This window comes from Haemophilus influenzae (assembly GCF_019703545.1).
Classification (GTDB): domain Bacteria; phylum Pseudomonadota; class Gammaproteobacteria; order Enterobacterales; family Pasteurellaceae; genus Haemophilus; species Haemophilus influenzae_E.
The window spans coordinates 288,358-403,700 of record NZ_AP018771.1; the positions used below are offsets into that span (position 1 = coordinate 288,358).

Here is a 115,343-nt window from a genome sequence, read left to right on the forward strand (position 1 = left end):
TAAGTTTTCACTTCAAAGTGCGGTCAATTTGATGCGTATTTTCATTCAACTAAACACTTGATTACTTTTGTTCAATCAAGATTTTATGCAAAACAGGTTTTGTTTTTAGAGTTTCCTTTTCAGTTCCCTCCTCTCACTTTCCTATCTTGCCTACTCAGACTTTCTCTCGAAAATCTCTTGTTTTCAGCTTGTTTCCAATTTTTTAAAGAACAGTTGATAAAACTTTTCAGTTATCATCGTTAAATAAACTAAAAAAATTAAATTTAAAATTAAACTTAAAACTAAGAATAAAATAACCTAATATTTAAAATAGCTTAATACTATCTCAATACCTTATTACTTTGTCTTTTTCTAATTTACTTAACGATGATAAGTGGTGGAGATAAGCGGGATCGAACCGCTGACCTCCTGCGTGCAAGGCAGGCGCTCTCCCAGCTGAGCTATATCCCCATTTCATCATAATTTAATAACTAATCATTTATGTCTTAGTTATTAGTTATTTACACTACACCTTTCGTTTCACTCACTCTCAGAGTGGTGGGTCTGAGTGGACTTGAACCACCGACCTCACCCTTATCAGGGGTGCGCTCTAACCACCTGAGCTACAGACCCAAGGGTAATGTTTTCTTCTGCTCATTTGTCTACAACTATCAGCCAATCTGTGTGAGCACTCGCTGTCTCTCGTCTTCAGTAAGGAGGTGATCCAACCGCAGGTTCCCCTACGGTTACCTTGTTACGACTTCACCCCAGTCATGAATCATACCGTGGTAAACGCCCTCCAAAAGGTTAAGCTATCTACTTCTGGTACAACCCACTCCCATGGTGTGACGGGCGGTGTGTACAAGGCCCGGGAACGTATTCACCGCGACATTCTGATTCGCGATTACTAGCGATTCCGACTTCATGGAGTCGAGTTGCAGACTCCAATCCGGACTTAGACGTACTTTATGAGATTCGCTCCACCTCGCAGCTTCGCTTCCCTCTGTATACGCCATTGTAGCACGTGTGTAGCCCTACTCGTAAGGGCCATGATGACTTGACGTCATCCCCACCTTCCTCCAGTTTATCACTGGCAGTCTCCTTTGAGTTCCCGACCAAATCGCTGGCAACAAAGGATAAGGGTTGCGCTCGTTGCGGGACTTAACCCAACATTTCACAACACGAGCTGACGACAGCCATGCAGCACCTGTCTCTAAGTTCCCGAAGGCACAAGCTCATCTCTGAGCTCTTCTTAGGATGTCAAGAGTAGGTAAGGTTCTTCGCGTTGCATCGAATTAAACCACATGCTCCACCGCTTGTGCGGGCCCCCGTCAATTCATTTGAGTTTTAACCTTGCGGCCGTACTCCCCAGGCGGTCGATTTATCACGTTAGCTACGGGCGCCAGAGTTAAACCCCAACCCCCAAATCGACAGCGTTTACAGCGTGGACTACCAGGGTATCTAATCCTGTTTGCTCCCCACGCTTTCGCACATGAGCGTCAGTACATTCCCAAGGGGCTGCCTTCGCCTTCGGTATTCCTCCACATCTCTACGCATTTCACCGCTACACGTGGAATTCTACCCCTCCCTAAAGTACTCTAGTTACCCAGTCTGAAATGCAATTCCCAGGTTAAGCCCGGGGCTTTCACACCTCACTTAAATAACCGCCTGCGTGCCCTTTACGCCCAGTTATTCCGATTAACGCTCGCACCCTCCGTATTACCGCGGCTGCTGGCACGGAGTTAGCCGGTGCTTCTTCTGTATTTAACGTCAATGATGTGTACTATTAGCACACACCCCTTCCTCAATACCGAAAGAACTTTACAACCCGAAGGCCTTCTTCATTCACGCGGCATGGCTGCGTCAGGGTTCCCCCCATTGCGCAATATTCCCCACTGCTGCCTCCCGTAGGAGTCTGGACCGTGTCTCAGTTCCAGTGTGGCTGGTCATCCTCTCAGACCAGCTAGAGATCGCAGGCTTGGTAGGCATTTACCCCACCAACTACCTAATCCCACTTGGGCTCATCCTATGGCATGCGGCCTCTCAGTCCCGCACTTTCATCTTCCGATAATACGCGGTATTAGCGACAGTTTCCCGTCGTTATCCCCCTCCATAAGCCAGATTCCCAAGCATTACTCACCCGTCCGCCACTCGTCAGCAAGAAAGCAAGCTTTCTCCTGTTACCGTTCGACTTGCATGTGTTAAGCCTGCCGCCAGCGTTCAATCTGAGCCATGATCAAACTCTTCAATTCAAGTTCAATCGCTCAATAAACTGCTTAGCTATAAATAAAAACACTACTTAAAAAAGTAATGATGAATTTTCAGTTAAGCACCTATTAAGACTTCAAAATTAAAAAATAGTTTTAAAACAAGTCAATCAACAAGTGCCCACACAGATTGTCTGATATATTGTTAAAGAGCAAAAAAGAACGACGCACTTGGAAACTTAAAAAACTTCACAACAGTGCGTCGTTGTGTGCGGTGCATTATAGGGATTTTCAAATCCCTTGCAAGTACTTTTTGTAAAAATATTTAAAAAAATGATCTTTTGATGGAAATATAAAAATTTTATTAAAAAGTGCGGTCAAAAATACAATAATTTTTCAATTCTTATTTTTTCCAATAGCTTGGAATAAACAGCACGATTAATGAAAACATTTCTAAACGTCCACAGATCATAGCAAAACTAAAGACTAATTTAGCACTTTCTGGAACACCAATAAAACTTTCGTGAATAAAACCAAGTCCCGGTCCTGCATTCGTTAATGTGGCGAATACGGCTCCCATCGCATCAAAAGTATTCATTCCACAAAGAATAACAGCAAAAACACACCCCCAATAAACCAGTATAAAAATAATGAAAAATGCCCAAATACTTTCTATCATTCTTGGTGCTAGACGATTTTTACCTATTCGAATTGGTTGTACTAAATTTGGATGGATTAAACTATGCAGTTCTCGATCGATTTGTTTCCACAATATAAGTGTCCGTATCGCTTTTAATCCCCCAGTTGTTGAACCACCACAACCACCAATTACCGCAGAAATTACCAGTAAAAGCCCAATAAAAGGCGGAAGATTATCAATATCAAAAATCGTATAACCAGCAGTCATTGACATTGATGTTAATTGTAATGCACCTTTTGTTACTGCCTCGTTTATATCTGAAACTAAACCATAACCGTATAAAGATAGAGATACAATACCAATAAAAATAATTTGCATCGTTAGAAAAAAACGAAATTCGGGATCTTTCCAATAATTTCGCCAAATATTTCTTTTACCTAGTGCAAGAAAAGCGGAAATATGTAAACTAAAATTAACACCACCAATCAGCATAAAAATTGTTGTAACCCAATAAATGGAAGCTTGATTAAAATAGCCAATACTTGCATCGTGCGTTGAAAATCCGCCATTTGAAATTGTTGAAAAACTATGCCCAATGGCATCAAAAAGATTCATTCCTGATAGCCAATATGCAATGGCACAAAGAGCAGTTAATGAAGCATAAATAATCCATAGAGCTTTCGCCACTTCTGAAATTTTAGGCAAAGATTTTTGATCTTTAAGAGGGCCTGAAGATTCTGCTCGATATAATTGTGTCCCACCAATTCCCAACAGCGGAATTATCGCCACAGCCAATACGATAATCCCCATACCACCTAACCATTGTAAAAACTGACGATAAAACAAAATAGATTTAGGTAAATTATCCAGCCCCGTCATTACCGTTGCACCAGTAGTAGTTAAGCCAGAAAATGCTTCAAATACGGCTGAAGCAATAGTTAAATGTGGTGAATCGAACAATAAAAGAGGCAATGTTGCCAAGCTTCCTAAAACTAACCAAAAAGCCACAACAATCAAAAAACCATCACGGGATCGTAATTCTTGTTTATGGTGATGGCATGGCCACCAAAGTAATGTGCCCGCTGTCAAGCTCAACATAAAAGCCTGCATAAATGCCTTACCGCCCCCATCACCATAAATCAGAGCAACAAATGCGGGAACTAGCATCGTACCTGAAAAACACATCACAAGAATACCAATAATTCGGATAATCGATAAAATACGCACAACTATTCGCCTATCTCTAAAAGTTGAATAACTAATCTACCTGAAGACTTTTCCGTTAATTCTGAAGAAAATGCCTCTCTTGTTTTTTCACTAATACCTAAAATCAAATGAATATTTGCCTGAAAACCTTGAGATAAAATCTCAACCTGATATTTTTCACAAAGTTGTTGAACCAACCTTAACTGACCATAGTCACAATCAAGTTTGAAAGGGGTTCGTTCAACTTTAATTTCGCTTTCAATCAGCTTTAACGCTTGTTGTACGCCATTGCCGTAAGCACGAACTAATCCGCCCGTTCCAAGCAAAATACCGCCATAATAGCGAACCACCACCGCACTGATTTCACCTAATTGACTGCCTTGCAATGCACTCAACATTGGCTTTCCTGCCGTTCCAGCAGGTTCGCCATCATCAGAAAAACCAAGTTGTAGAGAATCTGTTGGCTTGCCTGCTACGGCAGCCCAACAATGATGCCGTGCATTTGGATGTTCTTGTTTAATCTTTGCCCAAAAAGCTCTTGCGTCTTCTAAACCTTCGGTGTGCTGTAAATAAGTAATAAAACGGCTTTTCTTAATTTCTTCTTCAAAAATAACCGCACTTTTAGGAACGAGGTATTCCGCCATTTCTTTTTTCAAGGTAATTTCAATGACACTAGTCTATCACTGATGACTGGGATTTGTCGAAATTTTGCCGTAAGTGCGGTATGATATGGCTCTGTTTTTCAAAAGAAAAAAGAATATGTCTGAAATTTCCGTCACACAAACCCTAAATACTTTAGGATTACGTTGCCCAGAACCTGTCATGCTTGTTCGTAAAAATATTCGTCATCTTAACGATGGAGAAATACTTTTGATTATTGCTGATGATCCTACAACAACAAGAGATATTCCAAGTTTCTGTCAATTTATGGATCACACATTACTGCAAAGTGAAGTGGAAAAACCCCCGTTCAAATATTGGGTGAAAAGAGGAAAATAAAACATCGACCTCATTAAAGTGCGGTCGATTTTTTATAATTTTTAAAGATTACGTAAGGCTTCAATACGCTTTTCGAGTGGTGGATGGCTCATAAAGAGTTCACTGCGTTTACCATTAATCATAAAGGCATTTAAAGAACCTTCAAGATTTTGGGGTTCGTGAAGTTGTTGCAAACGTTGCAGTGCCATGATCATTTTTTCTTTGCCTACTAAACTTGCGGAACCAGCATCTGCACGAAATTCGCGGTAGCGCGAGAACCACATTGCGATAATACTTGCAAGTACACCAAAGAGCATTTCCAATACCATCGAAACCAAGAAATAAATACCTGAACTGCGCGTTTCTTCTCCATTATTGTTACGCGAACTTGCTACCGCCGTTGCAATAACGCGCGATAAGAAAATCACGAAAGTATTTAATACGCCTTGCAATAACGCCATCGTCACCATATCCCCATTGGAAATATGGGAAATTTCGTGCGCTAAAACAGCTTCAGCTTCAGCCTCCGTCATGTTGTTTAATAATCCCGTACTCACTGCCACCAAAGAATTGCTTTTTGTCGCGCCTGTCGCAAAAGCATTCACATCGGGAGAATGATAAATCGCCACGTCTGGCATGGGAATACCCGCTTTCTGCGCTTGGCGACTAACGGTATCAATTAACCAACGTTCAGTTTGATTACGAGGTTGAGTAATCACCTCTCCATCCACAGAACGTAATGCCATCGTTTTAGACAGGAATAAGGAAATTAATGAACCAGCAAAACCAAATAGCAAAGCCATAATTAAAATACCGCCGATGCTATTTCCTGCAATACCAGTCACACTTAAAATAATACCTAATACCAGCATTACTGCCATATTGGTTGCCAAGAAAAGAAGAATACGCATCATAATGTGTTCTCTCAAAGTTAGGGTTAAGTATTTCCTTAGTGGGGAAAATTCACAAAAAATTCAAGGTGTAATGTAAAATTTTTGCTATCAGCAGATAAACAAAAAGTGCGGTCTAAAACATGCGAGTTTATGACCGCACTTTTAAGCAGGGATTACCAAACAGAAAATTATTTTCTTACAGCAATCGCTTCAATTTCTAATCCCACATCTTTTGGTAAACGAGCAACTTCTACGCAAGAACGAGCAGGGAAGTTAGGATGATTATTTTCTTTAAAGAAACGTTCGTATTCTGCATTAACCGCAGCAAAATCATTAAGATCTTTCACGAAAACCGTTGTTTTTACAATATCGGCTGCGGTTAAACCTGCTTTCTCGATAATCGCTTTCACGTTTTCTAAAGATTGGCGTGCTTGTGCAACGATGTCAGCTGGCACTTCGCCTGTTGCAGGATTCACTGGAATTTGCCCTGAGGTTAAAACTAAATTGCCAAGATCAACCGCTTGAACATAAGGGCCAATGGCTGCCGGTGCTTTTTCAGTATGAATAATTTGAGTCATCATTTTCTCCTTAGTTGATAAAAACTGGGTAATTTTTACCGCACTTTTCTGTTTATTAATCAATTTCTTTTAGTATGTCATCGGGAAGTGATTCTTTGCTTTCGACTAATTTCCCATCGTTTACTTTAAATTGTAAATTTTGGTAATAAGCTTCTCGGAACGTGATATATGGATCTTGAGCTTGACGTAACAATTCTGCATTATTGAGATTTTTCGCACGGGCATCCACTGCTTGCACACCATATTTCACTAATGCCCATGGGCCACCAACCCATTGCCAGAATGGATACATATAAGCCGCATCAACCACAGCACCCGTTAATTGGCGTGGCGTTGTTGCATTATAAATCGGTAGCACAATATAAGTGCCAGCATCTACGCCGTAGCTACCTAAAGTTTCCCCAAATCCACGTTGATTATCTATGCGTAATTCTTTGCTTGCGCTCGCAAAATCAATAAAACCACCTAGTCCAAATACAGTGTTAATCCAAAAGCGATTAAAGTGAACAAATGCTTTTTTCGGTTCACCTTCAATTAAGCGGTTTATGAAACTGACTGGCTCATCAAGATTATTTGCGATGCCAGCAAGACCAGAAGAAATCGGCTTAGGTACATAGTTATTCCAACCTTTTGCAGCGGGTTCTAGCACATAGCGATCTATAACATTATAGTTAAACTTCCACATGGTTCGATTGAAGTCTTCAAGGGAATCATTACGCTCACTCACTTGTTTCGCGTCGTTGTTATTTGCACAACCTGTTAGTGCAATGGCACCCAAAAGTGCGGTCAAAATTGCCTTTGTTTTCATTTTTAATCCTTACATAAATATGGGATTATTCTACCTAATTTGTTAAATAACAACAAATTTTGCGTATAAAAACACTCTTTTATGCTGTTTCAACAAACATTAAAAACAAAAAAACCGCACTACAAAAAGTGCGGTTATACTTTAATCATTTCTTAGTGTATTTTTTCAACTTGACCAAATTCAAGCTCAACTGGTGTAGCACGGCCAAAGATTGATACAGACACTTTTAAGCGGCCTTTTTCATAATCCACTTCTTCTACTGTACCATTAAAATCAGCAAATGGCCCTTCAGTCACACGAACTTCCTCACCCGGATGATATTCATTACGATGGCGAGGTTTATCAGTATTTTGTTCAAGACGATTTAAAATAGTATCCGCTTCACGTTTGGAAATAGGTGCAGGTTTATCTGGTGTACCACCGATAAAACCCATCACTCTTGGCACACTTTTTACTAAATGCCAAGTTTCATCATTCATTTCCATTTCTACAAGTACATAACCTGGAAAAAATTTACGTTCACTTTTGCGACGTTTACCTGCTACATTTTCCACCACTTCTTCAGTTGGTACTAAAACTTCACCAAATTGATCTTCCATTTGTTGTTGTTTGATGTATTCACGTAAAGTTAGAGCTACACGACTTTCAAAGCCAGAAAACGCTTGTAATACATACCAACGTTTTTTTGATACTGTTGTTTCTTCAGTCATTTTAGAATCTCAAATCAGTTAAGAAATTAATCACTGTCACAATAATCGAATCTACTGCCCAAAAGAAGAGAGAAGCAATCATTGTTACCCCGATAACGATCAATGTTGTTTGACGTGCTTCAGCACGGGTTGGCCATACGACTTTACGCGCTTCTGTACGAGAGTCATTAAAGAACGCACGTGCTTTTGTTCCTTGATTAGTAATTGCCGCTAAAATAAATGCAATGACTAATGCAATAGCCATACCAATAACACGAATCGGTAAAGAATAGATTTGTTGGAAATAAATATTCCCAATTGCCGCAGCAGCAAAAAAGATCACAACTAAAACCCAAAGGAATGTATTTAAACCTTTAGACTTGCCTTCAACGATCACTTCTTGCGTATTTTTCTTTTTATCAACAATTTCGGTTGCCATAGAATTGAATCCGTTTTAAATGGAAATGTAAAAAATAATGCCATAAGAACGTGCGATTGTAGCATTTTCTTTTCGCCTTGCCTATTGAAAATAAGCATCAACATAGAAAATCTGGCGAAAACAACCGCACTTTTGCGAGTAAATCTAATATTCTAATTTTGGTGCAAGATTATCTACAATTGTCGATTCATCAACGATAACTTTTTGTAAATTCTCAAGAGACGGTAGATCATACATTGTATCTAACAACACTGCTTCTACGATAGAACGTAAGCCACGCGCACCCGTTTTTCTTTCGAGTGCTTTTTTCGCCATTGCTTTTAATGCTTCTGGTGTGAAATCCAATTCTACTTTTTCCAATCCAAATAAGGCTTGATATTGTTTAATTAATGCGTTTTTTGGTTTTGTGAGAATTTGTATCAGCGCATCTTCGTCTAATTCACTTAATGGGGCAATCATTGGCAAGCGTCCGATAAATTCTGGAATTAAACCAAATTTCATCAAATCATCAGGTTCAACTTGACGGAATAATTCAGAAAGAGATTGTTGTTTTTCATCTTTTTCAACTTTGGCATTAAAACCAATACTCGTACTGGTTTGAGCGCGTTTATCAATAATTTTATCTAATCCTGAAAATGCACCGCCGCAAATAAAGAGAATTTTAGACGTATCCAATTTTACCATTTCTTGTTGTGGATGTTTACGACCGCCTTGAGGTGGAATGGAAGCGATTGTACCTTCAATAAGTTTTAATAAAGCCTGTTGCACCCCCTCTCCTGAAACATCTCGAGTAATTGATGCGCCTTCCGATTTACGGCTAATTTTATCAATTTCATCAATATAAATAATGCCTTTCTCTGCTTTTTCAGTATCGTATTCACAATTTTGCAAAAGTTTCTGTAACACATTCTCCACATCTTCCCCCACATAACCAGCTTCCGTTAATGTGGTTGCATCCGCCATCGCAAAGGGTACATTTAAACGACGAGCTAATGTTTGCGCAAGTAACGTTTTTCCGCTACCTGTAGGGCCTATAAGTAAAATATTACTTTTACCAAGCTCTACATCATTGCTTTCATAGTTAGTTCGCAAGCGTTTATAATGATTATAAACTGCCACAGAAAGCACTTTTTTCGCATAATCTTGACCAATAACATAATCATCTAGATGAGCGCGAATTTCGTGAGGCGTTGGTAATTTTTCTTCATTTTCTACCGCACTTTCCTCTAAATTTTTATCATGACTTTCTTCAAGCATTGAGTGACAAAGTTCAATACATTCATTACAAATATAACCGTCTGTGCCAGAAATTAATTTATCTACTTCGCCTTTTTCCTTTCCGCAAAAAGAGCAGTGCAAATCTTTATCTTTGTCTGTCATTATATACCCTTAACGTTTAACCAAGACTTCATCCACCAAACCATACGCTTGTGCTTCTTCAGCTGACATAAAATTATCGCGGTCGGTATCTTTCTCAATACGCTCAATACTTTGTCCAGTATGGAATGCTAAACGATCATTTAAGGTGTGTTTAATTTTCAAAATTTCTTGTGCGTGAATTTGAATATCCGATGCTTGACCACGGAAACCACCCAAAGGTTGATGGATCATCACTCGCGCATTGGGTAACGCAGCTCGTTTGCCAGCGGTTCCGCCAGCAAGTAAGAATGCGCCCATTGAACAAGCCTGACCAATACAAAGAGTGCGAATATCTGGCTTAATAAATTGCATTGTGTCGTAAATTGCCATACCTGCGGTCACAGAACCGCCTGGAGAGTTGATATAAATATTGATGTCTTTAGTTGGATCTTCCGATTCTAAAAAAAGAAGCTGTGCCACAATTAAATTTGCCATACGATCTTCCACTTCTCCACTTAGGAAAATCACACGTTCTTTTAATAAACGGGAATAAATGTCGTACGAACGTTCGCCACGCGAAGTCTGTTCAACGACCATAGGAATTACACTCATTTTCTTACCTTTTTCATTAAAACTGCTAATTATTTTATCGTAAATAACCCACAAATAAAAATGCGATCGCTTTTATTAAAAAGAGCGACCGCACTTTTATTCAATCATAATAATATTACTTAGTATGCTTGTGGATTCATAATTTCATCGAATGAAGAAACTTTTTCTGTTACTTGTGCTTTTGCAAGTACTGCATCAACAGCTTGTTCTTCCAATACAACATTGCGAATATTATTCATTAACTCTTCGTTTTTACTGTAATATTCCACAACTTCTGCTGGCTGCTCGTAAGCTGATGCAATATCTGCAATCATTGCTTTAGCGCGTTCTTCATCAGCTTTTAATTCATTAGATTTAATCACTTCAGAGAATAATAAACCCACTTGCACACGACGAGTTGCTTCCGCTTCAAATAATTCACGTGGTAACTGTGCAGTTTGTTGTGCATTACCGCCAAAACGTTGAGCTGCTTGATTGCGTAATACATTAATTTCTTCTTCTACTGCAGAAGCTGGCACATCAATCGGATTTTGTTCAATTAAACCATTGATTACTTGTTGTTTAACACGAGAAACTAACGCATTTTTCAATTCACGTTCCATATTTTTACGGATTTCTGCACGCAAATCAGCAACAGACTTAGTATTAGGGCCAAATTTAGCAACAAATTCATCTGTTAATTCAGGCAACACCATATTTTCGATTTTTTTCAAAGTAATCGCAAATTTTGCTGCTTTACCTTTCAAGTTTTCTGCGTGGTATTCCGCTGGGAAAGTCACATCAATATCAAATTGCTCACCTGCTTTATGACCAACAATTCCTTCTTCAAAACCTGGAATCATACGACCTTGACCCATAAATAATACGAAGTCAGTAGCTTTACCACCTTCAAATTCTTCGCCATCTACAGAGCCAACAAAATCAATAGTGACACGATCATCTGCCTTTACAACATCTTGACTTTCAGCCCAAGTAGCTTGTTGTTTACGTAACACATCAATCATTTTATCAATGTCAGCTTCCGTGATTTCAACAGTTGGTTTTTCAACTTTAATATTTTCTAAACCTTGTAATTTAACTTCTGGATAAACCTCGAAAGTGGCAGTGAAAACTAAGTCTTTACCTTCTTCAAAAGTTTCAATAGCAAAAGTTGGACGACCTGCAATATTAATTTTTTCTGCAATAACAGCATCAAAAAAATGACGTGGTAATAAATCGTTTAATACATCTTGACGAATTGACGCACCAAAACGTTGTTCAATGATATGGGCAGGCACATGGCCTTTACGGAAACCATCTACGCGCACATTTTTTGCAGCACGTTTAAATTCTTCACGAACGGCTTTAGAGACAATTTCAGTTGGAACGGTAATCGCTACGCGGCGTTCTAAACCTTGAGTTGTTTCAATATTTAATGACATTTGTTACCTCAATTAATTTGCACTCGGTCAAATCCACACCGAACACGTTTGTTAAATAAAAAGACACTCAATTATAACGAAAGAAATCTACGCAGTCGATAAAAGAGTGATTAAAAATTGCATTTTGATGATTTTAAAATACGACTTACAAACAAAAGTGCGGTCAAAAATGATTTTCTTTTCTGCTCATACAAAGCAATTAGGATTTGTACTTATTATACTTTTTCTTGATATTGATTAAATAAATTGAATTATTTAATATGTATAATAATTATTATCATTAAAAAATAAGGAAACCTATGACCAACTTTAAATTCAGCCTGCTTGCTTGCTCTATTGCATTTGCATTAAATGCAAGCACAGCTTATGCTGCCCAACCAACCAACCAACCAACCAACCAACCAACCAACCAACCAACCAACCAACCAACCAACCAACCAACCAACCAAAATAGTAATGTTTCTGAACAACTAGAACAAATTAATGTTTCAGGAAGTACAGAAACAATTAATGTGAAAGAGAAAAAGGTAGGTGAAACCCAAATTTCTGCCAAAAAATTAGCGAAACAGCAGGCGTCTGATTCTCGTGATCTCGTTCGCTATGAAACAGGTATTACGGTGGTTGAAACAGGTAGAACGGGCGCAAGTGGTTATGCAGTTCGAGGGGTTGATGAAAACCGTGTAGGTATTATGGTTGATGGGCTTCGTCAAGCTGAAACTTTAAGCTCTCAAGGATTTAAAGAACTATTTGAAGGCTATGGCAATTTTAATAATACTCGTAATAGCATTGAAATTGAAAATGTTAAAACAGCAACTATTACCAAAGGTGCTGACTCCTTAAAATCTGGTAGTGGCGCATTGGGTGGTTCTGTTATATTTGAAACAAAAGATGCTCGAGATTATCTGATAGATAAAGATTATTATCTTTCCTATAAACGTGGCTATCAAACAATGAATAATCAAAACCTTAAGACACTTACATTAGCAGGACGTTCTAAAAAATTTGATATTTTAGTCGTTGATACAAAACGTGATGGGCACGAAATAGAAAACTACGATTATAAAATTTATCCCAACAAACAGGCTGATTTAAGAGCGGTTGGTCCTACCCGTGAAAAAGCTGATCCTTATCAAATTACCCGCCAAAGCACATTAATAAAACTGGGCTTTCAGCCTAATGAAAACCATCGCTTGAGTGTGGCATTAGATGATTCTACTTTAGAAACTAAAGGTATGGATTTGTCTTATGTTTTTAGACCATGCAAGGATACAGCATGTGCGGAAACACACGGTGAGCGTATTATTAATGATCAATCTAAAAGAAAAAATATCCAATTTAGTTATGAAAATTTCAGTCAAACCCCTTTTTGGGATCATATTAAACTAAGTTATTCTTCACAAAAAATTACCAATAAAGCACGTTCTGATGAATATTGTCATCAATCCACTTGTCCTGGTGTACGTAATCCGCAAGGGCTACATTTAGAAGAAGAAAAAGATGGAGTTTATAAAATTGTGGATAAAGATAACAAGGATTTTGAATATAAAGATGATAAGAATAATCGTTGGAGTTGGGGGAAAGAATTATACAACTCTAAAGGTGAAAAAATTAGTGATGGTGTAAATACGGAAGGAGGCACACTTGATTCTGTTTTAATTAATTGTGAAAAATTAAATTGTGAAGGAAAAAAATTTAGAATTTATCAAGAAAAAGATAAAAACCATGATGATTCATATAAATTTGAAGATCGCAATATTACTATCAAAAAATTACATAATGGCAAAAAATATGGGGAAATTGAACTAAAAAAGGGAGATGCACTGTGGCCGGGTGGCCCTCTAAAAGAAGAAATAGCTCGTTTTCTCTTTCCAAAAAGCCGTGGCTACAGCACAGACTTCGTTAATGACCGTGATTTAAACACCAACACCCAACAAATTAAACTTGATTTAGACAAAGAATTTCGCCTATGGCATACCCAACACCAACTAAAATATGGTGGTCTTTATGAAAAAACACTAAAAAGTATGGTTAATCACCAATACAACACCGCAGCCAATGTGCAATGGTGGGCTGACTACTTCTTCTGCGCTAGAACAAAGGGTGGAAATCTTGACGAGAAGAAAACACCACACCCTAATGTCAGCGTAGATGGTTGTGCCAATGGTACGCCAATTTATTCCGATAAAGGCAAAGATACCTATTTAATCCCTGTTACCACTAAAAATAATGTGTTGTATTTTGGAGATAATGTGCAACTTACCTCTTGGCTAGGGCTAGATTTAAATTATCGCTATGACCATGTGAAATATTTACCTGGTTATGATGAAAAAACTCCCGTTCCAGGTGGCTTAATTGCAGGAATATTTGTACCTTTTGGTAAAGAAGATGTCGTTTATGGCACGTCTATTCCTAACGGATATAAGGATTGTCGCTATAACACTGAGTGTTATGAAAAAAATTTTAAAGACAATCTTGCCCTGTTATTACGCAAAACTGACTATAAACATCATTCTTACAATTTAGGGTTAAATCTTGATCCCACAAATTGGCTTCGTGTACAGCTTAAATATGCTAATGCTTTCCGTGCACCAACCTCTGATGAAATTTATATGACATTCAAGCATCCAGATTTTTCCATAGGTCCAAATACCAATTTAAAAGCAGAAACAGCAAAAACGAAAGAAGTCGCATTTACCTTTTATAAGGAAAATAGTTATCTTACGTTAAGTGCATTTCAAAGTGATTATCGTAATTTTATTGATTTGGTCTTTGAAAAAAATAAACAAATTGATAAAGGTTCTGCAATAGAATATCCGTTTTATCAAAACCAAAATCGAGATCAAGCAAGAGTCAGAGGTATCGAAATTGCTTCACGTCTAGAAATGGGCGATTTGTTTGAAAAACTACAAGGTTTCCATTTAGGTTATAAATTGACCTATCAAAAAGGAAGAATTAAAGATAACAAATTACGTTCTGGATATGCTGAATTTTTGAAGCTAAATCCGCAATATACTGCTATTGCTTCACAAGATCAGCCTATGAATGCATTGCAACCAACCACATCGGTATACAATATTGGCTATGATGCACCAAGCCAAAAATGGGGCGTGGATATGTATATCACTAATGTTGCAGCCAAAAAAGCAAAAGATAGCTTTAATTCTCAATGGACGAGTATGGTCGCCAGAAGAGAAAATATTTATGGCACAGAAAACAAAATACCTGCTACAAAAGTGAACGGCAAAGAAGTAAAAGATTCTCGCGGATTATGGCGTAATAATCGCTATACAGTGATCGATACGATTGCCTATTGGAAACCAATTAAAAATCTTACATTTACCGCTGGTGTATATAATTTAACCAACAAAAAATATCTCACTTGGGACTCTGCTCGCTCTGTTCGACATCTTGGCACGATTAACCGAGTAAAAACAGAAACAGGTAAAGGCTTAAACCGCTTCTACGCGCCTGGCAGAAATTACAGAATGTCTGTTCAGTTTGAGTTTTAATACTATGTAAAAATAATCCGCACATTTTACGTGCGGATTATTATTTAAGATTACTTCTATTTTAAAGCGGTTTGTGAGTGTGTATTTAAACGAGAAAATTTCAATTCATCAAATTCATCCTGTATAACGTATTGGTAAATCAGTACCAAATTACCTTGAATATGGCAATCTCGATAACCTTTCCACTCTCCTACTAATGCGTGATCTTGGTAGCTTTCGGGTAAAGGTAAACGATTTAATAAACAGTGTATTGCAGTAATGTATTTTGAGCCAATTAACACATTGGGGGAGCGTTTAGCTAAATCAGTTAAATCTCTTACAAATTGTTTTGAATAGCTCACTTTTAATGGCTTCTCTTCTGACATTATTGACCACCATTAAGAATGCGTTTTGTAAATTCTTCGGCAGAATAATTTTCACTAGCTTCAATAAAAAAGCTCTCTGCGTTACCACTATCTAATTCATCAATAGCTGCTAGGGTTTCTTTATTTGGGCGAAGATAATTCAAATCAATAGGGATAGAGCGAGTCTTGGCAATTTGAGCCAAAAACATATTGAATACTTGTGATGGGGTAAGTCCATATTGTTCAATAACTTGATAAGCTTCTGATTTTGTTTGCTCAACTGTTCTAAAGCTGATAGAGGAATTCGTAAGTGCCATAATTTTTCTCCTTAGTATTACATTGAAAGACTATTATAATAAAGATGAAGTGCAAAATCTATAGTCTCTCATTTTTAATGTAATTAGGGATTTTGATTGCTATTCAAAAGTTAAAGGATTTAAATATCATTACCCTGTCTAAATTCTGGTTTAAATAATTCTTCTAGTTGCCCAAAATGGAGCATTAAATCTTGCTCTCCTGCTGCGTAAGGGGCAATTTCATAAACATCATAAATAAAATGTACACCTTTTGAATCTAAGTAAATATTGTTCGATAAATTAAAACTATCGGCTTCAATAATAGGTTCATATTCCTTATTGCTATTATTATATTGTTCCCATAAAAGCGTTTTTACTTTCGGTAAATCTTTTTCATTAAATAAATCATTTAATGTCAAAATATGGCGTGTAGTTAGATCAATTGTGAAATAGCGATTACCTTCAATACCGTGCGCACCACCTTCATAGTCATAAAAACTAATCGCAAAGGTTGCAAGTTTTTCTTTTTGCCCGATAAAATTTGTCCATATAGAATGAGAAATTCCAAAAGATGGTGTTTCTTTTGCCTCTTTTTTGTCTTCCTCAAAAGCGGTTTGATAACGTGCTACAAATTGTTCACGAGAAATATTTTTCATTTCTTCGTTTTCAGTCAATTTTTTCCACAATAGATCATTAAGCCAATCAATATTGGTTTTTATTGTTGAAATTGAATACTCAATTTTGGTTTCTTCAGGCTGGTAATCTTCTTTCGATTTAGGATGTTTAATAATTTCAGATTGATTAAATATTTCATCATTTTCCACAAAAATTGCTGGGACTGTTTTTTCTATTTGCTCTTTTAATTTGGTATTTTCAGCACTGAGTTGTGCTACCGTTTGATTTAGTTGTTTTATTTTTGCTTCAGTATCTTTATCTTGGCAGCCTGTGAGCAAGATGACAGAACTAATTAATGCAGCAACGAGCGTTTTTTTCATACTTTTTTCCTTTTTAAATCATAAATCAAAAACATTTTTATCGCGTAGAATATGGTCATTGCCTTTGCGACGTAAAAACCCCATTCGGTCGAAATATTCCATTAGTTGAACGGTAAGTTTGCGTCCGAAATTCAATTTATCACGTACTTCATTTACGGAAACTTTTCCTTGTTCTTCTGCAATTTGCTTGATGAGCCTTGCATAAACATAGATGGTTTCAGTTAAGAAAAATCTATCTTTCACGATTGGCGTGAGGTAACCCAGTTTTCCCGCTTTATACATAAAATTACGCATAATTGATTCATCAATAGCGAGTGCATTTGCCATATCTCGCACCCAAATTGCTTGACCGTTTGTTTTTTCAAATTCATTCAACACATCCACCCAACGTTTTTGTTCTTCTTGGCTAAATTGGATTTTATGTTCGGGTAAGTGAAGCCAACCTCGAGTTTGCTGTAATCTTCCCTCTTCTAACATTTCATCAATAAAATGATTGATCAAGTTTTCAGGCTGGTTTAAGGCAGTCATTCGATATAATCTGGCTTTGCTTACACCAAGCTGATCATTATGTTGCTCGTGATAAGTATTAAGTGCGGTTAAAATTTGCTGTGTTTTTTCTTGTATGTAATTAGTATTAAAACACCAATCTTGATAACGTACGGCGTCCCGCTCGGCGAGTGCTTTATCTAATTGCAAGGAAGTCAGTTGTTCCGTCCACATTAATTGGCGTGCTGTTGTCGCATTATGTAGAAGGGTAAGTGCAATGCGTTGCGAAGCATTCTCTGCCAATGCTAAATTGGCTAAAAAATTTAACCGCACTTCAGTACGTTTATGACGTTTTGGCGAGTTAATTTCCAATACTTGTGCGCCAGCAATTAAGGTTTTTGTATCGCCACTGCGTAAAATAAGTTTGTCTCCGAAAGCCAAGAATAATGGTGAATCTAATATGATTTCAGCTAAAGTGCGGTCATTTTTTGCGGCATTTTTTCCTTGTAATAAGGTGAGTTTACCCGTAGTGCGACTCGCGCCGTGATAAATATGCACAGGTTGGCTTTCATTTAATGGTATTTCAGCCAAAATTTGTACACTGATGCGATCTGTTGGTGGAAGTGGCTCATTCTGCAATAACCAATCGCCTCGTTTCATTGGTGTGCGGTCTAAATCAGCATTTAAATTTAACGCTAAACGTTGCCCTGCAATACCTTGTTCGCTTGATGTATTTTGTGCGTGAATCGCTTTTATACGAATTTTCTGTCCAGTGGAAAGGTAAATTTCATCGTTTACTTTCACTGTTCCTGAAAAGGCTGTGCCTGTCACGACGGTACCCGCCCCTTTTACGTTGAATACTCGGTCTATTGCGTAACGGAACGGTTTCTGGGTATCAGCTAATTCAGGTAGACTAGCTAAGTAATGACGTAATTCACTGATGCCTTGTCCCGTTTCTGCTGAGGTAACGAAGTAGTTAGCATCGCGTAAAAAACTGTAATCTTGTTTAATTGCTTGGATTAACGATTCAATTTGCTCTGAATTTGTACGATCTGCTTTTGTGATGACAACAATAATTTCGTGGAATTGAAGTTGGCGTAAGATTGCTAAATGTTCTTTTGTTTGCGTTGCAACGCCTTCATCGGCAGCGACAATTAACATTGCATAATGCACACCACCTAAGCCTGCCTGCATATTTGATAAGAATTTTTCGTGTCCCGGCACATCAATAAAGCCAAGCACTTTATTTTCTAACGGCAGATAGGCATACCCCAAATCAATGGTCATGCCGCGTTTTTTTTCTTCTGGTAAATGGGCGGTACTTTTGCCAGTTAATGCTTTTAATAATGCTGTTTTGCCGTGATCAACGTGACCTGAAGTAACAATAATCATAGTTCATCCAATGTATTTAATAATGTTTCAATATCCGCAAGGCTACGTAAATCTAGCCAAATTTTTCCGTTTTCCATTCGCCCAATAATAGGTTGAGAAAGTTGTTTAAAGCGAGCTGAAAGTGCGGAAAGTTTTACGTTTGTTTTTTCTGCAATAGTGACAGCCACAGAAGGGATTCTTTCCATTGGTTGTGAGCCACTACCGATTTGTGCTTGGCTAGCTTCAATTTGAATCTCAAATTGTGAATTTAAGCGAAATTCTAACCGCTCTTTTAGACGCATAGCATTTATTTTGAGTTGTTCTAATGGTTGCGTGAGTAATCGCAAAGTCGGTAATTTTTCAGTTAATTTTTCAGGATTTAAATATAAACGTAATGTGGCTTCTAAGCCTGATAAAATAACTTTATCGCAACGTAATGCACGCTTGAGAGGATGTGCTTGTAATTGTTCGATCCATTCTTTTTTACCCACAATAATGCCTGCTTGCACGCCACTAAGCAATTTATCGCCAGAGAAAGAGACCAAATCCACACCTTGTGCGACTTTTTCTTGCACGGTCGGTTCTTTTGGCAAGCCATATTGGCTTAAATCAACTAATGCGCCGCTGCCTAAATCAGTTACTACGGGTACATTCATTTCTTGACCTAGTTCCGCAAGCTCTTCTTCTGAAACTGAAGAGGTAAAACCACAAATTTGATAATTGCTGCTATGCACTTTCATTAAAAAAGCCGTATTTTCAGTGATAGCATTACGATAATCTTTCAGATGGGTACGATTAGTGGTGCCCACTTCCACTAAATGGCATCCAGCTTGTTCCATAATATCTGGAATACGAAATGCACCGCCGATTTCAATTAATTCGCCACGAGAAATGATAACCTCTTTGCCTTGAGCAAAGGTTGCCAGCATTAACAATACCGCAGCAGCGTTGTTATTCACTATACAGGCAGCTTCAGCACCTGTGAGTTTGCATAATAATTCACTGATGTAATTATCGCGATGACTACGCTTACCTTCATCTAAATCATATTCAAGCGAAACATTTTTTTGCATCACAGAAAGCGCTGCTTGTTGTGCTGCTTCAGACCAAAGTGCCCGCCCAAGATTTGTGTGCAATACCGTACCTGTCAGATTATGCACCGCTTTGATTTGTACTTGGTTTTGTTTTTGTAGGCGAGAATGAATTTCTACAAAAGTGCGGTCAAAATTAGAAAAATATTCAGGAAGTTGATTGTTTTTTTTTATAAATTGACGAGCTTGGGTTAATAATTCTCGACATATTGCCACGACTGCAGTGTGACCAAATTCGGTAATGAGTTGTAAGCCTTGAGGTGTTTTGAGAATTTTATCAACGGAAGGAAGTTGTTGAAAAAGTGCGGTCATTTTTGAATCCGTTTAAAATAACGTTGAATTGCCGATTAATTTACGCTAAAGTGACCGCAATTTCAACCACGGAGGGGCGTCATCTCCGGTGAGGTGGCAGGATTTCAAATCCTGTTGAGGACGCCAGCGTTCTTGGGTGGGTTCAACTCCCATTCCCCTCCGCCAATCCATATAAACCTGCATAAATCCACGTAAACAATCCACCAGTAAAATCCAGTGTACACACCTCTTTATTATGCGTATGGTGGATAAAGCACCTCAAGCCTTTGAACTTATCGCTGGGATATAATATTTACCCCACCATTTTCTTTAACTGATACAAATACGCCAAGGCTTGTTTAGGGCTTAAATCATCGGGATCAAGTTTTTCGATTGTCTCTCTTAGTGCATCCGTTTCTTGTTCAAACAATAATTCGCCCTGATTGTGATTGGCTTCACGCAACGCTTGAATTTGCTGATCGGCTGAATGGCTGGAGTTTTTTTCTAATTGTGTCAATTTCTGTTTTGCCAGTTTAATAACAGATTGTGGCACGCCTGCCAAAGCTGCGACCGCCAAACCATAACTTTTACTTGCTGCGCCATCTTGTACGGCGTGCATAAAGGCGATGGAGTTGTTATGCTCAAGGGCATCTAAATGAATATTGGCAATACCATCTAGCTGTTCCGGTAATGCGGTTAATTCAAAATAATGGGTGGCAAATAATGTAAGCGAGCGGATTTTTTTGGCTAACCATTCAGCACAAGCCCAAGCTAAGGATAAGCCATCATAAGTGGATGTGCCACGACCGATTTCATCAATAAGCACGAGACTTTGTGCAGTAGCTTGATGAAGAATATTTGCCATTTCGGTCATTTCCACCATAAAGGTTGAACGCCCTGAAGCTAAATCATCAGACGCACCAATTCGAGTAAAAATACGATCAATCGGCCCAATTCGCGAGCTGTCTGCTGGCACAAAACTGCCGATATACGCCAGCAATGTAATTAATGCGGTTTGGCGCATATAAGTACTTTTACCACCCATATTTGGCCCAGTGATAATTAACAAATGACGGTTGTGATTGAGCTCCACTGGGTTGGCGATGAAAGGATCTTTCAATACTTGTTCCACAACAGGATGGCGACCATTTTCAATTTTCACACTCACTTCATCACAGAATGTTGGCATAACGTAATTGAGGGTATTTGCGCGCTCGGCAAGATTGACCAATACATCCAATTCAGAAAGTGCAAGGCTAGCCAGCTGTAACGCACCTAAGTGCGGTAATAATAAATCAAACAATTCATCATAAAGCTGCTTTTCTAATGCTAACGCTGCACCTTTCGATTTAAGTACTTTGTCTTCATATTCTTTGAGCTCAGGAATAATGTAACGCTCTGCATTTTTCAAGGTTTGGCGACGTACATAATGAATGGGTGCTTTATGCGCTTGGCCTTGGCTAATTTGAATGTAATAACCATGCACTGCATTAAAACCGATTTTTAAGGTGTCAATGCCAGTGTTTTCACGTTCTCTTTTTTCTAGGTTTTCCAAATATTGCGTTGCACCATCAGACAGCATACGCCATTCGTCTAATTCGGTATTATAGCCTTCAGCAATCACGCCACCATCCCGAATTAAAAGCGGAGGCGTTTCAATCAATGCACGTTGCAATAAATCACATTGCTCACTGAAATCGGCAATTTGGCTGAAAAGTGCGGTTAAAAATGGCGATGTTTTTTGTTGCACAATCGTGCGTAATGCAGGAATTTGTTCTAAGGCTGTGCGTAAGCGAGTGAGATCGCGAGGACGCGCTGAACGCAGAGCCACACGCGCTAAAATACGTTCCATATCGCCGACTAATTGCAAATAAGGTTGGAGTTCATCGACTAAATCAAAATTCAGAATTTCCGCAATCGCTTGTTGGCGTTGTTTTAATTTTTCCACATCACGAATAGGCTGATGAATCCAACGTTTCAGCAAACGACTGCCCATTGGCGTAACGCATTTATCCAAGACAGAGGCTAACGTATTTTCTGTGCCACCCGCAAGATTTTGCGTCAATTCAAGATTTCTGCGCGTGGCGGCATCTAACTGAATGCAGTCTTGGTTTTGAATTAAGCTAATGCTTTGAATATGGGGTAATGCGGTACGTTGGGTTTCTTTTGCATATTGCAATAAACAACCTGCCGCACTTAAGCCGAGAGGGGATTTTTCTACACCAAAGGCGCGTAAATCTTTTGTGCCAAATTGACGATTTAATAACGTAATGGCAGTGCTAAGTTCAAATTCCCAAATCGGGCGACGGCGTAATCCTTTGCAATGTTCAATCGCAGCCATTTCGTTAAATTCTTCACAATACAGCAATTCCACAGGTGCAATACGTTGCAATTCCGCACGCAATGTTTCTTTATCTGTAGGTTCACAAAGCTGAAAACGCCCAGAAGTCATATCTAAAGTGGCTAATCCAAATTTTTCTTTTTCTTGATATACCGCAGCAATCAGATTGTCTTGGCGTTCAGGCAAAAGTGCTTCATCGCTTACTGTACCAGGTGTAACAATTCGCACAATTTGGCGTTCCAGTGGTCCTTTGCTTGTGGCAGGATCGCCAATTTGTTCGCAAATCGCCACAGATTCGCCTAACTGCACTAATTTTGCTAAATAACCTTCCACTGCGTGATAAGGCATTCCTGCCATTGGAATGGGCTGTCCTGCAGATTGCCCTCGTTTCGTTAAAGAAATATCCAACAATGCCGCCGCTTTTTTCGCATCGTCATAAAACAACTCGTAAAAATCCCCCATGCGATAAAACAACAAAATATCTGGATTCTCCGCTTTGAGTTTTAGATATTGTTGCATCATTGGCGTATGTTGTTGGAAGTTTTCTTCGGAAATCATCTAATTACCTGCTTTGAAACTGAATAAAGATAGGTTTTGTGGCAGCTATTTTAGGTGCCGAAAGGGGAAAAAGCTAGATAAAAAAAGTGCGGTAAAAATTTGTTGAGATTTTTTACCGCACTTTCAGTTGATATTTATCCTTTAAAGACAGGCAAATAGTCAAACATTGCTAGAAAATGGAAAATAGCCACAAAAACACCAAATAATACAATGAAGATTATTAAGCCATTTCCACCAAAAACTCGGAATGTTGTTGCTGCTGCTGCATTTATTTTGCGAGATTTATAAGCAAGAAGTGCTGGAATTATGCAAGTCCAAATTGTCGCTACTGCACCGGCATATCCAATGGCTTTTAAGAAACCCAATGGAAATAAAATTGACATAATTAGTGGAGGTAGGAAAGTCACAGCCCATGACTTTGTTCGTCCAATTTTGCTATTATCAAATTTGAAGAAATCAGCGAGATAATCGAATACGCCTAATCCTACGCCAATAAAAGATGACAAAATTGCGGCGATAGAAAAGGCATTAATCATTTGTTTAACCGTGTTAGATTCTATTACTCTACCTAAAGCGTTAAGTAATATATCTAGATTGCCATCACTAGCTATTACAGGTGCAAATTGATTGCGAGGCAAATTTCCGAAAATTGAAAAAATCCAAAGTAAATAAAGAGTAAGAGCAATGGCTGTTCCACCTGAAATGGCATATTTAGCTTTTTTCTCGTCTCCATAATAGGCTCGCATAGTACAAACAGAATGATGGTAACCAAAAGATGTTAATGCAACAGGAAACATCCCTACCGCATATTTTGCATAGTTTGTATCTTTTCCACCAATATCTAATAAAGTATCTAAACTAATATTAGTTGCTAATCCATAAGTACTAAAAATAAAAGTAAACCCCATGAATACAATCAATAAAACAGATATTCTGTCTACAATGCGAGTGGAATGCCAAACAAAGAAGGAAAAGACTAATACAAATACAGTGGAGCAAATTGCCAATGTAGATGAACCAAAATCAATCCACGGTTTAATAAGGTTTTCTAGTATACCTCCAGATGCAGTGGTATAAGCATAAAGTAAAATACCCCCGACAAAATACACCGCAAGATTATTAATAGAATTGATAGTTGAACCGAGCATATCTTTAGTTACGGTACTAAATGATGCTCTTAAATCATAAGTAGAATAAGCCTCAAGTAATAACCAGCCTGATAATGTCATGATTATCATCGTTAAGCAAATTGCTAATGCTGACCATATTGTCCAAGCTCCAGCACCAGATGTTGGTAAACCAAGCATTCCTGCCCCAACACAAACACTAGCAATAATACAGGCACCACCAAAAATGGAAGGTTGTTTTTTCATAGAACATCCTTATCAATAACAAATTATTGAGTTAGCTGTTGATAAAAAAATGCAGTTCAAAATGAACTGCATTTTTCGTGATATTATTCAACTTCTTTTAAACGTGCCGTAAAGTGGCGGAGAACTTTTGGTTCATAGGTAAAGGTTAAACCCTTAATATTCTCCGCATTTTCTTTCACTTTTTGGAACGCCTCAATAATGAAATCCATATGAGTTTGCGTATAAGTTGCACGTGGTACAGTTAAGCGTAAAAGCTCTGCTGGACATGGTAGTTGTTTACCCGTCTTCGGATCTCGCCCTAATAAAAATGAGCCAATTTCTACCGCTCTTATACCTGCAACTTTATAAAGTTCGCAAGAAAGTGCTTGTGCTGGGAATTGGTCGGCTGGAATATGTGGTAATAATTTACCCGCATCAACGAACGCCGCGTGGCCACCTGGTTGTTGGCAAAGCACACCAATTTTTTCTAAGCCTGCAACCAAATATTCAATTTGCGCAATACGATAAGCCAGCCATTCTTGGCGCATACCATCATGTAAGCCAACAGCCAAGCGTTCCATTGCACCACCTTCTAAACCACCATAAGTAGGGAACCCTTCTTGCACAACACAAAGCGTTCTACATTCGTGATAGACTTCCTCCATTGATTTATCTTTAAACGCTAAAATCCCCCCCATTGGCACCATAGCATCTTTTTTGGCGGACATCGCTAAACCGTCAGCATAGCGATAGCTTTCGTAAGTAATTTGTTCAATAGTCCAGTCTTTATAAGCTTCTTCACGTTGTTGAACAAAATAGGCGTTTTCTGCAAAACGAGCTGAATCCATGATGACTGGAATATCGTATTTACGTGCAATTTCATACATGCCTTTTAAGTTTGCAATAGAAACTGGCTGACCACCCGCAGAGTTACAAGTAATGGTACATACAATGTAAGGTACATTATGTGCTCCCGCCTCTTGAATGCCTTTTTCTAATTTTTCTAAATCGAAATTACCCTTAAATGGATGTTTTGCTGTTGTATCAAATGCCTCTTTGATATAAACATTGCGAACCGTTGCCCCATTAATTTGGCTATGTCCTTGTGTGGTATCAAAGAAATAGTTAGAGAAAACCACCATTTTGCTGCGATCTAAACCTTTCTCACGCTCACGTTTAGCAATCAATACTGGAATATAAATTTGTTCAGCACCGCGGCCTTGATGAGTAGGAATTGTATATTCATAACCAAAAATATCTTTCACTGCTTTAGCTAACGCATAATAACTGCGACTGCCACTATAGGCTTCATCGCCACGTAACATTGCAGCTTGCATATCTTGTGTAACGGCACCAGTACCGCTATCTGTAAGTAAGTCAATGAAAATATCTTCACTATCCAATAAAAATGGATTCATGCCTGATTTTAAGATCGCTTGCTCACGATACTCACGAGTAGTTCTTTTTACTGGTTCAATAACACGAATGCGGAAAGGTTCAGGTAAATGTTTAAAATTTTCCATAGCAAAATCCCCAAAAATTAATTTGCTTAGTTTAAATAAAAAATGATTTTCTAAAATGAAAACACTTTGATGGTTAATAAGAAAGGATTAATAAATTATGGGAAAATAAAAAGATAATCTTGGATCAATAAGAACCCAAGTTTGGTTAGGAGAAAGCAAGTTGAGCATATTAAACTCCTTTTAAGAGAAGAGAAACTTAATAAAACTTAACACTGACTTCTAACTACGAAGCATTATCAGAATAATATAAAATTTAATATTGTCATCTATTATTTTTTTATTTTGTGATATTCCTCACAGAATATTTTTAATAAAAAAGTGCGGTAAAAATTTGTTGAGATTTTTTACCGCACTTTTTACAGGAAGATTAATGTCTTGGTAGGTAACGTACTGGATCCACTGATTTACCTTTATAGCGAATTTCAAAGTGGAGTTTCACGGTATTTGTACCAGAGCTACCCATTTTTGCGATGTCTTGACCTGCTTTGACTTCTTGTTGATCGGCGACAAGAATTTTGTCGTTATGCGCATAGGCACTTAAAAAATCATCATTATGTTTGATGATAATTAAATTACCGTAACCACGTAAAGCATTGCCTGCATACACTATTCGCCCTGCTGCAGCCGCTTTTACAGCTTGTCCTCGTGAACCACTAATATCAATTCCTTTATTACCGCCATCTGTGCTTGAGAAACCTTGAATAATATTACCTGAAGTCGGCCATTGCCACACAACATTTGAGGCGATTGGCGCAACAACATTGGAATTAATTGGTGTGCTATTCGCATTATTTACAGATGATGTAACCTGTGTTGATGAAGTTGCCACAGGTACACTAGGCGATGTGCCAGCCTCTGATTTAATTGGGCCAATAATAGTACCGTCAGATCCTATTTGAGTACCGTTTGCGCCCGGAGTATAAGTGACTGCTGGTTTAACTGGCGTTGCTGTTGATGCTGTGACTGCAGGTTGTTTTACAGAAACCGTTGTAGTAACCGTTTTTATGTCACAATTAGAAATCTTTAAAACTTGCCCTAAACTTAAATTATAAGGTTCGGACAGGTTATTCAACGCCGCCAATTCTTTTACATCAATCCCCGCCAAGTAAGCGATTAAGAACATTGTATCGCCTTTGTTTACTTTATAGGTATTGCCTTTGTAAGAGCCTTTTGAGATTTTGCTGTAATCTGGCGCATTGGTATTTGGATTACGTGGGATATTAATATGCTGTCCATCTACACAATCAGCGACTGTTTTGGTAACTGTTTTTGTTTGTACTGTCGGTGCGCTAACTACGGTTTTCGGAGAGGGTTGAAATGCAGGTTGTGCAGGTGCTGTTGGCATTGTTGGTTGTTGATTAATCGGTTGAAAATTTGGTTGTGGCGTGACCATATTTCCCATTGTAGGTAATGAATTTTTTTGAATTTCAGGTTGCCAAGCACCACCTACATTACTGCCATTTACAGATTGTATTACACTAGGGGAAAGATTTCCATCTGCATCAGAAATAGGTGCAGGAGAATTAGAGGTACAAGCCGATAATACAACAAGACTCAAAGGGAGTAAGAGAAACGATTTTTTCATAGTTATTCCTTATTGTTCCTTTATTATTTCATTTGTGTTGGTATCGTATTTTTTTGAATTTCTGGCATAAAACTACCGCCAGCAACGGCACCTGTGCCTTCTACTGGTTGCATAATGCCATTTGGTAATGCGTCTGGATCTTTAACTGGTTCAGATGCACATCCAACCAAAAGAAATCCAGCTACTAAAACAAGGCTTAATTTGTTCATTTTCTATCCTAATTTTTCAGTATAAAATAAGCGATTATAGCCAGTACAACCACTGACCAGCCAATAATCTCAATAGATTTTCGCAATTTTGCTGCGAATTTTTCACCGCCCCATGCGGCTAATTTTGCCACTAGCAAGAAACGCGCTAAACGTGAAATAAATGCGGTGATGACAAAAGGGAAAAATGCCATTTGCATTACCCCAGAGCAGAGCGTAAACACCTTGTAAGGAATTGGGCTAAAACCCGCCACAAACACAACTAATACGCCCCATTGCTCAAACCAATTTATGGCTTTTGCCCAATGCACACCATATCCCCATTGTTGCACAATGTTTTCCACCCAGTCCGTTGCATAAAAACCAATAGCATAACCGATAATTCCGCCGATTACAGACGCAATTGCCGTATAAAATGCAAATTTCACCGCACCTTTTGGCTTTGACATAGACATTGGGATCAACATTACATCGGGCGGAATAGGAAAAAATATCGCCTCGATAAAACTGACAAAAGAGAGCCAAAAAACAGCAAAACGATGTTTTGACCATTCCATCGTTTTATCGTACATCGTGCCGAAAATTTTCATATTTTTCTCTATTTGGTAAATTCCTGATCTAACCAATTTTGCAAAGAAAGCAATGAATGATATGCGGTAAGATCCGCTTGAATTGGTGTGATAGACACATAACCATTCTTCACGGCATAAAAATCTGTTCCTTCGCTTTCATCTTCGGGTAATGCTGAAGGACCAATCCAATAAATCGTTTCATCACGCGGATCTCTTTGTTTAATCACTTCAACGGAAGATGAACGATAACCTAAGCGACACACCTTGTAGCCTTTTAATTCTTCAAAAGGCAAATCAGGCACATTGATATTAATAATTTCACGAGGGTTTAATAATTGATGATGTAATTTAGGAATAAGATCACATACCACTCGTGCTGCTGTTTCATAATGCTGACGACCATCTAACGAAACTGCAATAGCGGGCAAACCTAAATGACGACCTTCAAGTGCTGCGGCTAATGTGCCAGAATAAATCGTATCATCGCCCATATTGCAACCTGCATTAATGCCCGATACCACTAAATCTACTTGACCAGATAAAAATCCATTTAACGCTAAATATACGCAATCTGCAGGTGTGCCATTTACACAATAATCGCCATTATCTAAATGGCGTGGGCGCAATGGCTCAACCAATGTGAGCGAGCTTGATGCTGCACTTCGATTACGATCGGGTGCAACAACAATGACTTCTGCAATTTTTCTTAATTCCGTTGCTAAAACTTGAATGCCTTCCGCGTGAAAACCATCATCATTACTAACTAAAATTCGCATTATATTTCCTTATTCTTCTGTATAATTTACTAACTCACGAACTAATGCCGTGGCATAACTGCCTGCTGGCAAATAAAATTTTAAACGCAAGCCTTCTGGCTCAAATGCCCAAGAAAACCCTTTTGCTTTCATCAATAATGGGCGACGAGCTGCTTTCATTCTTTCTTGTTTCATTAAAGGATCGAAAGCTGAATGTTGATTTACGATTTCATTTTCAATCTCATTTGCCACCAAAATATCTTCGCCAATTAAAGGGGCAGTAAGAAAAATATCTTGATTTTCTAACCGCACTTGCAAGGCATTTAAGTCTTCTTTTTCATCCGCTTTGAACCAACTGTGCGAACCTGCTAATTGCACAATATCATTTGGTAAAACTTGATTTGTTGCGCCCTTTGCAATACGTGCTGCCATAACTAAATTAAAAATTTCACTGCGCGCGGCGGAAAGATAAAAACTGCGTTTTTTGCGATCTTTTACCTTGATTTCCCCTTGCGCCCAACGCAATGCTTGCGTGAGGTTATGGCCATCCCGACCAAAACGTTGTTCCGTAAAATAATTTGGGAAACCAAAATTTGCCACAAAATTTAACCGCACTTTAAGCTCATCAGATTCTTCTGCACCGCGTAATAAAATATCGAAATAATTTCCCTCAAGGCTACCCGTGCGAATTTTTCGGTTATGTCGAGTAACCGTTAAAATCTCTACGCCATCTAATTCAAATTGACTGAAATCGGGCGTTTCCATTCCTGGCATTTGTAAACAAAACCATTGTTCTGTTACTGCTCGACGATCTTTCAACCCTGCATATCCCATATTGCGTTCAGAAACACCGGCAAATTTAGCTAATTTTTCGCCAACAAATAAGGTGTTGCAATCTGTTTTGCGTACATACAATGCAACAAACTCTCCATCGCCTGACATTTCATAGCCTAAATGCTCTTTTACAATAAAATCCGCACATTCAGCCTTTAAAAGTGCGGTGGTTTTTGGCGGAGTTTTTAATGCCAAATAAGGGAGTTGTTCGAGCATAGTTAAGGGCTCTTTTTTATCGAAAATAATTGTGCGAAATTCTATGCGACTTTTCGTGATTTATCCACTAAAATAACCGCACTTTTGTTCTTGTTGAAGGATTTTATTATGTCAAAATTGGCTGAATTACAAGCAGAAACCCGTGAAATTATCGAAGATTTACTTAATGATGGCAGTGATCCAAATGCGCTTTACATTATTGAGCATCACATTGCACACCACGATTTTGATTTGTTAGAAAAAATTGCGGTTGATGCGTTTAAAGCGGGCTATGAAGTTTCCGAAGCGGAAGAATTTAAAGATGATGACGGTAAACCAATTTTCTGTTTTGACATCATCAGTGAAGTAGAATTAAAAGCTGAAATTATTGATGCGCAACAAAAAGAAATCCTTCCGTTATTAGAAAAACATAATGGTATTTACGACGGTTGGGGAACTTATTTTGAAGACCCAAATGCCGATGACGATGAATACGGTGACGATGGGGAATTTCTTGATGATGAAGATGAAGAAGAGCCTCGTGTCCATTAATCCGTAAAGTCTTGCATGCGGAATAATTTTCGCTACAATGGTACGACTTTTTTTAACGGATTTTTTTATAAGGAAAACATAATGAAAGTAGAAAAAAATGTAGTGGTGAGCATTTCTTACCAAGTTCGCACACAAGATGGCGTATTGGTCGATGAAGCTCCAGCAAATCAACCACTAGAATATTTACAAGGTCACAATAATTTAGTAGTCGGTCTTGAAAAAGCACTTGAAGGTAAAGAAGTTGGCGACAAATTTGAAGTACGTGTACAACCTGAAGAAGGTTACGGTGCATACAGCGAAAATATGGTGCAACGTGTACCAAAAGATGTATTCCAAGGTGTTGATGAACTTGAAGTCGGTATGCGTTTCTTAGCGGATACTGACATTGGCCCAGTTCCAGTAGTGATTACTGAAATCGATGGCGATGAAGTTGTCGTTGATGGAAACCATATGTTAGCGGGTCAAGAATTACATTTCACCGTTGAGGTTGTTGCAGCGCGTGAAGCAACGTTAGAAGAAATTGCTCACGGCCACGTTCACGGTACGCACAGCCACGATGATGACGAAGAAGGTCACGGTTGTGGCTGTGGCGGTCATCATCACGAACATAATCACGGTAGCTGTGGTTGCGGTGGTCACTAATTAAAACAGCTCAAAAATTTACCGCACTTTGGCAATGAAGTGCGGTATTTTTTATGAAAAAACCGACAAAATGCGCTGAAAATATTGGATCCTAACGAACTTCTCGGTAGACTATAGTGCAATTTACTTAGAAAATTTTAACCCCTTAAAATGAAGAAAAAATCGCTAAAACTCACCGCACTTTTTTTAGCATTAAGTTGCTTTCCTGCATTTGCTGAACAAACCGTTGATATTGAAGTTCAAGGCATCCGTGGTTTCCGTGCTGTGCGTAATACAGATCTCAATGTTAATTTGATTAATAAAGAAGAAATGGATGGCTCCGAACGCTATCAACATTTGGTAACCAAAGCCGTGGATCGTGGTTTGCGTGTGTTTGGTTATTATGAATCTTCCGTGCGTTTTGAACGAAAACAGCGTCAAGGCAAACGCGATTTATTGATTGCTCATGTTACACCAGGCGAGCCAACAAAAATTGCGGGGACTGATGTGCAAATTGAGGGGGAAGCCGCACAAGATGAAAATTTTGATGCGCTACGTAAAAACTTGCCAAAAGAAGGCGTTTTGGTTGAACACCAAACTTACGATGATTACAAAACAGCGATTTCACGCTTGGCATTAAATCGTGGGTATTTTGATGGGAACTTTAAAATTTCACGTTTAGAAATCAGCCCTGAAACCCATCAAGCATGGTGGCGAATGTTATTTGATAGTGGTGTCCGTTATCATTATGGCAATATTACTTTTAGCCATTCACAAATCCGTGACGATTATCTCAATAATATTCTTAACATCAAATCTGGCGATCCATATTTAATGAATAATTTGTCGGATTTAACCAGCGATTTTTCATCTTCAAATTGGTTTAGCTCAGTATTAGTTCAGCCTAATGTTAATCATAAAAGCAAAACTGTGGATGTGGAGATTATTCTTTATCCACGTAAAAAAAATGCGATGGAACTCGGTGTGGGCTTTGCTACTGATGGCGGTGTTCACGGACAAATTGGCTGGACAAAACCTTGGATTAATAGCCGTGGACATAGTTTGCGTTCAAATCTTTATCTCTCTGCACCAAAACAAACTCTAGAGGCAACTTATCGAATGCCACTGCTTAAAAATCCATTAAATTATTACTATGATTTTGCCGTCGGTTGGGAAGGGGAAAAAGAGAACGATACCAATACGAGAGCGCTTACGTTGTCAGCGTTACGTTATTGGAATAATGCGCGTGGTTGGCAATATTTTGGCGGACTTCGAGCAAGATACGATAGTTTTACACAAGCGGATATCACTGATAAAACCTTACTTCTTTATCCAACTGTTGGATTTACTCGTACTCGATTACGTGGTGGTTCCTTTGCCACTTGGGGCGATGTGCAAAAAATTACTTTTGATTTAAGCAAACGAATTTGGCTATCAGAATCTTCTTTTATAAAAGTGCAAGCATCAAGCGCGTGGATTCGTACTTATGCAGAAAATCATCGTATTGTTGCTCGTGCTGAAATCGGGTATTTACATACAAAAGATATTGAAAAAATTCCGCCTACACTGCGTTTCTTTGCTGGTGGCGATCGCAGTGTGCGTGGTTACGGCTATAAAAAAATTGCGCCTAAAAATAAAAATGGGAAATTGGTGGGTGGCTCACGTTTGCTTACAGGTTCTTTAGAATATCAATATCAAGTTTATCCGAAATGGTGGGTGGCAACTTTTGCAGATAGTGGATTAGCCGCTAATGATTACACAGCAAAAGAGCTGCGTTATGGCGCAGGCGTTGGTGTGCGTTGGGCATCGCCAGTGGGCGCGATTAAATTTGATATTGCCACACCCATTCGCGATAAAGATAACAGCAAAAATATTCAATTTTACATTGGACTTGGTACAGAAATTTAAGGTGAATTTATGACAAAACAACTACAACCATCAGATACTTCACCAAAAGCACCAAAACAAGCAAATAAAAAACACTGGGTACGCAAAGTTATTTGTATTGGAAGTGCGGTCATTTTTATACCTGTTTTAGGTGTTGCTGGGGCAATTTCTTTCGATGCGGGACAAAAAAGTTTAATTCAACTAGCCGACAAAATGCTCGATAGTTTTTCCGTTGAGCAAATTGAAGGCGGATTACAAAACGGCTTGGTGTTAAAGAATGTTCGTTATCAAACCGCTGGGATTGAGACACATATTGCACAAGCACGTTTACAGCTCGATTTCGGTTGTTTGCTTTCACGTGAAGTTTGTTTACGTGACTTTACCTTAAATAAACCGACAATTGCGATTAATACTGCATTATTGCCTCCATCGGCACCTGATAATTCAAAGTCTGGCTCAATGAAGCGTATTTCCTTGCCAATTAGTATCAATGCAGAAAATTTGGTGGTGCAAGATTTATCTGTAAACATTGATCAGACTAGTATTACGCTTGGAAATTTTAAAAGTGCGGTAAGTTTAAATAATGAAAAAGGCTTAACTATTGCACCGACTGAAATTAACGATATTTCAGTGATTGCAAAAAAATTGCCCGAAGGTAAACCTGAGCTGAAAGCCGAACAGCCGAATAAACCTGTAGATTGGGCTACGATTGAACAATCTTTAACGCCTGCTTTTTTAGGTAATGTATCAGAAATTATTCTTCCTTTTGATTTACATATTCCTGAAATTTCAGGCAAAAACTGGCAATATCAAGCCGTGAATGAAAAAGGCGAAACGCTTCAATCTGTTGAAATGTCTAGTTTAATTGCACAGGCGGATACCGTCGATAACCAACTGCAATTACAAAAATTAGCGGTAGAAAGCTCGTTGGGTAATCTTTATTCGCAAGGTAAATTACAACTTGATGGCGATATGCCGCTAGATTTAACTTTAAAATCCCATTTGGAGCCGTTGAAATCCGATGGAAAAGAAATTCTGCCAGAGAGCGATGTGGATCTTACACTTTCGGGATCATTGAAAAAATCTACCTCACTTTCTTTGAAAACAAAAGGCGTATTAGATGCTGAACTGAATGGCAACGTGCAATTAGCGCAAGACAAAATGCCCTTAAACCTCACATTAAATGTGGCAAAAGGACAATACACTTTTGTAAACACAATGACGCCACTCAAAATTAATGATGTGACACTTAAACTCACGGGGGATTTACTAAATTATCACGCCGAACTTAAAGGCGATGTAGCAGGAATGAATTATATTCCCGCATCTCAAGTGGAACTTAATGCCGACGGTAAACTTTATGAAGTTACCGTCAATAAATTGGGGATAGCTTCATTAGACGGTAAAAGTGAATTTGTGGGTAATGCGAATTGGAAAAATGGTGCAAACTGGGATATTCAAGCCGATTTAGAAAAAATGAATATTGGTTTTTTTGTTCCTGTAATGCCTGCAACACTATCTGGTAAATTGCATTCACGTGGTTTTGCAGGCTCTCAAGGATGGCAAGTAGAAGTGCCAGTAGCCGATTTAAACGGAATGCTTTCTGCAAAACCTATCAGTTTGAAAGGTTCTGCAACGCTCAATCAAAATGTACTTCTAACAGTGCCTGATTTACAGATTAAATATGGAGAAAATTATCTTAAAGCCAGTGGCGTATTAGATGATCATTCTGATTTTGCGCTAGATATAAATGCGCCAAATTTACGTGGATTATGGTCAGATTTAAAAGGGCGAGTAAAAGGTCGAGTAGCGATTTCTGGTCAAATTACGACACCTAATCTTGATCTTGATTTAACTTCATCTGATTTACATTTACAGGGTTTTCAGTTAGCCAAAGCAAGTATAAAAGGTCATATAAACAATACCTCACTCTCGAGTGGAAAATTGAATATTAAAGCAGAACAACTTCATTATGGCGAAAATATTAAACTCCATTTACTTGATCTTGATTTATCAGGCGATGAACAAAATCACAAACTAATCCTAAAATCTCAAGGCGCGCCTGTTGCTGCAAATTTACAAATTAACGGACATTTTGACCGCACTTTGGAACAGTGGAAAGGCACAATTTCACAGGTAAAATTTGAAACTCCGATTGGCGATGTAAAATCCAACCAAGCGATTGCAGTGTCCTACGATAACAAACAAACACAAGCCAATATTGCCTCACATTGCTGGCAAAACACCGATGTAGAATTATGTTTCCCACAAGCATTCAATGCAGGCAAGCAAGGCAATATTCCTTTCCAATTTAAACGTGTTAATTTGGATTTAGTGAATAAACTTATCGAACAAAACAGCCTCAAAGGCAATTTACAAGTGCAAGGAAATGTTGCTTGGTTTACGGATAAACCATTCCAATTTACCGCCAACATAGATGGCAATCATTTAGCCTTCTCTCAAAAATTGGATTACCGTACATTTAAATTGGATATTCCAAAATTAACACTTAACGCCGATATTCAAAATAATAATTTGGTTTTAAAAACAGACATCAATTTGCATAACCAAGGCAGAATTGTAGGCGATATTCGTTTAAACGATCTTGCGAAAAATCGCCAACTTGGCGGTAGCCTTGCGATAGAACGATTAAGTTTGAGTATTGCGAATCAACTACTCACTCAAGGCGAATCCGTGAATGGAGAAGTGGTATCAAAATTGCGTTTCGGTGGGAATTTAGAGAAACCATTATTAAATGGTGACTTCAATATTCGTAATATTCGTAATATTCGTACCAAATTAAAATCTATGCCAGTGAATATTAGTGATGGCGATATTGCTCTGCGCTTTAATGGTAACCGTTCAACATTGCAAGGGAAAATCAAAACAGTAGATAGTCACTTAAACTTAACTGGACGTGCAAACTGGGCTAATATTGAACATTGGACAACAGAATTAAATGCGCAAGCAAATAATTTCAACGTGGATATTCCTTCTATGGCGAAACTACGTTTCAGTCCAAATATCACGATAAAAGCCAATCCGAAGGAATTGAATTTAAGCGGAACAGTGGATATTCCTTGGGCACGTATTAAAATTGACAGTCTGCCAGATACTGCTGAGCCAGTAAGCGAAGATGAAGTTATTTTAAATGGCCCTCATAAGAGCAAAGAAGAACTGATTAAACGCGAATTTGCGGCAAAAACAAAATCAGGAATGTATATTCGCTCTGATTTACGCATCAATATTGGTAAAGACGTTAGCCTTGATGCCTATGGCTTGAAAACCAATCTTGATGGTTTACTTTCTGTGAAACAAGACAAAGGCAATTTAGGTTTATTTGGTCAGATTAATTTAACTAAAGGTCGCTATGCTTCTTTCGGGCAAGATTTACTGATTCGTAAAGGGCTTATTAGCTTTTCTGGGCAAGCGACACAACCTACATTGAATATTGAGGCTATTCGTAATCCTGAAACAATGGAAGACAGCAAAATTACTGCTGGCGTGAGAGTGATTGGCATAGCTGATAGCCCAGAAGTCACTATTTTCAGTGAACCAAGCAAACCACAAGATCAAGCACTTTCTTATTTATTAACAGGTCGTTCGTTAGAAAGCAGCGGAGAAGTGGGTTCAACGGGATCAGTTGGCGCAGCATTGATTGGTTTAGGCATTTCAAAGAGCGGTAAATTAGTGGGCAGTATTGGCGAAGTTTTTGGTATTCAAGACTTAAACCTTGGTACATCTGGCGTGGGCGATAAATCCAAAGTGACGGTAAGTGGCAATATTACCAATCGCTTACAAATAAAATATGGCGTAGGTTTATTTGATGGCTTAGCAGAAGTTACATTACGTTATCGCCTAATGCCACAGCTTTATTTTCAATCCGTTTCTAGCACAAACCAAGTGTTTGATTTACTTTATAAATTTGAATTTTAGGAATGTTATGAATGACGCTATTTTAGAACCCAAACATCGTGGCAATGTACGTGAAATTGCTGCGATTGATCTTGGCTCAAACAGCTTTCATATGATTGTTGCGCGTATTGTAAACGGCTCAATCCAAGTGCTTTCGCGCTTAAAACAAAAAGTTAAACTCGCGGAAGGCTTAGATGAAAATGCGGTGCTTAATCAAGAGGCCATCACACGTGGTGTAAATTGCTTAGCCTTATTTGCTGAACGTTTACAAGGATTTCCTATGGAAAACGTCAATGTAGTTGGCACTTATACGTTACGAAGAGCGGTGAATAATGACGAATTTTTACGTCAAGCAGCCAAAGTTTTCCCCTATCCCATTAATATTATTAGTGGGCAAACTGAAGCGAAAACCATCTACGCTGGCGTATGCCACACTCAACCAGAAAAAGGCAGAAAGCTTGTTATAGATATTGGTGGTGGCTCGACAGAAATGATCATCGGCGATGATTTCACGCCGCTTATAGCTGAAAGCCGACATATGGGATGTGTGAGTTTTGCGACTCAATTTTTTACCGATGGTATTATTTCCCCAGAAAACTTTCAACGCGCGCGCCAAAGTGCGGTCAATAAAATCGAAGATTTAGGCTTTGAATATCGCAAATTAGGTTGGCAATCTGTACTTGGTTCATCGGGAACGATTAAAACTGTTGCACAAGTCATTGCGACTAATCTCGATCCAAATGGAACCATTACAGCCGAGCGATTAAATGCTCTAATTAAACAAACACTACAAGCCAAGCATTTTACCGAGCTAAATATTAACGGTTTAAACCAAGACCGCGTGGATGTTTTTGTACCCGGTTTAGCGATTTTAAGTGCAGTGTTTGACGTTTTTCGTATTCAACAAATGCGCTATTCTGACGGTGCATTGCGCGAAGGCGTCATTTATAGCCTAGAAAAAACTTCCAAGTTGCAGATATTCGAGCGAGCACCGCTTGAAGGTTAAGTGAGCAATTCAATATTGACCAAGCTCATCGCGTTGCGGATAGTGCTAATTTACTCAGTGCGCAATATTTATGGGAGAAAAATTTAGGGCAAGCTAAATACTTGTCCTATTTTTATAATTTGACGGTCTGAAATAACGCTTTTATTTCATCCAATGATAATAATCTAAATGAGCCATTTTCTAATCCATTAATAGATAATGAGCCCATACTCACTCTCACTAATCGTAAAGTGGGGAAACCAATATGCGCAGTCATTCTCCGCACTTGGCGGTTGCGCCCTTCACTAATCTTAATTTCTAACCAGCTTGTGGGAATATTTTTCCGTTCTCGGATAGGTGGATTGCGTTCCCATAAATTTGGCTCTGAAATTAACCGCACTTTAGCGGGTTTAGTCATACCATCTTTAAGTTCTACACCTTTTCTGAGTTGTGCTAAATCGGTTTCTTCAGGGATACCTTCCACTTGCACCCAATAGGTTTTTTCTGTTTTAAATTTGGGATCTGATAAACGATGTTGTAATTCACCATTATTGGTTAAAATCAGTAATCCTTCACTGTCTCTATCTAATCGACCTGCCGCATAAACATTTGGAATTGAGATAAAATCTTTTAAGGTAGCGCGTCCTTGTTCGTCGGTAAATTGTGTGAGCACATCAAAAGGTTTATTGAATAACACAACTGTGGTTTCATCCAACGACAACGTTTTGGGTTTTAATTTTGGTTTAAAAGTGCGGTGAAAATTAACCGCACTTTTTCCTTTAAACGGCAATTTCCCCACTGAAAAATTCTTCTTCATTGAATTAGATTTCTATTTTGAAAGACTTGCAACATCATAGCAAAACTTCAGGCTGTAGTAATGATGATTACTTGAGTGAACTTGAAAAATTAAAAAGGCTAAGCCAGTAAAAACTGAACTTAGCCTCTCAATTAAATTTTCAAAATCGATATTTAAATCGATCTTTTTAATGGAAAATTATTTACCATCCCAAGCTTGTACTGCATCTAAACGAGCTTTGATTTGGCCTTGTGTATCTTTTTTGAAATACCCTTCAGCTAAACCGCCTTCCCAGCCACCGTAGTTTGCGTTAGGTAACATGATGAAAGTTTTACCAAATTTGCCTTGGTTTTGATCAACGAATGCACGGCGGTCAGCGTTTAATTTGCCATATACGGAATTACCGAAGTCATCTAAGTTATCGCCTACATAAAGTACGATTTCATAGCCTTGTTTTTCAATTTCTGCAAAACGAGCCGCTTTAGCTGATTTGTCTTTTTTCAAATAAAATGCAGATTCTTCCACGCCATTGAAACCTAAGCGTTTCATATCATCGATAGTGCCTGCTTTTTCAGAGCTGTCTTTGCGGTTTGTTACGTAGAACACTTTACCTTTGTGGCTGTTTACATAATTATTAAATTCTACCGCACCCGGAACGGCACGAGATTGACGTGCGTCTACCCAACGAGTCCAATCTTTACCATCGAATGGTTTGTTATTTTGAACTTGCCAGCCAGCATAAGGGCTGTTGTCTAACATAGTTTCATCTAAATCAGCCACAACCGCTTTTTTCTTACCTTTTGCCACTTTTGCGTGATCAAATGCAACTTTTGCCGCATTGTACGCTTGATAAGCTAATGCTCTATATTCGCCAGAATCTTGCATCCAGTTTAATCCAAGCACAGCTTGTTGTTGTAATTGCATATTTGCATGTTCTTCTGATTTCATTTGGTGTGAACCACAGCCAGCTAAAACAAAAGCAGAAAGAGCCGCAAGTGCGGTCATTTTTAACGTTGTTTTCATATTATGTTCCTATTCATTAAGGATATAGTAAGTCTTTCTGAAAAACACTTTTCAATTGAAAAGTGTTTTTCATCATAGATGGCATTAATAACCGTAAATAAACTTACCTACGGTTATAATAGAAATTATTTTATTCCTTTTAAGAATTCCACGCAAGTATCTGGGAAATCAGTAAATACACCTGTTGCCCCTGATTTATTCAATAAGGCATCATACATTTGATTTACATCTGTGAAAAACGCGGGTAGTGCATCTTTACGCACGGTGTAAGGATGCACTTCCACATTATATTGTGCAAGTTCTTTTACCAACGGAGTGTACACAATATTATCAGGTTTGACGAGGGTGGATTTGATTACGTTATATCTGAATGTCAAACCTGTAAATGGCAAATTGATATGTCATCTAACGTAACTTGTATTCATCCATTAACTTTACTTTGTATGTCGATGGATGCTTAAATAAGAAAAATGCACGTTGTAATTAAGGTGCATTTTTATGATTAATTTTATCTATGAAAAAACCGACTTTATATTGATAAAGTCGGTTTTTAATTCAGTTCAATTTAACATTAACCTGCAACAGCAATACGTTTCATATCTGTCATATAACCACGTAATTCTTGACCGATTAATTCAACAGGATGGTTACGAATTGCATCGTTTACATCACGTAAAGTAATGTTATCGACTTCCACTGCTGGAGTTGGCTCGCCCAAGTCACCTTTTTGAAGATTAGGGATAATTTCTTTTGCAAGAATTGGGGTTGCTACGTTAGAGAATAAATAGTTACCATATTCTGCGGTATCTGAAATTACTACGTTCATTTCGTATAAGCGTTTACGTGCGATGGTGTTCGCAATTAATGGTAATTCATGAAGTGATTCATAGTAAGCTGATTCTTCATAAATACCGCTTGCAACCATCGCATCAAAGGCTAATTCTACACCAGCTTTAACCATTGCGATCATTAATACGCCGTTATCAAAATATTCTTGTTCGCTAATTTTGCCATCATATTTTGGTGCATTTTCAAAGGCTGTTTTACCTGTTGCTTCACGCCATGCGAATAAATCTTTGTCGCCATTTGCCCAGTCTGCCATCATTGTTGCAGAGAAGTGACCGCTAATGATGTCATCCATGTGTTTGTAATATAAAAAACCAAGGCTTTCTTTGATTTGTTCAGCCAGTTCAAATGCACGTAATTTTGCACTGTTTGACAAGCGATCCATCATTAATGTGATACCACCTTGTTTTAATGCCTCGGTAATGGTTTCCCAACCGTATTGGATTAATTTACCTGCGTATGCAGGATCTTTACCGTCTGCCACTAATTTGTCATAACATACGATAGAGCCTGCTTGTAACATACCGCAAAGGATTGTTTGCTCACCCATTAAGTCAGATTTTACTTCTGCCACGAATGAAGATTCTAAAACACCTGCTTTATGACCGCCAGTTGCAGCAGCCCATGCTTTTGCGATCGCCATGCCTTCGCCTTTCGGGTCATTTTCAGGATGAACTGCGATTAATGTTGGCACACCGAAACCACGTTTGTATTCTTCACGAACTTCAGTACCTGGACATTTTGGCGCAACCATCACAACCGTAATATCTTTACGGATTTCTTCGCCAACTTCAACAATATTGAATCCGTGTGAATAACCAAATGCAGAGTCTTTTTTCATTAAAGGCATCACATCAGCAACCACTTTAGAGTGTTGTTTGTCTGGCGTTAAGTTTACGACTAAATCTGCAGTTGGAATTAATTCTTCATAAGTACCCACTTTAAAACCATTTTCGGTTGCACGTTGGAATGATGCACGTTTTTCTGCAATTGCTTCAGGGCGTAAGGCATAGCTAATATCTAAGCCAGAATCACGCATATTCAAACCTTGGTTTAAACCTTGCGCACCACAGCCCACGATAACGATTTTTTTGCCTTTTAAGAAGTTTGCTTCATCTGCAAATTCTTCGCGATCCATAAAACGACAACGACCTAATTGATCTAATTTTTGACGTAAATTTAATGTGTTGAAATAGTTAGCCATTTTTTGTCCTTAATTGTGTAAGGTTGATAATTGTATGATGTTGTGTTTGCATATTTTTTTGTTGTGGTTTGATTATAGGATTTTTTATAATTGCGTAAAGTGATATTATAGGAATGTAATGTTGCGATTTGTGCAATTATGTTGTTTTTTTGTGGATTGACATCGTATTTCGCTCGATGAGCGACCTACTTTCTTTTACTCGTGTAAAAGAAAGTAGGCAAAGAAAACACGCCCCAATTAAATCGCTGTTCTTTGCTTTGTTTCAATTTTCTTAACGGCAATTTGCTGAACTCGCTACGCTCAAACAGACGCAAATTGCCTAAAAATTGAAAGTCGCAAAGGCGATTTATATGGGGCATAATTTACCTTAGTGTTATTTAAAAAGTGCGGTTAGTTTTGCATTCGTTTTTAAATTTAAGAAAGAACAAAATCGGTTCCCTTCTTTGCCGCCTGAAAAATTGGAAATTTGTAGGAAATTTTCGTCTGTTTGAGCGTAGCGAGTTCAGCAAATTTCCGTTAAGCAAATTTCCAATTTTTCAGGAAATAAGGCAAAGTAGGGCGTGTTTTCTTTTTGCCTACTTTTGCTTTGCACGAGCAAAGAAAAAGTAGGTCGCCATCGGCGAAACCCGATATTAAATAAAAGAAGAAATTATGGAATTTACCGACCTACAAATATTCATCCACCTCAGTGATACAAAAAACTTCACCAAAACTGCCACCCAAAACCACATGTCTCCCTCTACGCTTTCCCGTCAAATTCAACGATTGGAAGACGAGTTAGGGAAGACACTTTTTATTCGTGATAATCGTCAAGTCAAACTTACTGAATATGGCGAGAAATTTTTGCAATTTGCTAAAACAGAATGGCAAAACTGGCAACAATTTAAACAACAACTGAAAGATGAATCCGATGAACTTTGCGGTGAAATTAAACTTTTTTGTTCTGTAACCGCATCTTATAGCCATCTTCCGCACGTACTTAAACAGTTTCGCCAGCGTTATCCTAAAGTGGAAATTCAACTGACTACAGGCGATCCAGCGTTAGCACTAGAGTTAATTCAAGCGCAGCAAGTCGATCTCGCACTTGCGGGGAAACCAAATAATCTGCCCTCTAGTGTAGTTTTTCATAAAATAGATGATATTAGTTTGTCCCTAATTGCCCCGCGAGTGGCTTGTTTGGCGACACAATTACTGCAAGAAAAACCAATTGATTGGCAGCAAATGCCTTTTATTTTCCCTGTTGAAGGGCACGCTCGGCAGCGGATTGAACAATGGTTACGAGAGAAACAAATTAAACATCCGAAAATTTATGCTACCGTTGCCGGGCACGAAGGAATTGTGCCAATGGTGGGATTAGGATTTGGATTAGCAATGTTGCCTGATGCAGTAATTGACAACAGCCCAATGAATAACCAAATTTCCAGACTTAATCTTGATAAACCTATTGAGCCTTTTGAATTAGGTATTTGCACACAAAAAAGAAATCTCGAACAGCCCCTAGTCCGTGCATTTTGGGCGATGTTAGAATAGAATAAATAATGGTTTAAAATAAGGATTTCTTATGTTTAAAGGTGTTCTCGTTTCATTATTAGCCTCTTTTCTATTTGGCTATATGTATTATTTTTCTACGTTACTCAAACCTTTGAGTGGCACAGATATTTTCGGTTATCGGATGATATTTACTTTTCCTTTTGTCCTGTTGTCCGTCACATTATTTAAACAAAAAGCGGCTTTAATTGAACGTTTAAAACGCATTCAAAAACGACCGCACTTAGCATTGTCGTATTTACTTTGCGGATTATTAATGGGTTTTCAAATGTGGCTTTTTCTTTGGGCACCGAATAATGGCAGTTCATTAAGTGTATCTTTTGGTTATCTACTTTTACCAATTGTAATGGTGGCAGCAGGTCGCGTGTTTTTTAAAGAACGCATTTCAACATTCAAATTTATTGCAGTTATCATTGCAACATTAGGCGTAATTTCTAATATTGTGTTAAAAGGCGGTCTTTCTTGGGAAGCCATTGTTATCTGTTTAGGTTACACCGCGTATTTTTCTATCCGAAAAGCGTTAAAAAATACCGATCTTGCCTCCTTTTGTTTAGAAATGTTAAGTCTTATTCCTGTCAGTATTTATTTTGCGATGCAAACAGATTTCGCAGTGGTCGAACAAAGCAATCCTAATATTTGGGGGCTGCTTGTATTACTAGGATTAATCAGCGGTACTGCGTTAATTGCCTATGTAATAGCCAGTAATATGCTTCCTATGAGTTTACTCGGTCTGCTTGGTTATGTTGAAACTATTATGATGCTATGCGTATCATTTTTGATCGGAGAACAAATTGATAGCGAAAGCTACCCACTTTTTATTTGTTTAGTCATCGCGATGATTCTTGTTATGATTGATGGCGTGTACAAACAACACGCAAAAAGAAGTTTATAAATGTCATTTAAAGAAATAATCCCACAGAAAGCTTGGGAAATGATGCAACAAGGCGCGATATTAGTCGATATTCGAGATAATATGCGCTTTGCTTATTCACATCCTAAAGGTGCTTTTCATTTAACCAACCAAAGTTTTTTGCAATTTGAAGAACTAGCAGATTTTGACTCGCCTATTATTGTGAGTTGTTATCACGGCGTGAGTAGTCGCAATGTAGCGACTTTTCTCGTGGAACAAGGCTATGAAAATGTATTTAGTATGATTGGCGGATTTGATGGATGGTGCAGAGCAGAATTGCCGATTGATACCGCTTACTAACCCATTTCATCAAAAACATATAAGATATAAAAAAGTGCGGTAAAAATTCACCGCACTTTTGTTGTTATTCTAATTAACTGAAAATTAGTTTTTTGCTGCTGCCGCTGCTTTTACAATTACTGCAAATGCAGGAGCTTTTAATGATGCGCCACCCACTAATGCACCGTCGATGTCTGGCTGAGTAAATAATTCAGCGGCATTTGCATCATTTACAGAACCACCGTATTGGATAATCACTTGCTCTGCCACGGCTTGAGATTTGGCAGCGATGTGACCACGGATAAATGCGTGAACGGCTTGCGCCTGTGCTGGAGTCGCAGATTTACCAGTGCCAATTGCCCAGATTGGTTCGTATGCGATCACTGCACCATTGAATGCTTCTACACCTAATGCGTTGATCACTGCATCAATTTGACGTGCGCACACTTCTTCTGTTTTGCCTGCTTCATTTTCTGCTTCCGATTCGCCGATACATAATACTGGCACTAAACCTGCTTCTTTAAGTGCGGCAAATTTTTTCGCGATAAATTCGTCGTTTTCTTTATGATAAGTGCGGCGTTCAGAGTGTCCAATAATGATATATTTTGCCCCGAAATCTTTTAACATTTCAGTTGAAATATCGCCAGTAAATGCACCTTTTACGTTCACATCAACGTTTTGTGCGCCTAATTGAACCACACTTTTACCGCCACAGCTGCAACCACAACCAGAAAGTGCTACTTCAGCCGTACCTAAATACATAACGGGGGGGGCAATTGCTACATCACAACCTGTTACATCATGTAATTCTGCTTTTAATCCCTCGATTAATTCTTTGGTGAACGCTTTGGAACCGTTTAATTTCCAGTTACCCATAACTAAAGGACGACGTGCCATTTTTGTTTCTCCATAGTTGATAAAATTAACTTGCTTACTATACCAAAATTTCACCACGATTCTTTGCAGAAGATCATAAAATTAAAAAAATTCTCATAGAAAGATGATTATCTTGTGCTAAAAAGCTACAATTACCTGTATGGAACCAATAAAAAATAACCAATTATGAAACTTTTCAAAGCTGAACAATGGAATATTGACGTGCTTCTTCCTCTTTTTGAAGCCTATCGCCAAGCCTATGGACAAGCAGAAAATCCAGAACGTACCTTAGCTTTTTTAACTAATCGTATGCGTTTTAATGAAAGCCAGTTTTTTATTGCGGTGGATGAAAATGAAAAGGCTATTGGCTTTGTGCAGCTTTTTCCTCGCCTTTCTTCTTTACAATTACAACGCTATTGGCAAATCACCGATATTTTTGTATTAGAACATCCTCAACAAACAGAAATTTATGCGGCGTTGATTTCTAAAGCAAAAGACTTTGTGCATTTTACGCAATCCAATCGTTTAGTCGCGGAATTAGCGCAAAATCAATATTCAATGTTGGAAGCGGAAGGGTTTAAATTAAACCCGAAAGAACGTTTATTTGAATTGAGTCTGTAATGCTAACAGCGTTAAATCGTTATTGGGATTATTTGCGGATTGAACGCCAAATGAGCCCTCACACGCTCACCAATTATCAACATCAACTTGATGCCATCATCAAAATCTTAGCGCAACAAGACATTCATGCTTGGGCACAAGTGACACCCAGCGTGGTGCGTTTTATTTTGGCGGAAAGCAAAAAACAAGGCCTAAAAGAAAAAAGCTTGGCTTTACGTTTATCCGCATTGCGTCGATTTCTCAGTTTTTTAGTGCAACAGGGAGAATTGAAAGTAAACCCAGCCACAGGCATTTCCGCACCAAAACAAGGCAAGCATTTACCGAAAAATATGGATGGCGAGCAAGTTCAACAGTTGCTTGCAAATGATAGCAAAGAGCCGATTGATATTCGTGATCGTGCTATTTTGGAATTAATGTATAGTTCAGGTTTACGTTTATCTGAATTACAAGGCTTAGATTTAAACAGCGTTAATACCCGCGTGCGGGAAGTGCGTGTCATCGGGAAAGGTAACAAAGAGCGTGTAGTGCCGTTTGGGCGTTACGCTTCGCATGCCATTCAGGAATGGTTAAAAGTGCGGTCGTTATTTAATCCAAAAGATGAGGCGTTATTTGTTAGCCAGCTTGGAAATCGCATTTCTCATCGAGCCATTCAAAAACGTTTAGAAACTTGGGGTATTCGTCAAGGCTTAAATAGCCATCTTAATCCGCACAAATTACGTCATTCTTTTGCGACGCATATGTTGGAAGCCAGTTCTGATTTACGCGCCGTGCAAGAATTGCTTGGGCATAGCAACCTTTCCACCACACAAATTTATACTCACTTAAATTTCCAACATCTAGCAGAAGTGTACGATCAGGCGCACCCAAGAGCGAAACGAAAAAAATAAAAGTGCGGTTAAAACAAAAGAAATTTTAACCGCACTTTTAATTAATATTAGATTACTTCGCAGGAATATCGGCAAGTACTCTTGTCAATAAATCCCAATAGGTTTGTACTGCTGCGATTTCCACTTTTTCATCTGGTGAGTGAGCATTTCGGATTGTTGGCCCAATAGAAATCATTTCTATATGTGGATAATGTTCTTTTAAAAGACCACATTCTAATCCTGCGTGAATGACTTTCACTACAGGTTGCTCGCCTAGCACTTCAGCATAATGTTTACGAGTAACGTCTAAGATGATTGAGTCATTTACAGGTTGCCAGCCTGGATAAGGCGCAGAAAACTCGACTTTTGCATTTGCTAAGATTGCAAGTGAGCTGAGCATTTCAGTTACGTAATATTTACCGCTTTCAATTAATGAACGAACTAAAATAGTGCTTTTTACAACATTACCTTCTGTTTTCAATACGCCAACGCTTAATGAGCTTTCTACGACATTTTTAACTACATCACTATTGCGGATTACGCCGTTTGGCAATACGTTGAGTGCGTTAATAACCGTTTGAGTGCTTTGTGCGGTGAATACGGTAGGGGCTTTTTCTGCGGATTCTACAAAAAGTGTGAAATTAGGTTCTGCAATTGCTAATTCTTCTTTAAGCACAACCGCTAGATTTTCTACCGCACTTTCTATGGTTTTTACATCGCCATTAAAGGCTAACACAGCTGCTGCTTCTCGAGGAATTGCATTACGAATTGAGCCACCACGAATCTCAGAGAGAGCAAAGTGCGGTTGATTTTGAGTGAGTTTTGCTAATACTCGTGCTAAGACTTTAATTGCATTTGCGCGCCCTGTATGAATATCGCCGCCAGAGTGACCGCCACGTAAACCTTTAAGGGTGATTTGTGCGCTATGCTCAAACGTATTGGTTTCATATTGAACGGGAATTTCAAAGTTTGCGTTAATGCCGCCCGCACAACCAATGTAAATTTCGCCAATTTCTTCAGTATCTGTATTGATTAAAATTTCAGATTGTAACCAGTTATGACGTAAGCCTTTTGCGCCATCCATCCCAGTTTCTTCTGTCATTGTTAAAAGCACTTCAAGAGGTGGATGGGCTAAATCATTGCTTTCTAACACCGCTAAAGTAGAGGCTAAACCGATACCATTGTCAGCTCCTAATGTGGTACCTCGTGCTTTTACCCATTCTCCATCGATATAAGGTTGAATAGGATCTTTGGTAAAATCATGTGGGTTGCCTTCATTAGCCTGTGGCACCATATCTAAGTGCGCTTGTAGCACAACAGGTGTGTGATTTTCCATTCCTTTCGTTGCGGGTTTACGAATGAGGACATTACCTACTTCATCGCGTTCAACAAAAAAATGCTTTTCTTTTGCCCAATTTACAATAAAGTTAGCTAACGTATCTTCATAATGAGAAGGATGAGGGATTGCACAAATTTGATCAAACCATTTCCATAACAGTGAAGGTTGAAGTGTTGTAATTTCAGACATAATTGCTCCTTTTTACTGAAAATATTTACGAAATAATAGCATAAAACGCCATTTCGGGTTATTCTTACGCAATTTTTTATTTCTCGATAAATTTAAACTAAGGTGCAATTATGAGCGAAAAATATGTGGTAACTTGGGATATGTTTCAAATGCATGCCCGCAAATTATCAGAACGTTTACTTCCAGCTTCCCAATGGAAAGGTATTATTGCGGTGAGTCGCGGTGGTTTGTTTCCAGCGGCTGTATTGGCTCGTGAATTGGGTCTTCGTCATATTGAAACCGTTTGTATCGCAAGTTATCACGATCATAACAATCAGGGAGAACTACAAGTTCTTCATGCAGCCCAAGTGCCAAATGGCGGCGAAGGATTTATCGTGGTAGATGATTTAGTTGATACGGGTAATACGGCGCGTGCGATTCGTCAAATGTACCCTAATGCAAAATTTGTCACTGTATTTGCAAAACCTGCAGGTGCGGAATTAGTGGATGATTACGTAATTGATATTCCACAAAATACTTGGATTGAGCAACCTTGGGATTTAGGTTTAACCTTTGTTCCACCTCTCTCTAGAAAATAATTTTTATACAAAAAAGTGCGGTTAAAATAAAAGGATTTTTAACCGCACTTTCTTTCATTTTATCGTTTTTCCTAATTTTTCACGGTAAACAGGTTAAAATTTTACTCACAATAAATATCCGTATGCGACTTCTTATTTTAATCCTTCTTTCAGTATTAGTATTGTTTCAACATGATTTTTGGTTTGGCAGTAACGGTTTTTTAGATTATCGTCAAAATGCTGAGAAAATTAAGGAAAATCAAGCAGAAAATGAAAAGCTATCTCAGCGTAATCAGCGTATTAATGCAGAAATTCAAGGATTAACAAAAGGTTTTGAAGCGATCGAAGAACGCGCACGAATGCAACATGGCTTAGTGAAAGAAAATGAAGTGTTCTATCATATTGTAAAAGAGAGTAAATAATGGCTCGTTCAATTATTGCGGTCTTGCCAGCTGCTGGCGTGGGTTCTCGAATGCAAGCGGATAAACCGAAACAATATTTAACGCTGCTTGGCAAAACACTGCTTGAACATACACTCGATGTGATGCTTTCTTATCCTGCCGTATCTAAAATTATCTTGGCGGTAAGCAAAGATGATCCTTATATTTCTACACTATCGCTCGATCCTAAAATTCAGTTAGTGGAAGGTGGCACAACGCGAGCTGAATCTGTCTTAAATGGTTTAAATGCAATTGCGGAAAAAAATGCCTGGGTGCTTGTTCATGATGCTGCCCGCCCTTGTTTACAACATGCTGATATTGATAAATTGTTAGCTATTGAAGATAAACAAGGTGCGATTTTGGCAATCCCAGTAACAGATACGATTAAACGAGCGGACAATCAGCAATGTATTGTAAAAACAGAAGATCGTAGCCAGCTTTGGCAAGCAATGACACCGCAGTTTTTCCCAGTAGATATATTAAGAGATGCGCTTTCCACAGGAATTCAACAAGGTGCGAATATAACAGATGAAGCATCCGCAATAGAACTTGCTGGATTTCGACCGCACTTAGTGGCTGGACGTAGCGATAATTTAAAAGTGACTCGTCCAGAAGATTTAGCATTAGCAGAATTTTATTTAACAAGGAATAAATTATGATCAGAATTGGACACGGCTTTGATGTTCACGCTTTTGGCGAAGATCGTCCATTAATTATTGGTGGTGTAGAAGTGCCTTATCATACGGGCTTTATTGCGCACTCAGATGGCGATGTGGCATTACACGCATTAACTGATGCAATCTTAGGGGCTGCGGCTTTAGGCGATATTGGAAAACTTTTCCCCGATACCGATATGCAATATAAAAATGCGGATAGTCGAGGCTTACTTCGTGAAGCATTTCGTCAAGTACAAGAAAAGGGATATAAAATAGGTAATGTTGATATTACCATCATCGCTCAAGCACCTAAAATGCGCCCACATATTGATGCAATGCGTGCCAAAATAGCTGAAGATATCCAATGCGATATTGAGCAAGTTAATGTGAAAGCAACGACTACCGAAAAATTAGGCTTTACAGGAAGACAAGAGGGGATTGCTTGTGAAGCCGTTGCTCTTTTAATCCGACAATAATTTACTATTCTTATATTCTTAAAAGTGCGGTGCAATTTGAAAAGAATTTCATCGCATTTTTATTAGTGAAATAATAAGCGATTGCTCGTTATTATTAAGTGACCATTGGTGAAAGGAAACGCCCATTTATGGGTGAGGGAGCAATAGAGGGCTTCAGTCCGCCTTTTTGCTTACCAACCGAATATATGGTTCATTATTAATTGATGGAATTTATACGCTTTAACGAGAATATTCCATTAACTAAACCATTTAATAAAACAAATGTAAAACAGTGAGCTTATTGCCAACTTAGATTTTCTTGTTATACATTTAACCAAAACGTCACAGGCCCATCATTTGTTAAGCTCACTTGCATATCCGCTGCAAATTGCCCTGTTGAAACAGGTAATTTCTCTGCGCACTTTTGGATAAAGTATTCATATAATTCATTAGCCAATGCTGGGGACGCACCTTTTGAAAAACTCGGGCGTAAACCTTTTTGCGTATCCGCTGCTAATGTAAATTGCGAAACGATAAGTAATTCCCCCTGCGCTTGTTGAACATTTAAATTCATTTTGTCATTTTCATCACTGAAAATTCGATAATTAAGCACTTTTTCAGCAAGTTTATCCGCTTTTTCTTGGTTATCTTCTTTTTCTACACCAAGCAAAACTAACAAACCTTTGCCAATTTTCCCTATTGTTTCGCCCTTTACATCCACTTTTGCTTGAGACACACGCTGAATTAGGGCGATCATTTCAATCCCTCAATAAAACTCGGTAACCATTCTTCAGCATAACTTTCTTGATCATCCACGTTTAACACGTCAATTTTTAAAGTCTCACAAATTTTTACCGCACTTTTTGCTTGAAGTGTTTGCTCCACTTTGTCCGCTGCATAGCAAAAAGTATCATAATCAGAACTACCTAATCCAACGACCGCAAAGCGAACATCTGAAAAATCCTTTTGGCTATTTGCTAATTCATCAAATAGAGGTTTTAAATTGTCTGGCAATTCGCCTGCACCGTGCGTTGAAGTGACAATCAGCCAAATTTTCTCGTTTTCAATGTCAGATAAATTTGGTCCGTGAAAAAGTGCGGTGGAGAAACCTTGAGTTTCTAAAACATCGTTTAAATGCTCGGCAACATATTCCGCACCACCTAAAGTGCTGCCTGAAAGAATGCAAATGTGCATTTTATTATCCTATATTTATTTTTTCTCAAAGAGAAAAAATTATTGAAATGATTAAAATAAAAAGGCTTAGAAAATCTAAGCCTTTTACTACGATTAAACGTTATCAAACTTACCAAGTAATGAACGAATATGCTCTTGCCAATTACGATGTTCGTTTTTCAGCTGTTCATTTTCAGTTTGTAAGTTTTCGATATTTCTTTGAGATTCTGCGTTTTTCTCTTTTAATTCTTCAACTTCTAATTGAAGTAATTGGATAGTTTCTACCGCTTGTTTAATTTTTTCTTCAAGTTGGTCTAAAATTTCTAAAGACATAATGATTTCCTTTTAAATATGGGTAAGTTTAGGGGTATTTTACCCAGTAAATTTACCTTTTTAAAGCATTGAATAAAAATTTATTATGCAAACGATTACTCAGTGATAGAATGATGCTATTTTTACCATAATCTTGAAAAATAAGCAGAAGGAGAATAATAATGAATCGAGCATTAGCCATTGAATTTTCACGAGTAACAGAAGCCGCCGCTCTAGCAGCTTACACGTGGCTTGGTCGAGGAAATAAAAATGCGGCAGACGATGCAGCGGTAAAAGCGATGCGTTATATGCTGAATTTGATTCATATGGACGCTGAAATCGTTATAGGAGAGGGCGAAATTGATGAAGCCCCAATGCTTTATATTGGCGAAAAAGTCGGTTCTGGCTTAGGGGAATTAGTTTCTATCGCAGTAGATCCTATTGATGGTACACGTATGACCGCAATGGGGCAATCTAATGCTATTTCTGTCTTGGCTGCAGGTGGCAAAAATACCTTTTTAAAAGCACCTGATATGTATATGGAAAAATTAGTGGTGGGTTCAAATGTAAAAGGCATCATTGATTTAAATTTACCACTGGAACAAAATCTTCGCCGCATCGCATCTAAGCTAGGAAAATCCCTTTCTGACCTTACCGTAATGGTATTAGCAAAACCACGTCACGATGCCGTAATTAAACAAATACATAACTTGGGCGCGAAAGTATTGGCAATTCCTGATGGCGATGTGGCAGGTTCCGTATTGTGTTGTTTACCTGATGCTGAAGTCGATCTTCTTTATGGAATTGGTGGTACGCCAGAAGGCGTGGCAGCTGCTGCAGCCATTCGAGCATTAGGTGGCGATATGCAAGCTCGTTTAATCCCACGCAATGAAGTAAAAGGCGACACCGAAGAAAATAAAAAAATTGCAGCTAATGAGATTCAACGCTGTGCAGCACTGGGCGTAAAAGTGAATGAAGTGTTAAAACTTGAAGATCTCGTGCGTGATGACAATCTTGTATTTACTGCAACAGGCATTACCAATGGCGATTTGCTTAAAGGTATCTCCCGCAAAGGCAATTTAGCCAGCACTGAAACCATTTTAATTCGAGGAAAATCCCGCACAATTCGTAAAATTCAATCTATTCATTATTTGGATGACCTTTATAAAATTTTGAATATTTAGCTCAAGCAAACAACATTCCAATTAATTTAATCTGCTCTCCAAAAAATGGGACAAATTACAAATGGACAGAGCAGATTTTAAGTATCATTTTTGAATAATTCCTAAAATTTTTTTCCTAAAAAAATCAAAAAAGATATTCAAAAAAGCGAAAAACCATATATGATATAAAAATATTTTATTAAAAGAAAAAGTATCAAATATGAATAACCTTAGTGCACAATTAGAAAATCAAATTGATGAATTAAAAAAGCTTCAGAAATCAGTCATTACCTATGAACAAGCGCAAAGACAACAACTTTACGCAGGGAAAATTACCGATCTCAAAGCATTTGGAAAAATGCTCAATGATAAGCGTAAATCACTTGGTATTGAGCTTAGTATGCTAGAACTGCAAACTGGCGTGTCTATTTCTACCTTGAACCGATTATTTCAAGATCCAAGCCAAGTGAGATTTACAACCGTGTTTCTTGTTGCTCAAACATTAGGGGTTTCACTATGCGCGATTTAGTCCGCTCGGGAAAAGTATTTCTCTACGGTGAATTTATTGGCTTACTTAGAGAAGATCATCATGGTTTTCATTTTTCTTACAACCCCGATTATCAAGGAATACCGCTCTCTCTCAGCTTTCCTATTGAGCAAAGCCCTTTTCATTCTGACACCTTATTCCCTTATTTTGCATCGCTAGTCCCAGAAGGCTGGCTAAAACACAAATATGCATTTCATCAACGAATTGATGAAGGTGATATGTTTCGCTTTTTACTTAATAATGGTGAAAATATGTTAGGTGCAGTGCAAATTCAGGAGGAAAAACAATGAATTTTTGTCGTATTTTATTAAAGCCATTAAAGAAAAATGAAGCACTTTCAGGTTACAGTGCTGAAGGTTTGCATTACCTTACAGGCAATAAACATTTTAATCCTGAATTACCTTTTTCTCGCCAAGAATTTATTACAGTGAAACCCCAAAAACAGCAAGGAATGAGCATTTCAGGTTTTCAACCAAAATTACAGCTTATTATCGAAGATGATCACTTTAACAGCATAAATCAACAGGGAAACTATATTTTAAAGCCCTCTCCAGAAGAGTATCCTTTTTTAGCTGAAAATGAACACGCCACCATGCGCATTATGAAAGAATTAGGGTTTGATGTGCCAGAAAATGGTTTAGTTTCTTTTGCTGGCGAACAAAATCATAAAGAATTTGCTTTTGTTATAAAGCGTTTTGATCGTGATAAACAGCAAAAACCAATGCACCAAGAACAACTTGATGGTGCAATGAATATTCGAGACAAGTACGGAAAAATAGGTGCAGATAATGAGCAATATGTGAGTTATGAACAAATTGCTAAGTTTATTTTGCAGCACACTGAAAATCATTTAGCTCAGCAACGAGAAATTTTTCGTCGAATTATTTACGCTTATTTATTAGGAAATAATGATCTTCACTTACGCAATTTTTCATTTATTTATCCCAAAAACAGTCATCCAAAACTTGCTCCAATTTATGATTTTGTGTCAGTGTCGCCCTATCCTGAAATATTTAATTCAACACTACTTGCCTTGCCATTGTTAGTGCGAGAAGAGGGTAATGACACACTAGCCAAAGGATTTAATACTCAATACGGCGAATATATCGGCGATGATTTTGTCGAGTTTGGGGAAAATATTGGATTAAATAAAAATGTGATTATTCAAAAATTAATTCCTGAAATTATACAAGAAAAGGAAAAAGTAGAGCAGATTTATTCACAATCCTTTATGCCGCAACCACATATTGATTGCGTGCTGAAAACTTATCGCAAGCGTTTATTTTTGCTTAACGTATTAAATGAACCTGAACTATAAAATCTAAAGGGAATATTTACCGCACTTTTTCCATCCAACAAAAAAATCGCACTTTTAACAGTGCGATTTTTTTCTTATATTAATTTAGGACATTCTGCCGTTTTCTATGCCAATCACTTGATCGCAAATTGCCATAGTGGATTGTCGGTGGCTGACGAGAATAATCAATTTTTCCGCTTTAACATTGAGTAATGATTTCAAAATCATTGCTTCGTTTAAGCTATCCAAATTGCTAGTTGGCTCATCAAGCAAGATAATCGGGGCATTATGTAAAAATGCTCGGGCAATACCGATACGTTGTTTTTCTCCGTCAGAGAGATTGCCACCCAATTCCGTCATTTTTGTTTGATAGCCTTGTGGCAAACTCAAAATAAAATCGTGAATTGAGGCTTTCTTCGCTGCTTCCATAATTTCTTCTAAGGTTGCATCACGGCGAGCAAGGCGAATATTTTCCTCAATGGTTTCGTTGAAAATATAGGTTTGCTGAGTAATGTATGCCATATTGTCACGCAAGCTACGAGTGTTAATATTCGGTAAGGTTTCGCCGTTAATTTTAATACTGCCTGATTTTGGATCGTAAAAACGCATAAGCAGTTTTAACAAAGTACTTTTACCGCTTCCGCTTCTGCCGTGAATACCTAAGATTTCCCCTTTTTTCACAGATAAGCTGACATCCGATAAAATTTGTTCTTCGCCGTAAGCGAAGTTTAGGTTCTCGACATCAATGTGAGAAACCTCTTTTAAATCCACCGCACTTTCTACGTCTTTTAACTCTGGCTCTTCCGCTAATAAACTTAATACTCGTTCGCCAGAAGCCAAAGTTTGTAATAAGTTGCTTGAAAGGTTACTTAAGGCGATAACTGGCCCATAGCTCGACATTAATAAAATCACGCCGATTAAAAAGGCTGAGAAATCAATTTTATCTAAGCTAAATAAAATTAAGCCAGTAAACAGCATAATAATGTTGAAAACGGATACTGCCACTTCAGTATAAACACGAACTTTCGCTTCTTGGTCTTTAATACGCTCAAAAGCCATATCGATTTTTTGGCTGCGTTGTTGAATTTCATCTAAGCGTTGTTTTGCATAGCCAAAAAGCTGAATTTCTTTCATACCACGCACGCTGTCGAGGAAGAAATCATTCATTTCGCCGACTAATTCACGATAACGTCTGCCATCTTCACGTGCCAATTTGGTGGTAATAATCGGTAGGATTACGCCCACTGTTAAATACGCCGCCAATGCCACAAGCACAAACCAACCTGAAAGATGCGCAAAGACCAACAATAAAATCGCAGAAGTAAAAAACGCAATCATAATTGGTGCAATAGTGTGTGCATAAAATACTTCGAGCAATTCAATATCATTGGTTACTAATGACACTAATTGCCCTGCTTGTTTATCTTGCAACTTCACAAAAGCCAAACGACGCAAAGAAGAAAACACTTTGTCACGCAATAATGCGAGTAATTTAAAAGCAATATAATGCCCTGACATTTGCTCTAAATAACGCAATACGCCACGAGCCACCGCTAATACGATAAGTGCGGTCAAAATGCCAGAGAAACTTAAATGAGTGTCAAAGTTTAAGAGATTCACTAACCCCATCGCACCCAGCACCATAATAAAGATGGCAGCAAGGAAACCGAGCGTCCCCATAGTAATGGTAAACGCCATAATGTGTGCAAGTGGTGTCACTAATTTCAACAAATGCCCCATTACAACAAAACCATTTTTACGCATTTGCCACCTCTCTAATTTGTTCTAAATCTTTTTGTTGTTGGAACATTTCAGCATACGCACCTTGTTTTGCCATTAAAGTTTCGTGAGTGCCTTGCTCAATCAATTTGCCTTGGTCAAGTACGTTAATACAGTCGGCATTTACCGCATTTGCCAAGCGGTGGGAAATCATCACAATGGTTTTTTGTTGTTTAAATTGTTGAATGAACTGCAAAATAATTTCTTCGCTTTCCACATCAATGTTACTGGTCGCTTCATCAAAAATATAAAGCTCGGCATTGTGTAACAAAGCACGCGCTAAAGCTAAACGTTGAATTTGACCGCCCGATAAATTCGCACCTCGGCTTAATAGCTGCATATCTAAGCCGCCATTTTCGCGTACAAATTGGGCGAGATTCACTTGTTCTAAACAAGCATAAATTTGTTCATCTGTGGCATCAATTTTCGCCATCGTCATATTTTCACGCAGCGAGCCTTTAAACACATAACTGCTGTGGCTTACTAATGATACTTTTTGATAGAAAGAAGTGCGGTCAATATTGAGGGCGTTTTGTCCATTAAACAAAATTTCACCTTGTTGCGCTTGATTAAAACCCATCAACAACGAAACTAAGGTCGATTTACCGCAACCACTTTTACCCACAAATACCGTAAGCTGATTTGGTAAAATACTCAAATCTAAACCTGTAATTGCTGGTTTTTCTTCACTATAAGAAAAATGCAGATCTTTAATTTCCACTTGAACGTTATTTTTGGCTTCAAAATCCACCGTACTTTGTTGGGTTTCCACTGGCGTATCAAGTAATGTGAAGATCTTATCTGAAGCCGCTTTGCCATTCATCGCCACATGGAAGAATGAACCAAGCAAACGAAGCGGAATAAAGAACTCAGAAGAAAGGAGAATAAATAAAATCACGCCTAACACGCTGAGTTGTGCATCTTGGAATTGCAATAATGCAGTTAAAATCCCAATTGCCGCGCCGCCATAAGCGAGTAAATCCATAAGAGAAACCGAGTTAAGCTGCATAGTAAGCACTTTCATGGTAATTTTGCGGAAATGCTCAGCCTCTTTATCCATCTCTTTCGCTTTATAAGCGTCGTCTTGATAGATTTTTAGCGTAATTAAACCCTGCAAGTTATCTAAAAAGCTGCTGCCTAACCCCACATAAATTGACCAATATTTTGCCAAAAGTTTTTTCGCAATTTTATTCACCGCAATAATCGACATAGGGATAAGCGGCACACAAATCAACAAAATTACGGCTGTTTTAAAGCTGAAAAAAATCAAGAAAACAAAGAGGGTAAGCGGTGCAAGCAAGCTATAAAAAAGCTGCGGTAAATAACGCCCAAAGTAAATTTCAAGCTGTTCTACACCTTCTGATGCCACTTGAATAATGCTTGAGGTGGATTGCTGGTTCACTTGGTTAAGCGGCATAGAAGCCAATTTACGATAGATAAGGCTACGCAATTCATGCTTCACTTTTGTGCTGGCAAAATAAGACGCCTGCACAGATTTTTTCCCTGCAAACGCACGCAATGCCAATGCTGCAATCAAAATGATGCCAAAAATGACCGCACTTAACAGGCTTAATTCGTGAAAATAAGCCGCCTGTAAAATATAAGAAAACACGACGGCACTAATAATCCCACCAACTAACGCCACCCAATTCCACAACACCGTGACGCCAATCCATTTTTTGCTGTCAGCCACCGTGTTAATTAGGCGTTTATCTATCATCATAATGATTACTCCTAAAATAAAAAGAAGTACGCATAGAAAGAATTATGCGTACTTAACGTAGGGTGGGCTTCAGCCCACCAAAATATCTTACGATTGTTTGATGGTGGGCTGAAGCCCACCCTACAACTACTAATATCAACAATCAACGGTTCGCATTATAGGAAACAAGCTCGTTTAAATACAGCAAATAATGAGAATAGTTTTTATTTCTTGATTTTGATCAAAAATACACTTTTAGTATTGTGAGAGAATACTTTCTCCTATAATATATTTGAGAATTATTATTATTTTTTTTATGGGATTAAATATGACCAATTTTAGATTAAACGTGCTTGCCTATTCCGTTATGCTTGGGCTAACGGCAGGTGTTGCTTATGCAGCTCAACCAACCAACCAACCAACCAACCAACCAACCAACCAACCAACCAACCAACCAACCAACCAACCAACCAACCAACCAACCAACCAACCAACCAACCAACCAACCAACCAACCAACCAACCAAAATAGTAATGTTTCTGAACAACTAGAGCAAATTAATGTATCTGGTTCTACCGAAAATAGTGATACAAAAACACCACCAAAAATTGCTGAAACGGTAAAAACGGCTAAAACGCTGGAAAGAGAACAAGCAAACAATATTAAAGACATCGTTAAATACGAGACTGGTGTTACTGTTGTTGAAGCTGGGCGTTTTGGGCAAAGCGGTTTTGCCATTCGTGGTGTAGATGAAAATCGTGTAGCGATTAATATTGATGGATTACGTCAAGCTGAAACATTATCTTCTCAAGGCTTTAAAGAGCTTTTTGAGGGTTATGGTAACTTCAATAATACGCGTAATGGTGCAGAAATTGAAACTTTAAAAGAAGTAAATATTACAAAAGGGGCAAATTCAATCAAAAGTGGTAGTGGTTCCTTAGGTGGATCTGTAATTTATAAAACAAAAGATGCGAGAGATTATCTCCTTAACAAGGATTACTATGTAAGCTACAAAAAGGGATACGCTACAGAAAATAATCAATCATTCAATACGCTGACTCTTGCAGGACGTTATAAAAAGTTCGATGTGCTAGTGGTTACAACAAGCAGAAATGGACACGAACTTGAAAACTATGATTACAAAAATGCAGATAGCCTTACTCAAGGTAAAAAAAGAGAAAAAGCAGACCCATACAAAATTGAACAAGATAGTACATTATTAAAATTATCTTTCAATCCTACTGAAAATCATCGTTTTACCCTTGCCGCTGATTTATATGAACATCGTTCTCGTGGGCAAGATTTATCCTATACACTAAAATATCAACGTAGTGGTAATGAAACCCCTGAAGTTGAATCTAGACACACCAATGATAAAACAAAGAGACGTAATATTTCATTTAGTTATGAAAATTTCTCCCAAACTCCATTTTGGGATACATTAAAACTCACTTATTCTGATCAACGTATTAAAACTCGTGCACGCACAGATGAGTATTGTGATGCTGGTGTAAGACATTGTCAGGGAACAGAAAATCCCGCGGGACTAACAGTAACAAATGGGGAAATAACACGTCGAGATGGTTCACCACTTAAATTTAAAGAAAAAGGAACTAAAGGAACTGAAAAAATCTATGAATTCAATAAATTTATTGATACTGATGAGAAAGTAATTGAAACAGGAATTAAGCCAGAACGTTACAATGAGGTTTGGTATGATTGTTCAATATTTAATTGTAAAGATGGTACAAAAATGAAAGTTTTTGAAGCTGATTATAGTTTTGGCACTACTGGAACGTGGAAAAAAGACGTTGAACTTGAAACAAAAGAATTAAATGGCAGAACATTCGCTAGAATAAAGAAAGGGAATTATAATAAAACATTCTCTATTCTTCCCTCATCTCCGGGTTATTTAGAACGCCTCTGGCAAGAGCGAGATTTAGACACCAACACCCAACAATTAAATTTAGATTTAACCAAAGACTTCAAAACTTGGCGTGTTGAACATAATCTACAATATGGTAGCTCATATAATACAACGATGAAGCGAATGGTTAATCGTGCTGGTAATGATGCTTCTGATGTACAATGGTGGGCTAAACGTACTCTAGGCACTAAAATGGTATATTATCCAGGACCACCACGTGAGGTACCTGAAACTTGTGAAAATACTTCTTCTTGGAATGCCTTTCTTTGCCCTCGAGTTGATCCTGAATTTTCTTACTTATTACCCATTAAAACAAAAGAAAAATCAGTCTATCTCTTTGATAGTGTTGTTATAACTGATTATTTATCATTTGATTTAGGATATCGTTATGACAATATCCATTATCAACCAAAATATAAACACGGCGTTACACCGAAATTACCTGATGATATTGTGAAAGAATTATTTATTCCATTAAAAAAAGGTCGAAATAGTAATGATGAAGTTAAGAAAAACGTACAAGAAAATATTGACTATATCGCTAAACAAAACAAAAAATATAAAGCACATTCTTACAGTTTTGCTTCAACGATTGATCCAACGAGTTTTCTTCGTTTACAACTAAAATATTCAAAAGGTTTTAGAGCACCAACTTCAGATGAAATGTATTTCACCTTTAAACACCCTGATTTCACTATTTTGCCAAATACTAATCTAAAACCAGAGATAGCAAAAACAAAAGAAATTGCTTTTACATTACATCATGATGATTGGGGTTTTATCTCGACAAGTCTATTTAAAACCAACTATAAAAACTTTATCGACCTAATATTTAAAGGAGAAAAAGATTTTAAATTAGTTGGCGGAGGTAAAACATTACCATTTTCTCTTTATCAAAATATTAATAGAGATAGTGCGGTAGTAAAAGGAATAGAAATTAATTCAAAAGTATTCCTTGGTAAAATGGCAAAATTTATGGATGGATTTAACCTAAGCTATAAATATACCTATCAAAAAGGAAGAATGGATGGCAATATTCCTATGAATGCAATTCAGCCTAAAACAATGGTGTATGGCTTAGGCTATGACCACCCAAGCCAAAAATTTGGATTTAATTTCTACGCCACCCACGTAGCCACTAAAAATCCAGAAGATACTTATGATATTTATGCGAAAGATAAAAAACAAGCCAACACTAGCATAAAATGGCGTAGTAAATCTTATACTATTCTAGATTTAATTGGATATGTGCAACCAATTAAAAATTTAACCATAAGAGCTGGTGTATATAATCTTACAAACCGTAAATATATTACTTGGGATTCTGCGCGTTCAATTCGTTCATTTGGAACAAGTAATGTTATAGATCAAAAGACAGGATTAGGCATTAACCGTTTCTACGCACCAGGTAGAAATTATAAGATGTCAGTGCAGTTTGAATTCTAAACTTATCTAAAATCAAAAGTGCGGTAAATTTTTACCGCACTTTTTCATTATGCACAATACGGATAACACGTATTCCAATACAATCCCCTCAATTAATTCAAGCATAAATAAAAACAAATTTTGTATATTGTAAATAATATTGCAAAATAGCCTCAAATTAAGACCTATGTAGAAAAATGATTATATTTAGTAACTTATCTTTAAAACGAGGGCAAACGGAACTTCTCGAAAATGCGTCTGCTACGATTAACCCCAAGCAAAAAGTCGGTTTGGTGGGGAAAAATGGTTGTGGTAAGTCGTCTCTTTTTTCCTTATTAAAAAAAGAATTAACGCCAGAGGGCGGTGAGGTAAATTATCCAGCAAATTGGCGGGTATCTTGGGTGAATCAAGAAACGCCTGCATTGGATATTTCTGCGATTGATTATGTGATTCAAGGGGATCGTGAATATTGCCGTTTGCAACAAGAGCTTGAACGTGCAAATGAACGCAATGACGGTAACGCTATTGCACGTATTCATGAGCAATTAGAAATGTTGGATGCGTGGACAATTCAATCGCGTGCCGCTTCTTTATTGCATGGTTTAGGATTTAGCCAAGAAGAAACAATACAGCCAGTGAAAGCCTTTTCGGGCGGTTGGCGGATGCGTTTGAATTTGGCACAGGCATTGCTTTGTCCATCGGATTTATTATTACTGGATGAACCGACCAACCATTTGGATTTGGATGCGGTTATTTGGTTAGAACGTTGGTTAGTGCAATATCAAGGCACTTTAGTATTAATTTCTCACGATCGTGATTTTCTCGATCCAATTGTGACAAAAATCCTTCATATCGAAAATCAGAAGCTCAACGAATACACGGGCGATTATTCTTCCTTTGAAGTGCAACGAGCCACTAAACTGGCACAACAAACGGCGATGTATCGTCAGCAACAGCAAAAGATTTCCCATTTACAAAAATATATTGATCGCTTTAAAGCCAAAGCGACCAAAGCCAAACAAGCGCAAAGCCGTATGAAAGCACTAGAAAGAATGGAACTGATTGCGCCTGCTTATGTGGATAATCCTTTTACTTTTGAATTTCGTCCACCGCAATCCTTGCCGAATCCGTTGGTGATGATTGAACAGGCAAGTGCAGGTTATGGCAGCGGCGAAAGTGCGGTAGAAATTTTAAGTAAAATTAAACTGAATTTGGTGCCAGGTTCGCGGATTGGTTTGCTCGGTAAAAATGGTGCGGGAAAATCAACTTTGATTAAACTTTTAGCAGGAGAACTGACCGCACTTTCAGGCACAGTTCAGTTGGCAAAAGGCGTGCAGCTTGGCTATTTTGCCCAGCATCAATTAGATACTTTACGCGCAAATGAATCCGCTCTGTGGCATATGCAAAAACTCACACCAGAACAAACGGAGCAACAGGTTCGCGATTATTTAGGCAGTTTTGCGTTCCACGGCGATAAAGTAAATCAAGCAGTAAAATCTTTTTCTGGAGGAGAAAAAGCCCGCTTGGTGTTGGCTTTGATTGTTTGGCAACGACCGAATTTGTTATTACTTGATGAACCGACTAACCATTTGGATTTGGATATGCGTCAGGCATTAACGGAAGCGTTGGTGGATTACGAAGGTTCTTTGGTGGTGGTGTCTCACGATCGTCACTTATTACGCAATACCGTGGAAGAATTTTATTTAGTTCACGATAAAAAAGTAGAAGAATTTAAAGGCGATTTAGAAGACTATCAAAAATGGCTGAATGAACAAAACAGTACGTCTGAAAATAAAGTTTCAGAAAAAGTGGGCGATAATGAAAATTCGGTTCAAAATCGTAAGGAACAAAAACGCCGTGAAGCAGAGTTACGCCAACAAACTGCACCATTACGTAAAAAAATCACGCAATTAGAAGAAAAAATGAATAAATTTTCTTCTGAGCTTGCGAACATAGAAAATCAACTGGCAGATGCTGAATTATATAATGCCGAAAATAAAGAAAAATTGACCGCACTTTTGGCTCAACAAGTGGATGTGAAGAAAGCATTGGATGATGTGGAAACGGAATGGATGACCGCACAGGAAGAATTGGAAGAAATGCTTCAAGCATAAGGATAGATTATGAATCAAAGCCTTTTTCATCATAGCAAACAACTGGAATATTGCCCTCAATGTGGTGCGCCTTTGCAAATTAAACAAGGCAAAAAAGGGCTGTTTTTAGGTTGCTCTGCTTATCCTGAATGTGATTATTTGCGTCCTTTGCAACGATCGGAGCATAAAGTATTAAAAACACTTGATGAAATTTGCCCGAAGTGCGGTAATTTATTGCAGTTGAAACAAGGCAGTTTTGGGATGTTTATTGGTTGTAGTCATTATCCTGAATGCGATTTTGTGGTGCGAGAAGAATCTGAGACTGAGGAAAAAATTGCTTGTCCTGAATGTAAAACGGGGTATTTGATTTCTCGTCGAGGTCGCCAAGGAAAGATTTTTTACGGCTGTGATAATTTTCCTAAATGTAAATTTTCTTTGCCTGCCAAGCCTTATACCCTGCCTTGCCCAACCTGCCATTTTCCACTTTCCTTGTTAAAAGGCGAAGATGGGGAAAAACAAATTTTCCAGTGTGCAAATAAAACTTGCCGTCATATTTTTGAGCAATAAAAGTAAAAGAATGAAATGAATAGAGAACAAATCGCCGATGCCCTTCGACAAAATCAAGTGGTTGCTTATCCCACTGAAGCCGTATTTGGTTTAGGCTGTAATCCGCAAAGTGAAAGTGCGGTAAAAAAATTACTTGATTTAAAGCAACGTCCAGTGGAAAAAGGGCTGATTTTAGTCGCTCCTAGCTTGGATTTTTTCCGTCCTTTTGTCGATTTTGAACAGATTAACGATGAACAGCTTTCTCGCCTGCAAGGTAAATATGAACGCCCAACGACTTGGATTGTGCCAGCTAAATCCACCACTCCGCATTTTCTCACAGGAAAATTTGATAGCATTGCAATACGTTTGTGCGATCACCCATCTGTGAAAGCCTTATGTGAAATCACGGGTTTTGCATTAACTTCGACTAGCGCAAATCTGACAGGAGAGCCACCTTGCCGCATCGCCGATGAAGTGCGGTCACAATTCGGTTCAGATTTTCCAGTATTAGATGAAATTGTGGGCGGTGCACTCAATCCATCAGAAATTCGAGACTTGCGTACAAATCAACTTTTTAGACAGGGATAATTTATGGATCTTTATGCTGTATGGGGCAATCCGATTGTGCAAAGTAAATCCCCATTGATTCAAAATAAGTTAGCAACGCAAACCCATCAAACCATAGAATACATTGCAAAATTAGGCGATCTTGATGCTTTTGAACAACAGCTTTTGGCATTTTTTGAGGAGGGCGCGAAAGGTTGCAATATTACTTCGCCTTTTAAAGAACGAGCTTATCAGCTGGCAGATGACTATAGCCAACGAGCAAAACTGGCGGAAGCCTGCAATACGCTAAAAAAACTCGATGATGGAAAACTTTATGCGGATAACACTGATGGGATTGGCTTAGTGACGGATTTACAACGTTTGAATTGGCTTCATCCAAATCAGCACGTATTAATCTTGGGGGCGGGCGGAGCAACAAAAGGCGTATTATTGCCACTTTTACAAGCTCAACAAAATATTGTGCTTGCCAACCGCACTTTTTCTAAGGCCAAAGAATTAGCTGAAAGATTTCAGCCTTACGGCAATATTCAAGCTGCCTCAATGGATTCGATTCCACTACAAACTTATGATGTAGTGATTAATGCAACTTCTGCTGGATTACGTGGTGGAACGGCTTCAGTTGATGCTGAAATTTTAAAATTAGGCTCAGCTTTTTACGATATGCAATATGCGAAAGGCACAGACACGCCATTTATTGCATTATGCAAAAGTTTAGGTTTAACCAATGTTAGCGATGGCTTTGGAATGTTGGTCGCGCAAGCAGCACATTCTTTCCATTTATGGCGAGGTGTAATGCCAGATTTTGTCGCGGTTTATGAGCAATTAAAATAAGGTAATTGCCAATGGAAAATAAATACAGCGATTTTAATATTTTCACTTCTCGTGAACAGCGTGAAGGTTTTATGGAACGTATTTCATCTATTTCCTTAGCCCTAAAAAGCGAAAAGCCTCAATGAAACTCACTGAAGCTATGACGCCGACCAAGCACCCTCGATCCACTTGGCTCGGAATATATCAAAACGTTTTATTTTGTCAAGTTTTAATATGCAACAAATAACCAGATGCCCTTGGGTTGGCAAACAACCTATTTATATTGATTATCATGACAAGGAATGGGGAAAGCCTGAATTCGACAGCCAAAAGCTATTTGAAAAAATTTGTTTGGAAGGGCAGCAAGCGGGGCTTTCGTGGATTACGGTTTTGAAAAAACGTGAATCTTACCGTGAGGCTTTTCATCAATTTGATCCGAAAAAAATCGCAAAAATGACCGCACTTGATATTGATGATTGTATGAAAAATGCGGGATTAATTCGCCATCGAGCCAAGTTAGAAGCCATTGTCAAAAATGCAAAAGCTTATTTGGCGATGGAAAAGTGCGGTGAAAATTTCAGTGATTTTATTTGGTCATTTGTAAATCATAAACCGATCGTCAATGATGTGCCTGATTTGCGATCTGTGCCAGCTAAAACAGAAGCATCGAAAGCACTTTCTAAAGCCTTAAAAAAACGTGGTTTCGTCTTTGTTGGCGAAACCACGTGCTATGCGTTTATGCAATCTATGGGGCTGGTGGACGATCATTTAAACGATTGTCCTTGCAAAACTCGCTAGTGTTTATGCTGATCGCGCTCCCATAAATCGGCGTATTTTACAAAGGTTGAATGCGCTGATAACACCGCTAATAAAAATCCTTGTTTGCCATCTAAAAAACCCGCTTTTAACAAATACATCTTCATAAAACAACCAAGCGCGTGCGAAATTCCTTGCCAAAGTGTGGCTTTTTTTCCTTTAGCTTGGCGTTGGTCAGCCCAGGCTTTGGCATAACCTGCGGATTTCACTAGATAATGATGGATGCTTTTATAAGTGAAATGCTCTAAATCCCCTGTTAATTTTTCTACTTTTGTGCCAGCTGGAAATTCCACTTTTTCATGTACAAGTGAGTCGTTATATTGCGCATAGTTTGTGCGATAGAGGCGAACCACATAATCGGGATACCAGCCTGAATGGCGAATTTCACGTCCAAATACTTCACTAACTCGTGGAATTTCATAAACGGTATTTTCTCGATCATTTTTAACCGCACTTAAGATAGCCTGTTTCAGCTTGGGGGTAACGCGTTCGTCTGCATCTAACCAGAGTACATAATCACTGGTTACATATTGTTGGGCTAATTGGCGTTGTTTTCCAAACCCTTGCCAGTCTCTATTTTCATAGAATTTCGCCCCATAACTGAGCGCAATTTCTTTAGTGTTATCTGTGCTGCCAGAATCTAGAATGATAATTTCATCCACCCAATCTTTCACAGTGTCTAAGCAATTCGCTAGATCTTGTGCTTCATTTTTTACAATCATTGCAACGCTAATTGTAGGCATATTTTCAATCCTTTTTTTGCTATACTAGCCGAAATTTTTTCAAGTATAACCGAATTTCATTTATGTGGCGTTTTTTTTATACCAGCTTGCTTTTAATTTGCCAGCCGTTGATATTGTGTTTTATTGGCTTGCTCAGTGTTAAATCTCCACGTTATCGTCAGCGTTTGACTGAACGTTATGGTTTTTATGGTAATGCGCCTTGTCCACCACCACAAGGGATCTTTATCCACGCAGCCTCCGTAGGGGAAGTGATTGCGGCGACACCGCTGGTTCGCCAATTGCAACAAGATTATCCGCATTTATCCATTACTTTTACAACTTTTACTCCCACAGGTTCAGAACGCGTAAAAGCCACTTTTGGAAACAGCGTTTTTCATTATTATCTCCCCTTTGATTTGCCTTTTTCGATCCATCGTTTTATTAATTTTGTACAACCTAAATTATGTATCGTGATGGAAACAGAACTTTGGCCTAATCTTATTCATCAATTATTTTTACGCAATATCCCATTTGTCATCGCTAATGCTCGTTTATCCGCACGTTCTGCACATCGTTACGGAAAAATAAAAGCGCGCTTACAAACAATGTGGTCGCAAATTAGTTTGATTGCAGCACAGGATCATATTAGCGGAAAACGCTATGCCACTTTGGGCTATCCAAAGGAAAAATTGAATATCACGGGCAATATTAAATATGATCTCTCGATCACTGATGAATTACGTGAAAAGATTGATGATTTACGATCTCTTTGGGTAAAAAATCGTCCGATTTGGATTGCAGCGAGTACGCATAACGGAGAAGATGAAATCATTTTAAAATCTCACCGCACTTTGTTAGCAAAATACCCAAATTTATTGTTATTGCTCGTTCCACGCCATCCAGAGCGTTTTAATGTGGTGGCTGATTTACTTAAAAAGGAAAAATTCCAATTTATTCGTCGTTCCACAAATGAATTACCAAATGAAAATACCCAAGTAATTTTGGGCGATAGTATGGGCGAACTGATGTTGATGTATGGCGTTTCTGATATTGCTTTTGTGGGTGGAAGCCTTGTGAAACACGGGGGGCATAATCCACTGGAACCTCTTATGTTTAAAATGCCAGTGATTACTGGCAAGAATACTTTTAATTTCCCTGAGATATTTCGAATGTTGGTGGGAGTGCAAGGTGTGTTGGAAGTTAATTCAACCGCAGATGCCTTAGAACGCGCCGTAGAAGCCTTATTAAATTCAAAAGAAGCCCGCGAACGTTTAGGCAATGCTGGCTATGAAGTGCTGATGGAAAACCGAGGGGCATTACAGCGTTTGTTAGATTTATTAAAACCTTATTTGGAGCGCAATGTATGACGAGCGTGATTTATCCTGGTACTTTTGATCCGATTACGAATGGTCATTTAGACATTATTGAAAGAAGTGCGGTAATTTTTCCTCGTGTTTTAGTGGCGGTGGCAAATAGTCCAAGCAAAAAAACGCTATTTTCTTTGGATAAACGCGTGGAGCTTGTTCGTCAATCTGTTACACATTTATCCAATGTGGAGGTGTTTGGCTTTTCTGATTTGTTGGCAAATGTGATTAAACAGCACAATATTTCTGCCATTATTCGCGGCGTACGCACAACAACAGATTTTGAATATGAACTGCAATTGGCTGCCCTTAATCGTTTACTCACAAAAGGCGTAGATAGTCTGTTTTTCCCACCAGTAGAAAAATGGGCGTTTGTTTCTTCCACCATTGTACGTGAAATTTATTTGCATGGCGGCGATGTGGCAGAGTTAGTGCCTGTGTCAGTGTTCAATGCGTTAAAAGCACGATGATAAAAAACTTTATTTTTTTAACCGCACTTATCGTTTTATCTGGTTGTGGTTCCGTGGTCAAACTTATCGATCCAACAGAAAAATATACCGCCTATGCAGGGGTTGCTTATGATCTTGAAATGGCTCAACAATGGGGATTGCCAATCTTAGATTTGCCTCTCTCATTTTTATTAGACACTGTATTACTGCCCTATGCGTGGGCTCAATAATTCTTATGAAACTCAATCCTCAACAACAACAAGCCGTTGAATATGTGACAGGCCCTTGTCTTGTGCTTGCTGGTGCAGGCTCTGGCAAAACTCGCGTCATTATTAATAAAATCGCCCATTTAATTGAAAAGTGCGGTTATTCTCCGAAACAAATTGCTGCTGTTACTTTTACCAACAAAGCCGCACGCGAGATGAAAGAGCGTGTAGCACATTCCATTGGCAAAGAACAATCTAAAGGCTTGCTTGTTTCCACTTTTCATACGCTCGGTTTTGACATTATTAAGCGTGAATATAAAGCGTTGGGCTTTAAATCAAATATGACTTTGTTTGATGAACATGATCAATTTGCGTTGTTAAAAGAGCTAACCGCTGATGTATTAAAAGAAGATAAGGATTTATTGCGTGAGTTAATTTCAGTGATTTCTAACTGGAAGAACGATTTGATTTCGCCAAAACAGGCGTTTGCGTTGGCGCGTGATGCTAAATATCAAACTTTCGCAAAATGTTATGAGTGTTACGCCACACAAATTCGAGCTTACAACGCCCTTGATTTTGATGATTTGATTATGCTGCCGACGTTGTTGTTCAAGCAAAATGAAGAAGTGCGGTCAAAATGGCAGGCAAAAATTCGTTATTTGTTGGTGGATGAATATCAAGACACCAACACCAGTCAATATGAGCTGATTAAACTTTTAGTGGGGGAGCGTGCATGTTTTACTGTGGTGGGCGATGATGACCAATCTATTTATTCGTGGCGTGGTGCACGACCAGAAAATATGGTGCGTTTACGCGATGATTTCCCTCGTTTGAACGTGATTAAGCTAGAGCAAAATTACCGTTCAACCCAGCGTATTTTGCATTGCGCTAATATTTTGATTGATAACAATGAGCACGTGTTTAATAAGAAACTTTTTTCAACCATTGGTAAAGGGGAAAAATTGCTTGTTATCGAAGCAAAAAATGAAGAACACGAAGCAGAGCGGATTGTCGCTGAGTTGATCGCCCATCGTTTTAGCCGTAAAACCAAATATAAAGATTATGCGATTTTGTATCGAGGCAATCATCAATCCCGATTACTCGAAAAAGTACTGATGCAAAACCGTATTCCTTACAAAATTTCTGGCGGTACTTCTTTTTTCTCCCGTGCAGAAATCAAAGATATGATGGCGTATTTGCGCTTGGTGGTGAATCAAGATGATGATGCCGCATTCCTACGTATTGTGAATACACCTAAACGTGAAATTGGCACCGCAACCTTACAAAAACTTGGCGAGTTGGCTCAAGAAAAACACATCAGTTTATTTAATGCTATTTTTGAGTTTGAACTTATTCAACGCATCACGCCAAAAGCCTATGATTCATTGCAAAAATTTGGCCGTTGGATTGTAGAACTTAATGATGAAATTCAACGTTCTGAACCAGAGCGAGCGGTACGTTCTATGTTATCCACGATTCATTATGAAGAATATTTGTACGAATACGCAACAAGCCCTAAAGCGGCAGAAATGCAAAGTAAGAATGTTGCCACGCTATTTGATTGGGTTGCGGATATGTTAAAAGGCGATGAAACCAATGAACCAATGAACCTTAATCAAGTAGTAACCCGCCTAACATTACGAGATATGTTGGAGCGAGGCGAAGACGATGATGAGAGCGATCAAGTTCAACTGATGACATTGCACGCCTCTAAGGGATTGGAATTCCCTTATGTTTATTTGATCGGTATGGAAGAGGGCATTTTGCCCCACCAAACTAGCATTGATGAAGACAACGTGGAAGAAGAACGCCGCTTGGCTTATGTTGGCATCACAAGAGCACAAAAAGAACTCACTTTTTCTTTGTGTCGAGAACGCCGTCAATATGGAGAATTAATTCGTCCAGAACCCAGCAGATTTTTAGCTGAATTACCCAATGACGATGTGTTATGGGAACGCGATAAACCAAAACTAACCACCGAGCAAAAACAAGAAAAAACACAAAATCAACTTGATAGATTGAGGGCGATTTTGAAAGGAGACTAGAAAATGGCTTTAAATGAAAAAATAATGGGGAGAAAGTGCGGCTAAGTTTTAAAGTATTTTTACAAATGGACTTTAAAATTTGATGCTTATGAATTTTAATTATCCCCTCAGCTTTTCTGCTAAAAAGTCTAAAAACACACGTAGGCGAAGATTGACAGCTTTATCACTGTAATAAACAGCGTTGAAAGGGAGTGTTTCATCGGTGATGTGATTAGAAAATAGGGGAATTAATTTTCCTTCAGCGATGTCATTGTCTACCAAAAAATCTGATAAGCAAGCGATACCACAACCTGAAAGGCACAATGACCGTAAGATTTCACCGCTGCTGGCGGTAAAGTGCGGTGAGATTTTATAGGGATTTCCTTGAGCATCTAGAACCGCCCATGTATTTAGAGAACTAGGTTCAGTGAAGCCTAAACATTGATGGTTGGCAAGATCTTCAGTTGATTGTGGTGTACCGTGTTTTGCCAAGTATTCTGGACTGGCAACTAATCGGAATTGGCTATCAAACAGATGACGAGCACGCAACCCAGAATCATTCAATTCTCCAGCTCGTAAAGCAATATCGACTTTGCGTTCAATCAGATTGATATAGCCTTCGGAAGAAACTAGCGAAAGTTGGATATGCGGATAACGTTCGTTGAATTTCGCTGCTAATGGCACTAGCAGATGTAACACCATCGGCATGGCGGAATCTACGCGTAGTACGCCTTGTGGTACTTCGTGCACAGCCAACATTTCAGCTTCTGCTGCAGCCATTTCTTGCAGAATTTTCTGCACTCGGCGAAAATATTGTGAACCTTCTTCTGTTAGTCTTAGCTGTCGCGTGGTGCGGTTGATTAGGTTAACGCCTAATTTTTCTTCTAACCTTTTCACCACACGGCTTACAGCAGAATTTGCCATCGCTAGCTGTTTGGCCGCACGGCTGAAACTACCATTTTCGACTACTTGCACAAATACCGTTAATTCTTCAGAAGTTGTTTTCATTTTATTATTCTGTTTAACGCAAAAGAGTTTTTTTATTTTTGCACTTTTTAAGTATAAAGTAAAACAGCATAATAAAGCTCTCTTTGGATTATTGCTTTAGGAGCAAAAAGATGAATATTTTATTATTAGACGGTGGTAAAGCGTTTGGACATTCTCACGGCGAGTTGAATCACACGCTTCATAAAAAAGCGAAAGAAGTTTTGACTGCACTTGGACACAATGTAAAAGAAACTGTGATCGATGCTGGCTATAATGTTGAAGCAGAAATCGAAAAATTCTTGTGGATGGATGCCGTGATTTGGCAAATGCCGAGCTGGTGGATGCACGAACCTTGGACAGTGAAAAAATACATAGACGAAGTATTAACCAGCGGACACGGCAAGTTATATCACAGTGATGGCAGACACAGCGTTAATCCAACCGAGGGCTATGGCACAGGCGGCTTGTTGCAAGGCAAAAAACATATGCTTTCACTTACTTGGAATGCACCGATTGAAGCCTTTACTCGCGAAGGCGATTTCTTTGAAGGCAAAGGTGTGGATGTGTTGTATATGCATTTCCACAAACTCAATGAGTTCATCGGCTTGACCCGTCTGCCGACATTCTTATGTAACGATGTGGTTAAAAATCCACAAGTAGAACAATATTTATCAGACTACCAAGCACATTTGGAAAAAGTGTTTGGCTAATAAAAAATCCATCTTCAATACGAAGATGGATTTTTTGTTTATTTCCTTGAGATTGTTGTTATTTAACAACTTCCCCACAAATCATATTCATCAGAATTTGTGATGGTTACTTTAATCACGTCGCCCACTTTGACATTGATTCCGCTTAAATTATCTACATAAACTAAACCATCCACTTCAGGGGCATCTGCTTTGGAGCGGCCAATAATGCCTTCTTCGTCAATTTCATCCACTAATACATCAAGAGTTTTACTGATTTTTTGTTTTAAACGGTTTGCAGAAATTTCCTGTTGTAATTGCATGAAACGATGGAAACGTTCTTCTTTCACATCTTCTGGCACTTGGTCAGCCATATCTGTTGCAGGTGCGCCTTCAACGGGGCTGAATTTGAAACAGCCTACGCGATCAAGCTGGGCTTCTTTTAAGAAATCGAGCAATAATTGGAAATCTTCTTCTGTTTCTCCTGGGAAACCTACAATGAAAGTGGAGCGTAATGTTAAATCAGGGCAAATTTCACGCCATTGTTTAATGCGTTCTAAAGTGCGGTCAATACTGCCCGGTCTTTTCATTGCTTTTAAGATTTTCGGGCTGGCGTGTTGTAATGGAATGTCTAAATACGGCAAGAGCGTACCGTCAGCCATTAATGGAATTAAATCATCCACATGGGGATAGGGATACACATAATGTAAGCGAACCCAAATGCCAAGTTTGCCAAGCTGTTTACAAAGCGTCATTAAATCATTTTTAATTGGCATGCCATTCCAGAAAGCTGTTTTTACCCCGCCCTCTTGGCGTTTTAAATCCATGGAATAAGCGGAAGTGTCTTGTGATACCACAAGCAATTCTTTTACGCCTGCTTCGGCTAAACGTTTTGCTTCGTCCAAAACTTGCGTAATAGAACGGCTTTCTAAATCGCCACGCATAGATGGAATAATGCAGAACGTACAACGGTGATCACAGCCTTCAGAGATCTTTAAATAGGCATAATGTTTTGGAGTCAGTTTTACGCCTTGTTTTGGTACTAAGCTGATGTAAGGGTTATGTGTCGGTTTTGGCACGTATTTGTGTACTTGTGCCATCACTGCTTCATAACTATGTGGGCCACTGACTTCCAAAACCTTAGGATGCACTTCACGAATTTGGTCTTCTTTTGCCCCCAAACAGCCAGTCACGATAACTCGCCCATTTTCTTCTAATGCTTCGCCAATCGATTCTAGGGATTCCTGCACCGCGCTATCAATAAAACCACAGGTGTTCACAATCACTAAATCGACATTTTCATAGCTTGGCACAATGTTGTAACCATCGGTGCGTAGTTCCGTTAAGATTCGTTCAGAATCTACCAAGTTTTTTGGGCAGCCAAGGCTTACAAAGCCAATGCTTGGGGTTGAATTTTGCATAAAATAACCGTTCTTTCGCTCTATAAAATTTCAAACGCAAGATTCTACTCAATTTTCGCAAGAAAGGCGATAAATTAAAGGCTTGGAAGGGTAAAGATTTTAAGCTAAGTGATGTAGAATAGACGAGTATGTCTGACTTATTTTTATCACTATGGAAAATTCATCTTTACTTTTAACCGCACTTTTCAATCCTGATCACTTAATTATTTTTAGCAAAATGCTATTAGCGATGGTGCTTGGCAGTGTTATTGGCTTAGAACGTGAACTTAAACGTAAGCCTGTGGGTGTAAAAACTTGCGCCATTATTGCCGTTACCACTTGTGTGCTAACCATTGTTTCAATTCAAGCCGCAGAGCATTATGCACAAGTTTCAGAAAATATTCGTACGGATCCGATGCGCCTTGCGGCTCAAGTGATTAGTGGCATCGGTTTTTTAGGTGCTGGTGTGATTTTGCATAAGAAAAATGATGCGATTTCAGGTTTAACCACTGCGGCGATTATTTGGGCTTCTGCGGGGATCGGTATTGCTGCTGGGGCAGGTTTCGTGTTTGATGCGGTCATCGCCACTGTGATGATTTTGGTGTCTATTCGATTAAGTCCATTAGTGCAACGTTGGGTACATCGTAAATCACAACGTCGTCGGACGAAATTCAATATTCTTGTCAATGATGCGGAAAGCATAGGGAAAGTTACCCAATTGTTAGTAAATAATCAGTATCGTATTGAACATATACAAGTCAAAGATCAAAGTAGTGGAGAAGTGCGGTTACAAATTCGTTGCTTTTCCATTGATTCCACAATGTTGAAAGATGCGTATGCTTTACTTAAAGCAGAAGATGGCGTAATAAGTGTTGAAGTAGATAACTAGAAAAAGAGTGATTAAATTAAATTTTCTTTTAAATTAACCACACTTTTTTATTTTTTATTTAATTTCTTTCGCAAAAGATCAATTTTCATTAAAAATACTTGATTTTGCTAACGCTATCTTGTAATTAATAATGCTATTCAAGCACAACAAACTAAGGAAACAACAATGAAAAATGTAGGCTTTATCGGCTGGCGCGGAATGGTGGGTTCCGTATTAATGGATCGTATGTCGCAGGAAAATGATTTTGAAAATCTTAATCCGGTATTTTTTACAACTTCACAAGCAGGTCAAAAAGCACCTGTTTTTGGTGGCAAGGATGCAGGCGACCTGAAAAGTGCATTCGATATTGAAGAACTTAAAAAATTAGACATTATCGTGACTTGCCAAGGTGGCGATTACACCAATGAAGTCTATCCAAAATTAAAAGCAACAGGTTGGGATGGTTATTGGGTTGATGCCGCTTCTGCGTTGCGTATGAAAGATGATGCAATTATTGTGCTTGATCCAGTAAACCAACACGTGATTTCTGAAGGCTTGAAAAAAGGCATTAAAACTTTCGTGGGCGGTAACTGTACCGTAAGCTTAATGCTTATGGCTATCGGCGGTCTATTTGAAAAAGATTTGGTGGAATGGATTTCTGTGGCAACTTATCAAGCTGCTTCAGGTGCTGGCGCAAAAAATATGCGTGAATTACTTTCACAAATGGGTTTATTAGAACAAGCAGTTTCAAGTGAATTAAAAGACCCTGCTTCATCTATTTTAGATATTGAACGTAAAGTGACGGCAGAAATGCGTTCTGATAGTTTCCCAACGGATAACTTCGGTGCAGCATTAGGTGGTAGCTTAATCCCTTGGATTGACAAACTTCTTCCTGAAACAGGGCAAACTAAAGAAGAATGGAAAGGTTATGCAGAAACCAATAAAATTTTAGGTTTAAGCGACAATCCAATTCCTGTTGATGGTTTATGTGTGCGTATCGGTGCATTACGTTGCCACAGCCAAGCGTTTACCATTAAATTGAAAAAAGACTTACCATTAGAAGAAATTGAACAAATTATTGCATCACATAATGAATGGGTAAAAGTAATTCCAAATGACAAAGAAACCACATTACGTGAATTAACGCCAGCGAAAGTAACAGGTACATTAAGCGTGCCAGTGGGGCGTTTACGTAAATTGGCTATGGGGCCTGAATATTTGGCAGCTTTTACCGTGGGTGACCAATTATTATGGGGTGCGGCAGAGCCAGTTCGCCGTATTTTAAAACAATTAGTGGCATAAATTTTACTTTCACTACAAAGGGCGTATTTACTACGCCCTTTTCATTAAAAAATTATGATCAGAGAACCTTATTTTCATCAATTTGCTCTTGCAGAATTATTGCCTTTTTTTGAGCAATTTCCTACCCAATATCTTTCTGGTAAACGAAATATAAAATTAGCTTATCGTCATTTGATTCAACCTGAAAGTGCGGTCAGAAAATTGATGATTTTAGTAAATGGTCGTGCTGAAAATATGTTGAAATGGTCAGAGCTCGCTTATGATTTTTATCATCAAGGTTATGATGTATTGCTATTTGATCATCGCGGTCAAGGCTATTCACAGCGTATTATTCCTCAAAAAGGGCATTTAGATGAATTTCGTTTCTATGTCGATGATATGGCGAAAATCATCGAAAAAGTAACCGCACTTTTCAGCTATTCAACGCAGCATTTGCTTGCTCATTCGATGGGCGCATTGATTGCAACCTATTATTTGGCTAATTGTGATCATCACATTAATAAAGCGGTACTTTCTTCGCCTTTTTACGGTATTCTTTTAAAACATCCAATTAGAGATCAACTGATTATTGCCCTAATGAATATTTTAGGACAAGGCGAGCGTTATGTTTTTGGTAAAGGACCTTATCAACAAGCCCACTTGGAATACAATGAATTAACTTTCTGTAAAACCAGAATGAAATGGATGAATCGTGTAAATCGTAAAAATCCAGCAATTAATCTTGGCGGGCCAACATTCCGTTGGGTACATTTGTGTTTGAACGCAATTAAACGCTTGCCGAAAGTTATTCCTAAGATTGAAATTCCAATCCTAATTTTACAAGCCGAAAAAGAAAAAATAGTAGATAACAACAATCTTGAAAAATTAACCGCACTTTTTCCGAATGCTAGATGTGAAGTTGTATTCAATGCTAAACATGAGGTGTTATTTGAAAAAGATAATGTTCGAAGAAATGTACTTAAAAGTGTTAATCATTTTCTAAATGTGCAAAGTTGATACTAATCGTTATTTATTGATTTATATAATGTTTTTCTTCAGCTTATAACATTTTTTCTTGAGAAATATCATAGTTTTTGATTTACAAAACCTCTACAATCAACCCTAACTATAAATAGTTAGGGTTGTTTTTTTTATTATTTTATTGGAGTGGCTATGTCAAAAATGAAAAAAATAGTAACCGCACTTTGTTTAGTCGGTGTTGGTGCAACTGCCTTATTGGGTTCTCAGTGGATAATGCACAAAACGAGTACACCAGAGTTTTGTGCTAGTTGTCATTCAATGAGTTATCCACAACAGGAGTGGGAAGGTTCGAGTCACTTTGCTAATGCAAAAGGGGTTAGAGCACAATGTTCAGATTGTCATATTCCAAAAGAAGGTTGGCATTATGTCAAGGCTAAATTTATTGCTTTAAAAGACTTGTGGTATGAAGCACAAGGTAAGATTGAGAATAAAGAAAAATATGAAGCTCATCGTGCAGAAATGGCACAACGAGTGTGGAAGGATATGAAAGCCAATGATTCAGAAACCTGTCGTAGCTGTCACAGTTTTGATGCAATGGAGCTTTCAAAACAAACTAAGTTAGCAAAACAAACTCATACGGAGGCGCAAACAAACGGTCAAACTTGTATTGATTGTCACAAGGGCATTGTTCACTTCCTACCTGAAGTGCATGGCGATCAAAATACACAAAAATCCTCTGCAGTACAAGGTGGTACAATCTCAGATGGTTCTGCTATTTTCGCTACTGAAATGGTGAAAGCGACCAATGATAAAGGAAATGAGGTTCGCTTAATGCCTTATGCTGAATTAATGCAATGGAAAGTAAATGGTGATCAAATTCAAGGCACTTTACATGGTTGGCAACAAGTGGGGGCTGAAGCAGTTGTGTATCAAGAATTAGGTAAACGTATCACGCTTGCTTTAATGGACGAAGATGCACGTAATCATGTTCAAGTATTAAAAACAGTTCATGATGCAGTAACAGATTCTGATTGGAAAGAAATCAATGTTGCGGTGAATGTCGCAAAAGAAAAAATGACATCAGATTTAACCGCACTTAATCAATACGGTAATCAGTTAAACCAAACTCAATGTAGTGGTTGTCACGCGGCAATTGGTGCAGATCATTACACGGCTAACCAATGGATTGGTGTGGTGAATTCTATGAAAGACCGTACATCAATGAAAAAAGATGAAGTACGTGCATTAACTATTTATCTGCAACGCAATGCCAAAGATATGGCAAAACAATAATGAATTAACTATCTAAAACGAGGCTGAAATGAAAAAGAATAACGTAAATGAACAACGTCGTGATTTTCTGAAAAAAACATCTTTAGGCGTGGCTGGTAGTGCCCTTTCTGGTGGTATGGTGGGCGTTGTATCAAAAAGTGCGGTAGCAAAAGAAGCTGAAATGAAAACGGTAGTGACTGCCGCTCACTGGGGTTCTATTGGGGTTGTTGTACAAGATGGTAAGGTCGTGAAATCTGGTCCTGCTATTGAGCCTGCAGTGCCGAACGAATTGCAAACAGTTGTTGCCGATCAATTGTATAGCGAAGCTCGCGTGAAATATCCAATGGTGCGTAAAGGCTTTTTAGCTAATCCAGGAAAAAGCGATACTACAATGCGTGGTCGTGATGAATGGGTGCGCGTTTCTTGGGATGAAGCGTTAGATTTAGTACACAATCAACTTAAACGTGTACGTGACGAACATGGACCAACAGGCATTTTTGCTGGTTCTTATGGTTGGTTTAGTTGCGGTTCATTACATGCATCTCGTACGTTATTACAGCGTTACATGAACGCTACAGGTGGTTTTGTGGGACACAAAGGGGATTACTCTACGGGGGCTGCACAAGTAATTATGCCACATGTATTAGGCACGATTGAGGTATACGAACAACAAACCAGCTGGGAATCCATATTAGAAAGTAGTGATATTATTGTGCTTTGGTCTGCAAATCCACTCACAACAATGCGTATTGCTTGGATGTCCACTGACCAAAAAGGGATTGAATATTTCAAGAAATTCCAAGCGAGTGGTAAACGTATTATTTGTATCGACCCACAAAAAAGTGAAACTTGCCAAATGTTGAATGCAGAATGGATTCCAGTGAATACAGCAACGGACGTACCATTAATGCTTGGTATTGCGCATACTTTAGTTGAGCAAGGCAAGCACGATAAATATTTCTTGAAAAAATATACGTCAGGTTACGCTAAATTCGAAGAATATTTATTAGGTAAAACTGATGGACAGCCAAAAACAGCGGAATGGGCGGCTAAAATTTGTGGTGTGCCAGCAGAAACCATTAAGCAACTTGCAGCTGATTTCTCCAGTAAACGTACCATGTTAATGGGTGGCTGGGGGATGCAACGCCAACGCCATGGTGAACAAACCCACTGGATGTTAGTAACCCTTGCATCTATGTTAGGACAAATTGGGTTACCGGGTGGCGGTTTTGGCTTGAGTTATCATTATTCAAATGGTGGGGTACCAACGGCGACAGGCGGTATTATCGGCTCAATTACAGCAAGTCCATCAGGCAAAGCGGGGGCAAAAACATGGTTGGATGATACGTCTAAATCCGCGTTCCCATTAGCGCGTATTGCTGATGTGTTACTCCATCCAGGCAAAAAGATTCAGTATAACGGTACTGAAATTACTTATCCTGACATCAAAGCGGTATATTGGGCAGGTGGTAACCCCTTTGTTCACCATCAAGATACCAATACCTTAGTGAAAGCTTTCCAGAAACCTGATGTAGTGATTGTCAATGAGGTGAACTGGACGCCAACTGCACGCATGGCAGATATTGTGTTACCAGCTACGACGAGTTATGAACGTAATGACTTAACCATGGCTGGCGACTACTCTATGATGAGTGTTTATCCAATGAAACAAGTGGTTCCACCACAATTTGAAGCAAAAAATGACTACGATATTTTCGTTGAGCTTGCTAAACGTGCCGGTGTGGAAGAACAATACACTGAAGGTAAAACTGAAATGGAGTGGCTGGAAGAATTCTATAATGCAGCCTTTAGTGCTGCACGTGCAAATCGTGTAGCAATGCCACGTTTTGACAAATTCTGGGCAGAAAATAAACCATTAAGTTTTGAGGTGGGTGAAGCTGCAAAGAAATGGGTGCGTTATGGTGAATTCCGTGAAGATCCATTGCTCAATCCGCTTGGCACACCGTCAGGTAAAATTGAAATTTTCTCTGATGTTGTTGAGAAAATGAATTATAACGATTGTAAAGGGCATCCTAGTTGGATGGAACCTGAAGAGTTTGCGGGTAATGTGACGGAAGAATATCCGTTAGCTTTAGTGACACCACATCCTTACTATCGTTTACACAGTCAATTGGCGCATACTTCATTACGTCAAAAATATGCGGTAAATGATCGTGAGCCAGTGATGGTTCACCCTGAAGATGCGGCTGCTCGTGGTATTAAAGACGGTGATATTGTTCGCATTCATAGTAAACGAGGCCAAGTGCTTGCAGGTGCAGTTGTAACAGAAAATATCATTAAAGGTACTGTCGCCCTCCACGAAGGAGCATGGTATGACCCAATGGACTTAGGTGAAAGTGAAAAACCATTGTGTAAAAATGGTTGCCCGAACGTATTAACACGCGATGAAGGCACATCTAAATTGGCACAAGGAAATTCACCAAATACTTGTATCGTTCAGATTGAGAAATTTATAGGCGTAGCACCAGAAGTTACGGTATTTAAACAACCTAAACAGGTGGCGTAAAACTATTAAAAATATAACCGCACTTCAAAAAGTGCGGTTCTTCTTTTAATAATAGAACGAAGGGGCATTAACAGCACTAAATTCTAAACATGAGATGTTATTTGAGCAAGATGAATTAAGATGGGAAACAATATCTAAGATTTTAGTATTTTTGAATGATGAGTAGATTTTTATTCAATAATATATTTAATGTGTAGATAAAATATTCAAACAGGTGTGTTTTTCAAAAAATGGTTTGACATATTTTCTAAAAAACGTATTATACCGCTCACACTGATTGTGGTGAGATGGCCGAGCAGGCTGAAGGCGCTCCCCTGCTAAGGGAGTATGGGGTTAAAAGCTCCATCGAGGGTTCGAATCCCTCTCTCACCGCCATTGTTTGTTTTATTTATTCTGCACCCGTAGCTCAGCTGGATAGAGTACTCGGCTACGAACCGAGCGGTCAGAGGTTCGAATCCTCTCGGGTGCGCCATTTTTAAAACGACTCTATCTTATTAAAGTGGTTATGAATAATTAAAGCATCATCTACGCACCCGTAGCTCAGCTGGATAGAGTACTCGGCTACGAACCGAGCGGTCAAAGGTTCGAATCCTTTCGGGTGCGCCATTTCCACATTGTTACTTTCATTAAAATATTCTTTACTATTCAACATATTTATTATATTTCTTTCTTATATCTATTTATTTTTAATTATTTAAAATATGAAAAAACAATCTTTACCAACCAAATTTAGTCCATTTGCTTGGGGTCTTGCTGCCTTTTGTTCGCCTATATTATTGTGTCCAATGGCATTATTAATTTCTACAGTATTTAGTAAAAATCCCTATCTATCAAGTTGGCAAATCAATTTATTTTCAACGCTTTTTTGGGTTTATCCCTTTATTCTAGCTGTTACAGCTAGAATGCTATACCGTCTTCATCAACATAAACCTAAACTAGCAAATAAATTATTAACATTAAGTGCGGTCATTTTTTATGTGATTTTAATTACGATTTGTAAAATTGGTTTATAAAAAAATCCTACGATAATACGTAGGATTTTTTTATTCTGTTTTATTTTTTCTTTATTGGTCGTTGCCAACCTTGAATATGTCGTTGAGCAACTCTTGTAATCACTAATTCATTTTCGCCAACATCACGTGTAATTGTAGTCCCAGCACCAATAGTTGCGCCATTTGCGACTTTCACTGGCGCAACTAATTGTGTATCCGATCCCACAAACACATCATCACCGATGATCGTTTTAAATTTATTTGCACCATCGTAGTTGCAGGTGATGACACCCGCACCAATATTACAATTTGAGCCTATTTCTGAATCGCCAACATAGGTTAGGTGATTTACTTTAGAACCTTTACCAACGGTAGATTTTTTAATTTCTACAAAGTTACCGACATGCGTTTCAGCTGCGAGTTCTGCACCTGGGCGTAAACGAGAAAATGGACCAATTGCGGCTTTTTCTCCCACTACAGAATCCTCTAGCACTGAATAGGGTTTTATTTCTACATCATTGCCAATAACAACATTTTTCAATACGCAACCTGCGCCAATTTTTACGCGATCACCGAGTTTAACATTACCTTCGATAATAACATTAACATCGATTTCCACATCTTTTCCATGCTCTAATGTTCCACGTAGGTCAAAACGAGCGGGATCGTAGATCATTACGCCTTCAAGTAATAATTTTGAGGCTTGTTTATTTTGGAGATAACGTTCAAGTGCGGCTAATTGTAAGCGATTATTTGCACCTTCAACTTCCATGACATCTGTTGCTTGTACAGCAACAACTTGACAATTATCTTGATTTGCGAGAGCAATAAGATCCGTTAAGTAATATTCGCCTTGAGCATTATTATTGCCTACACGAGCTAGCCATTTTTTGAAACTTGCACCATCAGATACCATAACGCCAGTATTTACTTCTTTAATATTTAGTTGATCTGCATTTGCATCTTTTTGTTCTACAATGGCTACAACATTCCCATTTTCACGGATAATTCGTCCATAGCCTGTTGGGTTATCTAAATTTACGGTAAGCAATGCAATGCCATTTTCTGGTTTCGCTTCAATTAATTTTTCTAATGTTTCTTTAGTTATTAATGGTGCATCGCCGTAAAGTACAACAATATTTTCGTTATCCTTAAAGAAAGGTGCTGATTGTTGAACTGCATGTGCAGTACCAAGTTGTTCTGTTTGTAATACCCAATTTACTTGTTCATTTGCAAGATGGGAACGCATTAAGTCCCCACCGTGACCATAGATTAAATGAATATTTTCTGCGCCTAATTGATGGGCAGTATCAATCACGTGTTTTACCATTGGTTTACCCGCGATTGTATGTAGCACTTTGGGTAAATCAGAATACATACGAGTGCCTTTTCCAGCTGCTAAAATTACCGCACTTAATGCTTTTTTTGTCATAAATTTTCTCTTTATTCATCAATAACAACGGGTAATATTCTATCTTAGAAAGATAGCAAATGGTAAGTTTTTAAGTAAAAGCTATAACAAACTTTTATATAAGAAAAAACCGATGGTTTCCCATCGGTTTTTTTGAATTTTAAAGTGGTTAAAATAGAAATTATTTAACTTCTACTTCTGCACCCGCTTCTTCTAATTCTTTCTTAAGTGCTTCAGCTTCTTCTTTAGAAACGCCTTCTTTTAAGTTAGCTGGAGCAGATTCAACTAAATCTTTAGCTTCTTTTAAGCCTAAACCAGTTGCACCACGTACTGCTTTAATTACTGCTACTTTGTTCGCACCTGCAGATTTAAGTACAACGTCGAATTCAGTTTTTTCTTCTGCTGCCGCTGCGCCGCCTGCTGCTGGAGCTGCTGCTACTGCTGCCGCTGCTGAAACACCGAATTTTTCTTCCATCGCTGCGATTAATTCAACGATTTCAGTTACAGTTTTTGAAGCAATCGCTTCAATGATTTGTTCGTTAGTTAATGACATAACAATCAATTCCTAAAATAAATAAAGTTAGATGAAGTAAGAAACGCTTAATGATTAAGCTGCTTCTTGTAATTTGTCGCGTAATGCCGCTAAGGTGCGAGCAAGTTTGCCTGCTGCAGCTTCTTTCATTGTGCCCATTAAACGTGCAATCGCTTCTTCGTAAGTTGGTAATGTTGCCAAGAATTCAACATCTTGGATTTTACCTTCAAAGGCTGCACCTTTAATTTCAAACTTATCGTTTGCTTTAGCAAACTCTTTGAACAAACGAGCAGCTGCGCCCGGGTGTTCGTTAGAGAACGCGATAAGTGTTGGACCTACAAACGTATCTTTTAAGCATTCGTAATCTGTGCCTTCAACTGCGCGACGTAATAAAGTATTACGAACTACACGCATTGTAACGCCAGCTTCACGTGCTGATTTACGTAATTCAGTCATTTTCTCAACAGTTACACCGCGAGAATCCGCGATTACTGCTGAAAGTGCACCTTTGGCTGCTTCATTTACTTCAGCAACAATTGCTTGTTTGTCTTGAAGATTTAATGCCATTGGCTTTTAGCTCCTGAATACACTCCGATTACTCGGAATTAATTTACCTAATCCTAAGATTAGGATGACTTCGGCGCCCAGAAGCAAGAAAAATTCTTATTCTGTTCACCATCTACGTAGGATAATTAAGATTACTCCCCTACGGTCTTGGATGGGGCTTGAATAGGTCAAGCACCAACCAGAAATTTGTTAGATTGACTAACATAGACGCAGGATTATAGAGAAAAGCTATGTTCTTGTAAAGAATATTGTTGGAAAAAGAGCCAAATTCCTATGATAGCTTCTCTACTAATTCCACTGCAGCCCCAATATAAGTAGCGGGTGTTAATTTTTGTAAACGTAATTTTTCTTCTTGTGGAATATCCAACTTATCAATAAATTCACGCATAGCCTGTTCTGTCACTCGTTTACCTCGCGTTAATTCTTTTAATTTTTCGTAAGGTTTTTCTATTCCATAGCGGCGCATTATGGTTTGAATTGGTTCAGCCAAAACTTCCCAGTTTTGATTGAGTTCTTCTAATAAGTGCGGTTGATTTACTTCAAGTTTACTCATGCCTTTGCGAGTTGAAGCATAAGCGATCAAACAATAACCTAATCCTACGCCTAAATTACGTAATACGGTTGAATCTGTTAAGTCACGCTGCCAGCGAGAAATTGGTAACTTTTGACCTAAGTGGGTCATCACTGCATTAGCTAATCCTAGATTGCCCTCTGAGTTTTCAAAATCAATTGGATTGACTTTATGTGGCATGGTGGAAGAACCGATTTCGCCTGCAATAGTTCGTTGTTTAAAGTGATTTAATGCAATGTATCCCCATAAATCACGATCAAAATCAATGATAATGGTATTAAAGCGTACTACAGCATCAAAAAATTCAGCGATGTAATCGTGCGGCTCAATTTGTGTGGTATAAGGATTCCATTGAATACCTAATGAAGTGACAAATTCTTCGCTGAATTTATGCCAATCAATATTAGGATATGCCGATAAATGCGCATTGTAGTTACCTACTGCACCATTGATTTTACCTAAGATTTCCGCGTTTTGGAGTTGTTTAAATTGACGTTTTAGGCGGTAAACGACATTTGCCATTTCTTTGCCCACGGTGCTTGGTGAAGCTGGCTGGCCATGTGTGCGAGAAAGTAATGGAATCGTTTTATATTCTTCTGCAAGACGAGTAATTTCATCAATCAGTTTTTGCCATTCAGGTAAAATCACTTCGTCACGTGCGGTGCTTAACATTAATGCGTGAGAGAGATTGTTAATATCTTCTGAGGTGCAAGCGAAGTGAATGAATTCGGACACGTTCACTAGTTCCACTTCGTTTTGAATTTTCTCTTTCAGAAAATATTCAACGGCCTTTACATCGTGATTGGTTGTTCGCTCAATTTCTTTAATACGCGCAGCATCGGCCTCATTAAAATTAGCCACAATTCCATCTAAAAAAGCATTTGCTTGCGTAGAAAATGGCGGTACTTCGGTAATGTCTGCCGTTGAAGCTAATTTTTGTAACCAACGAACTTCCACAGCTACACGGAATTTCATTAACCCAAATTCGCTAAAAATAGCACGTAATGGCGTTACTTTATCTTGATAACGACCATCAAGAGGGGAAAGTGTGGTCAGTGTAGAGAGTTGCATAAATGTTTGCTCCAGAATTGTATTAATAAATAGAAGAATAAATCTGTTTTGCGGTGGCAAGTAATTTTCTGCGGAAAAATAAAATTTGCCATTTTGTTCCGCCCATTTGTTTCCACAGCACGGCAGAGCGAATGCCTGCAAGTAAAACTGCACGGATTTTATTTTGCACGAGTTCTTGTCGCAAATAATCAGGCGAGCCTAGTATGTGAATTTTTTTGCCCAATGGGTTAATAACGTCGCTGTAAATATTTGCCATAATAGATAGCATTGTTTCACTATCGCGAGCGTAATGAATTTCCTGTTCTTTTAGGCGAGAAATTCGATTGCCTAATGTTTGTTTGGCATCGGGATTTTTCGATAATTTCCCTTCTAATGCCAAAAGGCTTAGCCAATAGCGAGTTAAATTTTGATCGCCTTGCGCGTTGAGCTGATGAATTAAGGTTTCTAGACCTAATTTTAAATGACGAACTTCTCCACCAAAAACATCTTCGATTTGTTGTGGTTGGGTAATGAAAAGGCTATTAAGTGCGGTTAAAAATGTATCCGAATCTGCTCGGCTTTCTGTTGCAAGTTGATGAACCAATTTTGCTGATTGGCACACGCCAGCAAGGGCAAGAACAATATCGTGGTAGTTTTTCATTAGAAAATATTAGGAAAACGTTTCCGTTAAATATAGCATTTTTAACCTAGCTTTTGAACTCGAACATTAAAAAAGCCTAGAGTTTCTGATATGATGAGCGAACAGTTTTAAGGTATTAAGGATTGATTATGGCAAAACCAATTGTTTTTAGTGGCGTGCAGCCTTCTGGTGAATTAACTATCGGAAATTATTTGGGTGCGTTGCGCAACTGGGTGAAAATGCAAGAGGATTATGAATGTATTTTCTGCGTAGTTGATTTACATGCGATCACTGTTCGTCAAGATCCTGTTGCCCTTCGCAAAGCAACGCTTGATGTGCTTGCTCTTTATTTGGCGTGTGGAATTGATCCAAATAAAAGTACTATTTTTGTTCAATCTCACGTTCCAGAACACACGCAGTTAAGCTGGGTGTTAAACTGTTACACCTATTTCGGTGAAATGAGCCGAATGACGCAATTCAAAGATAAATCAGCGCGTTATGAAGAAAATATTAACGTGGGTTTGTTTGATTATCCTGTGTTAATGGCGGCGGATATTTTACTTTATCAAGCAAAAAGCGTGCCTGTTGGCGATGACCAAAAACAACACTTAGAAATTACGCGTGATATTGCAAATCGCTTTAATGCGCTCTATGGCAATATTTTTACCATTCCTGAAATTTTCATTGGAAAAGCAGGTGCGCGTATTATGTCATTGCAAGATCCTGAAAAGAAAATGTCAAAATCAGATGATAACCGCAACAATGTAGTGACACTTTTAGAAGATCCAAAATCTGTGGCGAAGAAAATTAAACGTGCCGTAACAGATTCAGATGAGCCGCCTGTCGTTCGTTATGATGTACAAAATAAAGCGGGTGTATCCAATCTTTTAGATATTCTTTCTGCGGTTACGGATAAGCCAATTGCTGATCTTGAAAAAGAATTTGAAGGTAAAATGTACGGACATTTAAAAACTGCAGTAGCGGATGAAGTCTCAACTTTACTTGCTGGTTTACAAGAACGTTTCCATCAATATCGTAATGATGAAACTTTATTAGATAATATCTTACGACAAGGTGCGGAAAAAGCGCGTGCAAAAGCACAAGAAACCTTGGCGAAAGTGTATGAAGCTGTGGGTTTTGTTGCTGCAAAATAATCTGAATAAAAGGGATAATATTATGGCAATTCAAACTGAAAAACCGATTGAATGTGTAGGTTGTAACACATTTGATATGAAATCACTTTTCGATAATCGTGATTGTAGTCAGCTTATTGAATATATTTATGACAGTGAAGAACAAGCGCAAGAAGCACTCGCATTTTTTACCCAGAAAGCGCGTGATGTAGAAAGTGAACCTTGTGAAATTCAATCTGAAATTACAAAAGTGGATGATGGTTATTTATTAAAGGCAAATTTCACTTTTTGTTGCCAAGCTGAATTGGTGATTTTTCAAATGCGTATTGCGTAAGAAAAACAGCTGAAAAATAAGCCGCACTTTTGCGGCTTATTTTGAACCTATCCCACCCTACAATTACTAAAGAAATCTACGCAGTCGATAAAAGAGTGATTAAAAATTGCATTTTGATGATTTTAAAATACGGCTTACAAACAAAAGTGCGGTCAAAATGATTTTCTTTTATGCTGATACAAAGCAATTAGGATTTTGTACTTATTATACTTTTTCATTTTGATATTGATTAGATAAATTGAATTATTTAATATATGACAATTATTATCATTAAAAATAAGGAAACCTATGACCAACTTTAAATTCAGCCTGCTTGCTTTCTCTATTGCATTTGCATTAAATGCAAGCACAGCCTATGCTGCCCAACCAACCAACCAACCAACCAACCAACCAACCAACCAACCAACCAACCAACCAACCAACCAACCAACCAACCAACCAACCAACCAACCAACCAACCAACCAACCAAGATGGTAATGTTTCTGAACAACTAGAACAAATTAATGTTTTGGGAAACACTGACACAACAATAAATATTAAAGAAAAAAAAGTTGGCGAAACTCAAATTAGTGCTAAACAACTGGCCAAGCAGCAAGCTTCAGATTCTCGAGATATTGTGCGTTATGAAACAGGGGTTACTGTCGTTGAAGCAGGAAGATTTGGCTCTAGTGGTTACGCAATACGTGGTGTAGAGGAAAACCGTGTTGCAGTCCAAATAGATGGCTTAGCTCAAGCAGAAACAATCTCTTCACAAGGATTTAAAGAGCTATTTGAAGGCTATGGAAACTTTAATAACACAAGAAACAGTGCTGAAATTGAAACCTTAAAAGAAGTAAAAATTAATAAAGGCGCAAATTCAATTAAAGCTGGTAGCGGTGCTCTTGGAGGCTCTGTTTCTTTTGAAACAAAAGACGCTCGTGATTTTTTAACAGAAAAAAATTATCATTTTTCTTATAAGCACGGTTATAACTCCGTAAATCAACAAAACTTGAACACATTAACTACCGCAGGGCGTTATAAATGGTTTGATTTTCTTGTTGTTCATACAGATCGTCAAAGTGACGAAAGCAAAAACTATGGCTATCACCATTATGATGGAAATATTCAAGGCAAAACTCGTGAAAAAGCCGATCCTTACCGCTATAAATTAAAAAGTACTTTATTAAAATTATCTTTCCAGCCCACTGAAAACCATCGTTTAACACTGGCTGCAGATTTATATGATAACACCTCAAAAGGTCACGATTTTTCTTATAATTTAAATTCATCCAATTTAATTCAAAATTGTTCAGAAACAGAAGGGCATTGTGCAGAAAAAGCATTACGCCACACAAATGATCAAATAAAACGCAAGAATTATTCCGTTATTTATGAAAATTACAGCGTAAATCCACTTTACGATACATTACGAATTTCATTTTCTAATCAAACAATTCGTACTAGAGCAAGAACAGATGATTATTGTGATGGAAATAGTCGTTGTGAAGGCTTTAATAATCCATTAGGGTTGCATTTTAATGAAGAAAATCAACTTGTTGGAGCAGATAACAACCCTGTGGACTATAAAAATATTCCAGATAAAGTCACCGATAAAGTTATAACAGTTGAAAAGACATTTACAGTTGATACTAGTAAAAGTTCATGGAAATGGGACGATACATTTAGAAATAATCTCAGACAATCTCAAATCGAATTAAATACTCACTATAAGACACGAGGAGTCTCTTACGATCTTGATTTAATGAAAATAAACGGAAATATCGTTACTGTACCTTATGAAATTCCCCAAGGTAAAGAAATCATCCCTGGAGATCGGCATTTAACCGTAAATGGTAAAACATATAAGAATGATGAGGTTAATAAACAACCATTTTCATTAACTTCTACTTATAATGATTTAATTTTACCTTGCCATCAAGAAGGAGGGGTTAATTGCAAAAAATCTACCATTGAAGCTTTTGATAAAGAAGGAAATATTGTAAATATACCCATTACAATTGAAAAAGCCGCTACTGGTGATGACGTAGCACACCTTCAAAAACAAGAGTTTGATAAGAACAATAGAAGATATACTCAGATAAGTGCTCCAAATTTACTATTACCATCAGGGGCGGGTTATTTAGAAAATACTTGGACAAAACGCGATTTAAATACTATAACCAAACAACTCAATCTTGATTTAACTAAATATATTGAGATTGGACGTACTCAGCATAATTTATCCTATGGCGGATTATGGTCTCAAATAAAGAAAGAAATGATAAATCATTCGGGTTTTAATGCAATTTCCAAAGTTTGGTGGGCTACATATCCCAAAGACTGTCAATCAGGAGATGGCTTCAATCCTTTCTGTAATAGAATAGACACTTACTCTTTCTTAATTCCGGTAAAAACAAACACTACAGCGTTATATTTTGCAGATGATGTCAAAGTCAATAACTATTGGGGCTTTGATTGGGCATTTCGTTATGACAGAATTAAACACGCTCCAGAGTATGTTCCAGGCAAGACCCCTAAAGTTCCTGATGGATTAGTCGCCAACCCAACTCTTGAACCAAAATTTAATATAGCGAATGTTTATTCGGATCCTGAAGAATTAGCAAAAATGCAAAAAAATGCTCTTGCCCGTATTCAAGAGATTGCACAGAAAAGAAAACACGCTACCTATTCTTATTCTTTAGGTTTAACCCTAGATCCATTTGATTGGTTAAGAGTGCAAACAAAATACAGAAAAGGATTTAGAGCACCAACAAGCGATGAAACCTATTTCACTTTCCTTCATCCGGACATTTCTATTGTACCGAATACAGATCTAGAAATAGAAACATCAAAAAATAAAGAAATTGCATTTACATTCCATAAACCATTTGGCTATTTGACTACAAGTATATTCCGCACAGACTATAACAATTATATTGATCTTGCGCATATATGTGATAGCGGAAAAGGAAATTGCCCTACACTAATAGGTCGTAATCTTGAGTATCCGATATATAAAAATGTTAATCGACCAACAGCAAAACTCACTGGCTTTGAACTACAAGCTAAATTAATATTAGGTGAAATAGCAAAACCATTAACAGGTTTCAGTATCGGTTATAAATTTACTTACCAAAAAGGTAAAATGACTTATGATCCTAAGATTGATGAAGTTAAACCAACGGATGGATATATTCCAATGAATGCAATTCAGCCAAAAACATCCGTGATAAATCTAAGTTATGCACATCCTAAAGATTATTTTGGGATTGATGTTTATCTTACTCACGTAAGTGCAAAAAAAGGAAAAGAAACTTACAACCGCTATAAACCCAAATTCAATGATTTAAAAAACAGCTATGTTAAGTGGCGTAGTAATGCTTACACATTGATTGATTTAATTAGTTTTGTAAAACCAATTCCAAATCTTACCTTACAAGCAGGGGTATATAATTTAACCAATAGAAAATATATTACTTGGGATTCTGCGAGATCAATTAGACCATTTGGTACAAGTAATTTGATTAATCAAACAACAGGCGCAGGCATTAACCGTTTCTATGCTCCAGGCAGAAACTATAGAATGTCAGTTCAGTTTGAGTTTTAGTTTTAGTTATCTCTAAAACCCAAAGTGATATTATTTATAGGGTCTCGGCTTATGTCCCCCTATAACAACTGAAATTACAAAAGTGGATGATGGCTATTTATTAAAGGCAGATTTCACTTTCTGTTGCCAAGCTGAATTGGTGATTTTTCAAATGCGTATTGCGTAAGAAAAACAGCTGAAAAATAAGCCGCACTTTTGCGGCTTATTTTGTTTTTAGGATTAGCTTTCTACAAAGCTTAAGGCTGTTTCAACCACTTCAATTCCTGCGCCTTGTTTAAACGCATTTTCGCTTAAATAGCGTCGCCATTGACGAGCACCTTTGCAATTTTGGAATGCGCCTAATATATGACGGACGATATGATTAAGGTGTATGCCTTGGCTAAGTTGCTGTTCAATATAAGGAAGCATTGACCGTACCGCTTCATGAGCGGTAACAATTGGTGCGTTAGGATCAAATAAGGCTTGGTCAATTTGCCCAAGTAAACTTGGATTTTGATAGGCCTCTCGCCCAACCATCACGCCGTCCACATATTGCAAATGTTGCTTCATTTCTTCAATGGTTTTTATGCCACCATTAATTGCGATGGTTAGATGTGGAAAATCATGTTTTAGTTGATACACCCGGGCATAATCTAATGGCGGAATTTCTCGATTTTCTTTGGGACTTAACCCCGAAAGCCAAGCTTTTCGTGCGTGGATAATAAACTCTTGGCAACCTTTTCCTTGAACTTTTTCAATAAAATCACATAAAAATTCATAGCTGTCTAATTCATCAATGCCAATACGCGTTTTCACAGTGACTGGAATTTTGACCGCACTTTGCATTTGTTCTACACAGTCTGCCACCAAATCTGCTTTCGCCATTAAGCAAGCACCAAACATTCCATTTTGTACGCGATCAGAAGGGCATCCTACATTAAGATTAATTTCGTGATAGCCTCGTTCCTCAGCAAGTTTTGCGCAATATTTGAGTTGTTCAGGATCGCTTCCTCCCAGCTGTAACGCAACGGGATTTTCTTGTAAATCAAAATCCAAGTGGTCATATTTTGCGTGGATAATCGCAGATGCAGTGACCATTTCAGTGTAAAGTAACGCATGCTTTGAAAATTGGCGATGAAAATAACGACAATGGCGTGTTGTCCAATCTAACATTGGTGCAACAGAAAAACGGCAGCGATAAAAGTGCGGTAGATTTTGAAGCATTTTTATTTCTCTTGTTCGGTTTTGCTGCGTAATTCTTCGGCTTGGCGAGCTTGCATTTGCTGGCGAAAACAGCCTGCAGCAAAGTGGTAAAATGGTTTTGGGCTAAATTGGTGCGAGATTATGGATGCAATAATGCTGGAAATCAAGAGCCAAATGAGAACGGGTTGTGCGCCTGTCATTTCCATTACAACAACACTGGCTGTAACTGGCGATTGTGTGCAGCCAGCTAAAAATGCCGCCATACATAAAATCACCAAAAAACGTTGATCAACCATACCGCCACTGAGATCCCAAAGCATTGAGCCAATGCCTGCGCCTGTTGTCAGTGATGGGGTAAAGATACCACCGGCAATACCATTCCTAGGGGTAACACAAACCAAACTGCAACAGGATATTTAGATGACCAGTGAGCATTTAGTTCTAATCCAAAATCAAATAATTTAGTAAATATTTACATATATAAAATAAAAAAAGTGCGGAGAATTTTCTCCGCACTTTTCTTTTATCTTCTTTCTGTCTTTTATCTTTAAGACATTCAAGAATCCATCAATTATTTGATGATTTTCGCTACAACACCAGCACCTACTGTACGGCCACCTTCACGGATTGCGAAACGTAAACCTTGGTCCATCGCAATTGGGTGGATTAAGCTTACTGTCATCTTGATGTTATCGCCTGGCATTACCATTTCCACGCCTTCTGGTAATTCGATTGTACCAGTTACGTCTGTTGTACGGAAATAGAATTGTGGACGGTAACCTTTGAAGAATGGAGTATGACGACCACCTTCATCTTTTGATAATACGTATACTTCTGATTCAAAATCAGTGTGTGGTGTGATTGAACCTGGTTTCGCTAATACTTGACCACGTTCGATTTCTTCACGTTTGGTACCACGTAATAATGCACCGATGTTTTCACCTGCACGACCTTCGTCAAGTAATTTACGGAACATTTCAACACCTGTTACAGTAGTTTTCGCTGTATCTTTGATACCGACGATTTCTACTTCATCACCAGTACGGATGATACCACGTTCTACACGTCCAGTTACTACTGTACCACGACCAGAGATTGAGAATACGTCTTCAATTGGAAGAAGGAACGGTTGGTCAATCGCACGTTCTGGTTCTGGAATATAAGTATCTAAGTGACCTGCTAATTCTAGGATTTTTTCTTCCCATTCTGCTACGCCGTTTAATGCTTGTAATGCAGAACCACGTACGATTGGAGTATCGTCACCTGGGAAGTCATATTGAGAAAGAAGTTCACGTACTTCCATTTCTACTAATTCTAATAACTCTTCATCATCTACCATATCGCATTTGTTTAAGAATACGATGATGTATGGTACACCTACTTGGCGACCTAATAAGATGTGTTCACGAGTTTGTGGCATAGGACCATCTGTTGCTGCTACTACTAAAATAGCACCATCCATTTGCGCCGCACCGGTAATCATGTTTTTAACATAGTCGGCGTGTCCTGGACAGTCTACGTGTGCATAGTGGCGAGTCGGTGTATCGTATTCAACGTGTGAAGTGTTGATGGTAATACCACGCGCTTTTTCTTCTGGCGCGTTATCGATTTGGTCAAATGCACGCGCTGCACCACCGTAATGTTTTGCTAATACGGTGGTAATTGCTGCTGTTAAAGTTGTTTTACCGTGGTCAACGTGGCCGATTGTACCCACGTTTACGTGCGGTTTTGTACGTTCAAATTTTTCTTTAGACATTGAAATAGTCCCTCTAAATAGACACGGTTATCGATGGGTAAATTAAACCACATTAACCAATAAATTTATTTGCTGATTGATATAAGGATGAGGAATTATAAGACTGGTGCTGATAGGCGGATTTGAACCGCCGACCTCACCCTTACCAAGGGTGCGCTCTACCAACTGAGCTATATCAGCGTCTGGAGCGGGCAGCGGGAATCGAACCCGCATCATTAGCTTGGAAGGCTAAGGTAATAGCCATTATACGATGCCCGCAAGTCCTAAATTCGTCTGTCCCATCAGGATCCATCTAAAAGATGGTGGAGGGAGAAGGATTCGAACCTTCGAAGGCTGAGCCAACAGATTTACAGTCTGCCCCCTTTGGCCGCTCGGGAACCCCTCCACACTAAATGAATACTTGATACGAAAGAATGGTGCCGACTATCGGAATCGAACTGATGACCTACTGATTACAAGTCAGTTGCTCTACCTACTGAGCTAAGTCGGCGTGTCGTAAGCAAGTGAGGCGTATTATATGGAAAAAACTTTAACTGACAAGTATTTTTTATAAAAAAGTTTATTTTTTTGATTATTCGTTTAAATCACAATCAAAAAAGTGATTTTTTAATCAAATTAGTACACATTTAATGAAAAATGAATGCTAAATTTTTATTTATAGCGTATATTTTTCTCCAATTTGTCTATTTGACTCAATAATATCTCAATGAATCTAACCCCTTTTTTAAGTTTTAACCGCAAACAATGGGCAGAATTGCGTAAATCAGTCCCCCTAAAACTTACAGAACAAGATCTTAAACCGCTTTTAGGTTTTAATGAAGAGCTATCTTTGGATGAAGTCAGTATGATTTATTTACCATTAGCTCGTTTAATTAATTATTACATTGACGAAAACCTTCGCAGACAAGCTGTTTTACACCGTTTTTTAGGGCGTAATAAAACAAAAGTACCTTATATCATTAGCATTGCAGGTAGCGTAGCGGTAGGGAAAAGCACTTCAGCACGAATACTCCAATCACTTCTTTCCCATTGGCCAGCGGAGCGCAAAGTAGATCTTATAACTACTGATGGTTTTTTATATCCATTAGAAAAACTAAAAAAAGATCATCTTTTACACAAAAAAGGTTTCCCTATTTCTTATGATACGCCCAAACTTATTCATTTTTTAGCTGATGTGAAATCTGGCAAAACTGAGGTGGAAGCACCAATCTATTCGCATTTAACCTATGATATTATTCCTGATAAATTTAATGTGATAAATAAACCTGACATTCTTATTTTAGAGGGCTTGAATGTACTTCAAACGGGTAATAATAAAACCAATCAGACATTCGTATCAGATTTTGTTGATTTCTCTATTTATGTTGATGCAGAAGAAAAATTATTGAAAGAATGGTATATCAAACGATTTCTGAAATTCCGCGAAAGTGCGTTCAACGATCCTAATTCTTACTTTAAACATTATGCCAATTTATCGAAAGAAGAATCCATTACCACCGCTAGTAAAATTTGGGATGAAATTAACGGGTTAAACCTTAATCAAAATATTCTTCCAACTCGTGAGCGAGCAAATCTAATTCTAAAAAAAGGTCACAATCACCAAGTAGAATTAATAAAATTAAGAAAATAAAAATTCGCACGTAAAAACGTGCGAATCTTAGTCAATGCCTAACTCACAATCAGTTATTGATAAAAATATCGTAAAAAATTACCGCACTTTTTATCTAAATTTGACTTCTTGTACAATGCGTTTTGCCGTCGAGATTGGTAATTGCCCAATAAAAGTAATTTCTTTTCCTCCGATGACCTCGCTATAAATCGTATAAGCCCCTTGTTTCCAAGTATTTTCTGGTAGGTCATTAGAGCCTACATTAGAGACAAACAACGTAAAAGTAAATAAGCCATCACTATATAATGCGCTATCTATGATTTCATTTTCTAATATTTCTTGAGTATATCGAATTAAAGAAAAACCTTGTGGCAACCAACCTGCAGACCAAGTTATATCTGAACTTTGTTCATTTTTACTTTCTTTCAATAAAGGGGGCAATGATACCTTGTTAATATAATCCGTTAATCCTCTCAATCTGTCATCGATGTAAAGTGTTACAACTCTAAATTGATCAAGTAGTTTGCCTTCGCGATCAAGCATATCACCGCGTAATAACAAGCCATTTTCTTCATCGATAAACACCAAATATTGATACCGAAAATCATCTTTAGGAACAATTCTAATCGTATCAGCGAAACGCCCAGCAACACGATCTTTACCTAATTTTACGAAATCATAATAAGAAGAAAGCTTATCAAAATTTGCACGCACAACCGCAGGCATCGCATCAACTATATTGCCACTATTAAGCGTAAATGCTTGAGCATTTGGCTGAAAATAACTGACTAAATTATCACGTTGAATAATTTCTTGCTGGCGACCATCTAAAGTGACTAATTGTGCGTAGGTTTTGTTATCTTGTCTGATATGTCGATAACGAAATGAATCCATATTTGCTGGAGTAGTTTGCACAAAGGCAATTTCATAATTGAGATTATCCAATGCTTGTGTCATTTTATCTAACGACTGCTTCGCAGAAAGCTCTTCAGCAGAAGCAATGCTACTTAATAGCAAAGAAAGAGAAAGTGCGGTAAATTTTAATGCGATTTTTTTCATAGAAATCTAAAGGATAAAAATTCACCACACTAAATAACAATTAGGTGGTGAATCAATAATCTGAACAAAGGAAACCAATTTATCTTACTTGACTGCTACTTACACCTAAAGCATCAGAGTGCATACGACGTTGCAATTCATAGTTTTGCAACATTGCGCCAATGCGACGACTTTTTTTCTCAAGCTGATCTGAAGTCAATGTATCTTTGCTTGGCGCATTATAGCTAATTTCTTGAACTGCATTATTAAATGGCAAGGTTTGCAACACTGGCACTTCTGGTAAATTAGACGCTTCGTTTTTACTATTGAAAGATTGAACACCAAGTACTGCCACTAAACATACACCAGCAGCAACAGCAACTTGCGTCATTGGCGCAAAAAATGCCTTTAATTTTTGCATAAATGCAGAATTATGTGCATCTTCTGGTTCAGGTTGAGACACCGCAATGACATCGACTTTCTTCACGTCTTCTAACTCAATCAAATCTGCCATTTTAGCGGTAAAATCCCCCCCTAAAAAGACCGCACTTTCTTTACGCATTACTGAACGAACGGTATGAAATGAATGCCAAGACGCTTGTAATTCTTCGTCTCTTAATAAAGCATCTGTCAAGTCAGTTTTGACTTGTTCGCCATCCATATAGGCTGAAAGCTGCTCTTTTTGCATAGTAAACTCCAATTTTTATTCGCTCTACATTAGAGGTTGAATTTTATTTTCGATCATTTCCCTTGCTCGGAAGATTCGGGAACGAACCGTACCAACAGGACAATCCATAATTTCTGCAATCTCTTCGTAACTTAAACCTTCTAGCTCTCGTAACGTAATCGCAGTTTTTAAATCTTCTGGTAAGTTATGAATAGTATCAAAAACAATTCTTTCTAACTCACTAGACAATACCTCATTTTCGGGTGTATCCACATCCCTAAGGTGTGTTCCCACATCATAATTTTCAGCATCTTCTGCCAAAATATCTTCATTTGGTGGACGGCGACCTTGAGCCGTTAAATAATTTTTTGCCGTATTAACGGCAATTCGATAAAGCCATGTATAGAAAGCACTTTCGCCACGAAAAGATTCAATTGAGCGATAAGCCTTTATAAAGGATTCTTGCACCACATCAGGAATATCGTTACGCGATACATATCGGGTCAAAAGCCCTGCTACTTTATTTTGATAACGCGAAACCAACAAATTGAAGGCTTTTTTATCCCCTTGCTGTACTCTTTCTACCAAAGCCTGATCTGTTAGCTGTTCAGCCATATTTCTCCCATGCCAATATCTAACACGCCTTAATATCAAGACAGCAAGCTCTTGTTGCTTGTTCAGACAAAAGCGTGTTAAAAAAGTTCATTCGCTAATCAATAATTTTAATTTATGATGATTTTCTGCACTTTTTGAATATATTCAACCATCATTTGAAGCTCTACATCTTGTGATTTCACACGATTAAAAAACCACGAAAACAACTGCAAATCAGAACTTTCTAACAAGCGAATAAAAATATCTTTTTTGTCATCTGTTAATTCATGAAAATGCGTCAAATAAAAAGGCATTATGATTTTATCTAACTCCAGCATTCCTCGACGACAATCCCATTCAATGCGAAGTTTATTATATTTTTCCATTTTATTTCCCTAAAATTGAGGGCTGATTATAGCTTAAAAAATAGTAATAAAAAAAGTCAGCATTTCTGCTAACTTTCATTCTTTAAATATTATTTATTCTTTAATAAATCACGGATTTCAGTAAGCAATGTTTCTGCCTTTGGTGCAGTTTTTTTCTCCTCTGGTTTTCTTACCTTATTGATTACTTTGATCATCATAAAGATTGCAAAAGCAATAATAATAAAATCAATCACATTTTGAATAAACAAACCATAATTTAAAGTAACAGCAGGAACATCGCCTTGTGCTTGTGCTAATACAAATTTCATATCTTTGAAATCAATACCACCAGTTAAAATCCCCAACACGGGCGTAAAAATATCACTAACAAGTGAACTTACGATCTTGCCAAATGCGCTGCCAATAATCACACCGATAGCCATATCTACGACATTGCCACGCATTGCAAATTCGCGAAATTCTTTAATAAAATTCATAATAATGTTCCCCTTCAAAAATTACATAAAAAGAGCGACTATTATAATAAATCACTCTGAAAAGTAAAAAAACTAAATAAAGAATGCGCTTGGTTGGAATAATTTCTCAATTTCTGGCACATTTTTCTTATCACTCAAATAAATCACTATATGATCGCCTTCTTCAATAATCACTTGACGACGAGCAATAATTACATCATTCCCTCGTAATAAAGCACCAATAATGGTTCCCATCGGCAAACGCAACTCACCAATTTTTCGCCCTACTATATTTGAAGTATTCACATTACCGTGTGCAACAATTTCAATGGCTTCGGCAATGCCATGTCGTAATGTTGCCACATTTTTTACATCGCCTTTACGCACGTGACCTAACAAAGCAGAAATCGTTACTTGTTGTGGAGAAACCGCAATATCAATCGTGCCTCCCTGAATAAGATTAATATAAGCAATCCGTTGAATCAGTACCATTGCTTTTTTCGCACCTAAACGCTTGGCTAACAAAGCTGACATAATATTCGCTTCATCGTCGCTACTTAATGAAAGAAATACATCCACACTTTCAATATGTTCTTCAAAAAGCAAGTTTTGGTCTGAGGCATCTCCATTAAATACTAACGTTTTTGGCAACTTTTCTGCTAAGGCTTGCGCTCTGTTTGAATCTCGTTCAATAAGCTTTACAGTACAAGAATTTTCCAAACGTTTTGCTACGCCAAAAGCAACATTTCCTCCACCAACAATCATTACTCGCTTATAAGGTTTCTCCAAACGTTGTAACTCTCCCATTACCGCCTTAATATGTTCAGTAGCGCAAATAAACGTGATTTCATCGCCAGCTTCTACAATGGTTGAGCCTTGTGGACGAATCGGTTTGCCATTACGTAAAATAGACATAATACGACAATCAATATGTGGCATATGTTCGCGAAATGCGGAAAGTGCATATCCAACCAAAGCCCCCCCATAATAAGCTTTCACTACAACAATACTAATACGATTATTGGCAAAATGGGCAACTTGTAATGCGCCTGGATAAGCAATTAAACGAGTAATTTCATCAGTGACAAGATTTTCAGGCGAAATTAAATGATCAATAGGTATATTTTCATTGTTGAACAACTTGTCTTTTTCACGTAAATATTCTGAATTACGGATACGTGCAATTCGCGTTGGCGTATTAAATAATGTATAGCCCATTTGGCAAGCGACCATATTGATTTCATCGGAGGCTGTCACGGCAACCATTAAATCGGCATCTGCCGCGCCTGCGTCACGAAGCACTTTTGGAGATGATGGAGAGCCTTGTACCACACGCAAATCGTGCTTTTCTTGCAATGTTTGTAACTGAGGAGATTCATTATCCACTAAGGTAATATCGTTATCTTCACTGACTAAGTTTTCTGCAAGCGTCGTTCCTACCTGACCTGCACCCAAAATGATAATTTTCATTATCGCTCTCCTTTATGCTCGTTTAAGCAATTTAGCATAATAGAACCCATCGCCACTATTTGGTTGTGGAATGAATTGAAAACCCACCGCACTTTTATCATCACTAAAGGGTAACGGCAATAACTCCGCATCCGCGTGAGCATTTAAAAATGCTTGGATTTGTTCGCAATTTTCTTCTGGCAATACAGAACAAGTCGCATAAAGCAAAACACCATTTGGCTTAAGTTTTTCCCAAAGCGCACTCAGAATTTTCTTCTGTAATTCAACGAGCTGAGCGATATCGGTTTCTTTACGTAACCATTTTATATCGGGGTGACGGCGAATCACTCCAGTTGCAGAACAAGGTGCATCAAGTAAAATTCGGTCAAATTTCACCGCACTTTTACCAATTTCAGCTAACCATTCGTCAGGTTTACTCGCATCGCCGCAAACCACTATCGCTTGCTGATTTAAACGTGCAAGATTTTCTTCTACTCGTTTTAAGCGATGAGATTCTACATCTAATGCAATCACATTAGCTTGAGGTGCCAGTTCTAAAATATGGGTCGTCTTACCACCGGGTGCAGCGCAAGCATCGAGGATCCATTCCTCATTTTTAGGCTCAAGCAACATTGCCGCCCATTGCGCACTCAAATCTTGTACCGTTACAGCACCTTCTTCAAAGTGCGGTAATTTTTGCACCGCAATCGGTATATCTAAACATAGCGCATTAGGATGGTGGCTTGTTTTCGAAGAAACACCTTGTTCTTCAAGTAAAGTGCGGTAAGTTTCAAGGGCGTTTTTTTGTGAATTCACACGTAGCCACATTGGTGGTTTCTGATTGTTCGCCTCAATAATCTCACGCCAATTCGGATAGGCTTTTTTTAATTTATTCACGAACCATTCAGGGTGAAGCGTTTGCCAATTTTTATCGATAATCGCCAAAATTTCATCTTGCTCACGTAAAAATCTACGCAAAACCGCATTCACTAATCCTATAAAACTATCAGATTTTAATGATTTTGTTGCATTCACAACTTCATCAACTGCCGCATGAGCAGGCACTCGCATATAAAGCAATTGGTATAATCCCACAAGCAACAGGCAATGAACAATGCGAGTTTTACCTTTAAGCGGTTTATCTACAAGACGTTTGATAATTTGCTCTAAGCGAGGCAATACTCGACACACGCCAAAACAAATTTCTTGTAGCAAGGGCAAATCTTGAGCTTTTACAGAAAGTTGCACTTCTGGGATTAACGCTGACAAGGATTTGCCCTCATCCAATACTTGCAAAATTAAGTTTGCTGCGATAGCCCTGGTCGAAAGTGCGGTCATTTTTACTGAATTTTTTACTTTGATAGTTTTAGAAGAGAATTTTTTCATTATGCAAGCACCTTACCAATAGTAAACCACTCTGCACGGCCATTTAATAAATCTTGTGCAGACATAGGCTTTTTACCTGCGGGTTGTAATTGCAATAAGTTTAAGACGCCATCGACAGTGGCAACTTGAATGCCATTTTTATCTGCACTTAAAATAGTTCCCGCTGGTTTATCTTGATGAGGCAATACTTCTGCTTGATATACTTTTAACGTTTGAGCATTGCCATCCTTATCTTCTGTTGAAAAATAAGCAATAGGCCAAGGATTAAAGGCACGGATATTACGCTCAAGTTGCATTGCAGAAAGAGACCAATCTAATTGTGCCTCTTCTTTAGAAAGTTTTTCTGCATAATTGCTTTGGCTGTCATCTTGTTTTTCGGCTATAAATTTACCATTTTCAAGATTATCTAAAACATCGATTAACGCCGATGGAGCAAGCTCCGCCAGTTTGTTATAAAGACTCGTTGAAGTTTCAGTCGGTAAAATATCACAATAGACTTTGTGTAACATATCACCTGTATCTAAACCTTCATCCATTTGCATAATGGTTACACCAGTTTGTGTATCACCAGCCCAAATTGAACGCTGAATGGGTGCCGCTCCTCGCCAACGTGGAAGAATAGAACCATGCACATTCAAACAACCTAAACGAGGGGCATCTAATACAGCTTTCGGTAAAATTAATCCATAAGCCACAACAACCATTACATCTGCATTTAACGCTTTTAATTCAGTCTGTGCCTCTTCTTTACGTAAGGATTTAGGTTGATAAACGGAAATGTTATTTTGCTCAGCAAGTTGCTTGACAGGGCTTGCTTGCAATTTCTTACCGCGACCTGCTGGTTTATCAGGTTGAGTATAAACAGCGATCACATTATGTTGAGAATTTAGAATAGCTTGTAAATGCTGTGCAGCAAAATCTGGCGTACCAGCAAAAATAATATTAAGTGATTTCATAATGTTCTACGTTATGGTGATTGATAGGAAGTAGGGTGGGCTTTAGCCCACCATTTTTTGAAATGATTGGTGGGCTAAAGCCCACCCTACGTTTTAGCTTTTCGCAATCTGCTTCTTATATTTAATTAACTTTTCTTTAATACGTTGGCGTTTAAGTGGAGAAAGATAATCAACAAATAAAATTCCGTTAAGGTGGTCGATCTCGTGTTGAATACAGATTGCAAGCAAACCATCCGCATCTAAAGTAAATTCTTTACCGTCACGATCCAACGCTCTCACTGTCACTTTTTCTTTACGAGGAACCAACGCACGGAACCCTGGAATGGATAAACACCCCTCTTCAATTCCCGTTTCGCCTTCAGAAGCCAAAATTTCAGGGTTAATCAAAACAAACTGATTCTGTTTATCGCCTTCAACATCAATAGTAATAATACGTTGCAAAATATCTACTTGAGGTGCAGCTAAACCAATACCTTTCTCTTGGTACATCGTGTCAAACATATCATCAACAATTTTACGAATTGCATCATTAACTTCAGTAACAGGCTCACAGACAACCTTTAAGTGATCATCAGGATAAATTAATACATTAAGTGCGGTCATAATTTCTCTTGTTTTTAAGGGTAGAATTTTAGCGGGATTATAGCACAGCTAATAAAACATTTATAGGAATGTGACTTCATATGAGTTGAAAAATCACTTACTTATTGAAAATTAAAATTAGACTCTTATTTGATTAAATAATGAGTAGATTCCCAAAAGCTAAAACCCCATATCTTTCGACACGGGGTTCTTCTGTTTTTATTTAACCTAGATAAGTATTTGGTAACCTGGCGGTGCCCTACTCTCACATAGGGAAACCCCACACTACCATCGAAATTACAGAGTTTCACTTCTGATATACATGAGATATGAAAATTATTTATTAATACCTTTTAAAACGGATAATAGAAAAATCAAGATAGTAGAAATAAAAGATAATATAGTTGCAGGAATCTCAGAATAATCAGTCATATTACTAACAAACCTATCTATTCCATTCCAAAATTCATAATTAAACACTTCTGAATAAGCTTTAGTAGCCAGTGCAGGAGTTATTATATTTATCAACATAAGCAATAGAGTGGTAAATAGAAAGATATAAGCAATATTTCTATTTAATTTTAATGAATTTAAACGTTGAATTGAAAATATAATAAGGCCGATAGTAGATGTAACCATAACAATCACCAATCCCCAAGCTATAACTGAATTAACATCACCATCAAATAAATTGTATCTCAGTAAGTAAGATTGACTCCAAGGAAGAAAGAATAATGAAATGGAAATTGTACTATAAATAATAAACTCTATTCTGTCTATTTCTTTCTTAAGAGAAATAAACTCAGACATTTGTGTTTTAATATTTTCAAACCCTTGATTATTATTCATAACTTCTCCTTATTTAACCTTGATATGCAAAATAACCGCATTGATTTCACATCGATAAATAATATGATAATCTGGATTTTCATCAATAATCCTTTTCATAGATTTATCAATCGTTCGCTTTGTGTAATGTAGCAAAACGGTAGCTTTTTGTTCTTTGTCTGAAAGATGGGCTTCTTCTTTTAAAATCACAATTTTAGATTGCACGACTCGATTCAATAATTCGTATGACGTTTCCATTCTAAACCTCTCCAAAGTTAAATTGTTTCTTAGCAGTATGTTTCCTTAGATATGTCAATATCTAAGGACTTTAGTATACTAAAGTGAAAAATACTTTATTTTTGTTCTGATTAGAATAATAAAAATGGGAAGGATAGGAAGGACATAGGTAAAAAAGAAATAGGGTTTTGAAAAATCTTTTCAGGTATATCTATTTGTAAAAAACAAAAACCCCATATCTTTCGACACGGGGTTCTTCTGTTTTTATTTAACTTAGATAAGTATTTGCTAACCTGGCGGTGCCCTACTCTCACATGGGGAAACCCCACACTACCATCGGCATTACAGCGTTTCACTTCTGAGTTCGGTATGGTCTCAGGTGGGTCCACCGCACTATCGCCGCCAGGATAATTCTTTGATAACTCGTCTTTTCTTTTATCTCTCGTCTCTTTTATCTCTCGTTACTCAGTCTTTACTCTACCTTTCACTCGTTCTTATTGGTCACAAGCTAAACTCAATTTTCTTTCTATTAAGTCTTCTATACTTACTTTTCTTTGTTTAGTCTTTTACTTCGGTTTCCGCTCTACTTTTATTTGCTTCGCTTTTCATCTCTTACTTCACTTAGCTCCCAAAAACACTTGAGCGTTGTATAGTTAAGCCTCTCGGGCAATTAGTATCTGTTAGCTCAATGTATCACTACACTTACACACCAGACCTATCTACGTCTTAGTCTTAAACAACCCTTACAATCTCTTAGATTGGGAGAACTCATCTCTTGGCAAGTTTCGTGCTTAGATGCTTTCAGCACTTATCTCTTCCGCACTTAGCTACCCGGCAATGCGTCTGGCGACACAACCGGAACACCAGTGGTGCGTCCACTCCGGTCCTCTCGTACTAGGAGCAGCCCCAACCAATTCTCCTACGCCCACGGCAGATAGGGACCGAACTGTCTCACGACGTTCTAAACCCAGCTCGCGTACCACTTTAAATGGCGAACAGCCATACCCTTGGGACCTACTTCAGCCCCAGGATGTGATGAGCCGACATCGAGGTGCCAAACACCGCCGTCGATATGAACTCTTGGGCGGTATCAGCCTGTTATCCCCGGAGTACCTTTTATCCGTTGAGCGATGGCCCTTCCATTCAGAACCACCGGATCACTATGACCTACTTTCGTACCTGCTCGACTTGTCTGTCTCGCAGTTAAGCTTGCTTATACCATTGCACTAACCTCACGATGTCCGACCGTGATTAGCAAACCTTCGTGCTCCTCCGTTACGCTTTGGGAGGAGACCGCCCCAGTCAAACTACCCACCAGACACTGTCCGAGACCACGTTTCGTCATCTTCGTTAGAACATCAAACGTTAAAGGGTGGTATTTCAAGGTCGCCTCCACAATGACTGGCGTCACTGCTTCAAAGGCTCCCACCTATCCTACACATCAAAATTCAATGTTCAGTGTCAAGCTATAGTAAAGGTTCACGGGGTCTTTCCGTCTAGCCGCGGGTACACCGCATCTTCACGGCGATTTCAATTTCACTGAGTCTCGGGTGGAGACAGCCTGGCCATCATTATGCCATTCGTGCAGGTCGGAACTTACCCGACAAGGAATTTCGCTACCTTAGGACCGTTATAGTTACGGCCGCCGTTTACTGGGGCTTCGATCAGGTGCTTCTCTTGCGATTACACCATCAATTAACCTTCCAGCACCGGGCAGGCATCACACCCTATACCTCCACTTTCGTGTTTGCAGAGTGCTGTGTTTTTAATAAACAGTTGCAGCCAGCTGGTATCTTCGACCGGTTCAACCTTCAGGGGCTAGCCCTTACAATCTACGCCGGCGCACCTTCTCCCGAAGTTACGGTGCTATTTTGCCTAGTTCCTTCACCCGAGTTCTCTCAAGCGCCTGAGTATTCTCTACCTGACCACCTGTGTCGGTTTTCAGTACGGTTTAGTAAAGCCTTTCGCTTAGTGGCTTTTCCTGGAAGTGTGGTATCAGTTACTTCAGCTCCGTAGAGCCTCGTCATCATCTCTCTGTGTTAAGGAAGTCCGGATTTGCCTAAACTTCCCACCTACCAACTTAAACGCACATATCCAACAGTGCGATAACCTAACCTACTCCGTCCCCACATCGCAGCTTTACCAAGTACAGGAATATTAACCTGTTTCCCATCGACTACGCTTTTCAGCCTCGCCTTAGGAGCCGACTCACCCTGCCCCGATTAACGTTGGACAGGAACCCTTGGTCTTCCGGCGAACGGGTTTTTCACCCGTTTTATCGTTACTTATGTCAGCATTCGCACTTGTGATACGTCCAGCCCACCTCTCGATGAACCTTCTTCCGCTTACACAACGCTCCCCTACCCAACAGGCGTATCACTAATAATCCTCACTCTAAGATGCCCGACTCAACGTTCGGGTTGCTTGAACAACCTTTCATGTCGCTTCGCACCATTCTAGCTTGTTAATCGTAAGGCGTATTAGTGATACGCCTGATGCCGCAGCTTCGGTGCTATATTTCAGCCCCGTTACATCTTCCGCGCAGGCCGACTCGACTAGTGAGCTATTACGCTTTCTTTAAATGATGGCTGCTTCTAAGCCAACATCCTAGCTGTCTAAGCCTTCCCACTTCGTTTCCCACTTAATATAGACTTGGGGACCTTAGCTGGCGGTCTGGGTTGTTTCCCTCTCCACGACGGACGTTAGCACCCGCCGTGTGTCTCCTGAGTATCACTCTTTGGTATTCGTAGTTTGCATCGGGTTGGTAAGCCGGGATGGCCCCCTAGCCGAAACAGTGCTCTACCCCCAAAGGTGTCACCTCAAGGCTCTACCTAAATAGATTTCGGGGAGAACCAGCTATCTCCCGGTTTGATTGGCCTTTCACCCCCAGCCACAAGTCATCCGCTAATTTTTCAACATTAGTCGGTTCGGTCCTCCAGTTAGTGTTACCCAACCTTCAACCTGCCCATGGCTAGATCACCGGGTTTCGGGTCTATACCTTGCAACTACTCGCCCAGTTAAGACTCGGTTTCCCTTCGGCTCCCCTATTCAGTTAACCTCGCTACAAAATATAAGTCGCTGACCCATTATACAAAAGGTACGCAGTCACCCCATCACTTAATCCCACTGCTTATTTTGGGTGGTTTGACTCGCTTCGCTCCTCTTACCATTGTTTAAGTGCGGTTGCTTTTCATCACCTTCCAATCGGATTAAGTGATGGGGCTCCCACTGCTTGTACGTACAAGGTTTCAGGTTCTATTTCACTCCCCTCACCGGGGTTCTTTTCGCCTTTCCTTCACAGTACTGGTTCACTATCGGTCAATCAGGAGTATTTAGCCTTGGAGGATGGTCCCCCCTTCTTCAAACAGGATATCACGTGTCCCGCCCTACTTCTCGTTAGCTTAGTACCACAATATGGTTTTTAGATACGGGATTATCACCCTCTTTGATTGTGCTTCCCAACACATTCTCCTAACTATACTGCTATCACTTACTGGCTCTTTCGCTTTCGCTCGCCGCTACTGACGAAATCTCGGTTGATTTCTTTTCCTCGGGGTACTTAGATGTTTCAGTTCTCCCGGTTTGCCTCAACAAGCTATGAATTCACTTGTTGATAGTAGATTCTTCATCTACTGGGTTTCCCCATTCGGATATCTTGGATTAAACGCCTCTTATCGACTCATCCAAGCTTTTCGCAGATTAGCACGTCCTTCTTCGCCTCTGATTGCCAAGGCATCCACCTTGTACGCTTAGTCACTTAACTATACAACCTCAAATGTTTTCTATCACTTTAAGTTTTCACTTCAAAGTGCGGTCAATTTGATGCGTATTTTCATTCAACTAAACACTTGATTGCTTTTGTTCAATCAAGATTTTATGCAAAACAGGTTTTGTTTTTAGAGTTTCCTTCTCCGTTCCCTCTTTTCACTTTCCCGTCTTGCCTACTCAGACTTTCTCTCGAAAATCTCTTGTTTTCAGCTTGTTTCCAATTTTTTAAAGAACAGTAAGATAATCTAATAAAGTTATCTTTAATTGGCGTCCCCACGGGGATTCGAACCCCGGTTACCGCCGTGAAAGGGCGATGTCCTAGGCCTCTAGACGATGGGGACATCAATTAAAGATACTCTATTTTCTTTTTATCTTTTAACGTTTATTTTTCAACGTTGCTTTCGCTTCGTTTTTAATCTTGTCTACAACTATCAGCCAATCTGTGTGAGCACTCGCTGTCTCTCGTCTTCAGTAAGGAGGTGATCCAACCGCAGGTTCCCCTACGGTTACCTTGTTACGACTTCACCCCAGTCATGAATCATACCGTGGTAAACGCCCTCCAAAAGGTTAAGCTATCTACTTCTGGTACAACCCACTCCCATGGTGTGACGGGCGGTGTGTACAAGGCCCGGGAACGTATTCACCGCGACATTCTGATTTGCGATTACTAGCGATTCCGACTTCATGGAGTCGAGTTGCAGACTCCAATCCGGACTTAGACGTACTTTATGAGATTCGCTCCACCTCGCAGCTTCGCTTCCCTCTGTATACGCCATTGTAGCACGTGTGTAGCCCTACTCGTAAGGGCCATGATGACTTGACGTCATCCCCACCTTCCTCCAGTTTATCACTGGCAGTCTCCTTTGAGTTCCCGACCAAGTCGCTGGCAACAAAGGATAAGGGTTGCGCTCGTTGCGGGACTTAACCCAACATTTCACAACACGAGCTGACGACAGCCATGCAGCACCTGTCTCTAAGTTCCCGAAGGCACAAGCTCATCTCTGAGCTCTTCTTAGGATGTCAAGAGTAGGTAAGGTTCTTCGCGTTGCATCGAATTAAACCACATGCTCCACCGCTTGTGCGGGCCCCCGTCAATTCATTTGAGTTTTAACCTTGCGGCCGTACTCCCCAGGCGGTCGATTTATCACGTTAGCTACGGGCGCCAGAGTTAAACCCCAACCCCCAAATCGACAGCGTTTACAGCGTGGACTACCAGGGTATCTAATCCTGTTTGCTCCCCACGCTTTCGCACATGAGCGTCAGTACATTCCCAAGGGGCTGCCTTCGCCTTCGGTATTCCTCCACATCTCTACGCATTTCACCGCTACACGTGGAATTCTACCCCTCCCTAAAGTACTCTAGTTACCCAGTCTGAAATGCAATTCCCAGGTTAAGCCCGGGGCTTTCACACCTCACTTAAATAACCGCCTGCGTGCCCTTTACGCCCAGTTATTCCGATTAACGCTCGCACCCTCCGTATTACCGCGGCTGCTGGCACGGAGTTAGCCGGTGCTTCTTCTGTATTTAACGTCAATGATGTGTACTATTAGCACACACCCCTTCCTCAATACCGAAAGAACTTTACAACCCGAAGGCCTTCTTCATTCACGCGGCATGGCTGCGTCAGGGTTCCCCCCATTGCGCAATATTCCCCACTGCTGCCTCCCGTAGGAGTCTGGACCGTGTCTCAGTTCCAGTGTGGCTGGTCATCCTCTCAGACCAGCTAGAGATCGCTGGCTTGGTAGGCCTTTACCCCACCAACTACCTAATCCCACTTGGGCTCATCCTATGGCATGCGGCCTCTCAGTCCCGCACTTTCATCTTCCGATAATACGCGGTATTAGCGACAGTTTCCCGTCGTTATCCCCCTCCATAGGCCAGATTCCCAAGCATTACTCACCCGTCCGCCACTCGTCAGCAAGAAAGCAAGCTTTCTCCTGCTACCGTTCGACTTGCATGTGTTAAGCCTGCCGCCAGCGTTCAATCTGAGCCATGATCAAACTCTTCAATTCAAGTTCAATCGCTCAATAAACTGCTTAGCTATAAATAAAACACTACTTAAAAAAGTAATAATGAATTTTCAGTTAAGCACCTATTAAGACTTCAAAATTAAAAAATATTTTTAAAACAAGTCAATCAACAAGTGCCCACACAGATTGTCTGATATATTGTTAAAGAGCAAAAAATAACGACGCACTTGGAAACTTAAAAAACTTCACAACAGTGCGTCGTTGTGTGCGGTGCATTATAGGGATTTTCAAATCCCTTGCAAGTACTTTTTGCAAAAATATTTAAAAAAATGATCTTTTGATTAAAGTACAAGCGATTAGAGCAAAATATAGATCTTTTTGGCTATTTTTTTAAGCGTTTTAAAATTCTCGGAAGATCTACGATAGAATCTAGCACATAATCCGCTATTCCTTCTCCTTCCCCTGTTACTGGTTTACCAGTACGAACTAATACGTTCATTTTTACCTTCGCACCAATCCCCGCTTTTAGGTCTTCAACTTTATCTCCAACCATAATAGATTGCCTAGGATCGATCTTTAATTCTTTGATCGCTTGCAATAACATTCCCGATTTAGGCTTCCGACAATCACAATCTTCTTTATATTCGCCCTTTCCCTCAGAATGATGTGGACAATAGTAAATACCATCCAAATCCACATCTTGTTCAGCTAACGACCAATCCATCCATTCTGTTAATTGTAAAAACTGATCCTCAGAAAAATAACCACGTGCAATGCCCGACTGGTTGGTCACTAATACCAACATATATCCCATTTTCTTTAATTCTCGCAATGCATCAATCGCACCATCAATAAATTTAAAGTTATCAATTTCGTGTACATAACCATAATCAATATTTAACGTGCCATCGCGATCTAAAAAAATAGCCTTATTCATTCTCTAACCTTTTATACATGTCAAATTGACGAAAATTATCTATTTAATCCAAGCAATTAGCAAATATAAGTCATAACTAATCTGTCTAAAAAAGATAATCTGACATATTGACATAGCAATCTAGACATCTAGAATACCAAAACAGATTTAAAAACAATAAATAAAAAGGGCTTATATGATTAAGCTAAATAATATTACGAAAATTTTTGAGCTACCGAACAAAAAATTGACTGCGCTTGATAATGTTTCGTTGAATATCGAAAAAGGTCAAATCTGTGGCGTAATTGGTGCATCTGGTGCAGGAAAAAGTACATTAATTCGCTGTGTGAACTTATTAGAAAAACCGACAAGCGGTTCCGTTATTGTTGATGGCGTAGAATTAACAAAACTTTCTGATCGCGAATTAGTACTTGCTCGTCGTCAAATTGGAATGATTTTTCAGCATTTCAATTTACTAAGTTCTCGCACCGTCTTTGAAAACGTGGCATTATCCTTAGAATTAGAAGGTGAACCAAAAGCAAAAATCCAAGAAAAAATTACCGCACTTTTAGAGCTTGTTGGTTTAAGTGAAAAACGTGATGCTTACCCAAGCAATCTTTCGGGTGGGCAAAAACAACGTGTAGCTATTGCACGCGCCTTAGCGAGCGATCCTAAAGTCTTATTATGTGATGAAGCAACGAGTGCATTAGATCCTGCAACGACGCAATCTATTCTGAAATTATTAAAGGAAATTAACCGCACTTTAGGTATTACGATTTTGTTGATTACCCATGAAATGGAAGTTGTTAAACAGATTTGTGATCAAGTTGCTGTTATTGATCAAGGTCGCCTCGTTGAACAGGGTACTGTCGGTGAAATTTTTGCAAACCCTAAAACAGAATTAGCACAAGAGTTTATTCGTTCGACCTTCCACATCAGTCTACCTGATGAATATTTGGAAAATCTTACTGATACACCGAAACATAGTAAAGCCTATCCAATCATCAAATTTGAGTTTACGGGTCGCTCAGTCGATGCACCGTTACTTTCTCAAGCATCAAAAAAATTTGGCGTGGAGCTCAGTATCTTAACCTCACAAATTGATTATGCTGGAGGCGTGAAATTTGGTTATACCATTGCTGAAGTAGAAGGCGATGAAGATGCCATTACGCAAACCAAAGTTTATTTAATGGAAAACAACGTGCGCGTGGAGGTGCTTGGTTATGTTCAATGATTTTTTGGCAACATTCAGCCAACAATTAACACCTCAAATATGGGGCGTTGTCGCAACCGCAACTTATGAAACTGTCTATATCAGTTTTGCATCTACCCTACTTGCTGTACTAGTCGGCGTGCCTGTGGGTGTATGGACGTTCTTAACTGGAAAAAATGAGATTTTACAAAATAACCGCACTCATTTTGTGTTAAACACGATTATTAATATCGGGCGTTCCATTCCATTTATTATTTTGCTCTTAATCTTATTACCTGTAACTCGTTTCATCGTGGGAACTGTATTAGGTACAACGGCAGCAATTATTCCATTAAGCATTTGTGCGATGCCATTCGTGGCTCGCTTAACTACTAATGCACTAATGGAAATTCCAAATGGTTTAACCGAAGCCGCTCAAGCAATGGGGGCTACTAAATGGCAAATTGTACGTAAATTCTATTTGCCAGAAGCTCTACCTACACTCATTAATGGTATCACGCTTACGCTGGTCACTTTAGTTGGTTACTCTGCAATGGCGGGGACTCAAGGCGGCGGTGGCTTAGGTAGCCTAGCTATCAACTACGGCGTATATCGCAATATGCCTTATGTCACTTGGGTGGCAACCATTATTATTGTGCTATTCGTTATGATTAGCCAAAAACTCGGCGATACACTGGCTAAAAAAGTGGATCATCGTTAATTAAACGCAACTCTTAACTTAAACAGGAAGGAAATCCTATGAAATTAAAACAACTTTTTGCAATCACTGCAATCGCATCAGCTCTCGTTTTAACAGGCTGTAAAGAAGACAAAAAACCTGAAGCAGCAGCACCGCTTAAAATCAAAGTAGGCGTGATGTCTGGCCCTGAGCATCAAGTTGCAGAAATTGCAGCAAAAGTCGCTAAAGAAAAATATGGTTTAGACGTTCAATTCGTTGAATTCAATGACTACGCATTACCAAATGAAGCTGTATCTAAAGGTGATTTAGATGCAAACGCAATGCAACATAAACCTTATTTAGATGAAGATGCAAAAGCGAAAAATTTAAATAACTTAGTTATCGTGGGTAATACTTTCGTTTATCCACTAGCAGGTTATTCTAAAAAAATCAAAAATGTGAATGAATTACAAGAAGGTGCTAAAATTGTTGTTCCTAACGATCCAACAAACCGTGGTCGTGCATTAATTCTTCTTGAAAAACAAGGTTTAATCAAATTAAAAGATGCAAATAACCTTCTTTCAACTGTATTAGATATTGTTGAAAATCCGAAAAAATTAAACATCACTGAAGTAGATACTTCTGTTGCGGCACGCGCATTAGACGACGTTGATTTAGCTGTAGTAAACAATACTTATGCGGGTCAAGTAGGCTTAAATGCTCAAGATGACGGTGTATTTGTAGAAGATAAAGATTCGCCATATGTGAACATTATCGTTTCTCGTACCGATAACAAAGACAGCAAAGCTGTTCAAGATTTCGTAAAATCTTACCAAACAGAAGAAGTTTACCAAGAAGCTCAAAAACACTTTAAAGATGGCGTTGTAAAAGGTTGGTAATTTCTACCGCACTTTAACTCATTACTAAATCCCTTGCCCAGCAAGGGATTTTCTTATCTAAGCTCGGAATGTTTTAAAGAATATTGATAGCTAAAAATAATTAGATAATACAGAAATATGAAATTTCTTTAATTGATTAAAAAAGCAAGATACTTTTACGCTTGGAAATGTTTAATTATAGAAAAGACAATAATTCAACGAGAGAATATTTAGATTACTTTTAGATAAAGTTCAATTAAATCAAAAATTAAGAGTAATAGCTTCTTTTATCGACAAATTAATAAGAAAATCAAAGATATTTTTACCGCACTTTACCATTACATAAAACCAATTTCGTTTTCTGAGCTTTCAGATAATTAACAATTCCTTCGG

General features: G+C 38.5%; 102 protein-coding genes, 11 tRNA genes, 4 rRNA genes and 3 pseudogenes (1 of these 120 running past the window's edge). 50 read left to right on the plus strand and 70 right to left on the minus strand.

Translation table 11 applies throughout. The features are described from left to right. Window positions 1-374: 374 nt before the first annotated feature. The 5 genes from K6J66_RS01435 to K6J66_RS01455 form a co-directional block, all read right to left on the minus strand. Window positions 375-450: transfer RNA gene (locus tag K6J66_RS01435), tRNA-Ala, on the minus strand. 85 nt (window positions 451-535) lie between these two features. After that, window positions 536-612 (minus strand) — tRNA-Ile (locus K6J66_RS01440). A gap of 79 nt (window positions 613-691) precedes the next feature. Next, a 16S ribosomal RNA gene (locus K6J66_RS01445) occupies window positions 692-2,231 on the minus strand. 358 nt (window positions 2,232-2,589) lie between these two features. Beyond that, window positions 2,590-4,053, minus strand: a complete 1,464-nt coding sequence (locus K6J66_RS01450; RefSeq protein WP_005665565.1) for a TrkH family potassium uptake protein — start codon at window positions 4,051-4,053, stop codon at window positions 2,590-2,592. A 2-nt stretch (window positions 4,054-4,055) separates the two neighbouring features. Further along, complete coding sequence (locus tag K6J66_RS01455) at window positions 4,056-4,676, minus strand: YigZ family protein (RefSeq protein WP_020910188.1); 621 nt, start codon at window positions 4,674-4,676, stop codon at window positions 4,056-4,058. 115 nt (window positions 4,677-4,791) lie between these two features. Here K6J66_RS01455 and tusA point away from each other — a divergent pair, with 115 nt between their 5' ends. Continuing rightward, window positions 4,792-5,031, plus strand: coding sequence for a sulfurtransferase TusA (tusA, locus tag K6J66_RS01460; RefSeq protein WP_020910189.1), 240 nt, complete (start codon window positions 4,792-4,794; stop codon window positions 5,029-5,031). Window positions 5,032-5,072: 41 nt separating this feature from the next. Here tusA and htpX read toward each other — a convergent pair whose 3' ends face one another. From htpX to tig, 8 genes are all read right to left on the minus strand, one after another. Further along, on the minus strand, window positions 5,073-5,927 hold the full coding sequence (htpX, locus tag K6J66_RS01465; RefSeq protein ID WP_171034777.1) for a protease HtpX: 855 nt from the start codon (window positions 5,925-5,927) through the stop codon (window positions 5,073-5,075). Window positions 5,928-6,091: 164 nt separating this feature from the next. Further along, window positions 6,092-6,481, minus strand: coding sequence for a RidA family protein (locus K6J66_RS01470; RefSeq protein WP_005630808.1), 390 nt, complete (start codon window positions 6,479-6,481; stop codon window positions 6,092-6,094). 55 nt (window positions 6,482-6,536) lie between these two features. After that, entirely contained in the window at window positions 6,537-7,289 is a 753-nt protein-coding gene (locus K6J66_RS01475) for an MlaA family lipoprotein (RefSeq protein WP_015701823.1), read from the minus strand. Window positions 7,290-7,441: 152 nt separating this feature from the next. Further along, window positions 7,442-7,999 (minus strand): transcription termination/antitermination protein NusG, encoded by a 558-nt coding sequence (gene nusG, locus K6J66_RS01480; protein ID WP_005648601.1) that lies wholly within the window; start codon window positions 7,997-7,999, stop codon window positions 7,442-7,444. 1 nt (window position 8,000) lies between these two features. After that, a complete protein-coding gene (gene secE / locus K6J66_RS01485; RefSeq protein ID WP_005658616.1) occupies window positions 8,001-8,417 on the minus strand; it encodes a preprotein translocase subunit SecE in 417 nt (138 codons plus the stop codon). Between the two features lie 144 nt (window positions 8,418-8,561). Beyond that, the gene (clpX, locus tag K6J66_RS01490) at window positions 8,562-9,797 is read right to left on the minus strand and encodes an ATP-dependent protease ATP-binding subunit ClpX (RefSeq protein ID WP_110442612.1); all 1,236 of its coding nucleotides are present in this window, start codon (window positions 9,795-9,797) and stop codon (window positions 8,562-8,564) included. Window positions 9,798-9,806: 9 nt separating this feature from the next. Continuing rightward, window positions 9,807-10,418, minus strand: a complete 612-nt coding sequence (clpP, locus tag K6J66_RS01495) for an ATP-dependent Clp endopeptidase proteolytic subunit ClpP (RefSeq protein ID WP_257003823.1) — start codon at window positions 10,416-10,418, stop codon at window positions 9,807-9,809. A gap of 89 nt (window positions 10,419-10,507) precedes the next feature. Next, window positions 10,508-11,809: a trigger factor gene (gene tig, locus K6J66_RS01500; RefSeq protein ID WP_110442613.1), complete on the minus strand. Its 1,302-nt coding sequence runs from the start codon at window positions 11,807-11,809 to the stop codon at window positions 10,508-10,510. 299 nt (window positions 11,810-12,108) lie between these two features. On the opposite strand from tig, the gene K6J66_RS01505 reads away from it, so the two are divergent. Then, window positions 12,109-15,318: a TonB-dependent hemoglobin/transferrin/lactoferrin family receptor gene (locus K6J66_RS01505; protein ID WP_221260114.1), complete on the plus strand. Its 3,210-nt coding sequence runs from the start codon at window positions 12,109-12,111 to the stop codon at window positions 15,316-15,318. Between the two features lie 56 nt (window positions 15,319-15,374). Here the strand turns inward: K6J66_RS01505 and K6J66_RS01510 are convergent, their stop codons facing one another. The 5 genes from K6J66_RS01510 to selA all read right to left on the minus strand — a co-directional run bounded on the left by K6J66_RS01510 (window position 15,375) and on the right by selA (window position 20,213). After that, window positions 15,375-15,683: a YafQ family addiction module toxin gene (locus tag K6J66_RS01510; protein ID WP_040035583.1), complete on the minus strand. Its 309-nt coding sequence runs from the start codon at window positions 15,681-15,683 to the stop codon at window positions 15,375-15,377. Continuing rightward, on the minus strand, window positions 15,683-15,979 hold the full coding sequence (locus K6J66_RS01515) for a type II toxin-antitoxin system RelB/DinJ family antitoxin (RefSeq protein WP_005692346.1): 297 nt from the start codon (window positions 15,977-15,979) through the stop codon (window positions 15,683-15,685). The genes K6J66_RS01510 and K6J66_RS01515 overlap by 1 nt, the downstream gene beginning before the upstream one ends. Window positions 15,980-16,098: 119 nt before the next feature. Next, on the minus strand, window positions 16,099-16,953 hold the full coding sequence (locus K6J66_RS01520) for a DUF3298 domain-containing protein (protein ID WP_015701818.1): 855 nt from the start codon (window positions 16,951-16,953) through the stop codon (window positions 16,099-16,101). A gap of 18 nt (window positions 16,954-16,971) precedes the next feature. After that, the gene (selB, locus tag K6J66_RS01525) at window positions 16,972-18,831 is read right to left on the minus strand and encodes a selenocysteine-specific translation elongation factor (protein WP_110442588.1); all 1,860 of its coding nucleotides are present in this window, start codon (window positions 18,829-18,831) and stop codon (window positions 16,972-16,974) included. Beyond that, window positions 18,828-20,213, minus strand: coding sequence for an L-seryl-tRNA(Sec) selenium transferase (gene selA, locus K6J66_RS01530; protein WP_110442587.1), 1,386 nt, complete (start codon window positions 20,211-20,213; stop codon window positions 18,828-18,830). Before selA ends, selB begins: the two co-directional genes overlap by 4 nt. A gap of 70 nt (window positions 20,214-20,283) precedes the next feature. On the opposite strand from selA, the gene K6J66_RS01535 reads away from it, so the two are divergent. Further along, window positions 20,284-20,378: transfer RNA gene (locus K6J66_RS01535), tRNA-Sec, on the plus strand. A 127-nt stretch (window positions 20,379-20,505) separates the two neighbouring features. On the opposite strand, the gene mutS is transcribed toward K6J66_RS01535, so the two are convergent. The 9 genes from mutS to truD all read right to left on the minus strand — a co-directional run bounded on the left by mutS (window position 20,506) and on the right by truD (window position 30,134). Then, window positions 20,506-23,091, minus strand: a complete 2,586-nt coding sequence (gene mutS / locus K6J66_RS01540; protein WP_110442586.1) for a DNA mismatch repair protein MutS — start codon at window positions 23,089-23,091, stop codon at window positions 20,506-20,508. A 134-nt stretch (window positions 23,092-23,225) separates the two neighbouring features. Then, window positions 23,226-24,464, minus strand: coding sequence for an aromatic amino acid transporter (locus K6J66_RS01545; protein WP_110442585.1), 1,239 nt, complete (start codon window positions 24,462-24,464; stop codon window positions 23,226-23,228). A gap of 83 nt (window positions 24,465-24,547) precedes the next feature. Then, window positions 24,548-25,966, minus strand: coding sequence for a tryptophanase (gene tnaA, locus K6J66_RS01550; RefSeq protein ID WP_005658448.1), 1,419 nt, complete (start codon window positions 25,964-25,966; stop codon window positions 24,548-24,550). An 87-nt stretch (window positions 25,967-26,053) separates the two neighbouring features. Beyond that, a complete protein-coding gene (tnaC, locus tag K6J66_RS09695; protein WP_071819912.1) occupies window positions 26,054-26,134 on the minus strand; it encodes a tryptophanase leader peptide in 81 nt (26 codons plus the stop codon). A gap of 199 nt (window positions 26,135-26,333) precedes the next feature. Beyond that, a complete protein-coding gene (nlpD, locus tag K6J66_RS01560; protein WP_005664805.1) occupies window positions 26,334-27,551 on the minus strand; it encodes a murein hydrolase activator NlpD in 1,218 nt (405 codons plus the stop codon). A 23-nt stretch (window positions 27,552-27,574) separates the two neighbouring features. Then, the gene (locus tag K6J66_RS01565) at window positions 27,575-27,760 is read right to left on the minus strand and encodes a hypothetical protein (protein WP_005654318.1); all 186 of its coding nucleotides are present in this window, start codon (window positions 27,758-27,760) and stop codon (window positions 27,575-27,577) included. Between the two features lie 8 nt (window positions 27,761-27,768). Beyond that, window positions 27,769-28,347 (minus strand): YqaA family protein, encoded by a 579-nt coding sequence (locus K6J66_RS01570; protein WP_110442584.1) that lies wholly within the window; start codon window positions 28,345-28,347, stop codon window positions 27,769-27,771. Between the two features lie 8 nt (window positions 28,348-28,355). Further along, a complete protein-coding gene (gene surE, locus K6J66_RS01575) occupies window positions 28,356-29,105 on the minus strand; it encodes a 5'/3'-nucleotidase SurE (protein WP_005692361.1) in 750 nt (249 codons plus the stop codon). 9 nt (window positions 29,106-29,114) lie between these two features. Next, complete coding sequence (gene truD, locus K6J66_RS01580) at window positions 29,115-30,134, minus strand: tRNA pseudouridine(13) synthase TruD (protein ID WP_005692363.1); 1,020 nt, start codon at window positions 30,132-30,134, stop codon at window positions 29,115-29,117. A gap of 108 nt (window positions 30,135-30,242) precedes the next feature. Here truD and rraB point away from each other — a divergent pair, with 108 nt between their 5' ends. From rraB to ppx, 5 genes and pseudogenes are all read left to right on the plus strand, one after another. After that, the gene (gene rraB / locus K6J66_RS01585; protein ID WP_038439556.1) at window positions 30,243-30,665 is read left to right on the plus strand and encodes a ribonuclease E inhibitor RraB; all 423 of its coding nucleotides are present in this window, start codon (window positions 30,243-30,245) and stop codon (window positions 30,663-30,665) included. 81 nt (window positions 30,666-30,746) lie between these two features. Continuing rightward, window positions 30,747-31,307 carry a peptidylprolyl isomerase gene (slyD, locus tag K6J66_RS01590; protein WP_038439554.1) on the plus strand — a complete coding sequence of 187 codons (561 nt, stop codon included), beginning with the start codon at window positions 30,747-30,749 and terminating at the stop codon, window positions 31,305-31,307. A 150-nt stretch (window positions 31,308-31,457) separates the two neighbouring features. Then, window positions 31,458-33,194, plus strand: a complete 1,737-nt coding sequence (tamA, locus tag K6J66_RS01595) for an autotransporter assembly complex protein TamA (RefSeq protein WP_038439553.1) — start codon at window positions 31,458-31,460, stop codon at window positions 33,192-33,194. Window positions 33,195-33,203: 9 nt separating this feature from the next. Then, entirely contained in the window at window positions 33,204-37,109 is a 3,906-nt protein-coding gene (gene tamB, locus K6J66_RS01600) for an autotransporter assembly complex protein TamB (protein WP_110442583.1), read from the plus strand. 7 nt (window positions 37,110-37,116) lie between these two features. Next, a pseudogene (gene ppx, locus K6J66_RS01605) lies at window positions 37,117-38,162 on the plus strand (exopolyphosphatase); the annotation flags it as partial. A 44-nt stretch (window positions 38,163-38,206) separates the two neighbouring features. On the opposite strand, the gene K6J66_RS01610 reads toward ppx, so the two are convergent. The 4 genes and pseudogenes from K6J66_RS01610 to ilvC form a co-directional block, all read right to left on the minus strand. Next, entirely contained in the window at window positions 38,207-38,890 is a 684-nt protein-coding gene (locus tag K6J66_RS01610; protein WP_038439551.1) for an rRNA large subunit pseudouridine synthase E, read from the minus strand. 177 nt (window positions 38,891-39,067) lie between these two features. Further along, complete coding sequence (gene hel, locus K6J66_RS01615; RefSeq protein ID WP_005658434.1) at window positions 39,068-39,892, minus strand: lipoprotein e(P4); 825 nt, start codon at window positions 39,890-39,892, stop codon at window positions 39,068-39,070. A 125-nt stretch (window positions 39,893-40,017) separates the two neighbouring features. After that, window positions 40,018-40,230 (minus strand): annotated as a pseudogene (locus K6J66_RS01620) (glycerophosphodiester phosphodiesterase family protein); the annotation flags it as partial. Window positions 40,231-40,463: 233 nt separating this feature from the next. Then, complete coding sequence (ilvC, locus tag K6J66_RS01625; RefSeq protein WP_005654301.1) at window positions 40,464-41,942, minus strand: ketol-acid reductoisomerase; 1,479 nt, start codon at window positions 41,940-41,942, stop codon at window positions 40,464-40,466. Window positions 41,943-42,593: 651 nt separating this feature from the next. On the opposite strand from ilvC, the gene ilvY reads away from it, so the two are divergent. The 3 genes from ilvY to glpE are packed head-to-tail and all read left to right on the plus strand — an operon-like array spanning window position 42,594 to window position 44,700. Then, on the plus strand, window positions 42,594-43,472 hold the full coding sequence (ilvY, locus tag K6J66_RS01630; RefSeq protein WP_038439550.1) for an HTH-type transcriptional activator IlvY: 879 nt from the start codon (window positions 42,594-42,596) through the stop codon (window positions 43,470-43,472). A gap of 31 nt (window positions 43,473-43,503) precedes the next feature. Then, window positions 43,504-44,382: an EamA family transporter RarD gene (gene rarD, locus K6J66_RS01635; protein WP_038439549.1), complete on the plus strand. Its 879-nt coding sequence runs from the start codon at window positions 43,504-43,506 to the stop codon at window positions 44,380-44,382. Further along, window positions 44,383-44,700: a thiosulfate sulfurtransferase GlpE gene (glpE, locus tag K6J66_RS01640; protein ID WP_021034662.1), complete on the plus strand. Its 318-nt coding sequence runs from the start codon at window positions 44,383-44,385 to the stop codon at window positions 44,698-44,700. Between the two features lie 84 nt (window positions 44,701-44,784). On the opposite strand, the gene tpiA is transcribed toward glpE, so the two are convergent. Beyond that, on the minus strand, window positions 44,785-45,576 hold the full coding sequence (gene tpiA, locus K6J66_RS01645; RefSeq protein ID WP_038439548.1) for a triose-phosphate isomerase: 792 nt from the start codon (window positions 45,574-45,576) through the stop codon (window positions 44,785-44,787). 165 nt (window positions 45,577-45,741) lie between these two features. Here tpiA and K6J66_RS01650 point away from each other — a divergent pair, with 165 nt between their 5' ends. Both K6J66_RS01650 and xerC read left to right on the plus strand, forming a co-directional pair. Next, complete coding sequence (locus K6J66_RS01650; protein WP_038439547.1) at window positions 45,742-46,176, plus strand: GNAT family N-acetyltransferase; 435 nt, start codon at window positions 45,742-45,744, stop codon at window positions 46,174-46,176. Further along, on the plus strand, window positions 46,176-47,063 hold the full coding sequence (xerC, locus tag K6J66_RS01655; protein ID WP_038439546.1) for a tyrosine recombinase XerC: 888 nt from the start codon (window positions 46,176-46,178) through the stop codon (window positions 47,061-47,063). Before K6J66_RS01650 ends, xerC begins: the two co-directional genes overlap by 1 nt. A 52-nt stretch (window positions 47,064-47,115) precedes the next feature. On the opposite strand, the gene pepD is transcribed toward xerC, so the two are convergent. Next, on the minus strand, window positions 47,116-48,570 hold the full coding sequence (gene pepD, locus K6J66_RS01660; protein WP_038439545.1) for an aminoacyl-histidine dipeptidase: 1,455 nt from the start codon (window positions 48,568-48,570) through the stop codon (window positions 47,116-47,118). Window positions 48,571-48,680: 110 nt separating this feature from the next. Between pepD and gpt the strand changes: the two genes are divergently transcribed. The 4 genes from gpt (at window position 48,681) to ispF (ending at window position 50,699) form a co-directional block, all read left to right on the plus strand. Next, the gene (gpt, locus tag K6J66_RS01665; RefSeq protein WP_005632242.1) at window positions 48,681-49,148 is read left to right on the plus strand and encodes a xanthine phosphoribosyltransferase; all 468 of its coding nucleotides are present in this window, start codon (window positions 48,681-48,683) and stop codon (window positions 49,146-49,148) included. A 122-nt stretch (window positions 49,149-49,270) separates the two neighbouring features. After that, window positions 49,271-49,549, plus strand: a complete 279-nt coding sequence (gene ftsB, locus K6J66_RS01670) for a cell division protein FtsB (protein ID WP_005665661.1) — start codon at window positions 49,271-49,273, stop codon at window positions 49,547-49,549. Further along, the gene (ispD, locus tag K6J66_RS01675) at window positions 49,549-50,226 is read left to right on the plus strand and encodes a 2-C-methyl-D-erythritol 4-phosphate cytidylyltransferase (protein ID WP_005655267.1); all 678 of its coding nucleotides are present in this window, start codon (window positions 49,549-49,551) and stop codon (window positions 50,224-50,226) included. The genes ftsB and ispD overlap by 1 nt, the downstream gene beginning before the upstream one ends. Continuing rightward, window positions 50,223-50,699 carry a 2-C-methyl-D-erythritol 2,4-cyclodiphosphate synthase gene (ispF, locus tag K6J66_RS01680; protein WP_005661209.1) on the plus strand — a complete coding sequence of 159 codons (477 nt, stop codon included), beginning with the start codon at window positions 50,223-50,225 and terminating at the stop codon, window positions 50,697-50,699. The genes ispD and ispF overlap by 4 nt, the downstream gene beginning before the upstream one ends. Window positions 50,700-51,000: 301 nt before the next feature. On the opposite strand, the gene dtd is transcribed toward ispF, so the two are convergent. The 3 genes from dtd to K6J66_RS01695 form a co-directional block, all read right to left on the minus strand. Continuing rightward, the gene (dtd, locus tag K6J66_RS01685) at window positions 51,001-51,435 is read right to left on the minus strand and encodes a D-aminoacyl-tRNA deacylase (RefSeq protein ID WP_038439533.1); all 435 of its coding nucleotides are present in this window, start codon (window positions 51,433-51,435) and stop codon (window positions 51,001-51,003) included. Further along, a complete protein-coding gene (mioC, locus tag K6J66_RS01690) occupies window positions 51,432-51,872 on the minus strand; it encodes an FMN-binding protein MioC (RefSeq protein WP_005667635.1) in 441 nt (146 codons plus the stop codon). Before mioC ends, dtd begins: the two co-directional genes overlap by 4 nt. A gap of 93 nt (window positions 51,873-51,965) precedes the next feature. After that, window positions 51,966-52,184, minus strand: a complete 219-nt coding sequence (locus K6J66_RS01695) for a cell division protein ZapB (RefSeq protein WP_005650820.1) — start codon at window positions 52,182-52,184, stop codon at window positions 51,966-51,968. A 161-nt stretch (window positions 52,185-52,345) separates the two neighbouring features. Here K6J66_RS01695 and glpX point away from each other — a divergent pair, with 161 nt between their 5' ends. The 4 genes from glpX (at window position 52,346) to K6J66_RS01715 (ending at window position 55,191) form a co-directional block, all read left to right on the plus strand. After that, complete coding sequence (glpX, locus tag K6J66_RS01700; protein ID WP_038439532.1) at window positions 52,346-53,347, plus strand: class II fructose-bisphosphatase; 1,002 nt, start codon at window positions 52,346-52,348, stop codon at window positions 53,345-53,347. Between the two features lie 199 nt (window positions 53,348-53,546). Next, on the plus strand, window positions 53,547-53,855 hold the full coding sequence (locus K6J66_RS01705) for a helix-turn-helix domain-containing protein (RefSeq protein ID WP_005661200.1): 309 nt from the start codon (window positions 53,547-53,549) through the stop codon (window positions 53,853-53,855). Next, window positions 53,843-54,163, plus strand: coding sequence for a HipA N-terminal domain-containing protein (locus K6J66_RS01710; protein ID WP_020910207.1), 321 nt, complete (start codon window positions 53,843-53,845; stop codon window positions 54,161-54,163). Before K6J66_RS01705 ends, K6J66_RS01710 begins: the two co-directional genes overlap by 13 nt. Next, complete coding sequence (locus tag K6J66_RS01715; protein WP_038439531.1) at window positions 54,160-55,191, plus strand: type II toxin-antitoxin system HipA family toxin; 1,032 nt, start codon at window positions 54,160-54,162, stop codon at window positions 55,189-55,191. Before K6J66_RS01710 ends, K6J66_RS01715 begins: the two co-directional genes overlap by 4 nt. Before the next feature lie 84 nt (window positions 55,192-55,275). On the opposite strand, the gene cydC is transcribed toward K6J66_RS01715, so the two are convergent. Both cydC and K6J66_RS01725 read right to left on the minus strand, forming a co-directional pair. After that, complete coding sequence (gene cydC, locus K6J66_RS01720; RefSeq protein ID WP_110442610.1) at window positions 55,276-56,934, minus strand: thiol reductant ABC exporter subunit CydC; 1,659 nt, start codon at window positions 56,932-56,934, stop codon at window positions 55,276-55,278. After that, window positions 56,927-58,672, minus strand: coding sequence for an ABC transporter ATP-binding protein/permease (locus K6J66_RS01725; RefSeq protein WP_110442609.1), 1,746 nt, complete (start codon window positions 58,670-58,672; stop codon window positions 56,927-56,929). Before K6J66_RS01725 ends, cydC begins: the two co-directional genes overlap by 8 nt. Window positions 58,673-58,979: 307 nt before the next feature. On the opposite strand from K6J66_RS01725, the gene K6J66_RS01730 reads away from it, so the two are divergent. The 6 genes from K6J66_RS01730 (at window position 58,980) to K6J66_RS01755 (ending at window position 66,817) form a co-directional block, all read left to right on the plus strand. Continuing rightward, the gene (locus K6J66_RS01730; protein WP_221260115.1) at window positions 58,980-62,024 is read left to right on the plus strand and encodes a TonB-dependent hemoglobin/transferrin/lactoferrin family receptor; all 3,045 of its coding nucleotides are present in this window, start codon (window positions 58,980-58,982) and stop codon (window positions 62,022-62,024) included. A 176-nt stretch (window positions 62,025-62,200) separates the two neighbouring features. Then, the gene (locus K6J66_RS01735; protein WP_110442608.1) at window positions 62,201-64,117 is read left to right on the plus strand and encodes an ABC transporter ATP-binding protein; all 1,917 of its coding nucleotides are present in this window, start codon (window positions 62,201-62,203) and stop codon (window positions 64,115-64,117) included. Between the two features lie 9 nt (window positions 64,118-64,126). Beyond that, complete coding sequence (locus K6J66_RS01740) at window positions 64,127-64,663, plus strand: DNA topoisomerase family protein (RefSeq protein ID WP_110442607.1); 537 nt, start codon at window positions 64,127-64,129, stop codon at window positions 64,661-64,663. 15 nt (window positions 64,664-64,678) lie between these two features. Further along, a complete protein-coding gene (gene tsaC / locus K6J66_RS01745; RefSeq protein ID WP_038439523.1) occupies window positions 64,679-65,230 on the plus strand; it encodes an L-threonylcarbamoyladenylate synthase type 1 TsaC in 552 nt (183 codons plus the stop codon). 3 nt (window positions 65,231-65,233) lie between these two features. Continuing rightward, complete coding sequence (aroE, locus tag K6J66_RS01750; RefSeq protein ID WP_038439522.1) at window positions 65,234-66,040, plus strand: shikimate dehydrogenase; 807 nt, start codon at window positions 65,234-65,236, stop codon at window positions 66,038-66,040. Between the two features lie 213 nt (window positions 66,041-66,253). Continuing rightward, complete coding sequence (locus K6J66_RS01755) at window positions 66,254-66,817, plus strand: DNA-3-methyladenine glycosylase I (protein ID WP_038439521.1); 564 nt, start codon at window positions 66,254-66,256, stop codon at window positions 66,815-66,817. Here K6J66_RS01755 and K6J66_RS01760 read toward each other — a convergent pair. Continuing rightward, entirely contained in the window at window positions 66,814-67,578 is a 765-nt protein-coding gene (locus K6J66_RS01760; RefSeq protein WP_038439520.1) for a glycosyltransferase family 2 protein, read from the minus strand. The genes K6J66_RS01755 and K6J66_RS01760 overlap by 4 nt on opposite strands. Window positions 67,579-67,640: 62 nt before the next feature. Between K6J66_RS01760 and waaA the strand changes: the two genes are divergently transcribed. From waaA to rep, 4 genes are read left to right on the plus strand one after another with little or no spacing between them, the layout of a single operon-like run. Continuing rightward, window positions 67,641-68,924, plus strand: a complete 1,284-nt coding sequence (waaA, locus tag K6J66_RS01765; protein ID WP_038439519.1) for a lipid IV(A) 3-deoxy-D-manno-octulosonic acid transferase — start codon at window positions 67,641-67,643, stop codon at window positions 68,922-68,924. Continuing rightward, window positions 68,921-69,391 (plus strand): pantetheine-phosphate adenylyltransferase, encoded by a 471-nt coding sequence (gene coaD, locus K6J66_RS01770; protein ID WP_038439518.1) that lies wholly within the window; start codon window positions 68,921-68,923, stop codon window positions 69,389-69,391. The genes waaA and coaD overlap by 4 nt, the downstream gene beginning before the upstream one ends. Then, on the plus strand, window positions 69,388-69,600 hold the full coding sequence (locus K6J66_RS01775) for a YceK/YidQ family lipoprotein (protein WP_110442606.1): 213 nt from the start codon (window positions 69,388-69,390) through the stop codon (window positions 69,598-69,600). Before coaD ends, K6J66_RS01775 begins: the two co-directional genes overlap by 4 nt. A 5-nt stretch (window positions 69,601-69,605) precedes the next feature. Next, a complete protein-coding gene (gene rep / locus K6J66_RS01780; protein ID WP_038439517.1) occupies window positions 69,606-71,621 on the plus strand; it encodes a DNA helicase Rep in 2,016 nt (671 codons plus the stop codon). Window positions 71,622-71,720: 99 nt separating this feature from the next. Here the strand turns inward: rep and yafC are convergent, their stop codons facing one another. Continuing rightward, window positions 71,721-72,608 carry a DNA-binding transcriptional regulator YafC gene (gene yafC, locus K6J66_RS01785; protein WP_038439516.1) on the minus strand — a complete coding sequence of 296 codons (888 nt, stop codon included), beginning with the start codon at window positions 72,606-72,608 and terminating at the stop codon, window positions 71,721-71,723. A gap of 110 nt (window positions 72,609-72,718) precedes the next feature. On the opposite strand from yafC, the gene K6J66_RS01790 reads away from it, so the two are divergent. Further along, on the plus strand, window positions 72,719-73,297 hold the full coding sequence (locus K6J66_RS01790; protein ID WP_038439515.1) for an NAD(P)H-dependent oxidoreductase: 579 nt from the start codon (window positions 72,719-72,721) through the stop codon (window positions 73,295-73,297). A gap of 62 nt (window positions 73,298-73,359) precedes the next feature. Here the strand turns inward: K6J66_RS01790 and rimO are convergent, their stop codons facing one another. Further along, window positions 73,360-74,697 (minus strand): 30S ribosomal protein S12 methylthiotransferase RimO, encoded by a 1,338-nt coding sequence (gene rimO, locus K6J66_RS01795; RefSeq protein ID WP_038439514.1) that lies wholly within the window; start codon window positions 74,695-74,697, stop codon window positions 73,360-73,362. Between the two features lie 151 nt (window positions 74,698-74,848). Between rimO and K6J66_RS01800 the strand changes: the two genes are divergently transcribed. From K6J66_RS01800 to K6J66_RS01840, 9 genes are all read left to right on the plus strand, one after another. Next, complete coding sequence (locus K6J66_RS01800; protein ID WP_005654516.1) at window positions 74,849-75,565, plus strand: MgtC/SapB family protein; 717 nt, start codon at window positions 74,849-74,851, stop codon at window positions 75,563-75,565. A gap of 165 nt (window positions 75,566-75,730) precedes the next feature. Then, a complete protein-coding gene (gene asd, locus K6J66_RS01805) occupies window positions 75,731-76,846 on the plus strand; it encodes an aspartate-semialdehyde dehydrogenase (RefSeq protein ID WP_005654515.1) in 1,116 nt (371 codons plus the stop codon). Between the two features lie 54 nt (window positions 76,847-76,900). Further along, a complete protein-coding gene (locus tag K6J66_RS01810; protein WP_005654514.1) occupies window positions 76,901-77,842 on the plus strand; it encodes an alpha/beta fold hydrolase in 942 nt (313 codons plus the stop codon). A gap of 156 nt (window positions 77,843-77,998) precedes the next feature. Continuing rightward, on the plus strand, window positions 77,999-79,099 hold the full coding sequence (locus K6J66_RS01815; RefSeq protein ID WP_005654513.1) for a NapC/NirT family cytochrome c: 1,101 nt from the start codon (window positions 77,999-78,001) through the stop codon (window positions 79,097-79,099). A 28-nt stretch (window positions 79,100-79,127) separates the two neighbouring features. After that, window positions 79,128-81,605 carry a trimethylamine-N-oxide reductase TorA gene (torA, locus tag K6J66_RS01820; RefSeq protein ID WP_038439513.1) on the plus strand — a complete coding sequence of 826 codons (2,478 nt, stop codon included), beginning with the start codon at window positions 79,128-79,130 and terminating at the stop codon, window positions 81,603-81,605. 281 nt (window positions 81,606-81,886) lie between these two features. Next, window positions 81,887-81,980 (plus strand) — tRNA-Ser (locus K6J66_RS01825). Window positions 81,981-82,000: 20 nt separating this feature from the next. Next, window positions 82,001-82,077, plus strand: a tRNA-Arg gene (locus tag K6J66_RS01830). 57 nt (window positions 82,078-82,134) lie between these two features. Beyond that, window positions 82,135-82,211 (plus strand) — tRNA-Arg (locus tag K6J66_RS01835). Between the two features lie 95 nt (window positions 82,212-82,306). Beyond that, complete coding sequence (locus K6J66_RS01840) at window positions 82,307-82,618, plus strand: DUF5389 family protein (protein ID WP_012055142.1); 312 nt, start codon at window positions 82,307-82,309, stop codon at window positions 82,616-82,618. Window positions 82,619-82,658: 40 nt separating this feature from the next. Here the strand turns inward: K6J66_RS01840 and glmU are convergent, their stop codons facing one another. The 5 genes from glmU to hflD form a co-directional block, all read right to left on the minus strand. Beyond that, window positions 82,659-84,029, minus strand: a complete 1,371-nt coding sequence (gene glmU / locus K6J66_RS01845) for a bifunctional UDP-N-acetylglucosamine diphosphorylase/glucosamine-1-phosphate N-acetyltransferase GlmU (RefSeq protein WP_012055141.1) — start codon at window positions 84,027-84,029, stop codon at window positions 82,659-82,661. Window positions 84,030-84,189: 160 nt separating this feature from the next. Then, window positions 84,190-84,561, minus strand: coding sequence for a 50S ribosomal protein L7/L12 (gene rplL, locus K6J66_RS01850; RefSeq protein WP_005650892.1), 372 nt, complete (start codon window positions 84,559-84,561; stop codon window positions 84,190-84,192). Between the two features lie 54 nt (window positions 84,562-84,615). Continuing rightward, window positions 84,616-85,107: a 50S ribosomal protein L10 gene (gene rplJ / locus K6J66_RS01855; protein ID WP_005658710.1), complete on the minus strand. Its 492-nt coding sequence runs from the start codon at window positions 85,105-85,107 to the stop codon at window positions 84,616-84,618. A gap of 271 nt (window positions 85,108-85,378) precedes the next feature. Beyond that, window positions 85,379-86,749: an adenylosuccinate lyase gene (gene purB, locus K6J66_RS01860; protein WP_110442605.1), complete on the minus strand. Its 1,371-nt coding sequence runs from the start codon at window positions 86,747-86,749 to the stop codon at window positions 85,379-85,381. A gap of 22 nt (window positions 86,750-86,771) precedes the next feature. Then, window positions 86,772-87,389 carry a high frequency lysogenization protein HflD gene (gene hflD / locus K6J66_RS01865; protein ID WP_110442604.1) on the minus strand — a complete coding sequence of 206 codons (618 nt, stop codon included), beginning with the start codon at window positions 87,387-87,389 and terminating at the stop codon, window positions 86,772-86,774. A gap of 128 nt (window positions 87,390-87,517) precedes the next feature. Here hflD and trpS point away from each other — a divergent pair, with 128 nt between their 5' ends. The 5 genes and pseudogenes from trpS to K6J66_RS01885 form a co-directional block, all read left to right on the plus strand. After that, window positions 87,518-88,522, plus strand: coding sequence for a tryptophan--tRNA ligase (gene trpS / locus K6J66_RS01870; protein ID WP_110442603.1), 1,005 nt, complete (start codon window positions 87,518-87,520; stop codon window positions 88,520-88,522). 22 nt (window positions 88,523-88,544) lie between these two features. After that, window positions 88,545-88,835, plus strand: a complete 291-nt coding sequence (locus tag K6J66_RS01875) for a YfcZ/YiiS family protein (RefSeq protein ID WP_046067643.1) — start codon at window positions 88,545-88,547, stop codon at window positions 88,833-88,835. A gap of 288 nt (window positions 88,836-89,123) precedes the next feature. Further along, entirely contained in the window at window positions 89,124-89,330 is a 207-nt protein-coding gene (locus K6J66_RS09700; protein ID WP_425514517.1) for a PT domain-containing protein, read from the plus strand. Window positions 89,331-89,344: 14 nt separating this feature from the next. Further along, on the plus strand, window positions 89,345-92,422 hold the full coding sequence (locus K6J66_RS01880; RefSeq protein WP_246587791.1) for a TonB-dependent hemoglobin/transferrin/lactoferrin family receptor: 3,078 nt from the start codon (window positions 89,345-89,347) through the stop codon (window positions 92,420-92,422). 61 nt (window positions 92,423-92,483) lie between these two features. Beyond that, a pseudogene (locus tag K6J66_RS01885) lies at window positions 92,484-92,588 on the plus strand (DUF406 family protein); the annotation flags it as partial. Window positions 92,589-92,641: 53 nt separating this feature from the next. On the opposite strand, the gene dusA reads toward K6J66_RS01885, so the two are convergent. The 7 genes from dusA to K6J66_RS01920 form a co-directional block, all read right to left on the minus strand. Further along, window positions 92,642-93,625 carry a tRNA dihydrouridine(20/20a) synthase DusA gene (dusA, locus tag K6J66_RS01890; RefSeq protein WP_110442602.1) on the minus strand — a complete coding sequence of 328 codons (984 nt, stop codon included), beginning with the start codon at window positions 93,623-93,625 and terminating at the stop codon, window positions 92,642-92,644. Between the two features lie 2 nt (window positions 93,626-93,627). After that, the gene (locus tag K6J66_RS01895) at window positions 93,628-94,020 is read right to left on the minus strand and encodes a chloride channel protein (protein ID WP_269472055.1); all 393 of its coding nucleotides are present in this window, start codon (window positions 94,018-94,020) and stop codon (window positions 93,628-93,630) included. A gap of 155 nt (window positions 94,021-94,175) precedes the next feature. Then, on the minus strand, window positions 94,176-95,360 hold the full coding sequence (gene tuf, locus K6J66_RS01900) for an elongation factor Tu (RefSeq protein ID WP_005654658.1): 1,185 nt from the start codon (window positions 95,358-95,360) through the stop codon (window positions 94,176-94,178). Window positions 95,361-95,464: 104 nt separating this feature from the next. Further along, window positions 95,465-95,540 (minus strand) — tRNA-Thr (locus K6J66_RS01905). Window positions 95,541-95,543: 3 nt separating this feature from the next. Beyond that, a tRNA-Gly gene (locus K6J66_RS01910) sits at window positions 95,544-95,618 on the minus strand. A 42-nt stretch (window positions 95,619-95,660) separates the two neighbouring features. After that, window positions 95,661-95,745 (minus strand) — tRNA-Tyr (locus K6J66_RS01915). A gap of 29 nt (window positions 95,746-95,774) precedes the next feature. Continuing rightward, window positions 95,775-95,850: transfer RNA gene (locus tag K6J66_RS01920), tRNA-Thr, on the minus strand. Window positions 95,851-96,066: 216 nt separating this feature from the next. Here K6J66_RS01920 and coaA point away from each other — a divergent pair. Next, on the plus strand, window positions 96,067-96,990 hold the full coding sequence (gene coaA, locus K6J66_RS01925; protein ID WP_005655205.1) for a type I pantothenate kinase: 924 nt from the start codon (window positions 96,067-96,069) through the stop codon (window positions 96,988-96,990). 90 nt (window positions 96,991-97,080) lie between these two features. Here the strand turns inward: coaA and rseB are convergent, their stop codons facing one another. The 16 genes from rseB to gmhB form a co-directional block, all read right to left on the minus strand. Then, window positions 97,081-98,028, minus strand: coding sequence for a sigma-E factor regulatory protein RseB (gene rseB, locus K6J66_RS01930; protein ID WP_038439507.1), 948 nt, complete (start codon window positions 98,026-98,028; stop codon window positions 97,081-97,083). A 79-nt stretch (window positions 98,029-98,107) separates the two neighbouring features. Next, window positions 98,108-98,695 carry a sigma-E factor negative regulatory protein gene (locus K6J66_RS01935; protein WP_005665534.1) on the minus strand — a complete coding sequence of 196 codons (588 nt, stop codon included), beginning with the start codon at window positions 98,693-98,695 and terminating at the stop codon, window positions 98,108-98,110. 24 nt (window positions 98,696-98,719) lie between these two features. After that, complete coding sequence (gene rpoE / locus K6J66_RS01940) at window positions 98,720-99,289, minus strand: RNA polymerase sigma factor RpoE (protein ID WP_038439506.1); 570 nt, start codon at window positions 99,287-99,289, stop codon at window positions 98,720-98,722. Between the two features lie 107 nt (window positions 99,290-99,396). Then, window positions 99,397-99,654 (minus strand): FAD assembly factor SdhE, encoded by a 258-nt coding sequence (locus K6J66_RS01945; RefSeq protein WP_021034523.1) that lies wholly within the window; start codon window positions 99,652-99,654, stop codon window positions 99,397-99,399. 89 nt (window positions 99,655-99,743) lie between these two features. Further along, window positions 99,744-100,130, minus strand: a complete 387-nt coding sequence (mscL, locus tag K6J66_RS01950) for a large-conductance mechanosensitive channel protein MscL (RefSeq protein WP_005651263.1) — start codon at window positions 100,128-100,130, stop codon at window positions 99,744-99,746. A 72-nt stretch (window positions 100,131-100,202) separates the two neighbouring features. Next, a complete protein-coding gene (trkA, locus tag K6J66_RS01955; RefSeq protein WP_005655192.1) occupies window positions 100,203-101,579 on the minus strand; it encodes a Trk system potassium transporter TrkA in 1,377 nt (458 codons plus the stop codon). Between the two features lie 12 nt (window positions 101,580-101,591). Beyond that, window positions 101,592-102,944: a 16S rRNA (cytosine(967)-C(5))-methyltransferase RsmB gene (gene rsmB, locus K6J66_RS01960; protein ID WP_038439505.1), complete on the minus strand. Its 1,353-nt coding sequence runs from the start codon at window positions 102,942-102,944 to the stop codon at window positions 101,592-101,594. Further along, complete coding sequence (fmt, locus tag K6J66_RS01965) at window positions 102,944-103,900, minus strand: methionyl-tRNA formyltransferase (protein WP_038439504.1); 957 nt, start codon at window positions 103,898-103,900, stop codon at window positions 102,944-102,946. The genes rsmB and fmt overlap by 1 nt, the downstream gene beginning before the upstream one ends. A gap of 93 nt (window positions 103,901-103,993) precedes the next feature. Next, window positions 103,994-104,503: a peptide deformylase gene (def, locus tag K6J66_RS01970; RefSeq protein ID WP_005630900.1), complete on the minus strand. Its 510-nt coding sequence runs from the start codon at window positions 104,501-104,503 to the stop codon at window positions 103,994-103,996. Window positions 104,504-104,818: 315 nt separating this feature from the next. After that, entirely contained in the window at window positions 104,819-105,331 is a 513-nt protein-coding gene (locus K6J66_RS01975; RefSeq protein ID WP_038439503.1) for a hypothetical protein, read from the minus strand. Between the two features lie 9 nt (window positions 105,332-105,340). Next, a complete protein-coding gene (locus K6J66_RS01980; protein ID WP_005667093.1) occupies window positions 105,341-105,568 on the minus strand; it encodes a hypothetical protein in 228 nt (75 codons plus the stop codon). A 270-nt stretch (window positions 105,569-105,838) separates the two neighbouring features. Further along, window positions 105,839-105,954: ribosomal RNA gene (rrf, locus tag K6J66_RS01985) — 5S ribosomal RNA — on the minus strand. 242 nt (window positions 105,955-106,196) lie between these two features. Continuing rightward, window positions 106,197-109,310 (minus strand): 23S ribosomal RNA (locus K6J66_RS01990). Window positions 109,311-109,580: 270 nt separating this feature from the next. Continuing rightward, window positions 109,581-109,656, minus strand: a tRNA-Glu gene (locus K6J66_RS01995). 131 nt (window positions 109,657-109,787) lie between these two features. Further along, window positions 109,788-111,327 (minus strand): 16S ribosomal RNA (locus K6J66_RS02000). Together the 16S, 23S and 5S rRNA genes with 1 tRNA gene alongside form the textbook arrangement of a ribosomal RNA operon. Before the next feature lie 340 nt (window positions 111,328-111,667). Then, complete coding sequence (gene gmhB, locus K6J66_RS02005) at window positions 111,668-112,222, minus strand: D-glycero-beta-D-manno-heptose 1,7-bisphosphate 7-phosphatase (RefSeq protein ID WP_038439502.1); 555 nt, start codon at window positions 112,220-112,222, stop codon at window positions 111,668-111,670. 175 nt (window positions 112,223-112,397) lie between these two features. On the opposite strand from gmhB, the gene metN reads away from it, so the two are divergent. Genes metN through K6J66_RS02020 form a run of 3 tightly spaced genes read left to right on the plus strand, consistent with a single transcriptional unit; the run spans window position 112,398 to window position 114,971 of the window. Beyond that, window positions 112,398-113,435, plus strand: coding sequence for a methionine ABC transporter ATP-binding protein MetN (gene metN, locus K6J66_RS02010; RefSeq protein ID WP_005672315.1), 1,038 nt, complete (start codon window positions 112,398-112,400; stop codon window positions 113,433-113,435). Next, entirely contained in the window at window positions 113,425-114,114 is a 690-nt protein-coding gene (locus K6J66_RS02015) for a methionine ABC transporter permease (RefSeq protein WP_038439501.1), read from the plus strand. The genes metN and K6J66_RS02015 overlap by 11 nt, the downstream gene beginning before the upstream one ends. A gap of 38 nt (window positions 114,115-114,152) precedes the next feature. Continuing rightward, window positions 114,153-114,971, plus strand: coding sequence for a MetQ/NlpA family lipoprotein (locus K6J66_RS02020; protein ID WP_038439500.1), 819 nt, complete (start codon window positions 114,153-114,155; stop codon window positions 114,969-114,971). 301 nt (window positions 114,972-115,272) lie between these two features. Here the strand turns inward: K6J66_RS02020 and K6J66_RS02025 are convergent, their stop codons facing one another. Further along, a protein-coding gene (locus K6J66_RS02025) for a DeoR/GlpR family transcriptional regulator (RefSeq protein ID WP_038439499.1) crosses the window boundary here: on the minus strand, window positions 115,273-115,343 show its 3' portion. It continues 697 nt past the right edge of the window; 71 of the gene's 768 nt are visible here — the last part of the coding sequence; the start codon falls outside the window, past its right edge; the stop codon is at window positions 115,273-115,275.

Coding starts and splice junctions, on each gene's coding strand:
- K6J66_RS01455 (WP_020910188.1), bottom strand. CDS start 4,676: ATGGCGGAATACCTCGTTCCTAAAAGTGCGGTTATTTTTGAAGAAGAA.
- tusA (WP_020910189.1), top strand. CDS start 4,792: ATGTCTGAAATTTCCGTCACACAAACCCTAAATACTTTAGGATTACGT.
- K6J66_RS01470 (WP_005630808.1), bottom strand. CDS start 6,481: ATGACTCAAATTATTCATACTGAAAAAGCACCGGCAGCCATTGGCCCT.
- K6J66_RS01475 (WP_015701823.1), bottom strand. CDS start 7,289: ATGAAAACAAAGGCAATTTTGACCGCACTTTTGGGTGCCATTGCACTA.
- nusG (WP_005648601.1), bottom strand. CDS start 7,999: ATGACTGAAGAAACAACAGTATCAAAAAAACGTTGGTATGTATTACAA.
- secE (WP_005658616.1), bottom strand. CDS start 8,417: ATGGCAACCGAAATTGTTGATAAAAAGAAAAATACGCAAGAAGTGATC.
- clpX (WP_110442612.1), bottom strand. CDS start 9,797: ATGACAGACAAAGATAAAGATTTGCACTGCTCTTTTTGCGGAAAGGAA.
- tig (WP_110442613.1), bottom strand. CDS start 11,809: ATGTCATTAAATATTGAAACAACTCAAGGTTTAGAACGCCGCGTAGCG.
- K6J66_RS01505 (WP_221260114.1), top strand. CDS start 12,109: ATGACCAACTTTAAATTCAGCCTGCTTGCTTGCTCTATTGCATTTGCA.
- K6J66_RS01510 (WP_040035583.1), bottom strand. CDS start 15,683: ATGTCAGAAGAGAAGCCATTAAAAGTGAGCTATTCAAAACAATTTGTA.
- K6J66_RS01515 (WP_005692346.1), bottom strand. CDS start 15,979: ATGGCACTTACGAATTCCTCTATCAGCTTTAGAACAGTTGAGCAAACA.
- K6J66_RS01520 (WP_015701818.1), bottom strand. CDS start 16,953: ATGAAAAAAACGCTCGTTGCTGCATTAATTAGTTCTGTCATCTTGCTC.
- selB (WP_110442588.1), bottom strand. CDS start 18,831: ATGATTATTGTTACTTCAGGTCACGTTGATCACGGCAAAACAGCATTA.
- selA (WP_110442587.1), bottom strand. CDS start 20,213: ATGACCGCACTTTTTCAACAACTTCCTTCCGTTGATAAAATTCTCAAA.
- mutS (WP_110442586.1), bottom strand. CDS start 23,091: ATGATTTCCGAAGAAAACTTCCAACAACATACGCCAATGATGCAACAA.
- K6J66_RS01545 (WP_110442585.1), bottom strand. CDS start 24,464: ATGAAAAAACAACCTTCCATTTTTGGTGGTGCCTGTATTATTGCTAGT.
- tnaA (WP_005658448.1), bottom strand. CDS start 25,966: ATGGAAAATTTTAAACATTTACCTGAACCTTTCCGCATTCGTGTTATT.
- tnaC (WP_071819912.1), bottom strand. CDS start 26,134: ATGCTCAACTTGCTTTCTCCTAACCAAACTTGGGTTCTTATTGATCCA.
- nlpD (WP_005664805.1), bottom strand. CDS start 27,551: ATGAAAAAATCGTTTCTCTTACTCCCTTTGAGTCTTGTTGTATTATCG.
- K6J66_RS01565 (WP_005654318.1), bottom strand. CDS start 27,760: ATGAACAAATTAAGCCTTGTTTTAGTAGCTGGATTTCTTTTGGTTGGA.
- K6J66_RS01570 (WP_110442584.1), bottom strand. CDS start 28,347: ATGAAAATTTTCGGCACGATGTACGATAAAACGATGGAATGGTCAAAA.
- surE (WP_005692361.1), bottom strand. CDS start 29,105: ATGCGAATTTTAGTTAGTAATGATGATGGTTTTCACGCGGAAGGCATT.
- truD (WP_005692363.1), bottom strand. CDS start 30,134: ATGCTCGAACAACTCCCTTATTTGGCATTAAAAACTCCGCCAAAAACC.
- rraB (WP_038439556.1), top strand. CDS start 30,243: ATGTCAAAATTGGCTGAATTACAAGCAGAAACCCGTGAAATTATCGAA.
- slyD (WP_038439554.1), top strand. CDS start 30,747: ATGAAAGTAGAAAAAAATGTAGTGGTGAGCATTTCTTACCAAGTTCGC.
- tamA (WP_038439553.1), top strand. CDS start 31,458: ATGAAGAAAAAATCGCTAAAACTCACCGCACTTTTTTTAGCATTAAGT.
- tamB (WP_110442583.1), top strand. CDS start 33,204: ATGACAAAACAACTACAACCATCAGATACTTCACCAAAAGCACCAAAA.
- K6J66_RS01610 (WP_038439551.1), bottom strand. CDS start 38,890: ATGAAGAAGAATTTTTCAGTGGGGAAATTGCCGTTTAAAGGAAAAAGT.
- hel (WP_005658434.1), bottom strand. CDS start 39,892: ATGAAAACAACGTTAAAAATGACCGCACTTGCGGCTCTTTCTGCTTTT.
- ilvC (WP_005654301.1), bottom strand. CDS start 41,942: ATGGCTAACTATTTCAACACATTAAATTTACGTCAAAAATTAGATCAA.
- ilvY (WP_038439550.1), top strand. CDS start 42,594: ATGGAATTTACCGACCTACAAATATTCATCCACCTCAGTGATACAAAA.
- rarD (WP_038439549.1), top strand. CDS start 43,504: ATGTTTAAAGGTGTTCTCGTTTCATTATTAGCCTCTTTTCTATTTGGC.
- glpE (WP_021034662.1), top strand. CDS start 44,383: ATGTCATTTAAAGAAATAATCCCACAGAAAGCTTGGGAAATGATGCAA.
- tpiA (WP_038439548.1), bottom strand. CDS start 45,576: ATGGCACGTCGTCCTTTAGTTATGGGTAACTGGAAATTAAACGGTTCC.
- K6J66_RS01650 (WP_038439547.1), top strand. CDS start 45,742: ATGAAACTTTTCAAAGCTGAACAATGGAATATTGACGTGCTTCTTCCT.
- xerC (WP_038439546.1), top strand. CDS start 46,176: ATGCTAACAGCGTTAAATCGTTATTGGGATTATTTGCGGATTGAACGC.
- pepD (WP_038439545.1), bottom strand. CDS start 48,570: ATGTCTGAAATTACAACACTTCAACCTTCACTGTTATGGAAATGGTTT.
- gpt (WP_005632242.1), top strand. CDS start 48,681: ATGAGCGAAAAATATGTGGTAACTTGGGATATGTTTCAAATGCATGCC.
- ftsB (WP_005665661.1), top strand. CDS start 49,271: ATGCGACTTCTTATTTTAATCCTTCTTTCAGTATTAGTATTGTTTCAA.
- ispD (WP_005655267.1), top strand. CDS start 49,549: ATGGCTCGTTCAATTATTGCGGTCTTGCCAGCTGCTGGCGTGGGTTCT.
- ispF (WP_005661209.1), top strand. CDS start 50,223: ATGATCAGAATTGGACACGGCTTTGATGTTCACGCTTTTGGCGAAGAT.
- dtd (WP_038439533.1), bottom strand. CDS start 51,435: ATGATCGCCCTAATTCAGCGTGTGTCTCAAGCAAAAGTGGATGTAAAG.
- mioC (WP_005667635.1), bottom strand. CDS start 51,872: ATGCACATTTGCATTCTTTCAGGCAGCACTTTAGGTGGTGCGGAATAT.
- K6J66_RS01695 (WP_005650820.1), bottom strand. CDS start 52,184: ATGTCTTTAGAAATTTTAGACCAACTTGAAGAAAAAATTAAACAAGCG.
- glpX (WP_038439532.1), top strand. CDS start 52,346: ATGAATCGAGCATTAGCCATTGAATTTTCACGAGTAACAGAAGCCGCC.
- K6J66_RS01705 (WP_005661200.1), top strand. CDS start 53,547: ATGAATAACCTTAGTGCACAATTAGAAAATCAAATTGATGAATTAAAA.
- K6J66_RS01710 (WP_020910207.1), top strand. CDS start 53,843: ATGCGCGATTTAGTCCGCTCGGGAAAAGTATTTCTCTACGGTGAATTT.
- K6J66_RS01715 (WP_038439531.1), top strand. CDS start 54,160: ATGAATTTTTGTCGTATTTTATTAAAGCCATTAAAGAAAAATGAAGCA.
- cydC (WP_110442610.1), bottom strand. CDS start 56,934: ATGCGTAAAAATGGTTTTGTTGTAATGGGGCATTTGTTGAAATTAGTG.
- K6J66_RS01725 (WP_110442609.1), bottom strand. CDS start 58,672: ATGATGATAGATAAACGCCTAATTAACACGGTGGCTGACAGCAAAAAA.
- K6J66_RS01730 (WP_221260115.1), top strand. CDS start 58,980: ATGACCAATTTTAGATTAAACGTGCTTGCCTATTCCGTTATGCTTGGG.
- K6J66_RS01735 (WP_110442608.1), top strand. CDS start 62,201: ATGATTATATTTAGTAACTTATCTTTAAAACGAGGGCAAACGGAACTT.
- K6J66_RS01740 (WP_110442607.1), top strand. CDS start 64,127: ATGAATCAAAGCCTTTTTCATCATAGCAAACAACTGGAATATTGCCCT.
- tsaC (WP_038439523.1), top strand. CDS start 64,679: ATGAATAGAGAACAAATCGCCGATGCCCTTCGACAAAATCAAGTGGTT.
- aroE (WP_038439522.1), top strand. CDS start 65,234: ATGGATCTTTATGCTGTATGGGGCAATCCGATTGTGCAAAGTAAATCC.
- K6J66_RS01755 (WP_038439521.1), top strand. CDS start 66,254: ATGCAACAAATAACCAGATGCCCTTGGGTTGGCAAACAACCTATTTAT.
- K6J66_RS01760 (WP_038439520.1), bottom strand. CDS start 67,578: ATGCCTACAATTAGCGTTGCAATGATTGTAAAAAATGAAGCACAAGAT.
- waaA (WP_038439519.1), top strand. CDS start 67,641: ATGTGGCGTTTTTTTTATACCAGCTTGCTTTTAATTTGCCAGCCGTTG.
- coaD (WP_038439518.1), top strand. CDS start 68,921: ATGACGAGCGTGATTTATCCTGGTACTTTTGATCCGATTACGAATGGT.
- K6J66_RS01775 (WP_110442606.1), top strand. CDS start 69,388: ATGATAAAAAACTTTATTTTTTTAACCGCACTTATCGTTTTATCTGGT.
- rep (WP_038439517.1), top strand. CDS start 69,606: ATGAAACTCAATCCTCAACAACAACAAGCCGTTGAATATGTGACAGGC.
- yafC (WP_038439516.1), bottom strand. CDS start 72,608: ATGAAAACAACTTCTGAAGAATTAACGGTATTTGTGCAAGTAGTCGAA.
- K6J66_RS01790 (WP_038439515.1), top strand. CDS start 72,719: ATGAATATTTTATTATTAGACGGTGGTAAAGCGTTTGGACATTCTCAC.
- rimO (WP_038439514.1), bottom strand. CDS start 74,697: ATGCAAAATTCAACCCCAAGCATTGGCTTTGTAAGCCTTGGCTGCCCA.
- K6J66_RS01800 (WP_005654516.1), top strand. CDS start 74,849: ATGGAAAATTCATCTTTACTTTTAACCGCACTTTTCAATCCTGATCAC.
- asd (WP_005654515.1), top strand. CDS start 75,731: ATGAAAAATGTAGGCTTTATCGGCTGGCGCGGAATGGTGGGTTCCGTA.
- K6J66_RS01810 (WP_005654514.1), top strand. CDS start 76,901: ATGATCAGAGAACCTTATTTTCATCAATTTGCTCTTGCAGAATTATTG.
- K6J66_RS01815 (WP_005654513.1), top strand. CDS start 77,999: ATGTCAAAAATGAAAAAAATAGTAACCGCACTTTGTTTAGTCGGTGTT.
- torA (WP_038439513.1), top strand. CDS start 79,128: ATGAAAAAGAATAACGTAAATGAACAACGTCGTGATTTTCTGAAAAAA.
- K6J66_RS01840 (WP_012055142.1), top strand. CDS start 82,307: ATGAAAAAACAATCTTTACCAACCAAATTTAGTCCATTTGCTTGGGGT.
- glmU (WP_012055141.1), bottom strand. CDS start 84,029: ATGACAAAAAAAGCATTAAGTGCGGTAATTTTAGCAGCTGGAAAAGGC.
- rplL (WP_005650892.1), bottom strand. CDS start 84,561: ATGTCATTAACTAACGAACAAATCATTGAAGCGATTGCTTCAAAAACT.
- rplJ (WP_005658710.1), bottom strand. CDS start 85,107: ATGGCATTAAATCTTCAAGACAAACAAGCAATTGTTGCTGAAGTAAAT.
- purB (WP_110442605.1), bottom strand. CDS start 86,749: ATGCAACTCTCTACACTGACCACACTTTCCCCTCTTGATGGTCGTTAT.
- hflD (WP_110442604.1), bottom strand. CDS start 87,389: ATGAAAAACTACCACGATATTGTTCTTGCCCTTGCTGGCGTGTGCCAA.
- trpS (WP_110442603.1), top strand. CDS start 87,518: ATGGCAAAACCAATTGTTTTTAGTGGCGTGCAGCCTTCTGGTGAATTA.
- K6J66_RS01875 (WP_046067643.1), top strand. CDS start 88,545: ATGGCAATTCAAACTGAAAAACCGATTGAATGTGTAGGTTGTAACACA.
- K6J66_RS09700 (WP_425514517.1), top strand. CDS start 89,124: ATGACCAACTTTAAATTCAGCCTGCTTGCTTTCTCTATTGCATTTGCA.
- dusA (WP_110442602.1), bottom strand. CDS start 93,625: ATGCTTCAAAATCTACCGCACTTTTATCGCTGCCGTTTTTCTGTTGCA.
- tuf (WP_005654658.1), bottom strand. CDS start 95,360: ATGTCTAAAGAAAAATTTGAACGTACAAAACCGCACGTAAACGTGGGT.
- coaA (WP_005655205.1), top strand. CDS start 96,067: ATGAATCTAACCCCTTTTTTAAGTTTTAACCGCAAACAATGGGCAGAA.
- rseB (WP_038439507.1), bottom strand. CDS start 98,028: ATGAAAAAAATCGCATTAAAATTTACCGCACTTTCTCTTTCTTTGCTA.
- K6J66_RS01935 (WP_005665534.1), bottom strand. CDS start 98,695: ATGCAAAAAGAGCAGCTTTCAGCCTATATGGATGGCGAACAAGTCAAA.
- rpoE (WP_038439506.1), bottom strand. CDS start 99,289: ATGGCTGAACAGCTAACAGATCAGGCTTTGGTAGAAAGAGTACAGCAA.
- K6J66_RS01945 (WP_021034523.1), bottom strand. CDS start 99,654: ATGGAAAAATATAATAAACTTCGCATTGAATGGGATTGTCGTCGAGGA.
- mscL (WP_005651263.1), bottom strand. CDS start 100,130: ATGAATTTTATTAAAGAATTTCGCGAATTTGCAATGCGTGGCAATGTC.
- trkA (WP_005655192.1), bottom strand. CDS start 101,579: ATGAAAATTATCATTTTGGGTGCAGGTCAGGTAGGAACGACGCTTGCA.
- rsmB (WP_038439505.1), bottom strand. CDS start 102,944: ATGAAAAAATTCTCTTCTAAAACTATCAAAGTAAAAAATTCAGTAAAA.
- fmt (WP_038439504.1), bottom strand. CDS start 103,900: ATGAAATCACTTAATATTATTTTTGCTGGTACGCCAGATTTTGCTGCA.
- def (WP_005630900.1), bottom strand. CDS start 104,503: ATGACCGCACTTAATGTATTAATTTATCCTGATGATCACTTAAAGGTT.
- K6J66_RS01975 (WP_038439503.1), bottom strand. CDS start 105,331: ATGAATAATAATCAAGGGTTTGAAAATATTAAAACACAAATGTCTGAG.
- K6J66_RS01980 (WP_005667093.1), bottom strand. CDS start 105,568: ATGGAAACGTCATACGAATTATTGAATCGAGTCGTGCAATCTAAAATT.
- gmhB (WP_038439502.1), bottom strand. CDS start 112,222: ATGAATAAGGCTATTTTTTTAGATCGCGATGGCACGTTAAATATTGAT.
- metN (WP_005672315.1), top strand. CDS start 112,398: ATGATTAAGCTAAATAATATTACGAAAATTTTTGAGCTACCGAACAAA.
- K6J66_RS02015 (WP_038439501.1), top strand. CDS start 113,425: ATGTTCAATGATTTTTTGGCAACATTCAGCCAACAATTAACACCTCAA.
- K6J66_RS02020 (WP_038439500.1), top strand. CDS start 114,153: ATGAAATTAAAACAACTTTTTGCAATCACTGCAATCGCATCAGCTCTC.